General features: G+C 65.8%; 100 protein-coding genes, 7 tRNA genes, 1 pseudogene and 1 riboswitch (1 of these 109 running past the window's edge). Of the genes and pseudogenes, 68 read left to right on the top strand and 40 right to left on the bottom strand.

All coding sequences use genetic code 11. From position 1 onward, the window contains the following. Positions 1-382: the 3' end of a S41 family peptidase gene (locus FDW84_RS14580; RefSeq protein ID WP_138610235.1), read on the top strand. 3,119 nt of this gene lie to the left of the window's left edge; only the last 382 of its 3,501 coding nucleotides appear in the window; its start codon lies off the left edge, out of view; its stop codon occupies positions 380-382. 71 nt (positions 383-453) lie between these two features. Here the strand turns inward: FDW84_RS14580 and FDW84_RS14575 are convergent, their stop codons facing one another. The 5 genes from FDW84_RS14575 to FDW84_RS14555 form a co-directional block, all read right to left on the bottom strand. Beyond that, positions 454-882 carry an OsmC family protein gene (locus FDW84_RS14575; RefSeq protein WP_138134471.1) on the bottom strand — a complete coding sequence of 143 codons (429 nt, stop codon included), beginning with the start codon at positions 880-882 and terminating at the stop codon, positions 454-456. A gap of 187 nt (positions 883-1,069) precedes the next feature. Then, positions 1,070-1,420 (bottom strand): hypothetical protein, encoded by a 351-nt coding sequence (locus FDW84_RS14570; RefSeq protein ID WP_138610234.1) that lies wholly within the window; start codon positions 1,418-1,420, stop codon positions 1,070-1,072. Between the two features lie 108 nt (positions 1,421-1,528). After that, complete coding sequence (gene sucB, locus FDW84_RS14565) at positions 1,529-3,298, bottom strand: 2-oxoglutarate dehydrogenase, E2 component, dihydrolipoamide succinyltransferase (protein ID WP_138610233.1); 1,770 nt, start codon at positions 3,296-3,298, stop codon at positions 1,529-1,531. Positions 3,299-3,412: 114 nt separating this feature from the next. After that, positions 3,413-4,795 carry a dihydrolipoyl dehydrogenase gene (lpdA, locus tag FDW84_RS14560; RefSeq protein WP_138610232.1) on the bottom strand — a complete coding sequence of 461 codons (1,383 nt, stop codon included), beginning with the start codon at positions 4,793-4,795 and terminating at the stop codon, positions 3,413-3,415. Positions 4,796-5,054: 259 nt separating this feature from the next. Further along, a complete protein-coding gene (locus tag FDW84_RS14555) occupies positions 5,055-6,581 on the bottom strand; it encodes a leucyl aminopeptidase (protein WP_138610231.1) in 1,527 nt (508 codons plus the stop codon). 259 nt (positions 6,582-6,840) lie between these two features. Between FDW84_RS14555 and FDW84_RS14550 the strand changes: the two genes are divergently transcribed. The 4 genes from FDW84_RS14550 to FDW84_RS14535 all read left to right on the top strand — a co-directional run bounded on the left by FDW84_RS14550 (position 6,841) and on the right by FDW84_RS14535 (position 12,189). Then, positions 6,841-7,779, top strand: coding sequence for a proteasome assembly chaperone family protein (locus tag FDW84_RS14550; protein ID WP_138610230.1), 939 nt, complete (start codon positions 6,841-6,843; stop codon positions 7,777-7,779). A gap of 64 nt (positions 7,780-7,843) precedes the next feature. Further along, entirely contained in the window at positions 7,844-9,187 is a 1,344-nt protein-coding gene (locus FDW84_RS14545) for an MFS transporter (RefSeq protein ID WP_138610229.1), read from the top strand. Positions 9,188-9,288: 101 nt separating this feature from the next. After that, on the top strand, positions 9,289-10,593 hold the full coding sequence (locus FDW84_RS14540; RefSeq protein ID WP_138610228.1) for a DUF4192 domain-containing protein: 1,305 nt from the start codon (positions 9,289-9,291) through the stop codon (positions 10,591-10,593). Between the two features lie 273 nt (positions 10,594-10,866). Then, positions 10,867-12,189 carry an RNA polymerase sigma factor gene (locus FDW84_RS14535; protein WP_138134479.1) on the top strand — a complete coding sequence of 441 codons (1,323 nt, stop codon included), beginning with the start codon at positions 10,867-10,869 and terminating at the stop codon, positions 12,187-12,189. A gap of 217 nt (positions 12,190-12,406) precedes the next feature. On the opposite strand, the gene FDW84_RS14530 is transcribed toward FDW84_RS14535, so the two are convergent. Further along, positions 12,407-12,628: a DUF7455 domain-containing protein gene (locus tag FDW84_RS14530; RefSeq protein WP_138610227.1), complete on the bottom strand. Its 222-nt coding sequence runs from the start codon at positions 12,626-12,628 to the stop codon at positions 12,407-12,409. 257 nt (positions 12,629-12,885) lie between these two features. Here FDW84_RS14530 and FDW84_RS14525 point away from each other — a divergent pair, with 257 nt between their 5' ends. Continuing rightward, a complete protein-coding gene (locus FDW84_RS14525) occupies positions 12,886-14,994 on the top strand; it encodes a DNA gyrase/topoisomerase IV subunit B (RefSeq protein WP_138610226.1) in 2,109 nt (702 codons plus the stop codon). A gap of 25 nt (positions 14,995-15,019) precedes the next feature. Here the strand turns inward: FDW84_RS14525 and FDW84_RS14520 are convergent, their stop codons facing one another. Both FDW84_RS14520 and FDW84_RS14515 read right to left on the bottom strand, forming a co-directional pair. Then, on the bottom strand, positions 15,020-16,009 hold the full coding sequence (locus FDW84_RS14520; protein ID WP_138610225.1) for a M56 family metallopeptidase: 990 nt from the start codon (positions 16,007-16,009) through the stop codon (positions 15,020-15,022). A gap of 6 nt (positions 16,010-16,015) precedes the next feature. Then, on the bottom strand, positions 16,016-16,402 hold the full coding sequence (locus FDW84_RS14515) for a BlaI/MecI/CopY family transcriptional regulator (protein WP_138610224.1): 387 nt from the start codon (positions 16,400-16,402) through the stop codon (positions 16,016-16,018). A 273-nt stretch (positions 16,403-16,675) separates the two neighbouring features. On the opposite strand from FDW84_RS14515, the gene FDW84_RS14510 reads away from it, so the two are divergent. Genes FDW84_RS14510 through cydD form a run of 3 tightly spaced genes read left to right on the top strand, consistent with a single transcriptional unit; the run spans position 16,676 to position 22,912 of the window. Continuing rightward, entirely contained in the window at positions 16,676-18,280 is a 1,605-nt protein-coding gene (locus FDW84_RS14510) for a cytochrome ubiquinol oxidase subunit I (RefSeq protein WP_138610246.1), read from the top strand. A gap of 23 nt (positions 18,281-18,303) precedes the next feature. Further along, positions 18,304-19,353: a cytochrome d ubiquinol oxidase subunit II gene (gene cydB, locus FDW84_RS14505; protein ID WP_138610223.1), complete on the top strand. Its 1,050-nt coding sequence runs from the start codon at positions 18,304-18,306 to the stop codon at positions 19,351-19,353. A 1-nt stretch (position 19,354) separates the two neighbouring features. Further along, positions 19,355-22,912, top strand: a complete 3,558-nt coding sequence (gene cydD, locus FDW84_RS14500) for a thiol reductant ABC exporter subunit CydD (RefSeq protein WP_138610222.1) — start codon at positions 19,355-19,357, stop codon at positions 22,910-22,912. Here the strand turns inward: cydD and FDW84_RS14495 are convergent. Both FDW84_RS14495 and FDW84_RS14490 read right to left on the bottom strand, forming a co-directional pair. Next, positions 22,894-23,412 (bottom strand): DinB family protein, encoded by a 519-nt coding sequence (locus FDW84_RS14495; RefSeq protein WP_138610221.1) that lies wholly within the window; start codon positions 23,410-23,412, stop codon positions 22,894-22,896. The genes cydD and FDW84_RS14495 overlap by 19 nt on opposite strands. Before the next feature lie 9 nt (positions 23,413-23,421). Beyond that, the gene (locus FDW84_RS14490) at positions 23,422-25,929 is read right to left on the bottom strand and encodes a DNA gyrase/topoisomerase IV subunit A (RefSeq protein ID WP_138610220.1); all 2,508 of its coding nucleotides are present in this window, start codon (positions 25,927-25,929) and stop codon (positions 23,422-23,424) included. 76 nt (positions 25,930-26,005) lie between these two features. Between FDW84_RS14490 and FDW84_RS14485 the strand changes: the two genes are divergently transcribed. The 4 genes from FDW84_RS14485 to FDW84_RS14470 are packed head-to-tail and all read left to right on the top strand — an operon-like array spanning position 26,006 to position 31,473. Continuing rightward, complete coding sequence (locus FDW84_RS14485) at positions 26,006-28,708, top strand: bifunctional acetate--CoA ligase family protein/GNAT family N-acetyltransferase (RefSeq protein ID WP_138610219.1); 2,703 nt, start codon at positions 26,006-26,008, stop codon at positions 28,706-28,708. A 42-nt stretch (positions 28,709-28,750) separates the two neighbouring features. Beyond that, the gene (locus FDW84_RS14480) at positions 28,751-29,491 is read left to right on the top strand and encodes a DUF5998 family protein (RefSeq protein ID WP_138610218.1); all 741 of its coding nucleotides are present in this window, start codon (positions 28,751-28,753) and stop codon (positions 29,489-29,491) included. A gap of 1 nt (position 29,492) precedes the next feature. Then, entirely contained in the window at positions 29,493-30,755 is a 1,263-nt protein-coding gene (locus FDW84_RS14475; RefSeq protein ID WP_138610217.1) for an alkaline phosphatase family protein, read from the top strand. Continuing rightward, positions 30,748-31,473 carry a thymidine kinase gene (locus FDW84_RS14470; RefSeq protein ID WP_138610216.1) on the top strand — a complete coding sequence of 242 codons (726 nt, stop codon included), beginning with the start codon at positions 30,748-30,750 and terminating at the stop codon, positions 31,471-31,473. Before FDW84_RS14475 ends, FDW84_RS14470 begins: the two co-directional genes overlap by 8 nt. Positions 31,474-31,521: 48 nt before the next feature. Here the strand turns inward: FDW84_RS14470 and sepH are convergent, their stop codons facing one another. Next, the gene (sepH, locus tag FDW84_RS14465) at positions 31,522-32,874 is read right to left on the bottom strand and encodes a septation protein SepH (protein ID WP_138610215.1); all 1,353 of its coding nucleotides are present in this window, start codon (positions 32,872-32,874) and stop codon (positions 31,522-31,524) included. 228 nt (positions 32,875-33,102) lie between these two features. Between sepH and FDW84_RS14460 the strand changes: the two genes are divergently transcribed. Continuing rightward, positions 33,103-33,402 carry a DUF4193 domain-containing protein gene (locus tag FDW84_RS14460; protein ID WP_138610214.1) on the top strand — a complete coding sequence of 100 codons (300 nt, stop codon included), beginning with the start codon at positions 33,103-33,105 and terminating at the stop codon, positions 33,400-33,402. Positions 33,403-33,411: 9 nt separating this feature from the next. Here the strand turns inward: FDW84_RS14460 and FDW84_RS14455 are convergent, their stop codons facing one another. Then, positions 33,412-33,897 (bottom strand): DUF3093 domain-containing protein, encoded by a 486-nt coding sequence (locus tag FDW84_RS14455; RefSeq protein ID WP_138610213.1) that lies wholly within the window; start codon positions 33,895-33,897, stop codon positions 33,412-33,414. Between the two features lie 97 nt (positions 33,898-33,994). Here FDW84_RS14455 and dut point away from each other — a divergent pair, with 97 nt between their 5' ends. The 4 genes from dut to FDW84_RS14435 all read left to right on the top strand — a co-directional run bounded on the left by dut (position 33,995) and on the right by FDW84_RS14435 (position 36,488). Further along, on the top strand, positions 33,995-34,525 hold the full coding sequence (gene dut / locus FDW84_RS14450) for a dUTP diphosphatase (RefSeq protein ID WP_138610212.1): 531 nt from the start codon (positions 33,995-33,997) through the stop codon (positions 34,523-34,525). A gap of 106 nt (positions 34,526-34,631) precedes the next feature. Next, complete coding sequence (locus FDW84_RS14445; protein ID WP_138610211.1) at positions 34,632-35,345, top strand: DUF3710 domain-containing protein; 714 nt, start codon at positions 34,632-34,634, stop codon at positions 35,343-35,345. Next, positions 35,338-35,709 carry an OB-fold nucleic acid binding domain-containing protein gene (locus FDW84_RS14440; RefSeq protein WP_240721529.1) on the top strand — a complete coding sequence of 124 codons (372 nt, stop codon included), beginning with the start codon at positions 35,338-35,340 and terminating at the stop codon, positions 35,707-35,709. The genes FDW84_RS14445 and FDW84_RS14440 overlap by 8 nt, the downstream gene beginning before the upstream one ends. Next, a complete protein-coding gene (locus FDW84_RS14435; RefSeq protein WP_138610210.1) occupies positions 35,706-36,488 on the top strand; it encodes a DUF3159 domain-containing protein in 783 nt (260 codons plus the stop codon). The genes FDW84_RS14440 and FDW84_RS14435 overlap by 4 nt, the downstream gene beginning before the upstream one ends. Positions 36,489-36,490: 2 nt before the next feature. Here FDW84_RS14435 and FDW84_RS14430 read toward each other — a convergent pair whose 3' ends face one another. Further along, the gene (locus FDW84_RS14430) at positions 36,491-37,249 is read right to left on the bottom strand and encodes a potassium channel family protein (protein ID WP_138610209.1); all 759 of its coding nucleotides are present in this window, start codon (positions 37,247-37,249) and stop codon (positions 36,491-36,493) included. Next, the gene (locus tag FDW84_RS14425; protein WP_138610208.1) at positions 37,246-37,920 is read right to left on the bottom strand and encodes a potassium channel family protein; all 675 of its coding nucleotides are present in this window, start codon (positions 37,918-37,920) and stop codon (positions 37,246-37,248) included. Before FDW84_RS14425 ends, FDW84_RS14430 begins: the two co-directional genes overlap by 4 nt. A 151-nt stretch (positions 37,921-38,071) precedes the next feature. Here FDW84_RS14425 and FDW84_RS14420 point away from each other — a divergent pair, with 151 nt between their 5' ends. The 11 genes from FDW84_RS14420 to FDW84_RS14370 all read left to right on the top strand — a co-directional run bounded on the left by FDW84_RS14420 (position 38,072) and on the right by FDW84_RS14370 (position 53,173). Next, positions 38,072-40,015: an APC family permease gene (locus FDW84_RS14420; RefSeq protein ID WP_138610244.1), complete on the top strand. Its 1,944-nt coding sequence runs from the start codon at positions 38,072-38,074 to the stop codon at positions 40,013-40,015. Next, a complete protein-coding gene (locus tag FDW84_RS14415) occupies positions 40,012-41,388 on the top strand; it encodes a class I SAM-dependent RNA methyltransferase (RefSeq protein WP_138610207.1) in 1,377 nt (458 codons plus the stop codon). The genes FDW84_RS14420 and FDW84_RS14415 overlap by 4 nt, the downstream gene beginning before the upstream one ends. Before the next feature lie 165 nt (positions 41,389-41,553). Beyond that, complete coding sequence (locus FDW84_RS14410; RefSeq protein WP_138610206.1) at positions 41,554-44,379, top strand: aconitate hydratase; 2,826 nt, start codon at positions 41,554-41,556, stop codon at positions 44,377-44,379. Between the two features lie 139 nt (positions 44,380-44,518). Next, complete coding sequence (gene dxs / locus FDW84_RS14405) at positions 44,519-46,492, top strand: 1-deoxy-D-xylulose-5-phosphate synthase (RefSeq protein WP_138610205.1); 1,974 nt, start codon at positions 44,519-44,521, stop codon at positions 46,490-46,492. Beyond that, positions 46,489-47,106 carry a DUF402 domain-containing protein gene (locus tag FDW84_RS14400; protein WP_240721528.1) on the top strand — a complete coding sequence of 206 codons (618 nt, stop codon included), beginning with the start codon at positions 46,489-46,491 and terminating at the stop codon, positions 47,104-47,106. The genes dxs and FDW84_RS14400 overlap by 4 nt, the downstream gene beginning before the upstream one ends. Continuing rightward, the gene (locus tag FDW84_RS14395; RefSeq protein ID WP_138610204.1) at positions 47,103-47,663 is read left to right on the top strand and encodes a hypothetical protein; all 561 of its coding nucleotides are present in this window, start codon (positions 47,103-47,105) and stop codon (positions 47,661-47,663) included. The genes FDW84_RS14400 and FDW84_RS14395 overlap by 4 nt, the downstream gene beginning before the upstream one ends. Positions 47,664-47,670: 7 nt before the next feature. Continuing rightward, complete coding sequence (locus FDW84_RS14390; RefSeq protein ID WP_138610203.1) at positions 47,671-48,648, top strand: aldo/keto reductase; 978 nt, start codon at positions 47,671-47,673, stop codon at positions 48,646-48,648. A gap of 6 nt (positions 48,649-48,654) precedes the next feature. Beyond that, on the top strand, positions 48,655-49,680 hold the full coding sequence (locus tag FDW84_RS14385; RefSeq protein WP_138610202.1) for a nucleoside hydrolase: 1,026 nt from the start codon (positions 48,655-48,657) through the stop codon (positions 49,678-49,680). 196 nt (positions 49,681-49,876) lie between these two features. Then, positions 49,877-50,752 carry an ECF transporter S component gene (locus tag FDW84_RS14380; RefSeq protein WP_240721527.1) on the top strand — a complete coding sequence of 292 codons (876 nt, stop codon included), beginning with the start codon at positions 49,877-49,879 and terminating at the stop codon, positions 50,750-50,752. 25 nt (positions 50,753-50,777) lie between these two features. Beyond that, positions 50,778-51,521, top strand: coding sequence for an energy-coupling factor transporter transmembrane component T family protein (locus FDW84_RS14375; RefSeq protein WP_138610201.1), 744 nt, complete (start codon positions 50,778-50,780; stop codon positions 51,519-51,521). A 17-nt stretch (positions 51,522-51,538) separates the two neighbouring features. Beyond that, positions 51,539-53,173 (top strand): ABC transporter ATP-binding protein, encoded by a 1,635-nt coding sequence (locus FDW84_RS14370; protein WP_138610200.1) that lies wholly within the window; start codon positions 51,539-51,541, stop codon positions 53,171-53,173. A gap of 16 nt (positions 53,174-53,189) precedes the next feature. Here FDW84_RS14370 and FDW84_RS14365 read toward each other — a convergent pair whose 3' ends face one another. The 9 genes from FDW84_RS14365 to FDW84_RS14325 all read right to left on the bottom strand — a co-directional run bounded on the left by FDW84_RS14365 (position 53,190) and on the right by FDW84_RS14325 (position 63,481). Continuing rightward, positions 53,190-55,349, bottom strand: coding sequence for a 3-hydroxyacyl-CoA dehydrogenase NAD-binding domain-containing protein (locus FDW84_RS14365; protein WP_138610199.1), 2,160 nt, complete (start codon positions 55,347-55,349; stop codon positions 53,190-53,192). Beyond that, complete coding sequence (locus tag FDW84_RS14360; protein WP_240721526.1) at positions 55,346-56,626, bottom strand: thiolase family protein; 1,281 nt, start codon at positions 56,624-56,626, stop codon at positions 55,346-55,348. Before FDW84_RS14360 ends, FDW84_RS14365 begins: the two co-directional genes overlap by 4 nt. Before the next feature lie 271 nt (positions 56,627-56,897). Beyond that, positions 56,898-58,238 carry an HRDC domain-containing protein gene (locus FDW84_RS14355; protein ID WP_138610197.1) on the bottom strand — a complete coding sequence of 447 codons (1,341 nt, stop codon included), beginning with the start codon at positions 58,236-58,238 and terminating at the stop codon, positions 56,898-56,900. Between the two features lie 78 nt (positions 58,239-58,316). Then, positions 58,317-58,964: a DUF3000 domain-containing protein gene (locus FDW84_RS14350; RefSeq protein WP_138610196.1), complete on the bottom strand. Its 648-nt coding sequence runs from the start codon at positions 58,962-58,964 to the stop codon at positions 58,317-58,319. Between the two features lie 55 nt (positions 58,965-59,019). After that, positions 59,020-60,141, bottom strand: a complete 1,122-nt coding sequence (locus FDW84_RS14345) for a threonine aldolase family protein (RefSeq protein ID WP_138610242.1) — start codon at positions 60,139-60,141, stop codon at positions 59,020-59,022. Positions 60,142-60,211: 70 nt separating this feature from the next. After that, entirely contained in the window at positions 60,212-60,928 is a 717-nt protein-coding gene (locus FDW84_RS14340; protein ID WP_138610195.1) for an SDR family oxidoreductase, read from the bottom strand. After that, a complete protein-coding gene (locus FDW84_RS14335; RefSeq protein WP_138610194.1) occupies positions 60,925-62,292 on the bottom strand; it encodes a DUF6421 family protein in 1,368 nt (455 codons plus the stop codon). Before FDW84_RS14335 ends, FDW84_RS14340 begins: the two co-directional genes overlap by 4 nt. Positions 62,293-62,435: 143 nt before the next feature. Further along, positions 62,436-62,975, bottom strand: a complete 540-nt coding sequence (gene msrB, locus FDW84_RS14330) for a peptide-methionine (R)-S-oxide reductase MsrB (protein WP_171046789.1) — start codon at positions 62,973-62,975, stop codon at positions 62,436-62,438. A gap of 14 nt (positions 62,976-62,989) precedes the next feature. Next, positions 62,990-63,481: a hypothetical protein gene (locus FDW84_RS14325; protein ID WP_138610193.1), complete on the bottom strand. Its 492-nt coding sequence runs from the start codon at positions 63,479-63,481 to the stop codon at positions 62,990-62,992. A 116-nt stretch (positions 63,482-63,597) separates the two neighbouring features. On the opposite strand from FDW84_RS14325, the gene FDW84_RS14320 reads away from it, so the two are divergent. Then, positions 63,598-64,884 carry an alpha/beta hydrolase family protein gene (locus FDW84_RS14320; RefSeq protein ID WP_138610192.1) on the top strand — a complete coding sequence of 429 codons (1,287 nt, stop codon included), beginning with the start codon at positions 63,598-63,600 and terminating at the stop codon, positions 64,882-64,884. Here FDW84_RS14320 and ybaK read toward each other — a convergent pair. The 3 genes from ybaK to FDW84_RS14305 are packed head-to-tail and all read right to left on the bottom strand — an operon-like array spanning position 64,861 to position 66,798. Next, positions 64,861-65,367, bottom strand: coding sequence for a Cys-tRNA(Pro) deacylase (gene ybaK, locus FDW84_RS14315; protein ID WP_138610191.1), 507 nt, complete (start codon positions 65,365-65,367; stop codon positions 64,861-64,863). The genes FDW84_RS14320 and ybaK overlap by 24 nt on opposite strands. An 11-nt stretch (positions 65,368-65,378) precedes the next feature. Next, positions 65,379-65,840, bottom strand: coding sequence for a SufE family protein (locus FDW84_RS14310; RefSeq protein WP_138610190.1), 462 nt, complete (start codon positions 65,838-65,840; stop codon positions 65,379-65,381). Between the two features lie 31 nt (positions 65,841-65,871). Next, positions 65,872-66,798 carry a sulfurtransferase gene (locus tag FDW84_RS14305; RefSeq protein WP_138610189.1) on the bottom strand — a complete coding sequence of 309 codons (927 nt, stop codon included), beginning with the start codon at positions 66,796-66,798 and terminating at the stop codon, positions 65,872-65,874. A gap of 215 nt (positions 66,799-67,013) precedes the next feature. Here FDW84_RS14305 and zapE point away from each other — a divergent pair, with 215 nt between their 5' ends. Continuing rightward, the gene (zapE, locus tag FDW84_RS14300; protein ID WP_138610188.1) at positions 67,014-68,051 is read left to right on the top strand and encodes a cell division protein ZapE; all 1,038 of its coding nucleotides are present in this window, start codon (positions 67,014-67,016) and stop codon (positions 68,049-68,051) included. A 12-nt stretch (positions 68,052-68,063) separates the two neighbouring features. On the opposite strand, the gene FDW84_RS14295 is transcribed toward zapE, so the two are convergent. From FDW84_RS14295 to FDW84_RS14265, 7 genes are all read right to left on the bottom strand, one after another. Then, positions 68,064-69,287, bottom strand: a complete 1,224-nt coding sequence (locus FDW84_RS14295) for a benzoate/H(+) symporter BenE family transporter (protein WP_138610187.1) — start codon at positions 69,285-69,287, stop codon at positions 68,064-68,066. Between the two features lie 152 nt (positions 69,288-69,439). Then, a complete protein-coding gene (locus FDW84_RS14290) occupies positions 69,440-69,703 on the bottom strand; it encodes an antitoxin (RefSeq protein WP_138610186.1) in 264 nt (87 codons plus the stop codon). Between the two features lie 178 nt (positions 69,704-69,881). After that, positions 69,882-69,953 (bottom strand) — tRNA-Val (locus tag FDW84_RS14285). 41 nt (positions 69,954-69,994) lie between these two features. Beyond that, positions 69,995-70,067, bottom strand: a tRNA-Gly gene (locus tag FDW84_RS14280). A gap of 57 nt (positions 70,068-70,124) precedes the next feature. Beyond that, positions 70,125-70,199 (bottom strand) — tRNA-Val (locus FDW84_RS14275). A 38-nt stretch (positions 70,200-70,237) separates the two neighbouring features. After that, positions 70,238-70,308 (bottom strand) — tRNA-Cys (locus tag FDW84_RS14270). A 47-nt stretch (positions 70,309-70,355) separates the two neighbouring features. Further along, a tRNA-Gly gene (locus tag FDW84_RS14265) sits at positions 70,356-70,428 on the bottom strand. A 337-nt stretch (positions 70,429-70,765) separates the two neighbouring features. Between FDW84_RS14265 and FDW84_RS14260 the strand changes: the two genes are divergently transcribed. The 14 genes from FDW84_RS14260 (at position 70,766) to hisF (ending at position 81,960) form a co-directional block, all read left to right on the top strand. Further along, positions 70,766-70,837, top strand: a tRNA-Val gene (locus FDW84_RS14260). A gap of 105 nt (positions 70,838-70,942) precedes the next feature. After that, positions 70,943-71,803, top strand: a complete 861-nt coding sequence (locus FDW84_RS14255) for a cytochrome (protein WP_138610185.1) — start codon at positions 70,943-70,945, stop codon at positions 71,801-71,803. Positions 71,804-71,865: 62 nt separating this feature from the next. Continuing rightward, positions 71,866-72,465: a peptide deformylase gene (def, locus tag FDW84_RS14250; RefSeq protein ID WP_138610184.1), complete on the top strand. Its 600-nt coding sequence runs from the start codon at positions 71,866-71,868 to the stop codon at positions 72,463-72,465. Beyond that, positions 72,462-73,382, top strand: coding sequence for a methionyl-tRNA formyltransferase (gene fmt, locus FDW84_RS14245; protein WP_138610183.1), 921 nt, complete (start codon positions 72,462-72,464; stop codon positions 73,380-73,382). The genes def and fmt overlap by 4 nt, the downstream gene beginning before the upstream one ends. Continuing rightward, complete coding sequence (locus FDW84_RS14240; RefSeq protein ID WP_138610182.1) at positions 73,379-74,968, top strand: RsmB/NOP family class I SAM-dependent RNA methyltransferase; 1,590 nt, start codon at positions 73,379-73,381, stop codon at positions 74,966-74,968. The genes fmt and FDW84_RS14240 overlap by 4 nt, the downstream gene beginning before the upstream one ends. A gap of 90 nt (positions 74,969-75,058) precedes the next feature. Next, positions 75,059-75,739, top strand: coding sequence for a ribulose-phosphate 3-epimerase (gene rpe, locus FDW84_RS14235; RefSeq protein ID WP_138610181.1), 681 nt, complete (start codon positions 75,059-75,061; stop codon positions 75,737-75,739). A 39-nt stretch (positions 75,740-75,778) separates the two neighbouring features. Next, positions 75,779-75,925, top strand: a riboswitch (FMN riboswitch). 291 nt (positions 75,926-76,216) lie between these two features. After that, positions 76,217-77,272: a bifunctional diaminohydroxyphosphoribosylaminopyrimidine deaminase/5-amino-6-(5-phosphoribosylamino)uracil reductase RibD gene (gene ribD / locus FDW84_RS14230; protein ID WP_240721530.1), complete on the top strand. Its 1,056-nt coding sequence runs from the start codon at positions 76,217-76,219 to the stop codon at positions 77,270-77,272. Positions 77,273-77,283: 11 nt separating this feature from the next. Further along, positions 77,284-77,928, top strand: coding sequence for a riboflavin synthase (locus FDW84_RS14225; protein ID WP_138610179.1), 645 nt, complete (start codon positions 77,284-77,286; stop codon positions 77,926-77,928). Next, complete coding sequence (gene ribB, locus FDW84_RS14220; RefSeq protein ID WP_138610178.1) at positions 77,925-78,602, top strand: 3,4-dihydroxy-2-butanone-4-phosphate synthase; 678 nt, start codon at positions 77,925-77,927, stop codon at positions 78,600-78,602. The genes FDW84_RS14225 and ribB overlap by 4 nt, the downstream gene beginning before the upstream one ends. Next, on the top strand, positions 78,599-79,315 hold the full coding sequence (gene ribA / locus FDW84_RS14215; protein WP_138610177.1) for a GTP cyclohydrolase II: 717 nt from the start codon (positions 78,599-78,601) through the stop codon (positions 79,313-79,315). Before ribB ends, ribA begins: the two co-directional genes overlap by 4 nt. A gap of 16 nt (positions 79,316-79,331) precedes the next feature. Beyond that, on the top strand, positions 79,332-79,820 hold the full coding sequence (gene ribH, locus FDW84_RS14210; protein WP_138610176.1) for a 6,7-dimethyl-8-ribityllumazine synthase: 489 nt from the start codon (positions 79,332-79,334) through the stop codon (positions 79,818-79,820). Between the two features lie 103 nt (positions 79,821-79,923). Continuing rightward, positions 79,924-80,187 carry a phosphoribosyl-ATP diphosphatase gene (locus FDW84_RS14205; protein ID WP_009358176.1) on the top strand — a complete coding sequence of 88 codons (264 nt, stop codon included), beginning with the start codon at positions 79,924-79,926 and terminating at the stop codon, positions 80,185-80,187. 89 nt (positions 80,188-80,276) lie between these two features. Then, positions 80,277-81,137 (top strand): ATP phosphoribosyltransferase, encoded by an 861-nt coding sequence (gene hisG, locus FDW84_RS14200; RefSeq protein WP_138610175.1) that lies wholly within the window; start codon positions 80,277-80,279, stop codon positions 81,135-81,137. 46 nt (positions 81,138-81,183) lie between these two features. Beyond that, positions 81,184-81,960: an imidazole glycerol phosphate synthase subunit HisF gene (hisF, locus tag FDW84_RS14195; RefSeq protein ID WP_138610174.1), complete on the top strand. Its 777-nt coding sequence runs from the start codon at positions 81,184-81,186 to the stop codon at positions 81,958-81,960. A 25-nt stretch (positions 81,961-81,985) separates the two neighbouring features. Here hisF and FDW84_RS14190 read toward each other — a convergent pair whose 3' ends face one another. Continuing rightward, positions 81,986-82,630: a TIGR03085 family metal-binding protein gene (locus FDW84_RS14190; protein WP_138610173.1), complete on the bottom strand. Its 645-nt coding sequence runs from the start codon at positions 82,628-82,630 to the stop codon at positions 81,986-81,988. Between the two features lie 111 nt (positions 82,631-82,741). Here FDW84_RS14190 and hisI point away from each other — a divergent pair, with 111 nt between their 5' ends. From hisI to pyk, 11 genes are all read left to right on the top strand, one after another. Continuing rightward, complete coding sequence (hisI, locus tag FDW84_RS14185; protein WP_138610172.1) at positions 82,742-83,182, top strand: phosphoribosyl-AMP cyclohydrolase; 441 nt, start codon at positions 82,742-82,744, stop codon at positions 83,180-83,182. Positions 83,183-83,318: 136 nt separating this feature from the next. Next, the gene (locus FDW84_RS14180) at positions 83,319-84,881 is read left to right on the top strand and encodes an anthranilate synthase component I (RefSeq protein WP_138610240.1); all 1,563 of its coding nucleotides are present in this window, start codon (positions 83,319-83,321) and stop codon (positions 84,879-84,881) included. Further along, complete coding sequence (locus tag FDW84_RS14175) at positions 84,881-85,516, top strand: Trp biosynthesis-associated membrane protein (RefSeq protein WP_138610171.1); 636 nt, start codon at positions 84,881-84,883, stop codon at positions 85,514-85,516. Before FDW84_RS14180 ends, FDW84_RS14175 begins: the two co-directional genes overlap by 1 nt. Before the next feature lie 106 nt (positions 85,517-85,622). Further along, positions 85,623-85,910: an HGxxPAAW family protein gene (locus FDW84_RS14170; RefSeq protein WP_138134538.1), complete on the top strand. Its 288-nt coding sequence runs from the start codon at positions 85,623-85,625 to the stop codon at positions 85,908-85,910. Continuing rightward, the gene (trpC, locus tag FDW84_RS14165; RefSeq protein ID WP_138610170.1) at positions 85,910-86,731 is read left to right on the top strand and encodes an indole-3-glycerol phosphate synthase TrpC; all 822 of its coding nucleotides are present in this window, start codon (positions 85,910-85,912) and stop codon (positions 86,729-86,731) included. The genes FDW84_RS14170 and trpC overlap by 1 nt, the downstream gene beginning before the upstream one ends. Before the next feature lie 151 nt (positions 86,732-86,882). After that, a complete protein-coding gene (gene trpB, locus FDW84_RS14160; RefSeq protein ID WP_138610169.1) occupies positions 86,883-88,202 on the top strand; it encodes a tryptophan synthase subunit beta in 1,320 nt (439 codons plus the stop codon). Further along, on the top strand, positions 88,199-89,008 hold the full coding sequence (gene trpA / locus FDW84_RS14155; protein WP_138610168.1) for a tryptophan synthase subunit alpha: 810 nt from the start codon (positions 88,199-88,201) through the stop codon (positions 89,006-89,008). Before trpB ends, trpA begins: the two co-directional genes overlap by 4 nt. 4 nt (positions 89,009-89,012) lie before the next feature. After that, on the top strand, positions 89,013-90,179 hold the full coding sequence (gene lgt, locus FDW84_RS14150; RefSeq protein ID WP_138610167.1) for a prolipoprotein diacylglyceryl transferase: 1,167 nt from the start codon (positions 89,013-89,015) through the stop codon (positions 90,177-90,179). A gap of 263 nt (positions 90,180-90,442) precedes the next feature. Next, the gene (gene gltB, locus FDW84_RS14145) at positions 90,443-95,056 is read left to right on the top strand and encodes a glutamate synthase large subunit (protein ID WP_138610166.1); all 4,614 of its coding nucleotides are present in this window, start codon (positions 90,443-90,445) and stop codon (positions 95,054-95,056) included. Next, positions 95,049-96,506: a glutamate synthase subunit beta gene (locus FDW84_RS14140; RefSeq protein ID WP_138610165.1), complete on the top strand. Its 1,458-nt coding sequence runs from the start codon at positions 95,049-95,051 to the stop codon at positions 96,504-96,506. Before gltB ends, FDW84_RS14140 begins: the two co-directional genes overlap by 8 nt. 64 nt (positions 96,507-96,570) lie before the next feature. After that, on the top strand, positions 96,571-98,073 hold the full coding sequence (pyk, locus tag FDW84_RS14135) for a pyruvate kinase (protein WP_138134545.1): 1,503 nt from the start codon (positions 96,571-96,573) through the stop codon (positions 98,071-98,073). Between the two features lie 126 nt (positions 98,074-98,199). Here pyk and FDW84_RS14130 read toward each other — a convergent pair whose 3' ends face one another. Further along, positions 98,200-98,805, bottom strand: a complete 606-nt coding sequence (locus FDW84_RS14130; RefSeq protein ID WP_138610164.1) for an ANTAR domain-containing response regulator — start codon at positions 98,803-98,805, stop codon at positions 98,200-98,202. Positions 98,806-99,008: 203 nt separating this feature from the next. Between FDW84_RS14130 and FDW84_RS14125 the strand changes: the two genes are divergently transcribed. The 5 genes from FDW84_RS14125 (at position 99,009) to FDW84_RS19505 (ending at position 101,532) form a co-directional block, all read left to right on the top strand. Then, positions 99,009-99,090, top strand: a tRNA-Leu gene (locus FDW84_RS14125). An 86-nt stretch (positions 99,091-99,176) separates the two neighbouring features. After that, a complete protein-coding gene (locus FDW84_RS19770; RefSeq protein WP_240721525.1) occupies positions 99,177-99,596 on the top strand; it encodes a hypothetical protein in 420 nt (139 codons plus the stop codon). Positions 99,597-99,729: 133 nt separating this feature from the next. Beyond that, complete coding sequence (locus tag FDW84_RS19765) at positions 99,730-100,305, top strand: site-specific integrase (RefSeq protein WP_240721524.1); 576 nt, start codon at positions 99,730-99,732, stop codon at positions 100,303-100,305. 75 nt (positions 100,306-100,380) lie between these two features. Further along, positions 100,381-100,656 (top strand): hypothetical protein, encoded by a 276-nt coding sequence (locus FDW84_RS14115; protein WP_138610163.1) that lies wholly within the window; start codon positions 100,381-100,383, stop codon positions 100,654-100,656. Positions 100,657-100,971: 315 nt separating this feature from the next. Next, a complete protein-coding gene (locus FDW84_RS19505) occupies positions 100,972-101,532 on the top strand; it encodes a DUF4145 domain-containing protein (RefSeq protein WP_205754747.1) in 561 nt (186 codons plus the stop codon). A 553-nt stretch (positions 101,533-102,085) separates the two neighbouring features. On the opposite strand, the gene FDW84_RS14105 is transcribed toward FDW84_RS19505, so the two are convergent. From FDW84_RS14105 to FDW84_RS14095, 3 genes are all read right to left on the bottom strand, one after another. Next, complete coding sequence (locus FDW84_RS14105; protein ID WP_138610162.1) at positions 102,086-103,591, bottom strand: NAD-dependent succinate-semialdehyde dehydrogenase; 1,506 nt, start codon at positions 103,589-103,591, stop codon at positions 102,086-102,088. 92 nt (positions 103,592-103,683) lie between these two features. After that, positions 103,684-105,363 (bottom strand): BCCT family transporter, encoded by a 1,680-nt coding sequence (locus FDW84_RS14100; RefSeq protein WP_138610161.1) that lies wholly within the window; start codon positions 105,361-105,363, stop codon positions 103,684-103,686. A 120-nt stretch (positions 105,364-105,483) separates the two neighbouring features. Next, positions 105,484-106,434, bottom strand: a complete 951-nt coding sequence (locus FDW84_RS14095) for a flavin reductase (protein ID WP_138610160.1) — start codon at positions 106,432-106,434, stop codon at positions 105,484-105,486. Between the two features lie 118 nt (positions 106,435-106,552). On the opposite strand from FDW84_RS14095, the gene FDW84_RS14090 reads away from it, so the two are divergent. From FDW84_RS14090 to FDW84_RS14060, 7 genes are read left to right on the top strand one after another with little or no spacing between them, the layout of a single operon-like run. Continuing rightward, positions 106,553-107,260: a GntR family transcriptional regulator gene (locus FDW84_RS14090; protein WP_138610159.1), complete on the top strand. Its 708-nt coding sequence runs from the start codon at positions 106,553-106,555 to the stop codon at positions 107,258-107,260. Between the two features lie 53 nt (positions 107,261-107,313). Next, the gene (locus FDW84_RS14085; protein ID WP_138610158.1) at positions 107,314-107,979 is read left to right on the top strand and encodes an amino acid synthesis family protein; all 666 of its coding nucleotides are present in this window, start codon (positions 107,314-107,316) and stop codon (positions 107,977-107,979) included. After that, entirely contained in the window at positions 107,976-108,527 is a 552-nt protein-coding gene (locus FDW84_RS14080) for an amino acid synthesis family protein (RefSeq protein ID WP_138610157.1), read from the top strand. The genes FDW84_RS14085 and FDW84_RS14080 overlap by 4 nt, the downstream gene beginning before the upstream one ends. A gap of 4 nt (positions 108,528-108,531) precedes the next feature. Beyond that, complete coding sequence (locus FDW84_RS14075) at positions 108,532-109,263, top strand: alpha/beta fold hydrolase (protein ID WP_138610156.1); 732 nt, start codon at positions 108,532-108,534, stop codon at positions 109,261-109,263. Then, positions 109,260-110,741: an aldehyde dehydrogenase gene (locus tag FDW84_RS14070; RefSeq protein ID WP_138610155.1), complete on the top strand. Its 1,482-nt coding sequence runs from the start codon at positions 109,260-109,262 to the stop codon at positions 110,739-110,741. The genes FDW84_RS14075 and FDW84_RS14070 overlap by 4 nt, the downstream gene beginning before the upstream one ends. Positions 110,742-110,752: 11 nt before the next feature. After that, positions 110,753-110,953 carry a tautomerase family protein gene (locus tag FDW84_RS14065; protein WP_138610154.1) on the top strand — a complete coding sequence of 67 codons (201 nt, stop codon included), beginning with the start codon at positions 110,753-110,755 and terminating at the stop codon, positions 110,951-110,953. A gap of 56 nt (positions 110,954-111,009) precedes the next feature. Next, entirely contained in the window at positions 111,010-112,077 is a 1,068-nt protein-coding gene (locus FDW84_RS14060) for an LLM class flavin-dependent oxidoreductase (RefSeq protein WP_138610153.1), read from the top strand. A gap of 234 nt (positions 112,078-112,311) precedes the next feature. Here the strand turns inward: FDW84_RS14060 and FDW84_RS14055 are convergent. Continuing rightward, positions 112,312-113,319, bottom strand: a pseudogene (locus FDW84_RS14055) (TerC family protein); the annotation flags it as partial. Positions 113,320-113,642: 323 nt separating this feature from the next. Further along, a complete protein-coding gene (locus FDW84_RS14050) occupies positions 113,643-114,767 on the bottom strand; it encodes a YkvI family membrane protein (RefSeq protein WP_138610151.1) in 1,125 nt (374 codons plus the stop codon). Positions 114,768-114,959 lie beyond the last annotated feature (192 nt).

Below are 114,959 nucleotides of genomic sequence, written 5' to 3'. Positions count from 1 at the left end.
CGGCTCCGACGGTGACATCATCACCCAGGTGTCAAAGCTGCGGGGCATCGGACCGGTTATCGGCACGCGTACCTGGGGCGGTGTAGTGGGCATCGACAACCGGTTCGCCCTTGCTGACGGCACCGGGGTGACACAGCCCCGGTACGCTACGTGGTTCGGCGGCGGAGTGGGCTGGAGCGTTGAGAACTACGGCGTGGACCCGGACATCGAAGTCACGTATCCGCCGCATGCCTACGCCGCCGGCCGGGACCCCCAGCTGGAGTACGGCATCGGTGCCCTAAAGGAAATGATCCAGGAGCTGCCAACGGACAGGCCGCCGGCCCGTGAAGGGTACCGCCTGCTCAGGCCGGCTCCGTTGCCTGCGCGCAGCCAGGGCAAGTAAGGCACTGTAACAGGGAAAGGCCCTGCCTGCCGGAGAATCCGGCGGGCAGGGCCTTCAGTGTCAATGGAGGATCAGGACTCCAGTGTGGCGTCCATGGTGATGTCGATGCTTGCCAGGGCACCCGAGACCGGGCAGCCCACCTTGGCTTCGCCGGCAATCTTCTGGAACTCGTCCTCGGAGATGCCAGGCACCGTGGCTGAGACGGTCAGGTGGCTGCCGGTGATGCCGGTGCCCGGAACGAACGTCACGTCAGCCTTGGCGCGCACTTCCTCCGGGGTGTGTCCCGCCTTGGCGAGTTCATTGCTGAAGGCCATGGAGAAGCAGGCGGCATGGGCTGCGGCGATAAGTTCCTCCGGGCTGGTCTTGCCGTTGGCCGCTTCCGTGCGGGCCTTCCAGGTGACATCGAACGTGCCCAGGCCCGAGGTGGCCAGGCTGGTGGTTCCAGCACCTTCCGTCAGATTGCCGTTCCATACTGCATTTGCTGAACGTGTTGCTGCCATGTTCACTCCTCAAATCGATGTGTACCGGGGCAGGCCGCTGCCTCAACCCCGCCGTGTCCCATCCTATGGACTTCACCGTCCGGGTGCACCGGGTGTCCGCTGTCAGAGGATTATGACCGAAAGGCATTAACGCCGACGGCGGCGCCCACCGGGGGAGCGCCGCCGTCACGTCTTCCACAGCCCGCCGCTACCGCCAGAGAGTGGCGATGGCGATGTTAAGCAAGGCGAGCCCCCCCACGCCGTGGGCCAGGCCAGTGCCCACAGCCTCGCCCTTCTTGTATTTGCGGCGGCCAATGAACGCCAGTACACCGACGGCGAGGCCGATGGCGAACTTGATGCCCAGCTTGGCGTAGTTGGCGTCCATGTCCAGGGCGGGGATCAGCCCCATCAGCGCGATGCCGGTCAGCAGCTGGAGCATGGCACCGTCGAACTGGCGGGGGTGGACCGTGGGTTTCTTCATCTGGCCGATCCAGATGCCGACGATCATGGCGGCGCCGACGATGTGCAGGAAAACCATGATGTTATAGACGATGTTCATGGGACCAGTGTAGCCATTCGTTCTACAGCTTGTAGTAGTTAAACGCCGACGGCGGTGCAGGCCGGTGTTTCCCACCGTTGCCTGCACCGCCGTCATGCGTTTTGCCTGCTACAGCCCCAGGTCAGCTTCGAAGGCGCCCTCTTCAAGGCGGGCCTTCAGGGTCTGGAGGAACCGGCCTGCGTCCGCACCGTCCACCAGGCGGTGGTCGTACGTCAGCGACAGGTACATCATGGAGCGGATGGCGATCGAGTCGTCGCCGTTCTCGTCGGAAACCACCACGGGGCGCTTGACGATGGCGCCGGTGCCCAGGATGCCCACCTGCGGCTGGTTGATGATCGGGGTGTCGAACAGGGCGCCCACCGAGCCGATGTTGGTGATGCTGAACGTGCCGCCGGAGAGCTCGTCCGGGCCAATCTTGCCGTCGCGGGTACGTGCTGCGACGTCGGCGATCTTGCCGGCCAGTCCGGCGAGGTTCAGGTTGCCGGCGTCGTTGATGACCGGGACCAGGAGGCCCTTGTCGGTGTCGACGGCGATGGCCAGGTGCTCGGCGTTGTGGTACGTGATTTCCTGCTTTTCCTCATCGTAGGCAGCGTTGAGCTTGGGGTGCTGCTTGAGGGCCTCGGCCACAGCCTTGGCGATGAAGGGCAGGAATGTCAGCTTGGTGCCGTTCTGTGCTTGGAACGAGTTCTTGGCACGGGCACGGAGCTTGGCCACCTTGGTCATGTCCACTTCGTGAACCTGGGTCAGCTGCGTGGAGATCTCCAGGGATTCACGCATGCGCCGGGCGATGACCTGGCGGATGCGCGGAGCCTTCTGCGTGGTGCCGCGCAGGGAGGAAACGGCGCCATTGGGAGCGGCAGGCGCCGACGCGGCCGGGGCTGCTGCGGGAGCGGCAGCCGGTGCTGCCTTGGCTTCCGCCGCGGCCAGCACATCCTGCTTGCGGATACGGCCGCCGACGCCGGTGCCCGAGAGCGAGGCGATGTCCACGCCGTGCTGGTTGGCCAGCTTGCGGACCAGGGGAGTCACGTAGCCGGACTCGGAACCGCCTGCTGCAGGAGCCTCGGCTGCTGCGGGCGCAGATGCCGGTGCTGCAGCGGGAGCGGGTGCTGCCGCGGGGGCTGGCTTGGGAGCTTCGGGAGCCGGTGCCGCGGCGGGTGCAGGCGCAGGGGCTTCAGCCTTCGGTGCCTCAGCCTTGGGGGCTTCCTGGGCCGGTGCCTCGGTGGACGGCGCTTCGGTGGGAGCCGCGGCGGCACCGGAACCGATGACTGCCAGGACGGAACCAACCTCTGCGGTCTCGTCCTCGTTGACGCGGATCTCCTGGAGCGTTCCCGCGACAGGGGACGGAATCTCGGTGTCCACCTTGTCGGTGGAGACCTCCAGCAGGGGCTCGTCCACCTCCACGGTGTCGCCGACGGCCTTCAGCCAGCGGGTGACGGTGCCTTCGGTGACGCTCTCGCCCAGGGCAGGCAGGGTAACCTCGTGGCCTTCGCCGCCGCCGGCGGCAGGGGCCTGAGGTGCGGGAGCTTCCTGGGCGGGGGCTTCCTGTGCAGGTGCGGCGGCGGGGGCCTCCTGCGCCGGAGCTTCCTCGGCGGGAGGCGCGGCCGGCGCCTCTTCCGTGGGTGCACCAGAACCGTTGGCGGAGCCGTCACCGATGCGGACCAGGGGAGCGCCTACCTCGGCGGTCTCGTCCTCGGCAACCAGAATTTCCTCAATCACGCCAGCTACAGGAGAGGGGATTTCAGTGTCTACTTTGTCGGTGGAAACTTCGAGCAGGGGCTCGTCCACCTCTACCCGGTCACCTACCTGCTTCAGCCAGCGGGTGACGGTTCCTTCGGTGACGCTCTCACCGAGGGCGGGCAAGTTAACGGATTCAGACATGTCGTCCCCGTTCTCCTTATTGATCTTTAGTGCGAATGGATGCTGCCTTGTTGGAAGCCTAGTGCACCCGGTCCAAGGCGGCCGGGTGCACCAGGCTCGGTGGTGCCGGGGAGACTAGCCGTGAAGCGGCTTGCCCGCGAGTGCCAGGTGGGCTTCGCCCAGGGCCTCGTTTTGGGTGGGGTGGGCGTGCACCAGCTGGGCCACATCCTCCGGGTAGGCTTCCCAGTTGACGATCAGCTGGGCCTCGCCGACCTGCTCGCCCATCCGGGCGCCGATCATGTGGACACCGACCACGGGGCCGTCCTTCTGGCGGACCAGCTTGACCAGTCCGGAGGTGCCCAGGATGGAGCTCTTGCCGTTGCCGGCCAGGTTGTATTCCTGGGTCTGCACCTGGTCCTCGCCGAACTTCTCCTTGGCGGCCTTTTCGGTGTAGCCCACGGTGGCGATTTCGGGCTCGGAGTAGGTGACCTTGGGGATGTTGATGTCCTCGACGATCACGGGCTTGAGGCCGGCGATTTCCTCGGCCACGAAGATGCCCTGCTGGTAGCCGCGGTGCGCGAGCTGGACGCCGGGGACGATGTCGCCGACGGCGTAGATGTTGCCCACGCCGGTGTGCAGGCGCTCGTTGGTGATGACGAAGCCGCGGTCGATGGTGATTCCCGCTTCCTCGTAGCCGAGGTTGGCGGTGACGGGACCGCGGCCCACGGCGACCAGGAGGAGGTCGGCTTCGAAGGTCTTGCCGTCCACCAGGGTGACCTTGACGCCGTCGTTGTTCTGCTCAACGCCCTGGAAGAACACGCCGGTGGAGAACTTGATGCCGCGCTTCTTGAAGGCGCGCTCAAAGTTCTTGACAATGGTGGCGTCCTCGTTGGGGACCAGCGAGGGCAGGCCTTCCACGATGGTGACGTCCACGCCGAAGGACTTCCAGACCGAAGCGAACTCGACGCCGATCACGCCGCCGCCGAGGATGATGGCGCTCTTGGGGATGGAATCCATGGTCAGGGCCTGGTCCGAAGTGATGACCTTGCCGCCGATTTCCAGGCCCGGAAGGGTGCGGGAGTAGGAGCCGGTGGCGAGGACGATGTTCCTGCCCTTGTAGGCGGTGCCGTTGACCACGATGGTGTCGGTGCCCTGGAGCTTGCCTTCACCTTCGATGACGGTGATGCCCTTGGACTTGATCAGGCCCTGGAGGCCCTTGTACTTGCCGGCGATGATGCCGTCCTTGTACGCGTTGACGGCGGTGATGTCGATGCCGTCGAGGGTGACGTTCACGCCGTACTTGGCGGAGTCACGGGCGTGGTCGGCCAGCTCCGCGGAGTGCAGGAGGGCCTTGGTGGGGATGCAGCCGTTGTGGAGGCAGGTGCCGCCGAGCTTGGCCTTCTCCACGAGGCCGACGGTGAGGCCAAGCTGTACTGCCCGCAGCGCCGCGGCGTATCCGCCGCTGCCGCCACCGAGTACCAGGATGTCGAATTCTTGCGCAGTTGCCTGATCGGCCACTTAAACGCTCCCTCGCGTGAACGATGACGCGTTCTCCGCGCATCATCTGGTCTTGGAACTTGCACTGCCGTGATTATGCCAGCAGGCCTGTTCTCTTGCATTTGTGACTACCGTGGTTCACCTTAGCGAACCACCTATCCATGCTCCACCTTGGGGCCGCGTTTGTGGAGCGCTTGTGTCGAGTGTCACGCGGCTTTGTGGCACAGGGATCACCATGCCGCAAAGCCGCGCGACACGCCGCCCGGCGGGCGGATCAATCTCAGGCGGCAGCAGCCAGGATGTCCTCCACGTAGGCCACCAGGGTCCGCACGGTGCAGCCCGTTCCCTGCTTGTGGGTGTAGCCGTAAGGGCTTCCGTTGTTAAAGGACGGCCCGGCAATGTCGATGTGGGCCCACGGGATCTGTTCCCCGTCCTTGCCCTTGCCCACGAACTCGCGGAGGAAGACGGCAGCGGTCATCATGCCGCCGTGCCGTTCGCCGATGTTGGCAAGGTCCGCCACCTGCGAGTCGAGGCTGGGGCGCAGTTCCTCGGGAAGGGGCATGGGCCAGACTAGTTCCCCGGCCCGGTCGGCAGCGGCCTTCAGGGCGCCCGTCACGCTGTCCGAGCCCATGACGCCGGCGGTGCGGTTGCCCAGGGCGATCAGCTGCGCGCCGGTGAGCGTGGCGACGTCGATGATGGCGTCCGGGTATTCGCGGCTGGCAGCGACAATGCCGTCGGCCATCACCAGGCGGCCCTCGGCGTCGGTGTTGAGCACCTCCACCGTCTTTCCCCCGAACATCGTCAGGACGTCTGCAGGCCGGGAGGCGGCGCCGGAGGGCATGTTTTCGGCAATGCAGAGCCATGCGGTTGCCTTAACCGGCAGGCCAAGGCCCGCAAGGGCAAGGACAGTGTTAAGGACGACGGCGGCGCCCGCCATGTCGCTCTTCATGTCGCCCATACCGAGGGCCGGCTTAATGGAGATGCCGCCGGTGTCGAAGGTAATGCCCTTGCCGACGAGCGCGATCTTCGAGGTTGCCTTGGCCGGGGAGTACTCCACCTTGACCAGGCGCGGCTGGCGGGCAGAGCCCTTGCCCACGCCAATGATGCCGCCGTAGCCCTCCTTTTCCAGGCGCTTCTCGTCCCAGACCGTCACCTTGACGGGCAGCCCCTTGGCCAGGTCCTTGGCGGCTTCCGCGAACGTTTCCGGGTAGAGGTGGCTGGGCGGCTGGTTGACCAGGGAGCGGGTTGCGTTGACAGCCCTGCCAATCAGCGCGGCCCGCTTGAGGGCGGCGCCGAGTTCCTTCTGGTCTGCCAGCTCGGTGAAGACGACGGCGTTGCGCACAGGATCCTTCAGGCCGTCCCTCGAGGAACGGAACTCGGTGAATGCATAGGCGCCGAGGGCGGCACCTTCGGCGACGGCCGCGACGTCGGCCACGGACGCCGTCGGGAATGCCAGGGCAACGGTGGCAAGGCCTGCGAGCTGGCGGACCGCGGAACCGGCGGCACGGCGCAGTGCTTCCCCGGTCAGCGGATTCGCGGCAGATACCTTGCCCACCCCGGCCAGGGCCAGCACGCCGGCGCCGGTCTCGGGCAGTCCCGGCAGGCGCACCAGCTGGTCGGCCGCACCCGTGATGCCCAGGGTCTTCAGGGAATCCGCCAGCGCCTCCGCGGACTTGGCAGTCAGCGGATTGTCCAGGAGGACGGGACCGTCTGCACCCTGACCCACGCCTATGACCACTGCGTCGCTGGGGTTCTTCTTCAGGTCCCGCGAGAGGGTACTAAGGTTGATTTCAGTATTCTTGACCACGCGGATCAGTCCTCGATTCTCGAAAGATGTTCGGGCAGGGGTGCATGTTGGGCGCTCTGCCATGGTTGCCCGGGTACGGCCGTTCGGAACGCAGTCCGGGGTCTGCCGGCCCGTCTGGCAGGCCAGTTCCGATCGTAGCCCGTCCCCGCCGCGCCGGGTGAGATTTCTTGAGATGTGCGCCACACGGCGCGCTGGAATGCGGTGCTGCGCCGCGGCGTTGTAAAGAGTGTCCAAACCGCACCTATGGAAGGAACATGCCGTGCTTGAACGGATCTCCGGCTCCCTGCTGGACCCCGACGCGCTCTATGCGCGCAACATCGGGCTGTTCCACAGCCCTGAGCTCCGCGGGCTGAACCTGGTGATGGGCTTCACCGGATTCGCTGATGCCGGCCATGTGGTGAAGCAGATCAACGCGGAGCTGCTGGACTCGCTCGACGCGGAACCCGTCGCTGTCTTCGACGCGGACCAGCTGATTGACTACCGGTCACGCAGGCCGCACCTGACCTTCGTCGAGGACCACCTGCAGGACTACCAGGAACCGAGGCTGGCCCTGTACCGGCTCAAGGACGGCCTGGGCAACCCGTTCCTGCTGCTCGCCGGTTTCGAGCCTGACCTCCAGTGGGAGCGCTTCGCCCGCGCCGTGGTGGGCATCGTGGAGAACCTGGACGTGAACCTCGTCACCTGGATCCACTCCATCCCCATGCCCGTGCCGCACACCCGTCCGGTAGGAGTGACCGTGCACGGCAACCGGCCGGAGCTGATTGAGGGCATCTCGGTCTGGAAGCCAACGGTGGAAGTCCCTGCAGCCGTGGGGCACATCCTGGAGCTGCGGCTGGTGGAAGCCGGGCGCAACGTGGCCGGCTACGTCATCCACGTGCCCCACTACCTGGCGGAGGCGGAGTACCCCATCGCCGCGGTAGCAGGCCTTGAATACCTCGGCGCGGCCACCTCGCTGATGCTGCCCACGGACAGGCTCCGCGAGGCCGGCCGCGAAGTCAGCCGGCAGATCGCCGAGCAGATCGATGCGTCGGAGGACGTGCAGCAGGTGGTGGCCCGCCTTGAGACGCGCTACGACGAGAAGGCTGACGGCATTGTGCGGCGCTCGCTCCTCGCGGACGAAAATGACGAGCTGCCCAACGCCGACGACCTCGGCGCCGCAGTGGAGGCCTACCTCGCCCGCGAAAACCCCGGACAGTAGAGATTGCGGGCAGCAGCAGCCGGCTGCTGCCCGGGCCAGCGGGCAGCCCGGGCATAATGAAGTGGTGACAGCACCCCGCGCCTGGCTCATCTGGACCATTGGAATATTCGGGTACCTGGTGGCCGTGGCGCAGCGCACGTCCTTTGGGGTGGTGGGCCTGGAAGCCACCGAGCGGTTCCATGCCAGTGCCTCGGCCATTTCGTTCTTTACCGTCCTTCAGCTCCTTGTGTACGCCGGGCTCCAGATCCCGGTCGGCCTGCTGGTGGACAGGTTTGGCTCCCGGGCCATGATTGCCGGCGGGGCGGTCCTGATGGGACTGGGCCAGCTGCAGCTGGCCTTCGCGGACAGCATCCCCGGGGGAGTGGCCGGGCGGGTCCTGGTAGGGGCCGGGGACGCCATGACCTTCATTTCGGTCATCCGCCTGATTCCGCTGTGGTTCGCTCCGGCCAGGGTGCCGCTGGTGACCCAGCTGACCGGCATGTCAGGCCAGCTGGGACAGCTGTTCAGCGTTATCCCGTTCGCCTTCGTCCTGCATCTCTCCGGCTGGACCCCCGCATTCCTGATGCTGGCCGGGATGTCGGCTCTCGCGGTCGTCCTGGTCCTGGTACTCCTGCAGGACGTCCCGCCGGGCACGGAGCGGCCGCAGGCCCGGCAGGGGCTCAGGGCCACCGGTGCATCCCTCGGGCGGGCGTGGCGCCAGCCGGGAACCCGGCTGGGTTTGTGGAGCCACTTCACCATCCAGTTCAGCGGCACCGTGTTTGCGATGACGTGGGGCTACCCCTTCCTTATTTCCGGCCAGGGACTGGACGCGGGAACCGTGGCTGCCCTCATGGCGCTCTACGTCGCCGCCGCGATGGCTGTGGGCCCGTTCATCGGGCGGTTTGTTTCGAGGCATCCGCTGCGGCGTTCCACCATGGTCCTGCTGATCGCCGGGGCCACCGCTGGAGCATGGGGCGCTGTCCTGCTGACGCCCGGGCGTTCGCCCTTGTGGCTGCTGGCAGGGCTGGTGGTGGTCCTGGCCATCGGCGGACCCGGCTCCATGATCGGCTTCGACTTCGCGCGGACCTTCAATCCCGCACACCGGATCGGTACCGCCACCGGCATCGTCAACGTGGGCGGGTTCATCGCCGCCCTGGTCGCGATCTTCCTGATCGGCCTGGTGCTCGACGTCCTGTATGCGGGCGGCTTCTCCAATGGAGTGCTGTACGGGCTGGACCCGTTCCGGATTGCTTTGAGCGTCCAGTTCCTCCTCCTTGGCTTTGGTGCGGCAGCAATGCTGGTTTGCAGGCGCAAGGTCCGCCGGCAGATGGCTGCCCAGGGTGTTGTGGTCCCGCCGCTTCGGACCGCCCTGGCCCGCACGCGGCGGGAAAACCTGGCCCGGCGGCAGGCGTCCGCTAAGGACCGCTGACACTGCTCCTCCACAGCCGCGTTTACCCACTTAGCGCAGGCTTGCACACATAGCAAAACTCCGTTCTTAACCTGGGTACGCAGGCGGCGAATGCTTGAGCCATGACACCCCCAGAACGCCTCACAGTGCGCGGCCCGGAAGACATCCTTGGCTTCATTCCCCACTCGCTGGGATATTGGCCGGCCAACAGCCTGGTTGCCATGACCCTGCAGGGCAAGAGTCTCGGAGCCACGCTGCGGCTTGACCTGCCGGACCGCGATGTCCTGGCGGCACCTTCAAAATACCTGCAGGCCGTCCGGTGCTACCTCGAGGCGGACAAGGAAGCAGACGGCACCTTGCTGGCGATCTTCACCGGCAATGCGGAGGCGGCGGCACCATCCATGTACGACAGTTTGTTGGCGGGCCTGGATTCCATGCTGGAAAAGGCCGGGTTGCCGGTCCGGGAAGCCTGGTATGTCGGGGATGACTACTGGCGGGACGCCTGGTGCATCGATGCTTCGTGTTGCCCCCTGCCGGGCCGTCCGGTCCAGCAAATCCGGGACAGCCTGCTCAACACGGAGATGGTCTACCGGGGAAGCAGCGTAGGGCCGCCGCCTGAGGAACGGTCCACGCGCGGACTATTGCCGGCCATCCACCGCGACGCAGTGCTGGAGGCGGAGGCCGTGTGGTCGGCCCAGTTGGACCTGCGGCGGCAGAGCCGGCGGCAGTTCGACGCAGTACTGCGGCAGTGGGAAGCGGCGCTGGCCCGCCCCCGGGATCCGGGGCGGCCATCGGTGCACTCTGACGCCTTCCTGCGCGCTACGCTCCTGGTGCCCGCGTGGCGGGACGCGGTCCTGGTGATGGCTGCGGCAGGGAAAGCGGCGGCCACGGCGGGAGCCGAGGAATTCGGGATTTTCGACGGTGATGTGGAGCTGGGCCCGTTGGAGCCCCCAGCGGAAGACGCCGGCAGAAAAACAATTCCGCCCGGATCGCATGCCTGCGGCCCTCCATCCTTCGCCTTGGCCGCCGGCCAGCTGGATGTTGACCGGGAAAGCCTGCTGAGGCGCACCGGCCTGCCGGAAACACCAGGCCTTGAACCCGGAATGCCGGGCTATGGGGAGGTCCTGATGGGGCAGGTGCCGGCGGTGCCCCAATGGCGGACGCTGGACTCCCTCGATCTTGTCCTGGCGCAGCTCGCCTTGCCGGGCGGCGCACCGGCGGCGGCCGCGTTGACCGGAAGGGGCTGGATTGCCTGGTGCCGGGGACGCGGCTCCTATGCGGCCGCGTACCTCGGCGAGGCGCTGGAGATTGAGCCCGGCTACCGCCTGGCCGGGCTGCTGCTGGAGCTGGTCCGCCGCGGCACCCTGTGCGGGTGGGCCGGGCGGAGGGACGCAGCCTGGCAGAGATTCGGACCGGACGCTGCCTAAGGGCGGGCCCAGCAGCTGTGCGGCAGGGGTTTCCGAAACCTATGGGGAGGTCCTATTCGGGGAAACGTGAGACAATGGTTGCCGAGACCCGGTTGGGTCCGTGTATCAGGTGCTGGTAAATGCTCCTTTCGGGGAACATTACGGCGGCTCTGGCAGTTGTCCATTAAGACTCTGCCGGCCGTGGTGGCGCTTGGTTTTCACCACGGACTTGACAGGGTCATAGTGGTGTTGCCCGTATGGCGATTCCACAGACCACCGCTAGAAAGGTTTTCTGTGACCCCGTCTTCCACGAAGAAGGATCCCGCCGCCCAGGACGAACTGTCCGCTGAGGAAAAGCAGGCTGCAACCAACGCCAAGCGGGCAGCTACGCGGGCAGCCAACAAGGCTTCAGCCGGTGAGGCTGCAGCGGACGGCAAGCGCGAGCCCAAAAAGCGCGGCCCCAAGCCGGGCGCGAAGGCAGCTGCCGAGGCTGCCGGAAAGTCTGCCGGTGACACTGACACCGAGGACGTCGAAGAAGTTGAGGAAGACCTTGACGACATCATCCTGGAAGCACCTGATGTTGTTGAGGAGGAAGCCGACGCCGAGGCCGATCCCGCCAAGGCAGCCGCCGGCTCGGGCAAGGGTTTCGTCTACTCGGACGCCGACGACGACGACGCACCTGTCCAGCAGGTGATGTCCGCCGGCGCCACGGCCGACCCCGTCAAGGACTACCTGAAGCAAATCGGTAAGGTTGCGCTGCTCAACGCCGAGCAGGAAGTGGACCTCGCACTGCGGATCGAAGCCGGCCTGTTTGCCGAAGAGAAAATCAACGCGGACGACGGCTCCATGGATCCGAAGTACCGGCGTGAGCTTGAGTTCATCATCCATGACGGTAAGCGCGCCAAGAACCACCTGCTTGAAGCCAACCTCCGCCTGGTGGTTTCGCTGGCCAAGCGCTACACCGGCCGCGGCATGCTCTTCCTTGATCTCATCCAGGAAGGCAACCTGGGCCTCATCCGTGCAGTCGAGAAGTTTGACTACACGAAGGGCTTTAAGTTCTCCACCTACGCCACCTGGTGGATCCGGCAGGCCATCACCCGCGCCATGGCTGACCAGGCCCGCACCATCCGTATCCCGGTGCACATGGTGGAAGTCATCAACAAGCTGGCCCGCGTCCAGCGCCAGATGCTCCAGGACCTCGGCCGCGAACCCACGCCCGAAGAGCTGGCGCTCGAACTCGACATGACACCCGAGAAGGTTGTCGAAGTCCAAAAGTACGGCCGCGAGCCCATCTCGCTGCACACGCCGCTTGGCGAGGACGGCGACTCCGAGTTCGGCGACCTCATCGAGGACTCAGAGGCCGTGGTTCCCGCGGACGCCGTGAGCTTCACGCTCCTGCAGGAGCAGCTGCACTCCGTCCTGGATACCCTGTCCGAGCGTGAGGCCGGGGTTGTGGCGATGCGCTTCGGTCTGACCGACGGACAGCCGAAGACTTTAGACGAAATCGGCAAGGTCTACGGCGTTACGCGCGAGCGTATCCGGCAGATCGAATCAAAGACCATGTCCAAGCTCCGCCACCCCTCGCGGTCGCAGGTGCTCCGGGACTACCTGGACTAGGGATCGCTGGACTAGGACTGCCGTCCCGGCAGGACAGCGCAAACCGGCCCGCCGGCGGCTGCGGCTTCAACAAGCTGCAGCCGCGGGCGGGCCGGTTTTGTCCCTGATCAGCAAGCACAACCCGGCAGGCCGGCCGGCATGCGCTGCCACGGTCTACTGATGGTGATTAAAAAATTGGGACCCCACCATACGGTGGGGTCCCAACAGCTTCAGCGCGCTAGTCGATTTCTACGGCTGCCTTCTCGTGAAGCTTGGCCGTCTCATCGTGCCAGTCGGAGCTCATCGGCTTGAGAGTCGCCTCGACGGCACGGGCGTGGTGGCCGCAGAACAGCAGCTCACCACCGGAGGACTCCAATACAACCCGGACGTAGGCCTGAGCTCCGCAACGGTCGCACCGGTCCAGTGCATTGAGTGTGCGGTCTGCCACTGCTGTTGTCATGTCGGCCTCCTTAGTAGATCAGTACGTCTATATAACCAGCATTCGTAACAAAACCATCGCAAGGATGGGACAAGTTCGCTGTGCGCGTATCCGCAACATTGGCTCAAGAACTGCGCAGCCGCCGTCGTAGCCGCCCGGGTGGCGTGGTCCACACCCTCGGCCAGGTGTGGCACCCGGCCCTCCCCGGCGGAGCCGACTACCCTAGAAGGAGCGCTTTCGGCGCCCGTTTCATCCGTCCCTGAAGGAGTTCACCACCAGTGGCACCAAGTTCTGATTACACTGCCCGCCACCTGTCTGTTCTGGAAGGCCTCGAAGCCGTCCGCAAGCGCCCGGGCATGTACATCGGTTCCACCGACTCCCGCGGGCTGATGCACTGCCTCTGGGAAATCATCGACAACTCCGTGGACGAAGCCCTGGCCGGGTTCGGCCACGACATCAAAATCATCCTGCACGCGGACAATTCGGTGGAGATCCACGATGACGGGCGCGGCATCCCCATCGACAAGGAGCCCAAGACCGGCCTGACGGGCGTCGAGGTGGTGTTCACGAAGCTGCACGCCGGCGGCAAATTCGGCGGCGGCTCCTACACGGCCTCGGGTGGGCTCCACGGTGTGGGCGCGTCAGTGGTCAACGCCCTGTCCGCCCGCCTGGACGTTGAGGTCGACCGTGGCGGCAAGACCTACAGGATGTCCTTCCGGCGCGGCGAGCCCGGACGTTTCAAGGACACCGGCTCCAGGCTGGATCCTGCCGCCCCCTTCGCCCCCTTCGTGGACGACTCGGTGCTCGACGTTGTGGGCAAGGCCAAGCGCGGGGTCACCGGAACCCGTATCCGCTACTGGGCGGACCGGCAGATCTTCACCCCGGACGCAAAGTTCTCCTACGAGGAACTGTCAGCCCGCGCCCGGCAGACATCCTTCCTGGTGCCCGGCCTCAAACTGACCGTGCGCGACGAGCGCAAAATTCCGGGAACCCCCGGCGAGGCTGGTGCCCATGAGGAGGTCTTCCACCATGACGGCGGCATTTCCGAGTTCGTGGAGTTCCTTGCCGCCGACCCCGCAGTCACCGATGTGTGGCGGCTGCACGGCTCAGGGAAGTTCAAGGAGACCGTTCCCGTGCTGGACGAGCGCGGCCACAGCCAGCTGGCCGAGGTGGAGCGCGACTGCGAAGTGGACGTGGCACTGCGCTGGGGGATCGGTTACGACAGTACCGTCCGGAGCTTCGTCAACATCATTTCCACCCCGAAGGGCGGCACGCACCAGTCCGGTTTTGAACAGGCGCTGGTCAAGACCTTCCGCAAGGCAGTGGAAAACAACGCCCGCAAGCTCAAGGCGGGCAATGACAAAATCGAGAAGGACGATATCTTTGCCGGCCTCACGGCCGTCCTGACAGTGCGCCTGGCTGAGCCGCAGTTCGAGGGCCAGACCAAGGAGATCCTCGGCACCTCGGCCGTGCGCGCCATCGTCTCCAAAGTGGTGGAGCGCGAGATCAGCGCGAAGCTCAGTTCTGCAAACCGGAACGACAAAGCCCAGTCCGCCCTGCTGCTGGAAAAAATCGTCAGCGAGATGAAGTCCCGCATCTCCGCCCGCGTGCACAAGGAAACCCAGCGGCGGAAGAACGCGCTGGAAACTTCCTCGATGCCCACCAAGCTGGCAGACTGCCGGACGGACGACGTCGAACGTTCGGAACTGTTTATCGTGGAAGGCGACTCGGCGCTGGGAACCGCCAAGCTCGCCCGGTCCTCCGACTTCCAGGCGCTGCTGCCCATCCGGGGCAAAATCCTCAACGTCCAGAAGGCGTCGGTGGGTGACATGCTCTCCAACGCCGAATGCGCGGCTCTGATCCAGGTGGTGGGCGCCGGTTCCGGCCGTAGCTTCGACATCAGCGCCGCGCGCTACGGCAAGGTCATCCTGATGACGGATGCCGACGTGGACGGTGCGCACATCCGTACCCTCCTGCTGACCCTTTTTTTCCGCTACATGCGTCCCATGATCGACGAGGGCAGGGTCTTTGCCGCCGTGCCCCCGCTGCACCGGGTGGAGGTCATCAACCAGGGGCAGAAGGCCAACGAGATGATTTACACGTACTCGGAGGCTGAGCTGCACGTGCTGCTGGCCCGGCTGGCGAAGGAGGGCAAGCGGTACAAGGAGCCCATCCAGCGGTACAAGGGCCTGGGTGAGATGGATGCCGAACAGCTGGCGGAGACCACCATGGACCCGAGGCACCGCACCCTGCGGAAGGTTGGCATTGAGAACGCCAAGCAGGCGGAGGAGATCTTTGATCTGCTGATGGGTTCGGACGTGTCCCCGCGCAAGGACTTCATTATCGCCGGGGCGTCCAGCCTGGACCGGGAGCGCATCGACGCCTAAGGGCCGGGGGCACCGACGGCGGGGATCAGCCCAGCAGGCCGGGCACCACGAGCAGCGCCGTGGGCAGTGCCAGGAGCAGTGCGCAAGCGGCCAGAACGAGGTTGCGGACGGCCGCCGGAAGCTCGGGCTGGGGCGACAGCAGCCGGCTGACCCGGGAGGCGGTGGTGCGGGCAGAGTCCGAGCCGGAGGTGCCTGCGGTTTCAAGTCCGGCGAGTGCAGGGCTGGAGGCTCCGGCACGCAGTTCGGCCCTCCCGGTGTCCGCGGCCGATCCGCTGGCCACGATGGCGATGGCCTTGATCAGCGTGGCCTTGCTCTCGGTTTTCAGGGCGACGTCGTCGGCCAGCATCTCGATGAGCGAGTTCACTGCCTCCTGGGCGAGGCGGGTGGTGGGCAGCCAGGGCAGGGCCTGCCGCCATGCCGCGAAGGCCCACAGGAGCAGGTGGTGCCGCTGGCTCAGGTGCGCGTTCTCGTGGATCAGGACGGCACGCAGTTCGGCGGGCTCAAGGGCAGCCATCAGGCCATCCGACAGGACCGTGACGGAGCGCGCGCCGCCGGGAAGGCAGTAGGCCACGGGGGAGTCGTGGCTGATTACCAGGGTTCCGGCTCTTTCAGCTGATGGCGAGGCCAGCAGGGCCAGCAGTTCCCGGTGCCGACGCCGCTGCCGCTCGATCTTGTAGTAGGTCAGCAGGAGGGTGAACACCAGGTGCGCGGTGAGCAGAGCAGCAGCTGACAAGGCAAAGATGTGCCAAAAACCCAGGGCGGTGGTGGGGGCATTGAAAAGCACCATTCCCGCCAGTGCCCGCAGCCCGGCGATCAGGTTGTCGCCGATCGGTTCGAGGCCGTACACAAGCATGGCCCCGATCATTGACAGCCCACCGGCCAGTGCAATCGCCTGCCAGAGGAGCATGGCAGTGAACGGTGAGCGGGCGGGCCACTTCGCCCGTGACAGCAGGATAGGCACCGGCCACGCCAGGACTATCGCTAGGACCGCCAGCAGGTATGAGGCCCAGAACATAATCCGTTAGAGGTGGCCCAGCAGTTTGCGCAAAGTCTCGGCTTCACCCTCGGAAACGGATCCGATGAAGCGTGCCAGCACAGCCTCGCGGTCCGGAGCGGACCCCAGCACCTCATGCATCAGTTCGGCAGTGTGGTCCTCGCGGCTGGACACGGCCTGGTAGCGGTGGGGGCGGGTGCCACGTTCGCGCTCAACCAAGCCTTTCTTTTCCAGCCGTGAAAGCACAGTCAGCACAGTGGTGACGGCAAGTTCCTTGCCCTCATGGCCTCCCGCACCACCCTGGCCGGCGGACGTCTGCGCCAACCGGTCCCGCAAGGTGTTGGCGGTGGCTGCTTCCTGGCCCGCCCAGAGCAGGTCCATCACTGCCCGTTCCAGTTCACCAAGACTAGCCATTGCACTCTTCCTTTGTTCCCCGCGCCGCCAGCCCCGAGGCCGGCGGCGATTTGCACGCGAATTCTTAAACTACAGAAACAAATTTACCCCGAAATCCCGCTACTTTCTACATCGGGTAGAACAAGCGGGTAGGCGGCGCGCCGCTGGCCGGAGGGTAGCAAACATCACTTTTACACTGCAGCGGAAAGTTGTTCTACACTCGGTAGAAGTTGGAGTTCTACAAACTGTAGAAGATCTGCATTCCGCCGACACGAGGGACCCGCCTTGGACGCTATGGACGCGCTGGAAATCGCACGCTGGCAATTCGGTATCACCACCGTCTACCACTTCATGATGGTCCCGCTGACCATCGGCCTCGGGCTGGTGGTCGCCGTGATCCAGACCGCCTGGCACCGCACCGGCAACCCGGCATACCTCCGCATGACCAAGTTCTGGGGAAAGCTTTTCCTCATCAACTTCATCATGGGCGTGGCCACCGGCATCGTGCAGGAGTTCCAGTTCGGCATGGCCTGGAGCGAGTACAGCCGGTTTGTGGGCGACGTCTTCGGCGCCCCGCTGGCGCTGGAGGCACTGCTCGCCTTCTTCGTCGAGTCAACGTTCCTGGGCCTGTGGATCTTTGGGTGGAAGCAGCTCAAGCCGGCCATCCACCTGGCCTGCCTCTGGATCGCCGTCATCGGCTCCGTTTTCTCTGCCTACTTCATCATCGTGGCCAACAGCTGGATGCAGCACCCCGTGGGCGTGGAGATGGTGGATGGCCGGCCGGTCATGACCGATGCCTGGGCAGTCTTCACCAACAACACGGCACTGGTGGCCGTGCCCCACACGCTGTTCGGCGCACTGGCCGTCGCAGGCGGCTTCCTGCTGGGCATCGCCTGGTACCACCTCTGGCGGAGGCGTCACGACGGCGTCGACACAGTGGGCGCGGACGGCAAGGTGATCGCCGGTGAAGCGGCAGACATCCCCGGCCGTGACCGGGACGACCACAAGGTGTGGCTCCGGTCCCTCCGCATCGGCGCAGTGGTGGCAATGATTTCCTTTGCCGGCACCGCCATTACCGGCGACCTCCAGGGCAAGCTGATGTTCGAACAACAGCCCATGAAAATGGCCGCTGCGGAAGCCGCCTGCCACGACGGCACCGGGTTCTCCGTACTAAGTGTGGGCAACCTCGGTTCCCAGAGCTGTGACGATATTGTTGCGCTGATCGAAGTCCCGGGCATCCTGTCCTACCTGGCCAAGGGCGACTTCACCACCGAGGTGCAGGGCGTTAACAGCCTCCTGCCCCAGTACCAGGAAGCCTACGGGACCCACCTTCCGGACAACCCCATCTATGGCGAGCGCGCCGGCCAGGAGATCGATTACCTGCCGGTCATGGAGGTGACCTACTGGGGCTTCCGGATGATGATCGGCTTCGGCGGCCTCGCGGCGCTGGCAGCCCTGGTGGCCCTGTGGCTTACCCGGAAGGGGACCGTCCCGGAGTCCCCGTGGCTCATGCGGCTGGCCGTCTTCGGCATCCTCGCCCCCTTCGGCGCCAACGCCGCAGGCTGGATCTTCACCGAGATGGGCCGGCAGCCCTTTGTGGTGGCCCCCAACCCCGACCCCAACGGCATTGACCAGGTGTTCATGTTCACGGCCGCCGCCGTCTCACCGGGGGTCACGGCCGGGGAGCTGCTGGCGTCGCTGGTGGCGCTGACATCGGTTTACGCACTCCTGCTGGTGGTCGAGGTCAAGCTGCTGGTCAGGTACATCCGCGGCGGCGTCGTCTCCGCAATGCCCGAACTCGTCCACGCACCCGTCGATGAAAACGAGGACGCTACCCCCGGACCCGGAGGTTCCGGCAACGCCAAACCCGCCGACGACGTCCTGGCCTTCGCCTACTAAGCCGAGCACAGAGGAAACGAAGAATGGAACTGCTGCCAACCATCTGGTTCATCGCCATTGCAGTGCTGTGGACCGGGTACCTCTTCCTGGAGGGCTTCGACCTGGGTGTCGGAATGCTCATGCGCCTTTTCGCCCGCAACAACACCGAACGCAGGGTCCTGCTGAACACCGTCGGCCCGGTCTGGGACGGCAACGAGGTGTGGCTCCTGACCGCCGGCGGCGCCACCTTTGCGGCCTTTCCGCTCTGGTACGCCTCCCTGTTTTCGGCTCTCTACCTCCCGCTGCTGGTGGTGCTGGTCGCCCTGATTTTCCGTGCGGTTGCCTTCGAATACCGGGGCAAGGTAGACACCGACCAGTGGCGTGCGCGCTGGGACTGGGCCATTGCCCTGGGTTCCTTCTTCGCAGCGTTCGGAGTGGGCGCTGCCCTGGCCCTCACCACTACCGGCCTTCCCCTGAACGCCAACGGCGACCGCGAAGGCGGCCCCCTCGCCTGGTTCAGCGGTTACGCGGTGCTGGGCGGGCTGGCCGTGGTGGGTTTCTCGCTGGTGCATGCTCTCGCCTTCCTGGCGCTGAAGACCGACGGCGAGGTGCGGCACCGGGCACGCCGGTGGTTCGTCCGGCTCCTTCCGGTCCTGCTGCTGCCCATCGCCGGCTGGACCCTCAGTATCCAGGTCCTGGATGGCAAGCTGTGGACCTGGGCGCTGGTCCTGCTCGCCGTGGCCGCGGCGGCCGCTGCGTGGAACCTTGCCAGGAGGGCAGCCGAGGGCAAGGCTTTCCTTGCCCTGGGTGCCTTCCTGGTCCTGGGCACGTCCTCCATCTTTGGCGCGGTCTTCCCCGTGGTACTGCCCTCCACCCTGAACAGCGCGTTCGACCTGACTATTTCGAACGCTTCGTCCTCGGATTACACTCTGGGGCTAATGAGTGTTGTGGCCGCCTTCGGCCTCCCTTTGGTCATCGCCTACCAGGCATGGACTTACTGGGTTTTCCGCCGCCGCGTGAGTGCAGCACATATCCCGGAGACCCACAGCTTCCTGCCGGCCATCGCCGCCAAGGCGTTCACCACGAAGGGCTGACATGCGGCCAAGCTTCCCCCCGGGTCCAGCCACCCGTTCCGCTATCTACCTGCTCGGGCTGCTGGCGGCGCTGAAGGCGTTGTCACTGGTCCTGATGGGCCAGGCCGTGGCTTCCGTGCTGGCCGGCCTGGCGGCAGGAGCTCCGGACTGGGACCGCCAGGTCCTCCTTGGGTTCACCGGCGTGATCCTGCGCTCCCTGGCCGTCTGGGGGCAGGCCGTAGCAGCGCGCCGGGCGGCCCTGGGCACCAAGGAGGAGTTCCGTGCCGGGCTGCTGGAAAGGTCGTTGCGGAGCGGCGGCCGGGGGAGCGGCCCCAACGACGGCGGCCTGGCCGTTCTGGCCACGCGCGGCCTGGACGCGCTGGACAGCTACTACACGCAGTTCCTTCCGGCCCTGGTAAATTGCGCCGCAATCCCGCTGCTGCTGGGCGCCCGGATCCTCTTCGCCGATTGGGTCAGCGCCGTGGTGATTGTCCTGACCGTGCCGCTCGTGCCGCTCTTCATGGTGCTGATCGGTAGGTACACCGAGGACAGCGTCAGGGAAGCACAGGCCACCCTGGGCAGGCTCTCCGCCCACATGCTCGAACTGGCCAAGGGGCTGCCGGTCCTGGTGGGGCTCGGACGGGCCACGGCGCAGCGCAAGGCCCTGGAAGAGATCTCGGAGGAGTACCGCTTTCAAACCATGGGGACCCTGCGGACAGCCTTCCTGTCAGCGCTGGCGCTGGAACTGATCGCCACCATCTCTGTTGCCGTGGTGGCAGTCTTCATCGGCGTCCGCCTGGTGCACGGCGACATGCCGCTCGAGGCCGGGCTGCTGGCCCTCATCCTGGCGCCGGACTGCTATCTGCCGCTGCGTGAACTGGGCACCGCCCACCATGCCAGCGACGACGGCCGCGTAGCCCTTGCCGAAACGAACCGGGTGATGGAGTCACCGGAGCCGGCATCGCTTCCGGCGGCCAAGGCGGGAAGGCCCGGCGCGCCCATCAGCGTCACCGGCCTCACCGTCAGCTACAGCGGAAGGCGCGGGCCCGCCGTCGGCCCGCTCAGCTTCACCGCTCCACAGGGAAGGATCACCGCCCTGGATGGAGCCAGTGGCGCGGGAAAGAGCAGCGTCCTGGGCGTTTTGGCCGGAACGATAGGGGACGGGGCCGGTACCGAAATCACCGGCACCATCAAAGGGCTGGACCGCGCTGCGCTCGCCTGGGTGCCGCAGCATCTCGTGATGCTGGCGGAAACTGTCCTGGACGAGGTGGCGCTCTACCTTTCCGGGAACATCCGCGGAGCCCATGGCCACTCCGGGGTGGAATCAGCAGCCCGTCAATGCCTTGCCCGCGCCGGCGCCGGCCACCTGGCCCGCCAGCACCCTGCCGAGCTCAGCCCGGGCGAGCAGCGGAGGGTGGCGCTGGCACGTGGGCTTGCCAGGATCGAGGCGGGAGCTACGGTTCTGCTCCTCGACGAACCCACCGCCCACCTGGACGAGGCTTCGGCGCTGGTGGTCGAGGACGCCATCAGCAAACTCCGTGGCCGCGTCACAACCATCCTGGTGGCGCACAATGAGCGCACCCGCAACCTCGCGGACCAGTTGGTGCCGGTAGGGGCCGTCGGGCAGCAGGCCGCGTCCAGTGGAACGCACGATCCTGCCAAGCGCCACAGCGAAGCCGCTGCAGGGAGCACGGCCGGCGGCAAGGCCGCCGTCGCCACTGCCGCCATCCCCACTGCCGACAGCGCAGGTGCCTCCGCTGCCCACGGCACCGCTGCCCATGTACCGGTCAACCGCGGAGACAAAACCGCAACAGCCCGCCTCCTCGCAGCGCTCCTGGCGCCGGTGCGGGGCAAGTTCACAGCGGCTGGCGTGGTGGGAACGCTTGCCGCTGTCTTCGCCGTCGCGCTGTCCGGGCTGTCCGGCTGGCTGATCATCCGGGCCAGCGAACAACCGCCCATCCTGTACCTGCTGACGGCGATTGTGGGAGTGCGGTTCTTTGGAATTGGCCGGGCAGTGCTGCGCTACTGCGAACGGCTGCTCCTTCACGATGCCGTGTTTGCCGCGCTCACACGGCTCCGCGGGCGGCTGTGGGAGTCCCTGAGCCGCAGGGCCCTGGCGCTGCGCCGCCTGCTCCAGGGCGGCAACGTCCTGGGCACAGTGATTGACGACGTCGACACCGTCCGTGATCTCCTGCCCCGCGTCGTCCTGCCGCCCGTCACCGCCGCAGCCGTGGCCGCGCTGGGCCTGGCCGCAACCTGGCTGCTGGTACCGGAGGCGGTTCCGGCCGTCCTGGCGTCCGCTGCTGCCAGCCTCATCCTGGCGCCCGCCGTGGCCCTGTGGGCGGACCGGAAGTCTGCCAGTGCGGAGCAGGTCCTGAAATCGGGCGTCCTTCGCCGCATCTCGGCAGCCCTGGATGCCCGCGCCGAGCTGCATGCCAATGGTGTTGCGTTCCCCGTCCTCGAAGGGCTGCGTGCGCAGGACCGGGACGCAACCCGCGCCTCCCAGCGGTCGGCGTGGGCAGACGGCCTGGGCCATGCCGTCACCACTGCCTCCTGCGGTGCGGCATCCCTCGCTGCCGCCTGGCTGGCAGCTCCCGCAGTGCTCGACGGCCGGCTTGCTCCCGCCACCGCCGCTGTCATCGTGCTGCTGCTCCTCGCCCTGGTGGAACCCTTTGCAGCCATGACGACGGCGGTGCGCCAGTTTCCGGCGCTGCGGACCGTCATGCGGCGGGTTGCCGAGTCCGGCGCCCTCGATCCTCTTCCGGCGGGGGCGGCGGGCACTTCCACCGACGGGCTGCACGGCGTGCCGGCCCGCCGCGGGGGCATTCCCGGCGTGGAACTTGAGCGGCTGTCAGCAGCATGGCCGGGCGGGGAACCGGTTTTTTCCAAGCTGGACGCGGTGGCGGAACCGGGCCGCTGGCTGGCAGTCACCGGGCCTTCCGGCTCAGGAAAGTCCACGCTGCTTTCGGTCCTGCTGGGCTTCCTTCCCCCTGCGGCGGGCCAGGCCCGGGTGACAGGGCGGGCTGCCTGGTGTCCGCAGGAGGCGCATCTCTTTGACTCGACCATCCGGGGCAACCTGATGCTGGGCAGGCCCCCCCGCAGTGACTCAATTGCCTCCGGCGGAGCCGGTAACAGCGGAACCGCCAACAATGACCCGGCTGGAAGCGATGCGGAACTGCTGGAGGTGCTTGCCTCCGTGGGGCTCAGCAGCCTGTTGGCGCGGCTTCCTGCCGGCCTTGACACCCGGATCGGTCCGGGCGGGGCGTTCCTGAGCGGGGGAGAGCGCCAGCGCCTGGCCGTGGCGCGCACCCTGATGACCGGGGCGGAGGTGATCCTGCTGGACGAGCCGACGGCGCATCTGGATGCGGAGTCCGCGGAAGCGATGCTGGCGGACCTGCGGGCGGGACTGCACAGCCGCACGGTTGTCCTGGTGACCCATAACCCGGCAGATATCCGGCCGGAGGATGCGCGGCTCGACCTGTCCGTCGGTGCACGGGAGGGTGACCCGGACCCGGGCCGGGGAGCGGTGCCGGCCTATGCCGCCACGGTCTCGGGGGAAGCTCAGCCGTCCACGTCGTGAAGGTGGTGGACCACGTCGTGCAGGAAATACTGGGCCAGCGTGAGGACCGTGAATTCCGAGCCGTTGCTGCGCAGCCCCTTCCGGCCCCACTCCGATTCCCGGACCCGGGCGAATGACTCCGCCGCCTGCCTGCCCTCGGCCGTGATCTCGGCGCTCACCTCTGCAGGGTCAGCGGCGGCGTAGTCCTTGTCGATGGCCGTCTGGTCCTGGTCCCAGTTGTCGAATCTTGCGTCGTCCGAAGCCAGCATGAGGTTCAGGCGCTGGTCGAAGAGGCTGAACACGTCCCGGACATGGCAGGCGTACTCCAGCGCTGACCAGGTGTGGTCGTTGGGACGTTCCACGGCGCCGGGCCTGCGGAGGACGGCCCGCCAGCGCGGCAGCATGTTTTCAATGCTTCCGGGGACCGTTGACGGTGTCACCGTGGAGGCATCGAACGAGCACTCCGGACACGGACGCGTCAGGACCCAGGTCCAGTCCTTTTCATCAGGAACGATAGGCATGCAAGCAGTCTAAGCGGGATCGGGCCAGGCCATGGCGGGACCCACCGCATCCACCGGCTGCGACAGCGGGACGCCGGACCCGTCACGCCGGCCATGTTCCTGCGGCAATGACCTGGCAATCCCTGCCGCCGAGGAAGCCTTGGCCGGGCCGTGGCCCGCCCAAGCCAGCAAGAGCGTGTCCTCCCCCTTCAGGAACCGGTGGGCGCGGACACCGGCGGTGGCGCGGCCCTTGGCCGGGTATTCCGAGAATGCTGTGACCTTGGCCGTGCCGGGGGCAGTACCGGGCAGGGCGCCTGTGGTTCCCGCGATGGTGACCACGACGGCGGCCTCGTCCTTCGGCTGCACGGCACCAAAGAAGAGCACACGGTCGCCAGTGGCCAGCTTGATGCCTGCCATGCCGCCGGCGGTGCGCCCCTGTGGCCGGACGTTGTCAGCACCAAACTTCAGCAGCTGTGCCTGCGCGGTGAGGAACACCAGTTCGGCGTCATCGGCACCGGCGGGCGCCACACCCACCACGAAGTCCTTGTCCTTTAGGGAGATGACTTCCCAGTCTTCGCGGTTCAGGGGATAGTCGGGCTGCACCCGCTTCACTACGCCATGGGCGGTACCGATGGCCAGGACCTCGTCCAGGGGCGCGAAGGCCACCAGGGTTTCCCCCTTCAGCAGCGTGAGGAAGTCCTTGGCCGGCACCCCGCCAGTAAGGTTCGGCAGGCCGGACACCGGCGGCAGGACCGGCATGTCCATCACCTGCAGGCGCAGCATGCGGCCCTGGGAGGTAACCGCCGCGATCTCGCCCCGCGCCGATGTTTTGACCACGGAAGTGAATACGTCGTGCTTAGTCCTGGGCCCGGCCTCCGCAAGCGGCTCCTGGTTGCCGGTGCGGCCGATCTGCCCCGAGGCGGTGAGGATGGCCCAGCACGGGTCGTCCGCGATTTCCAGCGCCAGCGGCGCCGGTTTGCCCTTCTTGCCGTTGATACCGGCCAGGTCGGCGGCCACCGTGGGGGAGACGGCTTCAGATTCGAGCAGGAGGGTCCTGCGCGGGGTACCGTGCTCTTCGGCTATGGCGCCCAGTTCGTCGGAGACCAGGGTCCGCAGGCGCTCGTCTGAGGCAAGGATGGCTTCCAGTTCGGCGATCTCGCGGCGCAGCTCGTCCTGTTCCTTCTCCAGCTCGATGCGGGAGTATTTGGTCAGCTGCCGCAGCCGCAGTTCCAGGATGTAGTTCGCCTGGATTTCGGTGAGGTCGTAAATTGACATGAGCCGCGCCCGGGCTGCCGCGGCCTCGTCCGAGGACCGGATGATCTGGATGACCTCGTCAATGTCCACGATGGCGATGAGGAGGCCCTCCACCAGGTGGAGCCTGTCCTTCTTCTTCCCCAGCCGGAATACCGTCCGCCGGCGCACCACGTCAATCCGGTGGTTCACGTACACCGTGAGCAGCTGCACCAGCCCGAGGGTCTGCGGCTGCCCGTCCACCAGGGTGACGTTGTTGATGCCGAAGGAGTCCTCCATCGGCGAATAGCGGTACAGCTGCTGAAGCACGGCGTTGGGGTTGAAACCGTTCTTGAGCTCGATGACCAGGCGCAGGCCGTGCTTGCGGTCCGTCAGGTCGACGATGTCGCTGATGCCCGTCAGCTTCTTGGCGTTGACGGCATCCTTGATCTTCTCGATGACTTTTTCCGGGCCCACCATGTAGGGGAGCTCGGTGACCACCAGGCCGGTCCGGCGGGCCGAGAGCTGTTCGATCTCCACCTTGGCCCGCGTCTTGAAGGACCCGCGTCCGGTGGCGTAGGCGTCACGGATGCCGTCCAGTCCCACGATCCGGCCGCCGCTGGGCAGGTCCGGGCCCGGGACGAAGCGCATGAGGTCATCGAGGGTGGCGTCCGGATTGGCAATCAGGTGGCGGGCGGCGGAGATGACTTCCACCAGGTTGTGCGGGGCCATGTTGGTGGCCATGCCGACGGCGATGCCCGTGGCACCGTTCACGAGCAGGTTGGGAAAGGCGGCCGGCAGGACCTCAGGCTGGGTGAGCTGGTTGTCGTAGTTCGGGACGAAGTCCACCACGTCTTCGTCGAGGTGGTCGGTGAGGGTGAGGGCGGCGGCCGCCATCCGCGCTTCGGTGTACCGCGGAGCTGCCGGGCCGTCGTCGAGCGAGCCGAAGTTGCCGTGGCCGTCGATGAGCGGCAGGCGCAGCGAGAAGTCCTGCGCCATGCGCACCATGGCGTCGTAGATGGCGGCGTCGCCGTGCGGATGCAGCTTGCCCATGACCTCGCCCACCACCCGGGCGCTCTTGACGTGGCCGCGGTCCGGGCGGAGGCCCATGTCGCTCATCATGAACAGGATGCGGCGCTGGACCGGCTTGAGCCCGTCACGGGCGTCGGGAAGCGCCCGGGAGTAGATCACCGAGTAGGCGTACTCCAGGAAGGAGCCCTCCATTTCGGAGGTGACATCGATGTCCACGATGTTCTCCGTATACGGGGTGCTGTCCACGACGGGGGCTGAACTTTGGCGGCGGGCCATGGGGTTGGTAAATCCTTTGCAGTGCTGCGCAGCCCGTTGGGGGTGTGCTGCGATAGTTTTTGGCTAGGCTAAGCCTATGGTGGATCAGCCCGCGGACGGCGAATATCCGGAACATTGGGAAGCCGATGTCGTCCTGCGCGACGGCGGAACAGCGCATCTGCGGCCCATCCATCCCTCGGATGCGGACGCTGTGCAGAAGTTCCACATGGGACAGTCGCAGAACTCAATTTACATGCGCTTCTTCGCCTTCAAGGCCAAACTGTCCAGCAAGGAGCTCAAGCGCTTCACCGAAGTGGACTACCGGGACCGGGTGGCGTTCGTCATCACGGTCAGCGGGGAAATCGTGGGGATCGGCCGGTATGACCGGCTCGATGACCCCACCGAAGCCGAGGTGGCGTTCAACATCGCCGACGCCCACCAGGGGCGGGGGATCGGCTCCATCCTGCTCGAGCACCTCGCCGCCGCGGCCCATGAAAACGGGATCCGCCGATTCAGCGCCGAGGTGCTGCCGGAAAACCGCAAGATGCTGATGGTGTTCTCCGATGCCGGGTACGACGTCAAGCGCCATTTCGACGATGGCGTGGTCAGCCTTGAGTTCAACATCGACCCCACCGAAAAATCCAGGGCGGTGATGGAATCCCGTGAGCACCGCGCAGAGGCGAGGAGCGTCCGGGACCTGCTGACGCCGTCGTCCATTGCCGTGATAGGTGCCAGCCGCAAGTGGGGGACGGTGGGCTACCAGCTGCTGGAGCACATCATTGAAGGCGGCTTCCCCGGCCCCGTGTACGCCATCAACAGGGAGGCGCTGGAACTTGCGGGCATGATGTCCTTCGCCAAGCTCTCCGACGTGCCGGAACCTGTGCAGCTGGCGGTGATCGCCGTCCCGTACGAGGAAGTGTCCGCCGTCGTCGCGGACTGCGCCGCGGCCGGGGTGAAGGGCCTGGTGGTCGCTTCGGCGGGATTCGCGGACGACGGCGAACGCGGCCTGATGAGGCAGCGGGACCTGGTGCGCCAGGCGAGGGCCAACGGCATGCGGGTGATCGGGCCGGCGTCCCTGGGGATCGTGAACACCCACCCCGAGGTATCGCTGAACGCCTCCATGGCGCCCACGCTGCCGCTGCGCGGCGGGCTTGGCCTCTTTTCCCAGTCGGCCGCCATCGGCGTCTCGCTCTACGCCGCCTCCAGCAGGCGGCGGCTGGGCCTGTCCACCTTCCTATCCGCAGGCAACCGTGCCGATGTGTCCGGCAACGACATGATGCAGTACTGGGAAGACGACGCGGACACCTCGGCTGTTGGCCTTTACCTGGAATCGATCGGCAATCCCCGCAAGTTCTCCCGCCTGGCCCGGCGTCTGGCCCGGATCAAACCGGTGATCGTGGCCAAGTCCGACGCCATGGGGCTGCGGCTGCCGCCAGGACACGCTGTCCGCACCACCCAGGCGCCCGCCGGGGCGCTCGACGCCATGCTCCGCCAGTCGGGCGTCATCCGGGTGGAAACCATAGAGCAGCTGATGGATGTTGCCCAGGTCGTTTCGGGCCAGCCGCTCCCTGCCGGGCCGGGCCTGGCCATTTTCAGCAACTCACAGGCGCTGGGCAAGGTGGTGGCGGACAGCGCTTCCGCCCACGGGCTAACTGTCGTGAAGCTGGTGGCCGGCGTGGACCTGGACGCGGGCCAGTCGGTGGCCCTGCCGGCGCTGCGGGCCGAGTTGCTTGCTGCCCTGGAGTCCGACGCCGTCCACGCGGCTGTTGCCGCGGTGCTTCCGGCCCGGGGCCTCACCGTGGAAAGCATCGCCGAGGTGCTGGCCGAGTGCTCGGCGAAGGCCGGAAAACCGGTGGTGGCAGCCTTCACCGGAATCTTGGATCCCTCCGTGTATGTCGAGGGCATGGTGGGAGCAAAGGATCCAGCCGTGCCGGCGGACCAGGCTGTGCCCTGCTTCTCCAACCCCGGCGCCGCGGTGGCCGCGCTCGCAGCCGTGGTGCGCTACTCGGAGTGGGTCTCGCGCGACCACGGACATTTCATTGAACCGGCTGGCTGCGACCCGCAGCAGGCACGGACCGAGCTCGATATCCTCCTCCGGGATGTGAAGGGGGAGCAGCTCAAGCAGCTGGACCAGGCCAGCACACGTTCGCTGCTTGGCCATTATGGAATTACTGTCCTGCCATCGCTTGGCTTTGACACTTCGGACCAGGCGGTGGAGGCCGCCGACGCACTCGGCTGGCCAGTGGCGCTCAAAACCACCGATCCCTCGCTGCGCCACCGCCTTGACCTCGGTGGGGTTCGCCTGGACATCCAGGACCCGGAGTCCCTGCGCGCCAACGTGCTGCAGATGAGGCGCGCCCTCTCCCGCTACGGTGACCCGGGCCTGGAAGTGCAGAGCATGGCGCCGGTGGGACAGGCCTGCACGTTCCGGGCCATCGAGGACCCGCTGCTGGGGCCGGTCATCTCGTTCGGCCTGGCCGGCGATGCCGTCAATCTCCTGGATGACTGGGCACACCGGGTGCCGCCGCTCTCCGCCGCCGACGTGCATGACTTCATCCGTGCCCCGCGGGCGGCCCGGAAGCTTTTCGGCTACCAGGGCCTGCCACCGGTTGACGTCGCAGCCCTCGAAGACCTTGCCGGCAGGCTGGCCTGGCTGAAGGACAGCCACCCGGAAATTGCCCTGGTGGAATTCAACCCGGTGCTGTGCGGGGTTTCCGGTGCGGTCATCCTCGCGGCCGACGTGCGGATAGGCAACGCAGCGAAGCGCACGGACAGTGCACGCAGGGCCATGCTCGGCTGACGCGGTTAGCAATGTGACCGGCCCATCTGTGAAAATGGGGGAATGAGCTCACAGCCCCCAGCGTCTGCCCCCGAAACGCCCGGCAATGAAAACCAGGCAGTACGCCACAGCTCACACAACCACAGCGCACAGGGCCAAAGCCTGGAGGGCGCGCTCCAGAAGGCAGGTTTCTACCCGCGACTGGTAGCCGATGTTGTGGACGACGCCCTGGACGGCCGCGACTGTGTTGCCCACCTGGTGCATCTGGAGACGCACTTTGACCGTGCCGAGGTCCGCCGCCATATCACGGTCCTGGTGCTGACCGCGGACATGCTGGTTATCACCCACGTGGATGACCAGCAGCTGGACGAGGCCGGTGAACAGATCGTCGCCCAGATCTCCACCGAGTCCGTTCCCGTGGCGCAGATCCGCTCGGTGGTGTTGAGCTACATGTACGCCCAGCCCCAGAACTACAAGCCGTCGGATCCCGTCCGCGAGCTTACGCTGTCCATCGCCTGGTCGGGCGGGCAGCGACTGGACATGGGCCCGGCCAGCTGCGGCGACCCCCAGTGCGAGGCGGACCACGGGTACAGCGGCACCATCGCCCAGGAAGACATCGTGCTGAGGATCAGCGCGGAGGCAGACGGGCTGCAGGCAGTCCAGGACGCCAAGCTGTTTGCCCGTGCGCTGCGGGCTGTTAACACGGGCTCGGCCGCTCCCATGCCCCACATCCAGTCGCTTCCGTCCCGGCCGCGGTCTGGAGTGTTCGGCAACCGCCTCAGCCGCGGGCACCAGCAGCGCTGAGATGCCGGAAGAACGCCGCCCAGCAACCATCCCCGCTTCTGCCCCGGCCAGCGCCTCCACGACCGCGGCGGGGCGCGCGCCGGATCTGCCTCCGGCTCCCGCTTACGGCCGGCGCTCCGTGGCCGACGTGCTCTCCAGCGCCGCTGCGAGCCTGGGGCTGGAGGGGTTCACCAACATCCTGAACCTCCCGTCTGCCCCGCGGGTGTGCGTAGTGGTGGCCGATGGCCTGGGCCGGAACCTGCTGAAGCAGAAGTCCGCCCACACGCCGTTCCTGCGGTCCGTCGTGCAGGCCGGGCAGGGCGAGGTCCCCGTGTGGCTGGACTCGGCGTTTCCCTCCACCACTGCTGCGGCCCTGTCAAGCCTTGGCACCGGACTTCCCCCTGGCCAGCACGGCATGGTGGGCTACGACGTCCTGGATCCTGGGCAGGACAAAGTGGTGAACCTGCTCGGAAACTGGGACCCCGGCGTCGACCCGTCCGACTGGCAGCCCTTTCCCACCGTGCTCGAGCGCGCAGCCGACCAGGCCGCAGTCACCACTGTCAGCCTTCCCCAGTTCAGCGATTCCCCCATGACCCGGGCTGCCCTCCGCGGCGGCACCTTCGTCTCCGCCACCACGTCCCACGCCCGCACGGCCGCGGCTGCGGAGGCATTGGCCGCGCCGGGTCCTGGCCTGATGTACTTCTACCTCAACGAGCTGGACAAGGCCGGGCACCGCTACGGCTGCCAGTCGGAGCAGTGGGAACATCAGCTTGAGGAGCTGGATGCCACCATGAAACGGCTGAATGCTTCGCTGCCTGCCGGCACTACCATCCTGCTGACCGCGGACCACGGCATGCTCGACGTCCAGGAGCAACAGCGCATCGATTACTCGGCCGAGTCCCAGCTGGTGGAAGGCGTCCGGCACACGGCGGGCGAGCCGCGGATGCTGCACCTGTACCTTGACAACGCGGACGCCGTATCCAGGGCAGGATCGCGCGAGCGGCTGATCGCTGCCTGGCGTTCCCGCTTCGGTGAACGCATCTGGGCCTTCACCAGGGAGGAAGCCATTGCTGCCGGGCTTTTCGGCCCGGTCCGGCCCGCTGTCGAGGGCAGGATCGGTGATGTGATGATCGCCGCCCGGGATGAGCTCGCCCTGTATGACACCAGGCGTGTGCGCCCTGCCGCCATGGAAGTCGTGGGCCAGCACGGGTCCCTGACCAAAGCTGAGCGGGAGGTTCCGCTCTTGTGTTTCACGGCAGGCGGCAGGAGCACCCGCCGTGGCTGAACTTGTCTTCTTCTCCGGCACCATGGACTGCGGCAAGTCCACCCTTGCGCTGCAGATGGACTACAACCACCGTGCGCGCGGCCGGGGCGGGGTCCGCTTCAGCCGTAACGACCGTGCGGGCGAATCCCGGATCTCCAGCCGTCTGGGCCTGGAAACGGATGCCGTCGAAGTCGCGGACGGTACCGACTTCTGGGAGGAAGTTATGCTGCGGCGCACCCAGGGCCAGCGCGTGGATTACCTTATTTGCGACGAAGCACAGTTCTACACACCCGAGCAGGTGGAACAGCTGGCCAAAGTAGTGGACGAGATTGACGTGGACGTCTTTGCCTTTGGCATCACCGCTGACTTCCGTACCAGGCTCTTTCCCGGCTCGCAGCGGCTGATCGAACTGGCGGACCGGGTGCAGGTCCTGCAGGTGGAGGCACTGTGCTGGTGCGGCCGCCGCGCGACGCACAACGCACGGACGGTCGACGGCGTGATGGTCACCGAAGGCGCGCAGGTGGTGGTGGGCGACGTGGACATGGCGCTTGAAGGCCCGGCGCCCGCTGCAATCAGCCACGTTTCCGTCGTAGGCTACGAGACTCTGTGCCGGCGGCATTTCATGCGCCGCGTCACCGCTCACGGGGCCAACCTGATGGCGGAGCAGGACCAGCTGCTGCCGTTCGACGTCGACGCCTGCCTGTGGCGCGGCACCGGCGGAAGCGGCGCGGAAAGATAATCTGCCGCAATGGTGCCCGCCGGCGCGGGCCGCGCGTCCTGCGGTTTCCTAATCGCCCCGGGTACCGAAGACGATCTCATCCCAGGACGGCACGCTGGAGCGCTTGGGCCGGGCCGGCTGGCGCTCGGGGGCAGCAGTCTCCGGAAGATGGCCGGTGGCGGGGGCAGCGGCGGAACTGTCGTCGCTGCGGGACTCCTGCCGCCTCGGGTTGCCGCCCAGCAGCTCGTTCAGTCCCGCTCCGCCGGACCCGGCATTTCCGCTGGCCGACGCAGCATCAGCGTCCGGTGGGCCGGCAGGACGCTGGGGTGAGGCCACGATCGTAATTTCCCGCGTGTCGGTACTGACGCCGTTGTGCAGCCGCAAATTCTCGTCAGCGGGGTCGCGGTGCGGCGGGATCAAGCTGAGCCGGGAGAGCATGGATGGCCGGGCATCCCGCCGGCGGATGAACGAGTCCCCTTGAGCCGCGGGTGCATCGCTCCGGTCCGTCTCCGGCTCCGCTTCCTGCTCCTCCATCTCGGGAGCAACCTCCGACGGCCGGGGATGGGCTGCCGGCACGCCGTGCGTCAGGAGGAGGGCCAGGGCGTCGTCGGAATCCTCGTCCACGCCCAGGCGCTGGCCCCGGCGGGACCGCAGCATATCCAGGATGCCGTCGGACTCTTTGTCGGTGCCGCCGTCCTTCCCGTGACCCTGCCCGGCCTGGCTTCCCGTACCGGCGTCGGCATCTGTTTCAAAATCGAAGGGCCGGTCGGAAACGGCGGAAAGCCGACGGGCCGGGACAGGGCCGTCCAGCGGCTCCAGCTCGCTGAGCTGCTGGGCCCAGCGGTTGGCATTCTGCAAAGATTTGCGGATAGGGCTGAAGGTCCACAGCGCCGGCGGGTCCTCCCCGATACCGGGGGCCCCGCCGTTCTTCGGTTCAAAGTTGGCTGCGACAGTCCAGCTGCCATCCGGGCGGCGCCAGGAATCCCACTCAACCGTGGCAGGGTCAATGCCATGGGCCTCGAGCCGGTGTGCCACCATGTCGTTCAATGTGGCGGGATTGTCGTCAAAGGCGGACCGGTAGATGTCGTGGCCGGGGGAGGGAACAGCCACTTCCACCTTGCGTGCCTGCTGGGCAACATACTCCCGCTCCGCGAGGACCGGCCCCTCGTAGCGTTCAACCTTGGCCAGCGGCAGGCCGGAGAGCTCAGCCACATCCGCTGCCGTGGCACCCGCCCGGATCCGGGCCTGGATGTCCCGCGGGGACATGGGAACGGCGGGCCGCTCCACGCGCGGCTTGGCCGTGGAACGCGCCGCCGTCCGCAGTGCTTCATCGATCGGCAGCTGGAACATCTCGCTGCCGGCCCCGCTCAACAGGAGATGGGTCCCGTCGTCGTGCACGCCTACAAGCCGTAGATCCTGCATACAAATCCTCCACCCTGGCATTACTATCATTCGAAACTCTGCCACCTGGCGGGCAGGTTTTGGCTCAAGGAGCAGGGCGCGCCGCGATTTTCCGGGACATCCGCCGGCCTGGAGTGCCCGAGGTCCGGCCCCGGGGACAAAGGAAAGGCTTGCCGCGTTATCAAGGATGTTCCCCCGGCCCAGCAGGAGGAGTCCGGACACTCCAACAGGAAGAAGGCTACGGCGACCATGGCCACCGATTACGATGCGCCGCGCAAGTCAGAGGAAGACCTCAGCGAAGACTCGCTCGAAGAACTGAAAACGCGCCGGTCGGATAAGCCGGTCGCGGTGATCGACGAAGACGAAACCGACCTGGCCGCCAGCTTCGAACTGCCGGGCGCGGACCTCTCCGGCGAAGAACTGCAGGTCCAGATTGTTCCGGCGCAGGCCGACGAATTTACGTGTTCCTCATGTTTCCTGGTGCGGCACCGCTCGCAGATTGCCAGGGAGAAGGATGGCCGGCTCTACTGCAGGGACTGCGAAGGCTGACCGGCCCGGCTAGCTGGAGAGGGCCGCTGCCAGTTCGTCGGGCCGGCGTGATGACGCCAGCCAGTACGGCGTGGGGTCCGACGGATCGGTGATGTCGATCTTCACCACGGGATCGATCCAGCCCCTGATGCAAAGGTAGGCGAGGCCGTTCAGCCGGACGCCGCGCTCCGCCGTCGCTTCTTCACCGCGGAAGGACTGCACAACCCCTACGAACCGGCGCTCAATGGTGGCCCGCCCCACGGTGAGGGTGCTTTCCGTTACCAGGATGCTGGGGGTGGAGAGGATGAGGAGTATGGCGATAATGGCGAAGAGCACCACAGCGGCCGTGTACCCGGCGGCGGCGCTGATTGGCGCGAACACCAGGATTCCCGCTCCTGCCACCCCGGCCGAAATGATCCAGATCCAGACATTGGGCCACAGCTTCTCCCGGTAGACCACCGTGCCCCCGGTAGACGGTGTACTGGGAACGGGCGCGGATGAACTTGATTCGGGCATGAGGCAAGCTTTCCACCTTTCCCTGGCTATTTCATCCCGGCCGCTTGGAAGAGACGGCCTAGGTCTGTCCCGCGGGCGCGGGTTAGAGTGAGTGACTGTGACTGATCATTCCGCAGCAGTAGAAACCTTCCCGACGGCAGCACCTGCCGGCCCCGCCGTCCCGGTTTCGGCCCCTACGCTGCAGGTGCAGCTGAAGATGCTGGACTCCGGCCTTGAGGCGCCCTCCTACGCGCACCCGGGCGACGCCGGCGCCGACCTTCGTGCCAGGGAAGACGTTGTCCTGCAGCCGGGGGAGCGCAAGCTCGTTCCCACGGGCGTAGCCATCGCCCTGCCGGACGGATTCGTCGCGCTCATCCATCCCCGGTCGGGACTGGCCACGAAGCACGGGTTGACCATCGTCAACGCTCCAGGGACGGTGGACGCCGGATACCGGGGAGAAATAGCAGTTACCCTCCTGAACACAGATGCCGCCGAGCCCATCGAGCTTCGCCGCGGCGATAGAATTGCCCAGATGGTCATACAGCGTGTCGAGTATGCGCAGTTCGTCCCCGTCAATGAATTGAGCGGATCCGTGCGCGGTACGGGAGGCTTCGGCTCCACCGGCGGATTCAGCCGTCCGGGGGCCTAGAGGATTATGGTCGGACCGGCAGCTGCGTTGCCGGGCGGCGGTACAGCACTACGGCGGGACCCCCACGGGCCGGACCGGCACATTTCACAACTAAGGAGACACTCCCATGGTCTTTGGGCTCGGCAGGAAAGCGAAAAAGGAACAGGCAGTTGAACCGGACGACTCCCTGGCTGCCGCGGAGTCGCCGGAAGAGGCGGACGCCGTTTCCGGCATCCGCGCCAGCGGCCCGTTCGATGAGTCCGAAATTGACGGCCGTGACGGCTATGTGGACCTGGGTGCGCTGCTGATAACCCCCAGTGAAGGCCTGCAGTTGCGCCTTGAAGTGGAGGAAGCCACCCAGCGTGTGGTGGCGGTAACGCTTGATCTCAACGGATCGAGCCTGCAGCTGCAGGCCTTTGCCGCGCCCAAGACCGAGGGACTGTGGGACGAGATCCGCGAGCAGATCGGCCAGTCGGTCGGCGCGCAGGGCGGCCAGGTTGAAGAGATTGAGGGCAGCTTCGGCACCGAACTGGTCGCCAAGCTGCCGGCAGGCCTCCCCGATGGCAGCCAGGGCTACCGCGTGGCCCGCTTCATCGGTGTGGACGGCCCGCGCTGGTTCCTTCGCGGTGTCCTGGGAGGCGCGGCTGCCCTCGAACGGCAGGCGGCAGAGCCGTTGGAAGCCTTGTTCAGGAAGGTAGTGGTGGTCAGGGGCGGCAGTCCCATGCCGCCGCGTGACCTGCTGCAGCTGCGCCTCCCGAAGGACGCGTCCGCCACGCCTCCGCCCGCCGCGCCTGCACTCCAGGAACCGGAACGTGGTCCGGAAATCACCCAGATTGGCTGACCCCGCACCCGGAGACGGTGAAAGCACCGGGCGGCGCGGGGCCGGCATCACACCCCTCAGCCAGCTGCCGGAGAAGGGCCGCGTCGTCTGCCAGGGACGGATCGAGTCCGTGACCTACCTTCCGCCGGACCAGGCCGCTGCCTTCAGCGCCATCGTGTCGGACGGCGAACCGGGCAGGCCTCTTTCCGGCCGGGGCAGGGACCAGCGCGGAAGGCTGCGGGTTGTGTGGCTGGGGCGCCGGCACGTCCCGGGCATCGAAGCCGGTACCGAGCTCCGGCTCGAGGGCATGCTGTCGCGGAGCAAAGGCATGCCCACCATGTTCAACCCACGTTACGAAATACTGTCCCGCCAGGAGAACGAATGACTGCCCCCCAGCCTGATCCTTTCCCCGGAGCTTCACGCCCCGATGCTCCCGGCGGCGAAACGAAGCCGGACGCTGCGGGCCAGGAACCCTCCCCGGTAGCGGGCCTTGCTGCCGAATACGCCGCCAAAGCAGGACTGCACCGGACCCACGACGGCCGGGTGGACGTGCTGCGCAGCGCCGGCGGAGTCCAGGGCATTGCCGAGAGCATACTGCCGGGCCTGTTGTTCCTGGTTGCGTACACCATCACGCGGGACCTCACGGTTTCCCTCGTGGCGGCACTGGCTGCCGCCGCCGTGTTCACCGTGGTCCGGCTGGTACAGCGGCGGCCCCTGACCCAGGCGCTTGCCGGTGTTGTGGGTGTTGGCATCTCCGCCTGGCTGGCCAACACCACAGGCAAGGCCGAGGACTTTTACCTGCCGGGCTTTTTCACGAACGCCGCCTATATCTTCGCAATGGTGCTCTCGATCCTCGTGAAGTGGCCGGTGGCCGGGCTGCTCTTCGGGTTCATCCGCAACGAGGGCCTGGACTGGCGCAAGGATCCGGACCGGCTCAGGGCCTACCGCCTCGGGACCTGGATCATCGTTGCTGTCCTGGTACTCCGGCTCGCGGTCCAGGTGCCGCTGTACCTCATGGGACCCGAAGGATTCGCCGCCCTGGCCACCACGCGGCTCCTCATGGGCGCGCCGCTGTACATCCTCGGTGTGTGGGTTGCCTGGCTGGTCACCAGGCCGGCACGGGACGCTGCTCCGGGCGGGCAGGATGCGGCACTGAAGCCCTGACCCTACCCGTCGAACCCGTCGTCCTCCGGCGCCTGCTGGGCAGCCCGAACGCCTGCAGGCTGGGGAGCGCCCTCTGCACCTGCGGTTCCAGGAGATTCGGCGGCTTCCGGCGAGAGCAGGGCGCGCAGGTCGTCCTCAGCTGCGATGGTGGTCACGAAGAACAGTTCGTCGCCGCCGTCAATCACGTCATCCCGGCTGGGTGTGATGGGGGCATGGTCGCGCAGGATGGCCACCAGCGTGGCATCCTCCGGCCAGCGGATGTCCCCGACGGTCCGGCCAATAACATGGGAGTCGTGCGGGACGGTGAACTCCACCAAAGATGACACCCCTGTCTGGAGCGTGAGGAGCCGGACCAGGTCGCCGATCTCCACGGCTTCCTCCACCAAAGCAGTCATCAGCTGCGGCGTATTGACGGCCACATCCACACCCCAGGAATCGTTGAACATCCAGTCGTTCTTCGGATTGTTGACCCGGCCCACGGTACGGCCCACCCCGAATTCGGTCTTGGCCAGCAGGGACACTACGAGGTTGACCTTGTCGTCGCCGGTTGCGGACACCACCACGTCGGCGTCTTCGACTTTCGCTCCCTGCAGCGTGCTCAGCTCGCAGGCGTCACCCACCAGCCAATGCGCGCCCCGCAGGCCGCTTCGCCCGATCACCTCAGGCTTGAGGTCGATCAGGAGTATTTCGTGCTTGTGAGCCAGGAGTTCCCGGGCGATGGACGATCCGACGCTGCCTGCACCGACGATAACGACTTTCACTGGTACTCCTTGGCAGGGGCTTTGGCGAGGATCTGGGCAACCTGGGCGCTGCGGTCCACCTGAAGCATGGCGTGGACGGTGTCGCCGTCCTGGTAGGCGGTGGCGGCGTCGGGCAACAATCCCTCGCCGAACCGGGTCAGGTAAGCGACCCGGACGTCGGCGGCCTTTTCAATGCTGCTGACCCGGTGGCCGACCCAGCCGGCATCGAGGTCGAGTTCGGCAAGCACCAGGCGCCCGGAGGGTTCGCGGAAATCGCCTGCGAGGTGCTGTTCGGGCAGGATGCGGCGAAGCACCTGGTCAGCACTCCAGCGGACTGCCGCGACCGTGGGAATGCCGAGCCGCTGGTAAATTTCGGCACGGCCCGGATCGTAGATGCGGGCCACAACATGGGGGACATGGAAGGTTTCCCTCGCCACCCGGGTGGCGAGGATGTTGGAGTTGTCCCCGCTGGAGACCGCGGCGAAGGCGTATGCTTCAGCCACCCCGGCCTGCTTCAAGGTGTCACGGTCGAACCCCACACCGGTGACCTTGCGCCCGGTAAAGCCCTGCCGGAGCCTTCGGAAGGCGCGGTCGTCCTGATCGATGATGGCCACGGAGTGCCCGGCGTCCTCCAGCGTGTGCGCCAGCGTCGCCCCCACCCGGCCACATCCCATGATCACGAAATGCGCCACCGTTTCTCCTCTGTATTTCTGTCAAGGTCCTGCTGCTAGAACTCTACCGCCAGCGTCCGGGCTCCGGCTGTCCACGGGCTGTCATGACATCGCCGGGGAATCCGACTAGCTTTGTGGGGTGCTGACAATATTGAACGCCGCCAAGCGTGTGATGGTGGGCCGGCCGTTCCGGAACGACAGACTTTCCCATACGCTGCTTCCCAAGCGGATTGCACTCCCGGTTTTCGCCTCCGATGCCCTGTCATCAGTGGCCTACGCACCGGATGAGATCTTGCTTACGCTGGCGCTGGCGGGCGTCACCGCCGTCGCGTTCTCTCCCTGGGTGGGGCTGGCCGTCATCGTAGTCCTGCTCACAGTGGTGGCCTCGTACCGCCAGAACGTCCACGCCTATCCCTCCGGCGGCGGCGATTATGAGATCGCCGGTGAGAACCTGGGCAAGTATGCCGGCCTCACGGTGGCATCCGCCCTGCTGGTGGATTACGTCCTGACTGTGGCGGTGTCCATGTCCTCCGCAGCGCACTACCTCACCACTGCAGTCCCGGCCCTCCACGGACAGCAGGCCATGCTTTCCGCCATAGGCGTGGCGGTCCTGGCTTTGGTCAACCTGCGCGGCGTCAAAGAGGCAGGCACCGTATTCGCCATACCCACCTACATCTTCATGGCATCAATCCTGGGCATGACCGCCGTCGGCATTTTCCAGGCCGCGACCGGACAACTCGGCCTGGCCCCTTCCGCGGCCTTCACGATCGTTCCGGCGCCCGGGTTCGACGAAGGCCTGGTGGGCCTGGCCGGCGCCTTCCTGCTGCTGCGCGCCTTTTCGTCAGGTGCCGCCGCTCTGACCGGCGTGGAAGCCATCAGCAATGGGGTGCCCAACTTCCGCCCGCCGAAGAGCAGGAACGCCGCTGCCACACTGCTCCTGCTGGGGATCATCGGCGCCACGATGCTGGCAGGCATCATGTTCCTCGCCCAGGCGACCAAGGTCCATATTGTCCTGGATCCCGCCACGGAATTCCTGCTGAATGGGAGCCCGCTGCCGGAGGGGTACATCCAGAACCCCGCCATCAGCCAGATTGCCCAAACCATTTTCGGGCCCGGTTCCATCCCGTTCTATATCGTGGTGGCCGCCACCGGCATCATCCTGGTGTTCGCAGCCAACACCGCCTTCAACGGCTTTCCCGTCCTGGGCTCGATCCTCGCCCAGGACGGCTATCTTCCGCGCCAGCTGCGCACCAGGGGAGACAGGCTGGCCTTCAGCAACGGCGTCCTGGCCCTCGCAGCCGGCGCACTGGTGCTGGTCCTCGCCTTCAATGCGGACGTCACCAAGCTCATCCAGCTCTACATCGTGGGCGTCTTCATCTCGTTCACTGCCAGCCAACTGGGGATGATCCGGCACTGGGGCCGGCAGCTCAAGCTCGCCCGGGACAAAGCAGACCGGCGCCGTATGGCCAAGTCGCGGGTGATCAACAGCATCGGTTTCGGCATGACCGCCCTGGTCCTGGTGATCGTGCTGGTCACCAAGTTCGAGCAGGGTGCCTGGATCGCCCTGCTGGCCATGTTCATCCTGTTCCTGATCATGTGGAGCATCAGGGCACACTACGACAACGTGGCCAGGGAGCTGGCAGTGGATGAGGACTCCTCGCCGCGGGCTCTTCCCACCAGGGTGCACGCCGTGCTGCTGGTGTCGCATGTCCGCAAGCCCGTCCTCCGGGCGCTGGCATATGCCAGGGCGTCCCGCCCGTCCCGCCTTGATGCAGTGACGGTGGATATAGACGCCGAAGAAACTGCGCAGACGGTGGCGGACTGGGAAAAGCTGGGGATTCCCGTGCCGCTCACCGTGCTGGCAAGCCCCTACCGCGAGACCGTCACGCCGATCATGGACTACATCAAACAGATGCGGCTGGACTCGCCCCGGGACCTGATCGTTGTCTATATCCCTGAATACGTGGTGGGCAAGTGGTGGGAGCAACTGGTCCACAACCAGACAGCCCTGCGCATCAAAACCAGGCTGCACTTCGAACCCGGCGTCATGGTGGCCAGCGTTCCCTGGCAGTTGAAATCCTCCGAAGAAGCCAAGAACCTGCAGGACGTCCAATGAGTGCGAAGACACAGACATCGCCGGCAAGCACCGGCGCAGCCGGCACCGAAACAGTGCTGGAGATCGGCCCGGTGGCCCACGGCGGCCACTGTGTCGCCCGGCACGAGGGACGCGTAATCTTCGTCCGGCACGGCATTCCCGGCGAAAAAGTGCGGGTGCGGCTGACGGATGCGGAAGAGAAGGCGAAATTCTGGCGGGCGGACGTGGTGGAGGTTCTCGAACCATCCCCTGACCGCGTCGATCACTTCTGGCATGCAGCTGACCCCGCGCGTGCGTGGGAGCACGGGCATCCGCCCGTGGGCGGAGCGGAGTTCGGCCACATCAGCCTTGCCCGGCAGCGTGCCCTCAAGGCAGACGTGCTGGCTGAACAGCTCAAGCGGCTTGCCGGCGTCGAGGGTGTCCCCGGCTGGGCCGGCGGCACCGTCGAGGCTGTAGGCGGAACCCACGACGGCGGCAGCGGCCTGGGGTGGCGCACGCGCGCCAGTTTCTCGGTCACCCCCGCCGGAAAACTGGGAATGCATGCGCACCGCTCGGGGCACATCGTTCCTGTCCGGGAAATGCCGCTGGCGACTGACTCCATTAACAACCTGCGCCTGTGGAACATTGATTTGCAGGGCGTGGACCGGGTGGAAGTGGCCGCCCCGGCCAACGGCTCCCGTCCGCTGGTGCTGCTGGCTCCGGCGGAAGGCACCAAACCCAAGCGGCTGGGCGCGATTGCCGCCCAGCTTCCCGGGGAGGTATCCGTCGCGGCTTTGAACCCGGTCAACGAGGAAGTACAGCAGCTGCGTGGCCGCACCTGGGTGCAGGAAACGGCGGCCGGCCACGAGTACCGGGTGACTGGAGCCGGATTCTGGCAGATCCACCGCGACGCGCCCGGAACGCTTGTGCGTTCGGTCACAGAATTCCTCCAGGGCGGCGGGTTCCTGCATCCCGGTGCCGTAGTGGCCGATCTCTATGCCGGGGCTGGACTCTTCACTGCCGTGCTGGCCGACGCAGTAGGGGAGACGGGCTCTGTTCTCTCTGTAGAAGGTTCCGCCGGAACCAGCCGCGACGCGCGGAAGAACCTGCACGCCGCGCCCCAGGTGGAGATTGTCCAGGGGCGGGTGGAACGGGTCCTGCACCGGAAACCGCGGGACTTTGACGCGCTGATCCTTGATCCGCCCCGGGCAGGTGCCGGAAAATCCGTGGTGAACCAGCTGGTGGCAGCGAACCCCCGCGCCATTGCCTACGTATCCTGCGATCCGGCGTCGTTCGCCCGGGACGTTGGGTATTTCCGGACGGCGGGCTGGGAGCTCTCAGCCCTCCGGGCCTTGGACCTCTATCCCCACACGCACCACCTGGAGACCGTAGCACTGCTGACACCTGGTCCCTGATGCCTGGCCCCTTTTGGACTACTATGGCGGTAGTAGTCCCACGTCGCGCCCGTATTCTCGGCAGGCCGTGTGCAATTTTCGGGTCCTGTTGCTAATTAGGACCTCCTAACTAGCAGGCGGTCAACCGCGCGACAAAGATGAAACTGTTGCGAGAGGAGTCCTGCGATGAGCACTGTGGACAGCTTCGGTTCAAAAGGCAAACTTAATGTAGCCGGAACCGAGTACGAAATTTTCCGGTTGAACTCCGTTGAAGGTGCAGAAAACCTTCCGTTCAGCCTCAAGGTATTGCTTGAAAACCTGTTGAGGACCGAGGACGGCGCGAACATCACTGCCGATCACGTCCGCGCCTTGGCAGGCTGGGATCCCAACGCCCAGCCCGATACAGAAATCCAGTTCACGCCGGCACGCGTGATCATGCAGGACTTCACCGGCGTTCCTTGCGTGGTTGACCTGGCGACGATGCGTGAAGCGGTCAAGGAACTGGGCGGGGACCCCAAGCGGGTGAACCCGCTGGCACCGGCCGAAATGGTGATTGACCACTCGGTCCAGATCGATGCCTTTGGCAACTCCGGCGCACTGGAGCGCAACATGGAGATCGAATACCAGCGCAACGGGGAGCGTTACCAGTTCCTGCGCTGGGGCCAGACCGCGTTTGACGACTTCAAGGTTGTCCCGCCGGGAACCGGCATCGTGCACCAGGTGAACATCGAATACCTGGCCCGCACCGTCATGACCCGCGAAGTGGACGGCGCCCTCCGTGCGTACCCGGACACCTGCGTCGGTACAGACTCGCACACCACCATGGTCAACGGCCTGGGTGTGCTCGGCTGGGGCGTGGGCGGCATCGAAGCCGAGGCAGCCATGCTCGGCCAGCCCGTTTCCATGCTGATCCCGCGCGTTGTGGGCTTCAAGCTCAGCGGCAGCATTCCTGCCGGCGCCACGGCAACCGACGTTGTGCTGACCATCACCGAGATGCTCCGCAAGCATGGCGTGGTGGGCAAATTCGTCGAGTTCTACGGTGAAGGGGTGGCCGCTGTGCCGCTCGCCAACCGCGCCACCATCGGCAACATGAGTCCGGAATTCGGCTCCACCGCCGCAATGTTCCCCATCGACGATGTCACCCTGGACTACCTGCGCCTCACTGGCCGCTCCGAGCAGAACGTTGCCCTCGTGGAGGCCTACTCCAAGGAGCAGGGCCTCTGGCACGATCCGTCCCGCGACATCAAGTTCTCCGAGTACCTCGAACTGGACCTGTCCACGGTTGTGCCGTCCATCGCAGGCCCTAAGCGCCCGCAGGACCGCATCGAACTGACCGAGGCCAAGGACGAGTTCCGCCACGACCTCAGGAACTACGTCGCCCACGACGCGAACGCCGGAACCCTGGACGAGTCGCTCGAGGAGACCTTCCCGGCCTCGGACGCCCCGTCCTTCACTGCCGGAGCCACCAACATTTCCGACACCGACCGCGAACCGCCGAAGTACTCGGCTGCGCACGGGGGAGCGGGACGCATCTCCAGCCCCGTCCCGGTGAAGATGGCAGACGGCCGCGAGTTCGAACTGGATCACGGAGCGGTCACCATCGCCTCCATCACGTCCTGCACGAACACGTCCAACCCGTCCGTCATGCTGGCCGCCGCGGTCCTGGCGCGCAACGCCGTCGAAAAGGGCCTGACCGCCAAGCCGTGGGTCAAGACCTCCGTTGCCCCCGGCTCGAAGGTTGTCACGGACTACTACGAGAAGTCCGGCCTGACCCCCTACCTCGAGAAGCTCGGCTTCTACATCGTGGGCTACGGCTGCGCCACCTGCATCGGCAACTCCGGCCCGCTGGAAGCAGAGATCTCCGAAGCCGTCCAGGTTAACGACCTCGCTGTCGCGGCTGTCCTGTCCGGCAACCGCAACTTCGAAGGCCGGATCAACCCGGACGTCAAGATGAACTACCTGGCATCCCCGCCGCTGGTCATCGCCTACGCCCTGGCCGGTTCCATGGACTTCGATTTCGACACCGACGCGCTCGGCAAGGACGAGGCCGGCAATGACGTCTTCCTGAAGGACATCTGGCCCAACCCCGTTGAGGTCCAGCAAGTCATCGATTCCTCGATTGACAAGGAGATGTTCGCCAAGGGCTACGAAGGCGTCTTCGACGGCGACGAGCGCTGGCGTGCCCTGGACACCCCCGCCGGTGACACCTTCGCCTGGGATCCGAACTCCACCTACGTCCGGAAGCCCCCGTACTTCGAGGGCATGCAGGCGCAGCCGGAGCCGGTCAAGGACATCACGGGCGCCCGCGTCCTCCTGAAGCTGGGCGATTCGGTCACCACGGACCACATCTCCCCGGCCGGTTCCTTCAAGTCCGACACCCCCGCCGGACAGTACCTGCTGGCCAATGGTGTGGAGCGCAAGGACTTCAACTCCTACGGATCCCGCCGCGGCAACCACGAGGTGATGATCCGCGGAACGTTCGCAAACATCCGCATCAAGAACCAGATCCTGGACGGCGTCGAGGGTGGCTTCACCCGCGACTTCACCCAGGAAGGCGGCCCGCAGGCATTCGTCTACGACGCCGCGCAGAACTACCAGGCAGCCGGCACCCCGCTGGTGGTCCTGGCCGGCAAGGAATACGGTTCGGGCTCGTCCCGCGACTGGGCTGCCAAGGGTACCGCCCTGCTGGGTGTCAAGGCCGTCATTGCCGAGAGCTACGAGCGCATCCACCGCTCCAACCTCATCGGCATGGGCGTCCTGCCGCTCCAGTTCCCGGCCGGCGAGTCCGCCGCAACCCTGGGCCTGACCGGCACGGAAACCTTCTCGGTTGAGGGCGTCACCGCCCTGAACGAAGGCACCACGCCCAAGACCCTCAAGGTCACGGCCACCGCGGAAGACGGCTCCGCCACCACCTTCGATGCCGTGCTGCGCATCGATACCCCTGGTGAAGCCGACTACTACCGCAACGGCGGCATCCTGCAGTACGTCCTGCGGCAGATCTCCGCGAACTAGCGGTTCCTGCCAGCAGGCAACACCTTCCGAAGCCCCGGCCGGTCAGCGACCAGCCGGGGCTTCGGCTTTCCCTGTGGGCTTTGCGCCTGAACCAAGGCGTTAGAGTTAAACGGCACGTCTACCACTGAAGGAGGGGTCATTGGGAATCTTGGACACCATCCGGAAACCGCAGGACCTGAACGGTTTGACCGAAGAGCAGCTGACGCAGCTGGCTTCGGAGATCAGGGATTTCCTGATCACGAACGTCTCACAGACGGGCGGACACCTCGGACCCAACCTCGGCGTGGTGGAGCTGACGCTTGCCGTGCACCGCATCTTTGAATCGCCCCGTGACAGCATTGTTTTCGACACCGGCCACCAGTCCTACGTCCACAAGCTGCTGACCGGGCGCCAGGATTTCAGCACCCTCCGCCAGGAAGGCGGCATTTCCGGCTACCCCTCCCGGGCCGAGTCCGAGCATGACGTCGTGGAAAGCTCACACGCGTCCTCATCCCTGTCCTGGGCGGACGGCATCTCCCGGGCCCGGCAGCTGACCGGGCAAGGCGACCGGCACGTCGTCGCCATTGTGGGGGATGGGGCGCTCACTGGCGGCATGGCGTGGGAGGCCATCAACAACATCGCCGCGGACAAGAAGCGCCGCGTTGTCATCGTGGTCAATGACAACGGCAGGTCCTATGCGCCTACTGTGGGCGGTTTCGCCGACTACCTCGCCTCGCTGCGCCCCACCATCGACTCCTTCCGGACGGCACCTGCCTACGAAGTCGCTTTGGACTGGTGGAAGAAAAAGCTCCAGAACGGTGGCCCGGCGGGCCAGTTCACCTACAAGAGCCTGCACGCCATGAAAAAGGGCGTCAAGGACTGGTGGGCCCCGCAGGGCATGTTCGAGGATCTCGGCATGAAGTACATCGGCCCGGTGGACGGTCACAACCTTCAGGCCATGGAACACGCACTCGCTACGGCCAAGCACTACAACGGTCCGGTGATTGTCCATGCCATGACCGAAAAGGGCCATGGTTATGCCCCGGCGCGGGCCCACGAGGCCGACCAGTTCCACGCGGTAGGAATTATCGATCCCGAGACCGGTGAGCCCACCGGCGCCGCGGGCGCGCAATCCTGGACCTCCGTTTTCGCCGACGAGATCGCTGCCATCGCCGATGAGCGCGAGGACGTGGTCGGCATCACGGGTGCCATGCTGATCCCCGTGGGCCTGCACAAGTTCGCCGCGAGGCACCCAAACCGCGTTGTCGACGTCGGCATCGCCGAACAGCATGCCCTCACCTCTGCCGCGGGCATGGCGTTCGGCGGACTGCACCCGGTGGTCGCCGTCTACGCCACGTTCCTGAACCGCGCCTTCGACCAGCTCCTGATGGACGTTGCCCTGCACAGGGCAGGGGTGACCATTGTCCTGGACCGCGCCGGCGTCACCGGCCCGGACGGCGCCAGCCACCACGGCATGTGGGACATGTCCATGGTCCAGATCGTCCCGGGCCTCCACCTGGCGGCACCCCGGGACGCCACCCGGCTGCGCGAGGAGCTCCGCGAGGCCGTGGCCATCAGCGACGCGCCCAGCGTGGTCAGGTTCTCCAAGGGTTCTGTGGGTGCCGAGGTGGAAGCGCTGGAGCGGCTCAGCGACGGCGTGGACGTGCTGTCCCGCAGGCCCAGCGGTTCGACGGAAAATGACGTCCTGATCGTCAGCGTCGGCGCCATGTCGGAGTTGGCGCTGGACGTGGCCAACCGGCTCGGGGCGCAGGGCATCAGCACCACCGTGGTGGATCCGCGCTGGGTACTTCCCGTCCCGCAGTCCATCATCGCCCTGGCCTCCCATCACAGGCTGGTGATCTGCATCGAGGACGGCGTCCGGGCCGGCGGCGTCGGCTCCCGGATCCGCCAGGAAATGCGGGCAGCAGGCGTCGATACCGCACTGAACGAGGTAGGACTCCCCGTGGAATTCCTGGACCACGGCACCCGCAACCAGGTCCTGGAACGCGTGGGCCTGACGGCGCAGCAGGTCACGCACGACGTCGTTGCGCAGGTTTTGGGAACGAAGGTCCCGTTCGCGCGGCCCCTGCCGGGGCGCCAGCATCCCACCACCGGCAGTCTTCCGATCCTGTGAGGGAAGAAGACTCACTCAAGTATCCCGGACCGCTGGGGGACATGGAGGTCCGCCGGCACACCACCACAACACGGATCCCTGCGGGACTGGAGCCTGGCCAGTTGGTGGTCTCGCGCAACCGGAAGTGGAATGGCAAGGCGCACTGGGTGGTTCCGGGCCGCTACCTCGGCGAAGACCGGCACGGCTGGTGGATCTTCCAGGGAACCAACGAGTTCTGCTCGCGTCCCGGCGCGGCCTTTTACACAAAGTCGGACGCCGTGCTGCTGGTGCCGAGGTCCGGGCACTGGGTGGCAACCTTCTACGACGACGCCCATCCCAACCGGGTGCGGGTCTATGTGGACCTTGCCGTGGCGCACGAGTGGACCGCCATTCGCACCGGCCTGACCGAGTTCCACGTGATCGACATGGACCTCGACGTGATCAGGACTGCTGCACGGGGCGTGTTCGTGGACGATGAAGACGAGTTCGCCGAGCACAGCGCCGCGATGAACTATCCATCCAGTTTGGTGAACCTCATCCAGGATGAGACGGACCAGCTTTACCAGGCCGTCAAGGCGCAGCAGGCACCGTTCGACGGCACCGACGCCGAATGGTTTTCAAAGGGGCGCAAATGAGCGGAATAGTCAGGGTCTACAAGCGCGACGACGAGGGTACCCTCCACTTCCGGGAGGCCTGGTACGACGAGGATTACCAGCAGTTCGTGATGAATTTCGGCGTGGTGGGGCACCAGAGCAAGACCGAGGAGACAGACGTTCCGGACCCGCAGGCCGCCGAAAGCCTCCTGGATGCCTTCGCCGCCCAGTGCTCCGGGGACGGCTACGCCGAGATTCCCGACGAGGAACAGTTCTGGGTGGTTGCCCAGTTCGCCCTCAAAACCAGGGAGGGCACTGACCGGGACCGCTACCTTGAGGAGAAGGCCAAAGACGCCCTGATCAGCCATCTCGCCTGGCGCGGACTGGGAACGGTGGAGCGCTCCGAATTCACCGATTACAAGCTGAACATCTTCTGCCTCTGCCCCGATGTGAACAAGGCCGTCAACGCCATCAAGGTCTGCGCCCGTGGCGAGGACCTCGACTTCACCAAGCTGAGCATCGGAGCGGCCCCGTACACCGATCCGGAAAACTTCAAACTCAAGCACTCCGCCAAGCCCGCCAGCGGCTTCAGTCTTTAGGAGTACCGTGACCACCTACCGCCGCGTTGGAAAGTCCGGCCTGACCGTGTCCACGGTGGGCCTGGGCTGCAACAACCTTGGCCGCGCCAACACCGCCACAGAGTCGCAGGAAGCCACTGACGCGGTGGTCCATGCTGCGCTCGATGCCGGGATCACGCTGTTTGACGTCGCTGACAGCTACGGCCGCGAGCCCGGCCTGAGCGAAACGATGCTCGGAAAGGCCCTCGGCAGCCGGCGGGCCGACGTCGTCCTGGCCACGAAGTTTGGAATGGACATGAAGGGCGCCAACGGTCCTGACTTTGGCGCCCGGGGTTCGCGGCGGTACATCATCCAGGCGGTGGAGGCTTCGCTCCTGCGGCTGGGTACGGACTGGATCGACCTGTACCAGTTCCACACCCCGGACCCGCTGACGCCCGTCGATGAGACCCTGGCCGCCCTCGATGCCCTGGTTGCCGCAGGCAAGGTCCGCTACATCGGGCACTCCAACATGGCCGGCTGGCAGATCGCCCAGGCCGAGTACGTTGCCCGTGAACTGGGCGGCGCCCGCTTCATCTCTACCCAGAACCATTACAACCTCCTGGACCGGCGGGCCGAGCTCGAAGTAACACCCGCTGCCGCGGAATTCGGTTTGGGAGTCCTGCCGTATTTCCCCCTGGCCAACGGGTTGCTGACCGGCAAGTATTCCCCGGGCCACGCCCCGGAAGGGTCGCGGCTCAGCCACACCCGCCGGCACCTGGTGGACGAGGCAGACTGGGACCAGCTGGACCGGTTCAGCCGCTTTGCAAAGGAACGGGGACTCACGGAGATCGAGGTGGCGTTCTCATGGCTTGCCGCCCAGCCCCCCGTGGCGAGCGTCATCGCCGGCGCCACCAGGCCGGAACAGGTCCGACAGAATGCTGCTGCGGCCGGCTGGGTGCCCGGAGCCGATGATCTCGCTGAACTGGACCGCATCTTTCCTGCGGTTTCCAAGGTGGCACTGTTCTAGACGGCCATGACTGCTTTCCTGCTGGACGTTGACACTGGCATCGATGATGCCTTGGCGGTTGCATACCTTGCTGCCCTTCCGGACACCGAATTTGTTGCCGTTACGGCTTCCCCCGGCAATGTGGACGCGGACCAGGTGGCCAGGAACACCCTGGCGCTGCTGGAACTCTGCGGCCGGCCAGGAGTGGAAGTGGCCATCGGCGCCCGGGAACCCCTGTCCATCCCGCTTCTCACCACCCCCGAGACACACGGTCCCCAGGGAATCGGCCATGCCGTCCTGCCGGAGCCTGACGGTGTCGTCTCGGCACGGGATGCCGTGGAGCTGTGGGTTGAACACGCCAGGGCCAGGCCGGGTGAACTCACAGCCCTCATTACGGCGCCGCTGACCAACTTTGCCCTGGCCCTCAGGATGGAACCGCGGCTGCCGGAACTGCTGGCAGGAGTGGTAATCATGGGCGGAAGCTTTTTCTACCAGGGCAACACCACCCCGACAGCAGAATGGAACACACACGTGGATCCGCATGCGGCCAAGGAGGTGTACGCCGCGTTTGAAGGCCAGCCCCTGGAGAAACTCCCAATCGTCTGCTCGCTGGACACCACGGAGCGGATGGAGCTCCACCCGGTCCACGTGCGGCAACTCGCGGAGGCGGCCGGCGCGAAAGTCGTGGAAGAAGTGCTGCCCGACCAGCCTGAGGGCCAAACAAGCGCCTCCGACAACACCCTGGTCCGGCACCTGTCCGACGCCTTGCGTTTCTACTTCGAGTTCCACCGGCGCTATGACCAGGGATACCTGGCGCACGTCCACGACTTCTTCGCAGCCGGTGTGGCCGCGGGCACCCTGGAGTTCCAGGCCCGGCCCGCCACGGTAGACGTTGAGACCGGTTCAGCCCTCCTGATGGGAACCACGGTGGCTGACTTCCGGGGATTATGGGGCAGGGCGCCCAACGCCAGGATTGTGGCAGACAACAATCCGGGGCAGGCCTTCCGCCAGCTGGTGTCCAGGGTGGGAGCCCTCGCCGCACGGCTGGGGTGAACAAGCTGGAGCCCGCACTTCCGCTCCGGCAGGTGCTTTTTCTCCGGCATAGCCACTCCTTCCCGGTAGAATGGGCGGCGGCCGGCAGGACGTTCCGCCGGCTGCTGCCGAGGTGACATAGGCGGCCCCGCACTGCGCAGTTGCAGTACAGATATTGCAGTGCCCGGTAATCCGCGTCCGCATCCTAAGGAACTCCATGTCATCGCCCTCCCTTACCCTCCCGTCCCCGGGGCCCGCCGCTGCCCGCAAACGCCGGCTGCTGGAAGTCCTCGGAGCCCTGGCCATCGCCGGCACGTACGTTTACCTGGTGCTCAACCAGCCCACGGACATTACGGGCGGCCCCGGCAGCGCTTCCGCCCTGATCGCCCTGTCCGGTTTCCTCGTGGGGGCCGTCCTGCTGATCGTTGCAGTCCTGCCCACCCTGCCGGCCTCCACGGTTGTGCTGATCCCGGTGGCCCTGGTGCTGAACATCGTGCTCGGCCAGTTCGTGGGCAGCACACTGGTCCCGTTCTACCTCGACGCGATCGGCACGGTCCTGATTGCGGTGCTGGCAGGGCCGGCGGCAGGTGCAGCAACCGGAGCACTCAGCAGCATTGTCTGGTCCTTCTTCAACCCCACCGTCCTGCCGTTCGCCGCCGGTGCAGCGCTGATCGGCTGCCTGGCCGGCCTCGCCGCCCGCCACGGCATGTTCCGGCGCTTCTACCTGGCGCCGGTGGCCGGATTTGTCACCGGCATCATCGGCGGCGTGGTGTCCGCACCGGTTGCGGCTTTCGTCTTCGGCGGCACCTCCGGAGTGGCCACCGGAGCGATTGTCAGCGCGTTCCGGTCCATGGGCGACACCCTCCTGGCGGCCATTACCAAGCAGGCGCTCATCTCGGACCCCATGGACAAGGCCATCGTGTTCACCGTGGTCGCTGTCCTGGCCTACGCGCTTCCCCGCCGTACGCGGGTGCAGTTCCCGTTCATCCGCCGCCACCGGGTGTTGGCTGGGCAGGCCGGCGACGAAACCCAGACGCAGGTCCCGGTTACGGGCACTGGCAGCCCGGCCCAGCCCACCGGGCAGGGCTCCTGATCCCACCCAATGCCTGAAGCGAAGCATGCGCCTTAACCCGCTGACCTCACTGGCAATGGCCGGCACCACGGCAGTGATCACGACGGCGGCCGCCAGCTGGCCGCTGTCCCTCGCCGTGGTGTCAGCTGCCCTTGCCCTTGCCGTCCGTGGAGGTACGGCACGCAGGCTGCTGCCGGCGGCAGCGGCCGTCCTGGTGCCCTTGTGCCTGTCACTGCTCATCGTGCACGGGCTCTTCTTCCCCGAAGGCAGGACAGTCCTGGCCCAGTGGGGGCCCGCGCGCATCACCGGGGAGGGCCTGGCGTTCGCCCTGCAGCGGGCAGCCCAGCTCGCGGCAGCAGTCCTTGCGCTCCTGGTGTTCTCCTTCAGCGTCCATGTGCCCGACCTGGTGGCGGCGCTGTCAGCCCGGGGCGTGCAGGGCAGGTTCGCTTTCGTGCTGGCGTCCACCCTCGCCCTGCTGCCGGCCGTCACTTCCCGCGTGCACCGGATCCGGCAGGCCCAGGAATCCCGCGGGCTGGTGATCCGCCCCGGCCTGTTGCACCGGGCGGCGGCGTTCCGGCTGCAGGCCGTACCGCTGGTCCTGTCCCTCATCGAGGAAGCCGGTACCCGCGCGGCGGCGCTGGAAGCACGCGGCTTCAGCAACCCGGGACCGCGTTCCAGCTACCGGGCCGTTCCCGATTCACGGCATCAGTGCACGCTCCGTGCCGTGCTGCTCGTGGCCGCCGCAGCCTCGGTTGTTGCCCGGCTCTGGCTCGACAGGGCGGGAACCTAGATATGGCAGGAACCTGAATGGCGGGAACCCACAACAGCGAAGGCAACAAACATCACGGGGATGCCCAGAACCCGGCGCAGCCCATACTGGCAGCGGGCATCCGGACCTTCACGTTCCACGATTCCGGGGCCCCTGTGCTGCAGGGGATAGAGCTCGCCTTCCTTCCGGGAACGTTCACCGCCGTCCTCGGACCATCCGGAAGCGGGAAGTCCACGCTGGGCCGGTTGCTCGCCGGGTGGCTTCCTCCCGGGGGAGGGGGAACGCTCCACGGCTTCCTCGAACTCGCGGGTACCCGGCTGCAGTTCGGCGGCGCCGACCTTGCACCGGGCCCCCGAATTAATCCCGCGGCCTGGGGCCGGCAGGCAGGTTTCGTGCCGCAGGACCCGGCTTCGGTGCTCAGCACGGTGAAGGCCACAGTGGCCGAGGAACTCGCGTTTGGCCTCGAGAATGCGGCGGTAGGGCGGGCCGCCATGACAGCCGCGGTGGAACAGACCGCCGCGCTGGTGGGCCTGACGGAACTCCTGGACCATAACCCCGTCCAGCTTTCCGGCGGACAGCTCCGCCGCCTCGCGATCGGCTGCGCCGTCATCGCCGGGCCGCGCATCCTGATCATGGATGAGCCCTTCGCATCACTGGACAGCGCCGGATCCGCCCGGCTGGCGAACCTGGTGCGGGAGCTCGTGAAGCGCGGTACCGCCGTCGTCATTTTCAGCCAGGTGGTGGACGCACCGCTCCTGGAAGCGGGAACCTGGCTTGTCCTGGCCGAGGGGAGCGCTAGGGCCGTCGGCACCCCGGCAGAACTGCTCGCCCGCCCCCGGCTGCTTCCGGCGGGCATCCGCTACCCGGCGGATGCGTCCGGGCCCGGGCAGGACAAGGCAGCGACGACAGCCGCACAAAAACCCCGCACGCAGCCGCTGCGCCAGGCAACGCCGACGGCCCCGGCGCTGGAGCTCCGCAAGGTCTCGTTCTGCTATTCGGCCGGCGACAGGATGTCCCGGCGTTGGATCCGTCGCAGGGGCGCGGCGCACGGGCCCCAAGGCCCGCCCCCACCAGAGGTGCTGAAGGGGATCAGCCTGGCTGTCCGCCCCGGGGAAATCGTGGCAGTAACCGGCCCCAACGGCGCAGGAAAATCCACCCTCCTGCGGCACTTGAACGGACTGCTGCGGCCAACCTCCGGCCAGATCCTCGTCGGGGGAGCCGAGATCGCGGGGACGCCGCCAGGCGTGGTGGCCCAGAGGGTGGGCCTGCTGTTCCAGCAACCCCGCGATCAGCTGTTCGAGCGGACCGCCCTCCGGGAGGTGCATTTCGGCCTTGACCGGCTGTACAGCTCCACCGAAGCCACTGAACGTGCGGGCACAGCGCTGGAAACCGTTGGACTGGCAGGATCAGCGCACGCGCACCCCGCGGAACTCCCTGCCTCCAGTCAGCGGCTCCTTGCCCTGGCCACGGTGCTCGCCCGCAACCCCTCCGTCCTGGCCCTGGACGAACCCACCGTGGCGCTCGACGGAAACGGCCTCGCCCGGCTGGACGGCGCCGTGGGCGCCGCGGCCGAGGAGGGTGCCGCCGTCGTGCTGGTCACCCATGACCTCACCTATGCCCGGAGGATGGCGCACCGGGTGGTGACGCTCGACGGCGGCCAGTTGCTTCCGTGACCGCTGTGAATGGCGTTCAGGCCGGACGGGACGCCACCCCGGGCGGCAGGAACCGCCGGCCGTTGACACGTTCAGAGGCGCCCACCCGGTCAAGGTACGGGGTGATGCCGCCCAGGAACATGGGCCAGCCGGCCCCAAGAATCATGCAGAGATCGACGTCCTCCGGCCCGGCCACCACGCCCTCTGCGAGCATCAGGCCGATCTCCTCCGCGAGCGCGTCCTGGGTTCGCTGCAGCACCTGCTCCGAGGTGGAGGGGGAGGTGCCGAAGGACATCAGGGCGAGTGTCGACTGCGGAATCTCCTTCGACCCGTCCGGGGCGGTCACCCACAGGCCCTTCACACCGTTGTCAATGAGCTTCTGGAGGTTGGCGGATACCCTGAACCGCTCCCCGAAAGCCGCGTGGAGTGACTCCTGGACATGCTGGGCCACCGGCAGCCCCACCATCGCGCCCAGCGTGAAGGGGGTCATCGGCAGGCCCATGGGGCGGAGCGCGTTGTCAGCAACCTCCGCCGGGGTCCCTTCATCAAAGGCAGCCGTGACCTCGCCCATCAGCCGCAGCAGAATCCGGTTGACCACGAAGGCTGCCGCGTCCTTGACCAGCACCGCCGTCTTCTTCAGGCCCTTGGCAAGTTCAAAGGCGGTAGCCAGTACGGCGTCATCCGTTTTGGGGGCGCGGACAATTTCCAGCAGCGGCATGACGGCTACCGGGTTGAAGAAGTGGAAGCCCACCACGCGTTCCGGGTGCTGCAGGTCCTCAGCCATGGCAGTGACGGACAACGAGGACGTGTTGGTGGCCAGGATGCAGTCAGGCGTGACGATTGCCTCCAGGTGCGCAAGAACCTGTTTCTTAACGTTGAGCTCCTCAAAGACGGCCTCGATGACGAAGTCCGCATCCGCGAAAACGTCCTTCGACACCGAACCCGTCACCAGCGCCTTCATCCGGTTGGCTGCGTCCTGGCTGATCTTCTTCCTGCCCAGGAGCTTGTCCACTTCGGCGTGGACGTAGCCCACTCCCTTGTCCACCCGGGCCTGGTCAATGTCCGTCATTACCACGGGGACCTTGAGCTGGCGGGCAAACAGCAGTGCGAGCTGGCTTGCCATCAGGCCGGCGCCCACCACGCCCACCTTGGTAACCGGCCGGGCGAGCTTTCGGTCCGGGGCTCCTTCCGGACGCTTGGAACGCTTCTGCACGAGGTCCAGGAAGGCGTAGACGGTGGCGCGGAACTCGTCGGACTGCATCAGTTCCGCAAGCGTTTCGCACTCCAGCGCCGCACATTCGGCCTGCGTCATGGTGCGGTTCGCCGCCATGATGTCCAGGACCTTGCCCGGAGCGGGAGCCGCATTGGACGTCTTGGCCTCCACGAAGTCCCGTCCTGCCGCCACCGCGGCGGCCCACTTTTCCGCCGTTTCCGGGTCGGCGGGGTCGACGGCGCTGTCGCGTTCCGGAGTAACCTCACCGGAGATGACTTCCGCAGCCCACGCCAGGGACTGCTCGAGGAAGTCCGCGGGCTCGAACAGGGCGTCGGCGATGCCGAGGCTGAAGGCCTGGGGTCCGGTCAGGGTCCGGTTGTTGCTGAGCGGATTTTCGATCATCACCTTCACGGCATTCTCTGGGCCTATCAGGCGCGGCAGGAGGTAGACGCCGCCCCAGCCTGGCACCAGGCCCAGGAACGCTTCGGGCAGCGCCAGCGCTCCGGCCCCCGTGGACACAGTGCGGTAGGTGGACTGCAGCGCGACTTCAAGGCCGCCGCCCAGGGCTGCCCCGTTGATGAAGGCGAAGCTGGGGACGCCGAGATTTGCCAGCGTGCCGTACACATCGTGGCCCAACTGTGCCATCCACAGGCCGTGCTCGCGCTTTTCCAGGTTCTTGACGGCGGAAAGATCAGCACCGGCCACAAGGTAATACGGCTTGCCGGTGACTCCGACGCCGACTATTGCACCCCGGGCGGCGCGCTCCCGCAGGCGCTCCAGCACAGTGCCCAGTTCCACGAGGGTGTTGGGTCCCAGGGTTGTGGGCCTGGAGTGGTCCAGCCCGTTGTCCAGGGTGATGAGGGCGAACCTCCCGGGACTGGGTTTCCCGGCCGGAGCCGGCAGTTCGATGTCCTGGACGTAGGAGTGGGTAACGGTTTCGTCCGGGAACAGGTTGGCAAGCTTAGTGAAGTCGGCGGCGCTCATGCGGCTCCTTCGGAGGTGGTTTCGGTAGCGGCGGAACCCTGCGGCCGGACTCCGCTGTAGTCGGCGTGGTGCGGGTTCTCCCAGATCACGGTGGCACCCATGCCAAGGCCGACGCACATGGTGGTGATGCCGTACCGCACGGTGTGGTCCTCTTCGAACTGCCGGGCCAGCTGCATCATCAGCCGCACTCCGGAGGAGGCCAGGGGATGCCCCACGGCGATGGCGCCGCCGTAGCGGTTGACCCGCGGGTCGTCGTCGGCAATGCCGAAATGCTCCAGGAAGCTGAGTACCTGGACGGCAAAAGCCTCGTTGATCTCGAACAGGCCGATGTCCCCGATGCTGAGCCCGGCCTGCTTCAGGGCCTTCTCGGTGGAGGGCACAGGACCGATGCCCATGACCTCAGGCTCAACGCCGGCGTAGGCGTAGGCCACCAGGCGCATCCTGACCGGCAGCCCAAGTTCGACGGCAGTGTCGGAGGAGGCGAGGAGGGCCGCGGTGGCGCCGTCATTCAGGCCCGCAGCGTTTCCTGCCGTGACCCTGCCGTGGGCGCGGAAGGGAGTGCGGAGCCCGGCAAGGTCGGACATGGTGGTCCCGGGGCGGGGCGGCTCGTCAACGGTGCTGAGCGTCCAGCCCTGGCCGGGCTTCAGCGCTGCCATCGGCACCAGGTCCGGCTGGATCCTGCCTTCGCGGCGAGCGGCGTCGAATTTGGCCTGGGAGGCCACGGCATACGCGTCCGTACGTTCCTTGGTAATGGACGGAAAGCGGTCGTGGAGGTTCTCCGCCGTATTTCCCATGTTTAGTGCAGCCGGGTCCACCAGCCGCTCGGACATGAAGCGCGGATTGGGATCGGCTCCGGAGCCCATCGGGTGGTTGCCCATGTGTTCCATACCGCCGGCCAGCACCACGTCATAAGCGCCAAAGCTGATGCCGCCTGCAGCAGCGGTAACGGCGGTCATTGCGCCCGCGCACATCCGGTCGATAGCAAAGCCGGGAACAGTCTTCGGCAGCCCGGCCAGCAGGGCGGCCGTTCGTCCCAGGGTGAGGCCCTGGTCGCCGGTTTGGGTGGTGGCTGCGATCGCCACTTCGTCGATCCGTTCCGGTGGCAGGGAGGGGTTCCGGCGGAGCAGCGCCCGGATGCATTTCACTATGAGATCGTCAGCACGGGTGCCGGCATAGATGCCTTTGTCCCCTGCCCTGCCGAACGGTGTGCGGACGCCGTCCACAAAGACGACGTCCCGGACAGTGCGCGAGGCTGCGCCGCTTTCCTGGTGGCTCACGTATAACTCCTCATCGAGATGTAGCGCCGGCGGCAGGCCGCAGCGCGGCAGCGGGACGGCGGCAATACCTCCGATGTTACTCGTGAGTAACATAGCCTGCAAGGCCCTGGACCGAAGACACCCTCTCTCACTTAATGCCCATTTTTGGCCAACGCTCTCTCACTCTCCTGGGAAAGTGAAAAAGCGTTGCCAATTTTCGCGCATCGAGTGAGAGAGCGTTTCGGAATTGGGGCGGGAACCAGGTGTCACGGAAGAGCCGGGGCGCAGGGGGTTACCCCTGGCGGCCGGCTGCGGCCGGGTCCGGCTTTGGCTCCTTTGGCGGGAGGGGCTGCGGATCCAGGAACGCTTCGGTGATCAGGGGAGCCGCCAACTCCACCTGCCACTCGCGTGCCCCCAAAGCGCGCAGTTCGGCGGCAACCGTTGCCTCAGTGATCTCCGACGGTGGCCGCCACGCCACGCGGCGGAGATAATCCGGGGTCAGCAGGTTCTCCAGGGGCAGGTTCAACACGTCCGACTTTGCCTGCAGGAGGGGCCGGGCCGTGGCCAGCCGTGCGGCGGCCTCCGGGTCGCGGTCGGCCCAGACACGGGGCGGAGGCGGCGCGTTGGTGGGCAGGTGCAGCGGGGGGAGGTCTTCCAGATCCCGGGCGGCTGCAATGCAGCGCAGCCAGCGGGGTGCTTCACGTTGGGCAGCACGGCCGTGGAAGCCCTTGGTTCCCAGCAACTGCGGCACGGTGGACGGCATTGCCTTGGCTGCTGCCACCAGCGCGGAGTCCGGAATCAGCCGCCCGGGAGCCACATCCCGCTTTTGCGCCAGGGAGTCCCGCTCCAGCCACAGCTCCCGGACGGCTGCGAGCTGCCGCCGGTCACGGATCTGGTGCAGGCCTGAGGTTTTCCGCCACGGGTCCACCCGGGGCGGGGCGATGCCGGCGTCAAGGATGGCCGCGAACTCCTGCTCGGCGTACTCAAGCTTCCCGTCCGCCTGCAGGAGCTCTATCAGTTCTTCGCGCAGCTCGGTCAGGACCTCGACGTCCAGCGCGGCGTAGCGCAGCCATGGTTCGGGCAGCGGCCGGGTGGACCAGTCCGCTGCCGAATGCTCTTTGGCGAGTCCAAAGCCGAGGAGCTGTTCAATGACGGCGGCGAGGCCTACGCGGGGGAGCCCGGCGAGCCGCGCGGCGAGTTCGGTGTCGAAGAGCTTGTCCGGCCACATCCCGAGTTCCGAAAGGCAGGGAAGGTCCTGGCTTGCGGCGTGCAGGATCCACTCAACACCGCGGAGGGCGTCGTTGATGATGTCCAGGTTCTCGAAGGGCTCGGGGTCGATCAGCCAGGTCCCGGCACCCTCGCGCCGGATCTGGACCAGGAAGGCCCGCTGCCCGTACCGGAAGCCGGAGGCCCGTTCAGCGTCCACTCCGGCGGGACCGGTTCCCGCTGCAATGGCGGCGGCACACCGCTCAAGGGCGGATTGCGTTTCAATGACCAGCGGAACGCCGTCCCGGGGCGCCGCGAGTTCAACGATTTCGGGGATGGGGCTGTCAAAGCCCTCCACCGTGATGTGGGGTGCGGTGTCAGCAGCCGGGACGCCGGCCGTGGTGTTTTCCGGAATGTTAGCGGTCATGGTGCCTCAAGTTTACCGGCCGGCCGGTTCCCGCCGGACGTCAATGCCGGGGTTCCTGTTTGCATGGCACAACCGGTGTCAGTTCCGCCGGTGTGGCAGCGGGGTCACGCCGTCCGGAAGGGGCGGCAGGCCGGCGAAGGTGCAAACCATGTCGGACCAGGCTTCCAGGTGGGCCTGAACGTCCGGCGTTGCCGGAGTCCAGGAGGCACGGAGTTCGATGTCGATGGAGCCGGGCCGTTCCGCCAGGGTACCGAAACTCTCCGACAGGACCCGGGTGGCAGTGCCGCCGGCCGCCCGGTAGGGAGCCTTGTGGTTCTCCAGCGCCTCCACAAGCCAGGTCCACGCGACTGTTCCCAGCATTTCGTCGTTGCCCATCTCCGGTTCCAGCTCGGCACGGATGTAGGTGACAATGCGGAACTCGCCGTCCCAGACCTCGGAGCCCTCAGGATCGTGGAGGAGAATGAAACGTCCCGTTGCCAGTTCCGTCCCGCCGTCGTCTTCCGTCCCGGAAGCTGCAGCCAAAGCCATGGCGGCGGGGCCGTGCAGGGGCGTGGCGGGGCTGTTGGCGCCGGGTGCAAAGACCTCGGCGCCCAACGCCACGGCGAAGGGTGCAAGCCGGGCCGGCGCCGGGATCTCCGCCAGGCGGAGTTCCCGGCGGCACTGGGCTTTCCTGAGGGTTCCCAAGGCGTGGAGAAAATCCGGGGGAACCTGGTCAAGTGCGTTCACGTTGGCAGACTACGCAACCGGAACGGGCGGGGCGGGTAGGCTCGCCGCCCGCTGCCTACGCGGGCTGTCCGTCAAGGCGTCCGGCAGGCTGCCCGTTCCGGCCGCTCTGCAGTTCATGGCGGATCGCGGCAACAAAGGAATCCACATCCTCTTCTGTGGTGTCGAAGGAGCACATCCAGCGCACCTCCCGAATGGCTTCGTTCCAGTCGTAGAACCGGAAGGATGCCCGAAGCCTGTCCGCCACCCCTTCGGGGAGGATGGCGAACACGCCGTTGGATTCGGTCTTCTGGGTGGGATGGACGCCGTCAATGGAGTCGACGGCGGCGCGGAGCCGGGCGGCCATGGCGTTTGCGTGTGCTGCGGACCGCAGCCACAGGTCGCCCTCGAGGAGTGCGATGAACTGTGCGGACATGAAACGCATCTTGGATGCCAGCTGCATGTTCATCTTGCGGAGGTAGACCAGCCCGTGTGCGGCCTCCGGGTTCAGTGCCACCACCACCTCCCCAAAAAGCAGGCCGTTCTTGGTGCCACCGAAGGACAGAATGTCCACCCCGGCGTCCCGGGTGAAGGCCCGCAGCGGGACCTGGAGGTGGGCTGCTGCGTTGGCCAGCCGCGCGCCGTCCATGTGCAGCTTCATTCCCTTGGCGTGGGCGTGCTCCGCGATGGCGCGGACCTCCTCCGGCGTGTAGCAGGTGCCAAGCTCGGTGGTCTGGGTGATGGAGACGGCGAGCGGCTGGGCGCGGTGCTCGTCGCCCCAGCCCCATGCCTCGCGGTCGATCAGCTCCGGCGTGAGCTTGCCGTCCGGCGTCGCGACATGCAGGAGCTTAATGCCGCCGATGCGTTCGGGTGCGCCGTTCTCGTCCATGTTGATGTGCGCGGTGGACGCGCACACGACGGCGCCCCACCGCGGCAGCAGGGACTGCAGCGAAAGGACGTTGGCGCCGGTGCCGTTGAAGACCGGGAAGCTCTCGATGCCAGGCCCGAAATGGTCCTCCAGCAGTTCCTGGAGCCTGGCGGTGTAGTCGTCCTCGCCGTAGGAAACCTGGTGGCCGTCGTTGGCCGCGGCCAGGGCGGCGAGGACTTCAGGATGGACGCCGGAGTAGTTGTCCGAGGCGAACCCGCGCACGGTCGGATCGTGAAGGCGGATCCCGGCGGCGGTTTCGGCAGTGGTTGTCATGGCTTTGCTCACGCTTTCAGTCTAAGTAATGTCAGGAGCCGGCAGGCGGCCGTACAGTCAGGCCCTGGAGTCAGGCCGCCAGCAGCAGCCGCCTGCCGTTGAGTTCAGCAGCGGGGGCCGTGAAGAGTTCCGCGACGGCGCGCGCCAGGTCCGCCACGTCCGTTGCCCCAGGGAAGGAGCGCTCGGGGTGTGCCCGGCGCAGTTCATCGTCCACCAGTGCCTTCACTACCAGGACGACGGCGGCTGCCGGGCCCCCGCCGTTCGCGCCGGCATCCCGCCGGAACCCGTCGGCGACCGCCATGGTCCACGCCTCGGCAGCGGCCTTCGCGGCGACGTAGCTGGCCATGCCCGCGGAAGGCTTGCCGACGGCGGTGGAGGACACTATGGCGAAGCGCCCTTTCGGGGAGGCAGCGACGTCGTCGTAAAAGACCCGTGACACATTGCGGAGCGTGGTGATGGCCCCGCGCTCGAGGAAGTCCCAGTCCTCGTCGGACTGGTCAGTGATGCCCCGGGCGCCCCGCCAGCCGCCCACCAGGTGGATCACGGCGTCCATCGACCCGGCAGCACCGGAGACGGTTGCCCGCAACTGCCGCACGTCCTCCATCCGGGCGAGGTCGCAGACATAGGGCGCAACGCCGTCGCCCGCCTGCTCTGCGGCGGCGTGGATCCGGGCGCGATCAGAACCTACCGTGAAGACGCGGTGGCCCGCGCCCCGAAGGGCGCGGGCCACGGCGATGCCGGAAGCCCCGCTGCCGCCTGTCACCAGGACGTTGGCGTGTTGGCTCACAGCGCTGTGGCCCCGGTAATGCCCGCCGTGGATTCGATGACCGGGCGCATCTTCTTCTCCAGTGCCTCGTAGAACATGGACAGGGGAAACTCGTCATCGAGCACCTGGTCCGTCAGGCCCCGCGGCGGGCCGGTGAGCGGCAGCGCCTCCGGACCCTTGGCCCACACGGAGGCCGGGTGGGGGGTGACCGTTGCAGAGATCAGCTGGTAGGCGGCGAGCCAGTGGGCCGTCTTGGGGCGGTCGATGGAGCGCCAGTACAGGTCGTCGATTTTGTCGCCCAATGCGATCACGGCGCCGGCCACTTCATCCCAGTCGATGCTGAGCCGGGTGTCGGTCCAGTGCAGGACGTGCTGCTGGTGCAGCCAGGCAAACAGGAGCTGGCCCCCCAGTCCGTCGTAGTTCCGGACCCGGCTGCCGGTGATGGCAAAGCGGAAGATGCGGTCAAAGATGATCGCGTACTGCACAAGCTTCGCGTGGCGGCGGGCCTCCGGGTCGGCGTCCTCATCCTTCTCGATCCGCACCGATTCGCGGAAGGCGGTCAGGTCGCAGCGCAGCTCCTCGAGGGAGTAGAGGAAAAACGGCATCCGCTGCTTGATCATGAACGGATCGAACGGCAAGTCGCCGCGCATGTGGGTCCGGTCATGGATCAGGTCCCACATGACGAACGTGGCCTCGGTCAGGTCCTGGCCGGCAAGCATCTCCGCGGCGCCCTCGGGCAGCTCGAGGGAGGTGGTCTCCGCAGCGGCCTTAAGGACACGGCGGAACCTCGCCGCTTCCCGGTCCGCGAAAATCGCACCCCAGGTAAAGGTGGGCGTCCTGCTGACTGCCACTGTCTCGGGGAAGAGCACTGCCGAGTTGGTGTCGTAACCGGCCGTGAAGTCCACGAACCGGATGGGCACGAAGAGCTTGTTGGAATAGTCCCCGGCTTCCAGCCCGGCAATGAACTCGGGCCAGATCACCTCCACCAATACCGCCTCCACCAGGCGGTGGCTGCTGCCATTCTGGGTGTACATGGGAAAGACCACCAGGTGCTGGAGGCCGTCGTGGCGCTGTTCCTGCGGCTGGAACGCGAGGAGGGATGCCAGGAAATCCGGCGCGGGGAACCCTGCACCTGCCCAGCTGGAGAAATCGGCGCAGACCGCTTCGAGATAGGCGGTGTCATGCGGGAAGACGGGGGTGAGGGCACGGATGGCGTCGATGATGTTCCCGACGAGGGCAGTGGCTTCTGCATGGGTTGCTGCGTCAGGGATGGAGCCGTCCTGGACCTGGAGGGCCTGAAGCCCGGTGGCAGCGGCCTTCAACCGCATCCAGTCCTTGTTTTCGGACGAAATCCCAGTCACTGCGGTAATCAAAGTTTCGGTCATCGTCGCCTGCCTTTCTGGTTGCTTGCTATTCACCTGGAGCGTAGCAAGCAACCAGAAGGGCTAATGCCAAGAAGTCCTTAGCTTAAGAGACTCTTGGTCTAAGTGCTTGGAAGCAAGGCGCGAGCAGGTCCTTCGCTGGCGGATCATGCCTCCGGCCGCATGCCTTTGACCTGCGGTTCTTCTGCTGGGACGAGCCGGATGGAGATGGAATTGATGCAATAACGCTGGTCAGTGGGGGTCCCGTAGCCCTCGCCCTCAAACACGTGACCAAGATGGGAGTCGCATGCGGCGCAGCGGACCTCTATCCGGTCCATCCCCAGGGTGCGGTCGTGGATGTAGCGGACGTTCCCCTCCGCCAAAGGCGCCCAGAAGGACGGCCAGCCGCAGTGGGAATCAAACTTTTCGTGGCTCGTGAAAAGTTCGATTCCGCAGGCGCGGCACTGGTAGACACCGGCAGTATGGGTGTCCCAGTACTCGCCCGTGTATGGACGCTCGGTTCCCGCCTGGCGGAGCACGTAGTACTCCTCCGGCGTCAATTCCTGGCGCCACTGCTCATCAGTTTTCGCAACACGCCTAGCCGTTGCGGCGGAATCAGGGGAGGAATCAGCGGCCGCTGCTTCCTCAGCCGAGGTGGAGGTATCGGCGGCCTTGTTTCCGAAAATGCTGTTTCCGAAGATGCTCATAGTGTCCTCAACGCTCACGAGTCACCGATAAATCCCGATCCTGCGTACAGATGCAGGACGGGTACGCCCAGCTGGTCCTGGGCCTTGTTGGCCCAGTCCGTGTGGAAGGTGTCCGCCACGGCGTGGGGCCGGGTAATGACCACTGCCTGGGTTGCGCCGGTCTCACGGACCTTGGACACCAGCCCGTCGACAGCCCCGCCGTCCACCACTTCCCCCGTAACCCCGGATCCGAGTCCCTCCAGTGCCGCCAGTGACACGGCCAGGGTCTCGGCGGCCTGCGCCCGCTCCTGGCTGGGATCCGGTGCGTGGGCAGTCAGGTCGCGGAATGCCTTGGCTATGTCGAGCAGGGAAAGGTTTTCGAGGAAGTCCACCAGCAGGTGCCGCTCCGTGTTGGCGGGCACCAGCACCACCAGCCGTGTATCTGCCCCGTCCACGAGGCGTTCGATGTTCCGGCGGTCGTCCGCCCCCAGGGGCTCTTCGGTCAGGATGACGATGGGTTCACTCATGGGCCTAGCCTAGCCCTGCAGCGCGGCGCAGCGCATGGGTCGGCGCACGCCTTTGACCGGGCCGGATGTCCGCGGCGGAATGCAGGCTTCGGTGGCGGGGCGGTAAGAATAGTCTCATGGCACCTTTCCAACGCTCCCGCCCCGCCCCCGCCACAACCGCTTCGGATTCCGGCAGGATATCGCTGCAGGCAAAGTGGGCGCTGGCCGGGGCCATCGGAGGGGGCGGCCTGGCGGGCCTCCTGGCAACGGGTTCGTCTGCGCTCGCCGTGTATTTCGCCAGGCGGGTCATTACCCCTGCCCGCCAGCGGGCTGCTGACCAGGAAATTCTTGCCCTGATCAGGGACGGCCAGCGGCAGCAGGCAATTTTTGCCGCTACTGACGACACCACCGTGGACGGTGTGTACGGATTCTTTTTTGACGGCGGCAGGGGGCATGCGAGGATCGGCCGGATCGTCTCCTACTCGCCAGCGGACCGGACCGTGCTCCGGGAGGTTGAGGCGGTCTACGCCGGAGACCTCTCCACGGCCCGCCGTGGATGGTGGAGCGGCGCTGTCTATCCTGACCCGGCCGCCGTCGGAATTCCCTACGAGGACGTGCTGATCGACGTGGAGCGCGGGCAGGCTCCGGCCTGGCTGGTCCGCGCCGGCGGGACAGCGCGCACATGGGCAGTGATGGTCCATGGACGCGGTGCCACCCGGCAGGAGGCGCTGCGCGCGGTGGGTCCGGCTCTCGAACTCGGGCTTACCAGCCTCCTGGTCTCCTACCGGAACGACGGCCTGGCCCCGTCCGCAGACGACGGCCGTTATGGCCTGGGCACCACTGAGTGGCGCGACATTGAAGCAGCCATCGAATATGCCCTGGCCCGAGGTGCGGAAGAGGTTGTGCTGTTCGGGTGGTCGATGGGCGGCGCCATCTGCCTGCAGACCGCCGACCTGTCCCGCTACCGCCACCTGATCCGGGCGATGGTGCTCGATGCGCCGGTGACGGACTGGGTCAATGTCCTTGCCCACCACGCGCAGATCCACCGCATCCCGTCCGTGGTAGGGCGTTACGGGCAGCTTATGCTGGGCCACCCCCTGGGGCGGCGGCTCACGGGTTTGTCGGCGCCGGTGGACCTGAAGGTGATGGACTGGGTGTCCCGGGCGGTTGAACTGCGCACCCCCACCCTGATCCTGCACAGCGTCGACGACGAATACGTGCCGTACGAACCCTCCGCACTGCTCGCCGAGCGTAACCCGGAGATGGTGACCTTCGAGCCCTTCCACCGGGCGCGGCACACCAAGGAATGGAATGTTGACCGGGAGCGGTGGGAGGGCAGGGTCAAAGCATGGCTGCGGCAGCAGCTGGCGCCCAGGCTGAACCCCGGCGCGCTGGGCGGCTCACTTGCCGCCCGGAACCAATGAGCTGATCGGTGCCGTGAGGGCGTCCGTGAGGCGGATCAGGTCTGCAGGCGCGAGCTCGACGTCCAGCCCGCGCCTGCCGCCGGAGACCAGCAGCGTCTCCAGTGCCAGCGCGGTCGCATCCAGCACCGTGGGGGAGGGCAGCCGCTGGCCCAGCGGCGAGATCCCGCCGAGCACGTAGCCGGTGCGCCGCTGTGCTGCGGCAGGGTCCGCCATTGCGGCTTTCTTGGCACCCATCGCTGCGGCAAATGCCTTCAGGTCCAGGCTGCCGCTGACCGGCACAATACCCACCGCCAGCCTGCCTTCGACCTCCACCATCAGCGTTTTGAAGACCCGCGCGGGGTCGATGCCGAGGACTTCCGCCGCCTCCGCACCATAGCTTGCCGCGGCAGGATCGTGGGCATAGGGATGCAGCACAAAGGGAATCCCGGCCGCGGCGAGTGCCGCTGTGGCCGGGGTTCCCTGGGCAGTGCTTTTGCGTGCCACCCCGTGCCGGGTTAGGCGCGGACGCCGGAGGCCGCGGCCACCTTGCGCTTGATCCGCCCGAGCATCGCGGTCATGCCCCGCATGCGCAGCGGCGTGATCGCCCTGGTGAGACCGAGCAGTTCAGGCATGTCGTCCGGAACGGACAGGATCTCCTCAGGCGAGAGCCCGTCAAGCCCCTCGTGCAGCACACCGGCGAAACCCCGCGTGGTGGGTGCCTCGGCCGGGGCTTTGAAGAAGAGGCGCACCGCAGCCGGCCGGCCGTCGTCGTTTTTTTCCGTTTCGATAGTAAGGAACAACGGCGACTGGCACTCCACCACCTGCTCGAGCAGCTCGGGATGGTCGGTGAGCCGCCCCGGCAGCTCCGGCAGTCCTTCAGAGAATTCCAGCAGCAGCTGCAGCCGCTCGGGCTCGCTGAGGGCCTGGAAGTCGTCCACGATCTCCGCCAGGGCGGAAGGCAAGGCTTGAGTAGTCATCGGTACAAGTTTACGCGGGACACAGTCCGCGTCAGACTCCTACCGAAACGGGAAAGGAACCGCGCTCCGCGCCCTTTACGATGGGAACACGCACGGCGTTGCCCCACTCGGTCCAGGAACCGTCGTAGTTGCGGACGGATTCGAAGCCCAGCAGATACTTTAGGGCGAACCAGGTGTGGCTGGAACGCTCGCCGATGCGGCAGTAGGCCACCACGTCGTCGCCTGCGGTGAGGCCTGCCTCCCCGAGGTAAATTGCTTCGAGTTCCTCACGGCTCTTGTATGTTCCGTCGGCGTTGGCTGCCCGCGCCCAGGGCACAGAAGCGGCAGTGGGGATGTGGCCGCCACGCAGCGCGCCCTCCTCGGGGTAGGCCGGCATGTGGGTGCGCTGGCCCGTGTATTCCTCCGGGGAGCGGACATCGATGAGCGGGCCCGTGCCGAGGTGCGCCAGGACGTCCTCCTTAAAAGCGCGGATGGGGGTGTCGTCCCGCTCCACCACAGGGTAGTTGCCGGCTGCCGGCGCCGGCCTGTCCTTGGTCAGTTCCCGGCCCTCGGCAATCCACTTGTCCCGGCCGCCGTCGAGCAGGCGCACGTCCTGGTGGCCGAAGAGCGTGAAGACCCACAGGGCATAGGCAGCCCACCAGTTGGACTTGTCACCATAGATCACCACGGTGCTGTCCCGGGAGATTCCCTTCGACGCCGCGAGCTTGGCAAACGCGGCCCCGTCCACATAGTCGCGGGTCACCTCGTCATTCAGGTCCGTGTGCCAGTCGATCTTCACGGCACCGGGAACGTGGCCGGTTTCGTACAGGAGTACGTCCTCATCGGATTCGACAACCACCAAGTCGCCGTTGGCAACGGCGCCACTTTCGATTGCCGCGGCCAGCCACTCGGTGGAAACGAGCCGTTCCGGGTGCGCGTAGGCTGCGAACTTTTCATTTTGTTCAATGGGGTAGGGCATGATGTTGGCCTTTCATTGAGAGCACGGGTATCCGCGGGACCGGCATAGGGACCTGCTCCCAGACTAGCCAGCGCCCCCCGACCCTGTCCGTATTCCGTTAACAGGACGAAATGTTGGCTTCATCACGCCGGGCAGCGAATGGCCAGCAGAACCGGGGGCGGTTTCATATTGCCGGTATCCTTTCTGGGGACCTCCTACCAGCAGAACGGACCACCTTGGTACAGATCGAACAGCTTGCCGCCCGCACCCCGGCAGTTTCGGTGGATGAACTCCTCCAGGGCTTCTACCCTTCGCCGAGGTTCGGCCAGGTTTCCTTTGCCAGCTACCGGCCCGATCCCAGGCAGCCCAGCCAGGCCCACGCCCGGCGGGCTCTCGAGGGTTTCGCGGAGGGCGTGGGATCCGGTGACGGCGGGGGGCTCTTCAAGAAGCTGTTCGGCAAGAAGGATGACAGCCGGGCCGGCATCTACCTGGACGGCGGTTTCGGCGTGGGGAAGACCCACCTGCTTGCCTCGTTGTGGCACGCTGCCCCGGGCCCCAAGGCCTTTGGCACCTTCGTGGAGTACACCAACCTCGTAGGTGCCCTGTCCTTCCGCAAGACCGTGGATGCCCTGAGCGGCTACAAACTCGTGTGCATCGACGAGTTTGAACTGGATGATCCGGGCGACACCGTCCTGATGTCCCGGCTCATGCGCGAACTGGCCGACGCCGGCGTCAAGCTTGCTGCCACATCCAACACGCTGCCCGGGTCGCTTGGCGACGGACGCTTTGCCGCAGTCGACTTCCAGCGGGAAATTCAGGTGCTCGCGGACCAGTTCGATGTCATCAGGATCGACGGCGAGGACTTCCGCCACCGCGGGCTGCCCGCGGCTCCGGCCCCGCTGAAGAACAGTGAGCTCGCTTCCCACATGAAGGCGGAGTTCGACGGCAAGACCGTGGCCCAGGATGAATTTCCCACGCTGATCCATCATCTCGCGGGCGTGCACCCCAGCCGCTATCGCCAACTGATCGATGGGATCGACGGCGTGGTGTGGCGCAATGTTGAGACCATCACCGAGCAGGCGGTGGCCCTGAGGTTCGTAGTGCTTGCCGACAGGCTCTATGACAAGGACGTGCCCATCCTCGCCAGCGGCGTCCCCTTCGACCAGTTGTTCACCGAGGAAATGATGACCGGGGGCTACATGAAAAAGTACTTCCGTGCCGTTTCCCGGCTTACCGCGCTGGCCCGTGAAGGCCAGAACCACGAACCGTCCTAGCAGCTGTTCCCCTCAGGCTCCGGGACGGGGGTCGCGTGGCCTCAGGACCGCACGGACCAACAGCCCGGCCGCCAGGGCCCAGAACGCGGAGCCGATGCCGAAGAAGGCAAGCCCGGAGGCCGCCATCAGGAAGGTGACGGCTGGGGCGATCCTGTCCTCCGGGTCCGCCAGGGCGGCCGAAACTGAGCCAGCCAGTGTCCCCAGGAGCGCCAGGCCGGCCACAGCTTCCAGCATGCCTGCCGGCGCTGCTGCTACCAGCGTCACCAGCGCCGCGGAGAACCCGGCGAGTACCAGATAGGCAAGCCCGGACGTGAAGCCGGCAACCCAGCGGCGGTTCCTTTCGGGCCCCGCCTCTTCACCTGCTGCCAGGGCGGCGCTGAGCGCGGCGAGATTGATCGCGTGGCCGCCAAGCGGGGCAGCAAGTGCTGTTCCGGCGCCGGTCACCAACATGGACGCGCGCCATGGGGTCTCGTAGCCGAAGGAACGAAGCACGGCCACGCCGGGAACGTTTTGGGATGCCATGGTCACCACAAAAAGGGGAAGGGCGATCCCCGCCATCGCCTGGAGGCTGAAGGCCGGTACGGTCCAGGCCAGGGCGGGGAGGAATCCGGCCCCGTCCAGGGCCGTGCCGCCGGCAGCGAGGGATATTCCGATCACAGTCAGTGCCACCAGCAGCGCTGCGGGCACGGACCAGCGGGGCGCGAACTTCATCATCAGCAACCAGGAGATGATGACCGGCGCCACGAACAGCGGAACGCTGCCCAGCGCCTTGAATGGTGCCAGGCAGAGCTGCAGCAGCACTCCGGCGAGCATCGCCTGGGCAAGGGTCACCGGAATCCCGGCCATCAACCGCCCCAGCGCAGGGACCAGGCCGGTCATCGCAATCAGTACCCCGGCGGCCAGGAAGGCTCCCACGGCGGCCGGCCACCCGCCGTCGGCCGTTCCCGACGTTGCCAGCAAGGCAGCGCCGGGAGTTGACCATGCCAGCGTCACCGGAACTTTGAACCGCCAGGAAAGGAACAGCACACCGAGCCCCACCGCGAGTGTCAGTGCGAGCAGGCCCGAGGCCGCCTGCGCGGGGTCGGCGCCCACGGACTGCAGGCCCGCCAGGACCACCGCGAAGGAAGAGGTGAAGCCGACCAGGGCGGTCACAATGCCCGCCACTGCCGGCCTGCTGTCAAGCTTTGGCTGCCCGGGGGACTGCTGCGCCTTCACGGGTGCGGGGGACTTCGCCATACGGGCAGGTTACCGGCACTGCCGGACGAACCTTCGATTAAGCGGGTACACAACGCGCTGCCGGGCCGATTAAACGCAAAAGGCGCGGGTGCCGCCTCCCGGCGGGACCCGCGCCCTGTTGACGCGCTGGGGGCAAGCCCTGGACTGAACCTTTACGGAGTCCTGTCAGCCGGCGGAACCGGGTTGACGGGAGGGACCGGCGGAACCTGCCCGGCGGCAGGTGCCTGGCCCGGCGTTCCGTTCTTGTCAATGAGCTTGGAAGCACCATGCTGGATCTTGTCGATGTGGCCGGAGTACTTGCGTCCGGTCTTGGCATCGACGAGATCGCCGGCCTTGCTGATGCCGTTCTTGATGGCCTGCTCGTTGCCGTGGATCAGACCCTGAGCCTTGCCCTTTAAGTCGCCAAATAGTCCCACGAGCACCTCCCTTCAATCGCGGAGCCAGGTCGCTCCTCCGCATTCGATCTTAAGCCTGCGGGGATGGCCTGCCAAGGGAATCCGCGGCTTTAGACGTTCGCCAGCAGCGGATGTGCTCTCAGGGTTGGGCTTGCCCTGTCCGGGCACGAAAAAAGCAGCTCCGGGGAGCTGCTTGATGTGGGCGATACTGGGATCGAACCAGTGACCTCTTCCGTGTCAGGGAAGCGCGCTACCGCTGCGCCAATCGCCCCGAACCGGAAGGCCGGCTGTTGGGATTATTAGAAGTAAGAGAGCGGACGACGAGATTCGAACTCGCGACATCCACCTTGGCAAGGTGGTGCTCTACCAGCTGAGCTACGTCCGCATATGAAGTCCGCTCCGGCAATTGCCGGGCGTACTGCATGAAGCAAGTTTCCTTGCTTGGTGGGCGATACTGGGATCGAACCAGTGACCTCTTCCGTGTCAGGGAAGCGCGCTACCGCTGCGCCAATCGCCCATTGCATCCGGAACAACCGGAAACCATGGTTTTCACCGAGGTGGGTACGGGATTCGAACCCGTGTATACGGCTTTGCAGGCCGCTGCCTCGCCTCTCGGCCAACCCACCGTGTAAGCGTCGATTCCGAAGAACTTTTGCTGTGACAGTGTCCTGCGAGCGGACGACGAGATTCGAACTCGCGACATCCACCTTGGCAAGGTGGTGCTCTACCAGCTGAGCTACGTCCGCATTTTGGAGGCTTGATTCCCTGCCGTTCCCGGCATTTCCTCGCGTTCCAACGAGTAAAAACAATATAGGAGGTTCAGGGATTCTCCAAATCGCCCGCAACAGTCCGCCGGGACATGACCCTGCTTCCCAGCAATGGCGCGGAACAGGGGAGTTACACCTGTGTAATTCACGACGGCGGGATGGCACCTTAGGGAGTGGTGGCAGCGCTGCTTGGGGTTTCCAATTGCTTAGTCCGGCTGCTTTGCCAGCGGGCCTTGCCACTGGCGGGCAAGCCCTTCAGGGCCTGGCTGGCCGATTTTTGAATTGGGGCAGAGTCCGCTAGCATTCAAATGCATCAGGGCGATTGGCGCAGTGGTAGCGCGCTTCGTTCACACCGAAGAGGTCACTGGTTCGAACCCAGTATCGCCCACCGCACAGAGGTCCGTTTCCGCTCGTTCGCAGCGGAGACGGACCTTTTTTGTGCGCGCACCTGTGCCTGGAGATTTTGTCGGCCCCCTGTGAAAGAGTCTTTTGTATGACTGATCCACTTCTTGCCCATGCCACCGAATACGGCAGGATGTACGCCCGGTCCACGTCGGAACAGTTCTCGGTGCCGTCCATCACCACCGTGATCAGCCAGCAGCCGCACGGGCTGGACGGGTGGTTCGGCTACATGGGTGCGAGCAGCCTGGCCAACGATCCCCTGCTGTCGGACTGCCTGGGGAGCCCCGCCAAGATCAAGCAGGCCGTCAACCGTGCCGCGAAAGCTGCAGAGATCTACCGGGACGAGGCAGCAAAGCGCGGAGACCGCGTGCATAACTACTGTGAGCAGGTTGCACTTCGTGCGCTGGGCCGTCCGCACACCATTAAGGAAGCGCGGGAGGCCTTGGCAGCCAACGGCGAAGAAGCCTTTGCTGTGCGTTTCGACGAATGGTGGGAACTGTTCAGGGTGGAACCCATCGCGCCCGAAATCACTGTCTGGAACAATGCCGTGGGCTACGCCGGAACGCTGGACCTGGTGGCCCGCATCAATGGGCGCATCTGCCTGATCGATTACAAGACCAAGGGAACCACCCGTGACGGCCTGGTCAAGCCGCTCGATGACAAGGTGGTGATGCAGCTGGTGGCCGGCATGAAGGCCGAAGAAAGCCTGGTGGATCCGGTGGCCGGAACTTGGGAGCCGTGGAAGTACGGTGAGAACCCTGTCCTGCTGGCTGTCGCCATCGGGGAAACCGAAGTTCGTCCCGTCCGGGCCAACCCGGAAGTCCTTAAGCACCACTGGTGGAAGTTCTGTGCCCTCCGGCGGGTGTGGGAGCTCTCGGCAGACACGATCAGCGCCGGCGCTGCACTGCTTCCCATCGCGCCGCCGCCGCTGGCACAGGCGCAAACCGCCTAAGGCCGGGCTGCGCCTAAACTGGATTGGTCCCCATTACCGGCAACCGTGAGGAAATACTGTCCATGGCAATCCTGAATATCCGCATCATCGGCGATCCTGTGCTCCGCACGGTGGCCGATCCCGTGACGGAGTTCGGGCCTGAACTGGCCAAGCTGGTGGCGGACATGACCGAAACCATGGAGGACGTGGACGGTGCGGGCCTGGCAGCGCCGCAGGTAGGCGTCAGTAAGCGGGTTTTCACGTACCGCATCGACGGTATTGAAGGACACATCATCAACCCTGTGCTGGAGAACAGCGAGGACTTCCAGCCGGACCAGGTGGAAGGCTGCCTGTCCATCCCCGGTCTGGGCTTTCCCGTTCGCCGCTTCCGTGCCACCCGTGTCACCGGGGTGGACATGCACGGAAACCCGGTCACGGTAGAGGGGGATGGGCTGCTGGCACGCTGCTTCCAGCACGAAAATGACCATCTGGACGGCATCCTCTATACCGATCGGCTGGAAGGCGAGGACCGCAAAGCTGCCCTGCGCTCCATCCGCAACGCCAACTACGATTCGATCACTGAGCGGACGACGGCGAAGCGCGCCAGGACGGTAGGCTCCAGTTTCGGCGGTTCCGCGCCCGGCTCCAGCTTTGGTGCCGGGACGGCCGGTACCGCAGGGTGAGGGTTTTGTTTGCGGGAACACCCGCCGTCGCCGTCCCTTCCCTGGACGCGCTGGTCAATGCCGGATTCGACGTTGCTGCGGTGCTGACGCGTCCCGACGCGCCGGTCGGCCGCAAACGCGTGCTGACCCCGTCGCCCGTTGCCGCACGGGCTGCGGAACTGGGGATTGAGGTCATCCACGCGGCCCGCATCGACGCCGATGCAACGGCGAGGATCTCGGCAGTTGAGCCGGACGTCGCGGCCATCGTGGCCTACGGCGGGCTGGTACCCGCCGCTGCGCTGGGCATACCCCGGCACGGCTGGATCAACCTGCACTTCTCCCTGCTCCCTGCCTGGCGCGGAGCTGCACCCGTGCAGCGGTCCATCATGGCAGGGGACGATGTCACCGGGGCAGCCACCTTCCTGCTTGAAGAGGGGCTGGACACCGGACCGGTCTTCGGAACGGTGACGGAATCCGTGGGACCCGAGGATACTGCCGGGCAACTCCTGGAACGGCTGTCGCACAGCGGCGCGGTCCTCCTGGCGCAGACACTGTCCGCCATTGAGGCGGGCAAGGCCAAGCCCCAGCCGCAGTCAGGCGAGGTGTCGCTGGCGCCGAAGCTGACCCTCGAGGACGGCCGCCTCAACTGGCGCCATCCGGCGCTGGCCATCGGCCGGCAGGCCCGGGGTGTCACCCCTGAGCCCGGTGCGTGGACTCTGCTGGACGGGCAGCGCGTGAAGCTGGAACCGGTGCGGCTGCGGCCCGACGTCGACGGCCTTGCACCCGGCGCCATCTCCATTAGTGGCAAAAGCGTGCTGGTGGGCACCGGCTCGCACGCGGTGGAACTGACCAGGATCCAGCCTGCGGGCAAAAAGATGATGGCTGCTGCTGATTGGGCACGCGGCATGGCTTCCCTTGAAAGCGTGGTGTTCGAATGAGCGGGTCCGGCGGAGATTCAGGCGGGCGCAGCAGCGCCGGACGCGGGGGGCAAGGCAACGCCGGACAGGGTGGCGGCCGCGGCAAGGGCGGACCGAGGGACAACAGCCGACGCAATGCCAAGGGCCGCGAACGCAACCGCGGTCCGCAGCGCAGCTATACGGAGAATACGCCGGCCCAGCGGACCCGCCGGGCTGATCCCGCGAGGCTGGTGGCCTTCGAGGTCCTGCGTGCAGTGGCATCCGAGGACGCGTATGCGAACCTGGTGCTCCCTGCCCGGATCCGGCACCACGGACTGGACAAACGTGATGCCGGTTTCGCTACCGAGCTGACCTACGGGGCGCTTCGCGGCCAAGGCACTTATGACGCCATTCTGGCCCGCTGCGTGGACCGCCCGCTGGACCAGCTTGACCCAGCCGTCCTGGACGCACTCCGCATTGGAGTGCACCAGTTGGTGGCCATGCGCGTCCCGGCACATGCCGCGCTGGACCAGACGGTTGGACTGGCCCGTGCCGTCATCGGCGCTGGCCCGTCAGCCCTCATCAATGCCGTACTGCGCAAAGTCGCTGCCCACACCCTTGAAGAGTGGCTGGAGCTGCTGGTCTCAGGAGAGACAGACGAAACGAAAGTGACGGCACTTCGCTATGCCCACCCGGAATGGATAGTCCGCGCCATGCGCCAGTCCCTGGTGGCGCACGGGCGCCCGGCTGCCGAAATCCAGGAGCTTCTGGAGGCGGACAACGCAGCCCCCGTAGTGAACCTCGTAGCCCTGCCGGGCCTGGGCAACCTGGATGAGGCGCTGGACCAGGGCGCCGTCCCCGGCGAACTGGTCGAAGGCTCGGCCCTCTCCAGCGGTGGTGACCTGGGGCGGTTCCCGTCCGTCCGGGAAGGGACCATGCGCGTCCAGGACGTCGGTTCCCAGCTGGTGGCCCGTGCCATGGCGGCCGTTGACCTCCAGCAGGGCGCAGACGGGCCGGACAGTAGAGGACCAGAGGCCTGGCTGGACTTGTGCGCCGGTCCGGGCGGGAAGGCCGCCTTGCTGGGCGCCCTTGCGAAGCAGCGGGGCGCGACGCTGTTGGCCAACGAGATGGCACCACACCGCGCCAGGCTTGTCAGCCAGGCGCTTGCGGCCGTGCCGCGGGAAACCTGGGAGGTCCGGATGGGAGACGGGCGCGAGGTGGGTTCGGAACAGCCCGAAGCTTTTGACCGTGTCCTGGTGGACGTTCCCTGCAGCGGGCTGGGAGCCTTGCGGCGCCGGCCCGAGTCCCGCTGGCGCCGTTCCCCCAAGGACCTGGCGGACCTGGGTCCGCTGCAGCGCGAACTCCTTGCTTCGGCCCTCGCAGCCGTCCGGCCCGGCGGAGTGGTGGCGTACGTGACCTGTTCGCCGCATCCAGCGGAAACCACCGCCGTCGTGTCAGACGCCCTCCGCAAGCGTGACGACCTCGAACTCCTTGATGCCGGTGCTGCCCTGGACGCCGTCAGCCTGCCTGGGAAGCTGGACGCCGGGCACGATTCCACAGCCCAGCTGTGGCCGCATGTCCACGGGACCGACGCCATGTTCCTCGCGCTCATCCACAAGAAGGCCTGAGTAAAGCAGGACGCGAAACCGCCGCGCCGGTGGCGGCGGCCGTTGCCGCCGCTACAAACCCACTTCCGCAATCAGTGAAAGGCAGTCCCTGTGACGCAATGCTGCATCAATCCGAGCATCCTCTCCGCCGATTTTGTCAACCTGGAGGCCGAACTGCAGCGCATCAGCACCGCTGACGCCGTGCACGTGGATGTCATGGACAACCACTTCGTCCCCAACCTGACCATCGGGCTGCCCGTGGTGCAGCGGATCCAGGCCGTGAGCCCCGTTCCCCTCGACGCGCACCTCATGATCGCAGACGCAGACCGCTGGGCCCCCGGCTTCGCCGACGCGGGCCTGGCGTCGGTGACATTCCACGCGGAGGCGTCCATCGCCCCCGTAAAGCTCGCACGGGAACTTCGCAGCAGGGGAGCAAAAGCAGGCATGGCCCTTCGTCCTGCAACTCCCGTTGAGCCGTACCTGGACATGCTGTTCGAACTGGACATGCTGCTCATCATGACTGTCGAGCCCGGGTTCGGGGGCCAGGCATTCCTTGATTGCACCCTGCCCAAGATCCGCCGGGCGCGCGCCGCCATCGACGGCTCAGGGATCAACGTCGCCCTCCAGGTTGATGGCGGCATCACCGAGGAGACCATCGTCCGCGCCGCCGAAGCGGGGGCCAACGTCTTTGTTGCCGGCTCGGCCGTCTACGGTGCGGAGGATCCGGAGGCTGCCATCAAGCGGCTGCGCGCGGAGGGCAGCCGGACGTTACGTTCGGCGTCGGCGGAATAACCGGGGGCCAGCGCCGGTTATGGCACAATAACAACACACATACGTGCTCCGGGGTCGGTGTAAGTCCGAACCGGCGGTGACAGTCCGCGACCCGCGAGCCGGAGGTTTCCTGGAAGCCCCGGCGGACGGTTGAACCGGTGGAATTCCGGTACCGACAGTTAAAGTCTGGATGAGAGAAGCACGTACAGCTGTATCTGTGGGGCCATCAAGGCTCCGCAGCCTTCTGCTGTCGTATATCCCCGGAGCCATCGCGGTTCGAGAGGGAAGGAACGACACGGGAATGAATTCCAAGCGATGGCTCTTTAGTGCCGAATGCCCTGCCGCTTCAGCGGAGGGCGCACCTGCCGCAGTGGTTGCGGCATGACGGCGGGCCACATGACTTCTGCCAGCGGAGCCGGCGCTGCCCTCCACCAGGACCACCCGCTCCCGCCCGAGGGCGGAGTGACCACCGCTTTCACTCCTGCCGAAACCGAGGCCATGGAGGTTGCCCTGGAAGCAGCCCTGCGGGGGCCGAGGGGCGCGAATCCGCTGGTGGGCGCCGTCGTCATTGATCCTGAGGGCAGGCGCCTCGTTACCGGTTTCCACCGCGGTGCCGGTACAGCGCATGCAGAGGCGGACGCGATCGCACAGGCGGCTGCCGCCGGCATGGATCTTTCCGGCTGCACCATGATCGTCACGCTGGAGCCGTGCAACCATATGGGGCGGACCGGTCCCTGCGCCGAGGCGATCATTGCCGCCGGAATTACCGACGTCGTCTACGCGGTTGATGATCCCCATGACCCGGCAGCAGGCGGGGCAGCAACCCTGCGTGCAGCCGGGGTCCGCGTCCGCAGCGGGCTTGGAGCTGCTGAATCCCTGGAGCTGAACCGCCATTGGTTTGAGGCGGTGGCGGCAAGAAGGCCGTTCGTTACCCTTCACATCGCACAAACGCTGGACGCCCGGATTGCGGCGGAAGACGGGACCAGCCAATGGATCTCCAGCCCTGAGTCCCTTGCGGACAACCACGCCATCCGGGCCCGGATCGACGCCATCCTGGTAGGAACCCAGACAGTGCTGGTAGACAACCCGCGGCTTACTGCACGCGGTCCCCAGGGGGCACCGGCAGCGATGCAACCCTTGCGGGCCGTCATGGGGCTGCGGGATATCCCCGCCGACGCCGCCGTACGGGGGCATGACGGGCGGGTCACCCACCTTCGCACCCGCGACCCCCGCGAAGCGCTGTCCCTGCTGTACGGAAGCGGCATCCGCCACCTCATGGTGGAGGGAGGCTCGAGGATCCTGAGTGCGTTCCTCACTGCCGGCCTTGTGGACGAACTGATCGTCTACCTGGCGCCCACCCTGCTCGGTTCCGGCACCCCGTCCCTGGACGGCCTCGGCATCACCACCCTTTCCCACGCCCAGCACTGGGAGTGGGACGAATCCGACGGCGGCGCCGTGCGCACGTTGGGCCGGGACCTGAGACTTCACCTAAGACCGCAACGGACCGTTGCCCTAGACCCCCAACCAAACCGCGCCAGCGCGAAGCAAGCCTAGGGAGGCCACTGATGTTTACCGGAATAATTGCCGAACAAGGGCACGTTCTGTCCGTGGAGAGGGACGGGGACGCCAGCGCCACCGTCCGCCTGCACGCGCCCGGCAGTACCGAAGGCCTCGCCCTGGGCGGGTCCATCGCCGTCAACGGGGTTTGCCTCACGGCAACCGAAATCGACGGCAAGGACTTCAGCGTGGACGTCATGGGGGAGACCCTGGTCCGCAGCACCATCGGGGAACTGGCCCCGGGCGACTTCGTAAACCTTGAGCGCTGCGTGCCCGCAGGCGGCCGGCTGGACGGCCACGTGGTGCAGGGGCATGTGGACGGCGTCGGCGTCCTGCTGGAACGCGAGGCCCTTGGAAACTGGGAGCGACTCCGCTTCGGCGTCCCCGCCAACCTGGCCCGCTACATCGCCGAGAAGGGCTCCATTGCGATCGACGGCGTCTCGCTGACGGTCACGGTGGTCAGTGCGGCCGCGGAGCAGGAGCACTGGTTTGAGGTGGGGCTCATCCCCACCACCCTGTCCGAAACCGGACTGGGCGCCAAGGCCACGGGCAGCCGGGTCAACCTGGAAGTGGACGTCCTGGCCAAATACACAGAACGCCTGCTGGGGTTCCGTACGGCAACGCCCGCCGCTGTGGACGGAGGAACACCGTGAACGCCGCCGTCAAAGTGGAACCGGAACCCACTGCTGTGACTCCCGCAGCCCAGGGGCGGGTCCTGGATCCCATCGAAGACGCGGTGCGCGCCATGGCCGCCGGGAGGCCGGTCCTGGTGGTGGACAACGAGGACCGCGAAAACGAAGGGGACATTATCTTTGCGGCCCAGCACGCCACACCGGCGCTGATGGGCTGGACCATCAGGTACAGCTCCGGCGTCATCTGCGTCCCGTTGTCCGGGGAGCGCGCCGACGCCCTTGCGTTGCCTCCCATGGTGGCGGTCAATGAAGATGCCAAGGGTACGGCCTACACCGTCTCCTGCGACGCCGCCACAGGCGTCAGCACCGGAATTTCAGCCACCGACCGTGCCCTGACCGCCCGGGTACTGGCTGATCCGCAGGCAGGCCCGGCGGACGTGACCCGCCCCGGGCATATTTTCCCGCTCCGCGCAGTTGACGGAGGTGTGCGGGAACGTCCCGGCCATACCGAAGCCGCGGTTGACCTGTGCCGGCTCGCGGGCCTGGAACCCGTGGGCGTGATCGCTGAAGTGGTGTATGACGACGGCGAGATGATGCGCCTGGACGGACTCCGGACGTTTGCGGCGGAGCATGGCTGCCCACTGGTTTCCATCGAAGACCTGGTCGCCTACGTCACGGAGAAGGAGAAACGATGACGGCATCCGTAGCGGGCTACGGCCACCACCCGGAACGCACCGGCAGCGGCGTTGTTCCACATCCCGTCAGCGGGGGCCCGGTGGTGCAGCTGCCCACCGCCTTCGGGGACTTCGTGGCGCAGGCATGGACTGACCAGGTCACCGGGGTGGAGCACCTGGCCGTCAGTTCCCCCAACCCACCCCAGGACGGGAAGGCGCCGCTGGTCCGCCTGCACTCGGAGTGCCTCACGGGTGATGTTTTCGGGTCCTACCGCTGCGACTGCGGTGAACAACTTGCCTACGCACTCGAACTGATCCACGAGCAGGGCGGCACGCTGCTGTACCTGCGCGGGCAGGAAGGCCGCGGCATTGGCCTCGCCAACAAAATCAAGGCCTACGCGCTCCAGGAGGCAGGTTTCGACACTGTTGAGGCGAACGAGCAGCTGGGGCTGCCCGTGGACGCCCGGTCCTACAACGCCGCCGCCCAGGTGCTCGCCGAGATGGGTCTCCATGAGGTCCGCCTCCTGAGCAACAACCCGGACAAGCAGAACAGGCTGGCCAGGGCCGGCGTGAAGGTGGTGGAGATGGTCCCCACCGAAGTACCGTCCCGCGACCAGAACATCCGCTACCTGCAGACCAAGAAGGACCGGATGGAGCACCGCCTCGTCCTGGCCACGCACGTGGCACCTGTGCCTATCACCACCACTGACATATTCATCCACGAACAAGACTGAACGGAACACAAGACCTATGAGCGGACACGGCGCCCCCAACATCGACCTCAGCACCCTCAACCCGGCCGAAACGTCGCAGCTGCGGCTGGCCATTGTTGCGGCCAGTTGGCACACCCAGATCATGGACGGGCTTTTGGACGGGGCCCTGCGCGCCGCCAAGGATGCCGGCATCAGCGATCCCACCGTCCTGCGCGTCCCCGGCAGCTTTGAGCTGCCGGTGGCTGCCGCGCGCCTGGCACCGCACTTTGACGCTGTGGTGGCGCTCGGCGTCGTGATCCGCGGCGGGACCCCGCACTTCGACTATGTGTGCCAGGCCGCGACGTCGGGCCTCACCGACGTCAGCGTCTCCACCGGCGTGCCGGTGGGCTTCGGCGTGCTCACCTGCGACAACGAACAGCAGGGCCTGGACCGCGCCGGCCTCCCGGGCTCAAAGGAAGACAAGGGCCACGAGGCCGTCACCGCGGCGCTGGCCACCGCCGTCGTGCTGAAGCAGTACCGCAGCTAGCAACGCGCAGGAGGGCGGGCGTGGTGTGTCTTCACTCACAGCGCGCCCGTCATGCAAGGGCCCGACAGGCGCCCTCCGGGCCACAGCAAGTAGGCTGGAGGGCGTGAAGAATTTCGAGACGCTGTTCGCTGAGCTCAGCGAGAAGGCAGCCACCCGTCCGGAAGGCTCCCGCACCGTCGCTGAATTGGAGTCCGGTGTCCATGGCATCGGCAAGAAAGTCGTTGAGGAAGCAGCCGAGGTATGGATGGCTGCCGAATATGAATCCGATGAAGCCGCGGCCGAGGAAATCTCCCAGCTGCTGTACCACCTGCAGGTCCTGATGCTCGCCAAAGGCCTCACCCTGGAAGACGTCTACAAGCATCTGTAGCCACCGGTCCGGCGCGCATCCTGCCGCCGTGCCCGCCGTGGCCTGCACTGCCTGATATTCAGACCTCCACCAGCCAGAAAGATTCCCCCATGCTGCGAGTAGCCGTCCCCAACAAGGGCTCCCTGTCCGAAGCCGCCTCCGCCATGCTCTCAGAGGCGGGCTACCGCCAGCGCCGCGATTCCCGCGAGCTGGTCATGGTGGACCCGGACAACGACATCGAGTTCTTCTTCCTCCGCCCCCGCGACATCGCGGTTTACGTCGGCCAGGGAACGCTCGACGTCGGCATCACCGGCCGCGATCTGCTGCTGGATGCGGAGGTGGAGGCAGAGGAACTGCTTCCCTTGGGATTCGCCGCCTCCACGTTCCGTTTCGCCGGCCCCGTGGGTGATTTTGCCAAGGTGGAGGAGCTTGAGGGCAAGCGGCTCGCCACCAGCTATGACGGCCTCCTCCGCGGCTACCTTGCCGAACGCGGCATCAACGCCAGGGTGGTCCGCCTCGACGGTGCGGTGGAATCTTCAGTCCGCCTGGGTGTTGCCGATGCCATCGCCGATGTCGTGGAAACCGGCAACACGCTGAAGGCCGCCGGGATGGAGATTTTTGGCGAGCCGATCCTGAAGTCCGAGGCAGTGCTGATCCGCCGCACCGGCAAGGGCGGTGCAGCCAACGGCACGGCTAAGGAGATCGAGGTCCTGATCCGCCGCCTGCAGGGGGTCCTGGTGGCGCGCCAGTACGTCCTCATGGACTACGACATCCGCAAGGAACTGGTGGAACAGGCCGCTGCGCTGACGCCGGGCCTGGAATCGCCCACCGTTTCCCCGCTGCGCGATTCCGACTGGGTGGCCGTCCGGTCCATGGTTCCCAAGAAGGAAACCAACCGCATCATGGACGAGCTGTACGACCTCGGCGCCCGGGCCATCCTGGTCAGCAGCATCCACGCCTGCCGCATCTGATCCGGCCCGCGCAGCAGCAACAAACAAAGAATCTCCAGGAGCATCCATGGCAGTAGCAGTACGCGTCATCCCCTGCCTCGACGTGGACGCCGGGCGCGTCGTCAAGGGCGTCAACTTCGAGGGCCTTCGCGATGCAGGCGACCCGGTGGAGCTGGCACACCGCTACGACAACGCCGGCGCTGACGAGCTGACCTTCCTCGACGTCACGGCGTCCTCCGGAAACCGCGAAACCACCTTCGACGTGGTCCGCCGCACCGCGGAGGAAGTGTTCATCCCTTTGTGCGTCGGCGGCGGCGTGCGGGGTGTGGCAGAGGTGGACAAGCTCCTCCGCTACGGCGCCGACAAGGCGGCCATCAACACCGCTGCCGTGGCACGTCCCGACGTCATCGACGAAATTACCCGGCACTTCGGTTCCCAGGTCCTCGTCCTGTCCGTAGATGCCCGCCGGACCCGCCCGGGTTCCCAGGCCACGCCGTCGGGATTTGAAGTCACCACCCACGGCGGGCGCACCGGGACCGGAATCGACGCCATCGAATGGGCCAGGGAAGCGGCCGACCGTGGTGTGGGGGAAATCCTGCTCAACTCCATCGATGCTGACGGCACCAAGGACGGCTTCGACCTGGAAATGATCAAGTTGGTCCGGGCCGCCGTGAAAGTACCCATCATCGCTTCGGGAGGTGCGGGGGAGCCGGCACACTTTCCGCCCGCCGTTGCCGCCGGTGCTGACGCCGTATTGGCCGCATCAATCTTCCACTGGGGCCCGGACAACATGATGTCCCAGGTTAAGGACGCCATCCGCGAAGCAGGCTTCGAGGTCCGCTAAGCTCCGCCCGCATCGCGGGCGGCAGTTACAGTCCGACTTCGGCGGACTGGAGAAGCGCGACGGCGTCGGGCTGGCCTTCGAAGGTCACCAGCGCATGCCGGGTCCGGCCGTGGGCGTGCATCAGCAGTTCGCCCGGCTCGCCGACGATCGCCACCGAGACGGGAGCGCGCCTGGCGACATGCCGCGGCCCGGACGGGCGCACCAGGACAATGCCCAGGTCAACGCCGCGGTAAAGGATGGCGGCGCGCTTGACGAGTTCATCCCACAGTGCTTCCGAGTAGGCCTCGTCCAGCGCACGGGGTGCCCAGCGGTCCACTGCCCGGCGCACATCCTCGGTGTGCACGAAGTACTCGATGAGGTTGGAGCTTTCGTCGAGGGCCTTGATGTTCATCGGCGACAGCGCCGGCGGCCCGGCCCGGAAAGTTTTGACGAGCTTTGCGTATTCCTCAGGAGTGGTCAGCTTCGCCGCCAGCCTGGCAGTAGCCTGGTCCGAGGCCTTGGCCAGCCGCTTGATGAGCGGTCCCAGCCCCACCGCTGCTTTCCGTTCGCGCAGATAAAGGTGTGCCGCAAGGTCCCTGGTACGCCAGCCCCTGCACAGCGTGGGTGCATCAGGACCGGCTGCAAGCAGGGTCTCGGCCAGGACTTCTCGGGATGGTTCGACGAAATGCATCACTTGTGAAACTAGCACGACACGCGCGGAGTTGGGCAGCACACCCGCCCCCGCTGGCGTGCCGTCGTTCACACATGATCGGGGTGTGCAGCAGGCACTAGACTTGACCTGATGTCTGAGCAGCCTGCCCCCGTCCAGAACCCGGGTTTAACCGCGCCTGCGGCGCCTTCGCCCGGCCCTGCCGCCTCCGCCCCGGGTCCCCTTCCCGCCGGACTGGCAGCCGCCCTGAAACGCGACCCCGCCGGCTTGGTGGCCGCCGTCGTGCAGCAGTACGACACCAATGAGGTGCTCATGCTTGGCTGGATGGATGACGAGGCGCTGCACCGCACCATGACCACCGGCAGGGTTACCTTCTACTCGCGTTCCCGCCAGGAGTATTGGCGCAAGGGCGACACGTCGGGCCACGTCCAGTGGGTCAAGTCAGTGGCGTTGGACTGCGACGGCGACGCACTGCTGGTGCGGGTTGACCAGGTCGGCGCCGCATGCCACACGGGCACGCGCACCTGCTTCGACGGCAGGGAACTGGACATCAGCCCAGTCCAGGCGGGCTGAGTCCCGCCGGACGCAGGTACGGGGCGGTTGTTCCCCTGCAGTCCGGGAACGCCAGTAAGGCCCACTCAAGTTTTCACGCACACCCAAGGCGCCCGGCATGGCCGGCCCTCATCAGAACAGGCGGAAAAGCATAGCCATGCAGGACCTTGGAACCATCACCCCGGGCCTCGAGGAATTCCGGGAGCTCGCCCGGCACAGCCGCGTCATTCCGGTCCGGCTCAAGGTGCTTGCGGATGCCGAAACGCCCATTGGCCTCTACCGCAAGCTGGCCCAGGGCCAGCCCGGCACCTTCCTGATGGAGTCTGCGGCCGTGGGCGGAGCCTGGTCCCGCTACTCCTTCATCGGCGCCCAATCCCGGGCAACGCTGACCACCAAGGACGGGAACGCCCACTGGCTGGGTGAGCCGCCGGTGGGTGTCCCGGTGGAGGGCAGCCCGGTGGACGCCATCCGCGACACCATCGACGCCCTGCGGACCGACAGGTTCGAGGGCCTGCCCCCCTTCACCTCCGGCCTGGTCGGTTTCCTGGGCTGGGAAACGGTGAGGCACTGGGAACGCCTGGTCAGCCCGCCGGAGGACGACCTGCAGCTGCCGGAAATGGCCCTGAACCTGGTGACGGACATGGCCGTCCACGACAATGTGGACGGCACGGTGCTGCTGATCGCCAACGCCATAAACTTTGACGACAGTTCCGAGCGGGTGGACGAGGCATGGCACGACGCTGTTGCCAGGGTCAAGGCACTCCTTGCCAAGATCAGCGCTCCCATCGCGCAGCCGGTTTCGGTCCTGGCGCCCGCCGCCCTGGACTTCGCCTCCAGTGTTCAGGAACGCTGGGACGAGGCCGAGTACCTGGCTGCCCTGGACCGCGGCAAGGAAGCCATCGTGGACGGCGAAGTGTTCCAGGTGGTCATTTCGCGCCGCTTCGAAATGGAGTGCCAAGCGTCAGCGCTGGACGTCTACCGGGTCCTGCGGAACACCAACCCCAGCCCGTACATGTACATCTTCAGCCTGGCGGACGCCGAGGGCCGGGAATACTCCATCGTCGGATCCTCGCCGGAGGCCCTGGTCACAGTGACCGGTGAAGAAGTCATCACCCACCCGATCGCCGGCTCACGTCCGCGCGGCAAGACTGTGGAGGCGGACAAGGCACTCGCGGAGGAGCTCCTGGCGGACCAGAAGGAACGCGCCGAGCACCTCATGCTGGTCGATCTAAGCCGCAATGACCTTTCCAAGGTGTGCGTGGCGGGAACGGTGGACGTCACCCAGTTCATGGAGGTGGAGCGCTTCAGCCACATCATGCACCTCGTATCCACTGTGGTGGGCCGGCTCTCGCCGCACGCCAAGGCGTATGACGTCCTGAAGGCCACCTTTCCGGCCGGCACCCTGTCCGGCGCCCCGAAGCCGCGGGCGCTGCGCCTCCTGGACGAACTGGAACCGCACCGCCGCGGCATCTACGGCGGCGTGGTGGGCTACCTCGATTTCGCCGGCGACATGGACATGGCCATCGCTATCCGTTCCGCGCTGCTCAGGGACGGCCGTGCGTATGTCCAGGCCGGCGGCGGCATTGTGGCTGACTCGGTTAACCCCACCGAAGCACTCGAAACCGTCAACAAGGCCGCTGCACCGCTCCGTGCCGTGCACACCGCCGGTTCCCTGCAGAACATCTCCGCGGACTCTCTTCCCGGCGGGACGGGCTCCTGATGCCGGGAGCGGCAGCCGGGCAGGCGGGCGCAGTGCAGAAGCCGGGTACACCGGCCTGGGCCCGCAAGTCCACCCTGGTACTGCTCATTGCCGTCCTGGCGCTGGCGGTCTTCGGCACCACGACGCAGACGTGGATGACCGTCACTCTCGATCCCAGCCAGGCGGGCCAGGTGGGCGCCGGGCCGGAGGCGCTTCAGGTACAGGGCAGCAAGGCGGCCACCACCGTCACTGCCCTTGCGCTGGTGGCCCTCGCCGGCGGGCTTGCGGCTGCGATTGCAGGCAGGATCGCCCGGTGGATCATCACGGCCATCATCGTCCTCGCCTCAGCAGGGATCGTTGCCGCCGCTGCAACAGTCCTGGCCAACCCGCTGGCTGCCGCCCAAGGCTCCATCGCTGAAGCCACCGGCGTCTCCGGCAGCCAGGCGGAGGTGGCCGTCACCGCCTTCCCGTTCCTCGCCGTCGCCGCTGGGTGCCTGCTGGCCGTGGCCGCCCTGGCTATCCCCCTTGCCGGCCGGCACTGGAAAGCGCGCACGAAATATGACGCGCCCGGAGCCGCCGGCATGGCCGCGGCCGCGGCTCCCGTTGACGAGATCGACAGCTGGGACCGGCTGTCTCGGGGTGACGATCCCACCTGACGCGGCCGCGCCGGCGGCAAACGCCCGGCGGCGGGTCCGCGGATAACGGTTCGACCGCCAAAAAATGGCAGAATGTAAACCAGAATCCATCCTGAGGAGATTTTCCATGAGCAAAGCACCTGCGTCCGTTTCCAAGTCCGGCACCCGCCAGGTAGCCCCCGGCGCCATCGACCACAGCCAGGAACTTGGCCACGGCAACAGCCCCGCAGCCTGGACCTGCGTCATCGTGATGCTGGTGGGTGCGCTCATCGCGTCGATCGCCTTCGTCATCGCCAGCACCCCGATCTTCATCGCCGGCGCCGGCGTGATGGTGCTCGGCCTGATCCTCGGCTACATCATGCGCAAGGCCGGCTACGGCGTCGACGGCAGCAAGCTGAAGAACTCCGGCCACTGATGTCCACTGTTCTCGATGACATCAATGCCGGTGTCAGGGAGGATATGGAGGCCAGGAAGCGGCTCGTATCGCTGGCGGAACTGCAGGACCTGGCCCAGGCAGCAGCCCCTGCCCGTGACGCCTGGGCAGCCCTCGGCGGCCCCTCCGCGTCACGTGACGACCTGAAGGTCATCGCGGAAATCAAGCGGCGGAGCCCTTCCAAAGGTGACCTTGCCGCTATCGGCGATCCTGCGTCCCTCGCCAGGCAGTATGCCGACGGCGGAGCCTCGGTCATCAGCGTCCTCACCGAGCAGCGCCGCTTCAATGGGTCCCTGGCGGACCTCGACGCGGTGCGCGCCGCCGTCGACGTTCCGCTCCTGCGGAAAGACTTCACGCTGGACGAGTACCAGATCTGGGAGGCCCGCGCCCATGGGGCGGACCTGATCCTGCTTATTGTCGCTGCGCTCTCCGACGCCCAGCTCGCCGACTTCAGCGCACTCAGCCAGGAACTTGGCATGAACGTGCTCGTTGAGACGCACACGGAAGAGGAGATCGAACGCGCGGCAGCGGCAGAGGCGCGCATTATCGGCGTCAACGTCCGGAACCTGAAGACGCTCGACGTCGACCGTTCAGTCTTTGCGTCTTTGGCTGGACGAATTCCAGCGGGAGCATTGGTGGTTGCCGAATCCGGCGTCCGGGACGCCGACGATGTCACGCACTATGCCGCAAGCGGCGCCAACGCGGTGCTCGTGGGGGAAGCGCTGGTCGGCCACTCAACTCCCCGGGAGCGGATCACGGAATTCAAGGCCGCAGGCGCGGCCGCCATCGCTGCACGGCGCTGACGCGGCTCGCCTGACCGGCAGGATTGGCTGTCCTTGACGACTGGCCGCCGCACCCGCCTGGCGGCAGGGCTGCCGCCGCCGGCAAGTCAGGTCCGGACCTGCCGGACCACCACACTCTTACCTAACGACCAACTGGAACAGGACGGGACTGATGGCTGAAGCACCCTCAGGAAACGCTGACAACAACGCCGCGGAAGCATTCCTGCAGGGCGGCTCCCTGAAGCATGCCCCAGGGCCGTACTTCGGCAACTACGGCGGACGCTGGATGCCCGAATCCCTGATCGCCGCCCTGGACGAGCTTGAGGAAACGTTCAACAAGGCCAAGGACGACCCCGAATTCCGGGCCCAGATCGCCGACCTGAACAAAAATTACTCCGGCCGGCCCTCACTGCTGACCGAGGCGAAACGTTTCTCGCAGCATGCCGGGGGAGTGCGCGTCTTCCTGAAGCGCGAGGACCTCAACCACACCGGCTCGCACAAGATCAACAACGTGCTGGGCCAGGCGCTGCTTGCCAAGCGGATGGGCAAGACCCGGGTCATCGCCGAAACCGGCGCCGGGCAGCACGGCGTGGCCAGCGCCACCGCTGCGGCCCTGATGGGCCTCGAGTGCGTGGTGTACATGGGTGCGGAAGACTGCCGCCGGCAGGCGCTGAACGTCGCCCGGATGGAGCTCTTGGGCGCCACTGTCATCCCCGTGACCAGCGGCTCGCAGACCCTCAAGGACGCCATCAACGACGCCCTGCGCGACTGGGTGGCCAACGTGGACAACACCCACTACCTGCTGGGCACCGCGGCCGGCGCCCACCCCTTCCCCGCCATGGTCCGCTATTTCCACGAGGTGATCGGCGAGGAAGCCCGGGCGCAGATCCTGGAGCAGGAAGGCCGCCTGCCGGACGCCGTGTGCGCCTGCATCGGTGGCGGCTCCAATGCCATCGGCATCTTCCACGGGTTCCTCGATGATCCGTCGGTGAAGATCTACGGGTTCGAAGCCGGCGGCGACGGCGTGGAGACGGGACGCCATGCCGCCACCATCACCCTCGGCAAGCCGGGCGTGCTGCACGGCGCGCGTTCCTACCTCATGCAGGATGACGACGGCCAGACGATTGAGTCCCACTCGATCTCCGCCGGCCTCGACTATCCCGGCGTCGGACCGGAGCACTCCTACCTGGCGGACATCGGCCGCGTCAGCTACGAGCCCATCACCGACAGCGAGGCGATGGAGGCGTTCCGGCTGCTGTGCCGCACCGAGGGCATCATTCCCGCCATCGAGTCCTCGCACGCCTTGGCCGGCGCCATCAAGGTGGGCCAGCGGCTTGCGGCTGACGACGCCGAGGCTGCCAGGGACAAAATCGTGATCGTCAACCTCTCCGGCCGCGGCGACAAGGACGTGGCCACGGCAGCGGAATGGTTCGATCTGTTGGACAAGGGCTCAGCAGAGTCGGAAATCGGTAAAGAGGGGGAGCAGCTGTGAGCACTGCACAGACCATCAGCAAGTCAGCGGTAGCCATCGACAAGGCCCGCGCCGAAGGCCGCGCCGCCCTCATCGCGTACCTGCCCGCCGGATACCCCAGCGTTGAAGACTCCATTGCCGCCGGCATCGCAGCGGCCCGCAACGGTGCCGACCTGATCGAGATCGGCATTCCGTACTCCGATCCGGTCATGGACGGCCAGGTCATCCAGGCTGCCACCACGGAGGCACTGGCCAAGGGCTTTTCCGTCAACCAGGTGTTCGACGTGCTGCGCGGCATCACCAGCCAGACCGACGCTGCCGTCCTGGTCATGACCTACTGGAACCCGGTGGTCCGGATGGGCGTGGACGAATTTTCCCGCCGGTTGTCCGAAGCCGGGGGAGCAGGGCTCATCACCCCCGACCTCATTCCGGACGAGGCGGCCGAGTGGATGGAAGCATCCGACAAATATGGCCTGGACCGCGTGTTCCTGGTTGCTCCCTCCTCTACTGCCGAGCGGATGCAGCGGACGGTGGACGCCAGCCGCGGTTTCGTCTACGCGGTGTCCATCATGGGCGTCACGGGTGCCCGGAGTTCCGTGAGCACAGCCGCCAAGGACGTCGTGGCAGCCGCCCACAATGCCGGCGCCGAGCGCGTCTGCGTCGGGCTGGGCGTCTCCAATGCCGACCAGGTCCGCGAAATCGCTGCCTACGCCGAAGGCGTCATCGTGGGCACCGCACTGGTGAAAACACTTGGTGACGGCGGTGTGGACGCTGTCGCAACCCTCACCAAGGACCTGAGCACCGGACTCTCCAGGGAAAAGGCCTAGTCCGATGCAGACACTCCTTCACGCAGCCACGCTGGTCCCTGCCTTGGTGCCTGCCAGCATCCCAAGCCCGGACTGGTCCGGCTTCGACATTCCCCTGCCTTGGGGAACGCTGCGCATCCACGCCTATGCCCTGTGCATCCTGGCAGGCATTGTGGTTGGCCTGTGGCTGACGTCGGTCCGCTGGGCAAAGCGCGGAGCGCCTGAAGGAAGTGTCTGGGACATCGTCGTCTGGGCGATTCCGTTCGGCATCATCGGCGGCCGGCTCTACCACGTGTTGTCGTCACCGGACGCCTACTTCGGCCCCGGTTTTGACGGCACCGGAGACCTGTCACTGATTCCGCAAATCCAGCGCGGCGGCCTGGGCATCTGGGGTGCGGTGGTTCTGGGAGCCGTGGGCGCCTGGATCGGCTGTCGCCGGAGCGGAGTGAAGCTGAGCGCCTTCGTGGACGCTGCGGCACCGGGGCTCCTGCTGGCCCAGGCGGTGGGCCGCTGGGGCAACTGGTTCAACCAGGAACTTTTCGGCGGGCCCACCGACCTTCCGTGGGGCCTGCAGATCGACGCGGACAATCCCAACTTCCCGGCCGGTACGCCTGCCGACACCCTGTTCCACCCGACGTTCCTGTACGAATCGCTGTGGAACCTGGCTGGCGTCGTCATCCTGCTGGCCCTGGACCGGAAGTTCAATTTCCGCCGCGGCAGGCTGTTCTGGCTTTACGCCATGTACTACACGCTGGGCAGGGTCTGGATCGAGGCCATGCGGATCGACGACGCGGAGCAGATCGCACTGTTCGGCATTACTACCCGCCTGAACGTCTGGACCAGCATCTTCGTGTTCCTCGCAGCGCTGGCGGCGTTCATCCTGCTGCGACTGAAGAAGCGGAACGGCCAGGACAGCGTGTATCTTCCAGGCCGGGAACCGGCGAAGGAAGAAGGAACGAAGGCTATCGCCACTGAGGCCGACGGGGTCCGTGATCCGGACCCCGGTGTCTCAGATAGTGAATCCCGTGATAATCTCCCTGATAACCAAAGCGGTTCCCGGCGTGTTTCCGTCCCCACGGAAGACGCCGAGGCTGCGCCGGCGGGCCCTGCGCCCGGACCGGACGCAACGGCTGCCGGAAAGTCCGGCAGCACAGCCACAGGAACTGCGCCGGAAGCCGGCACTACCAAGTAGCGCGCAGGCCAGGCAGGGCCGCAGAGCCACCGCTCGATGCGCCCAATCACCACAGCGTCGTGGCATCGGGGCCGCCCTGGCCAGCTTAGAGCTGCTGGCCGGTGTTGTCCGGGGCAGGGGCCTGCGTAACTGTTAGTTCAGCAGGCCACGCTGACCTACAATTTCCTGTAAATAACACTTTGTTGTGCCCATCAGTGCGGCGCCGACGAGTGGGGCCAACGGTGTCCCTTCCATACGCACGATCAGGAGGAAGGACGTCTCCCATGACCCAAACTCTTCACACTCCCAGCTGGTCTGAACCGGACCAGCCTGAGGCTGCCATGTCGCCGTTCAAGCGCTTTGCAGCCCTGCCGGAGGCCGCCGGGCTCTACAACCCGGAGCAGGAGAAGGACGCCTGCGGTCTTGCGATTATCGCCACCCTCCGTGGTGAGCCCGGCTATGACATTGTCGACGCCGCCCTGACCGCCCTGCGCAACCTTGAGCACCGCGGTGCCGTGGGCGCGGACGAGGGCACCGGTGACGGTGCTGGCCTGCTCATGCAGATCCCCGACGAGTTTTTCCGTGCTGTCACGGAGTTCGAACTGCCTGCGCTCGGCCAGTACGTTTCCGGCACCGCTTTCCTCCCCGCTGAACAGCGTGAGGCCGACGCCGCCAAGGCAGGTATCGAGGGTTTGGCAGCAGACGAGGGCCTGAAGGTCCTCGGATGGCGCGAAGTGCCGGTGGTCGCCGACCTCGTCGGCGCCATGGCCCGCGCCTGCATGCCCTACTTCTCCCAGCCCTTCCTGGCCCCGGCCAGCGGCGAGGAACTGTCCCGCAATGAGCTGGACTCCCGTGCCTGGCGGATCCGCAAGCGCGCCCAGAACAAGTTCGGTGTCTACTTCCCGTCGCTGTCCTCCCGGACCATCGTCTACAAGGGCATGCTCACCACCGCCCAGCTGGAGCCGTTCTACCCGGACCTTTCGGACAAGCGTTTCAAGACCAAGCTGGCGATCGTCCACTCGCGCTTCTCCACCAACACCTTCCCGTCGTGGCCGCTGGCGCAGCCGTTCCGCACCATCGCCCACAACGGTGAAATCAACACCGTCAAGGGCAACCGGAACTGGATGCGTGCCCGCCAGTCGCAGCTCGCCAACCCGCTGCTCGGCGACACCCCTGAAGAGCTGTACCCCATCTGCACCCCTGGTGCCTCGGACTCCGCCTCCTTCGACGAGGTGGCCGAGCTGCTGTGGCTCTCCGGACGGCCCATCACGCACTCCATCATGATGATGATCCCGGAGGCCTGGGAAAACCACGCCACGATGGACCCGGCCCGCCGCGCGTTCTACGAGTACCACTCCCTCCTGATGGAGCCGTGGGACGGCCCCGCGGCTGTCTCCTTCACCGACGGCAGCCTCGTGGGCGCCACGCTGGACCGCAACGGACTGCGACCCGGCCGTTTCTGGATTACCGAGGACGGGCTGGTCGTCTTCGCCTCCGAGGTGGGCGTCATCGACGTCGAACCCTCCAAGGTGGTCAAGAAGGGCCGCGTGTCCCCGGGCAAGATGTTCCTGGTGGACACCGGGGCCGGCCGCATCATCGACGACGAGGAGGTCAAGGCTGAGGTTGCCGCCGCCAACCCCTGGGCTGAGTGGGTCAAGGACAACCTGATTGACCTGAACGACCTTCCCGAGCGTGAGCACGTGGTCCACACGGCTGCGTCCGTGAACATCCGCCAGCGCACCTTCGGATACACCACCGAAGAGCTGAAGATCCTGCTTGGGCCTATGGCCCGCACCGGCGCCGAGCCGCTGGGCGCCATGGGATCGGACACGCCGGTGGCTGTGCTGTCCAAGCGCCCCCGCCTGCTCTTCGACTACTTCGTGCAGTCCTTCGCGCAGGTGACCAACCCGCCGTTGGACGCCATCCGCGAAGAACTGGTCACGTCGCTGACCTGTGCCATCGGACCCAACGGCAACCTCCTGGACACCAAGCAGGTCCGCCAGCCGCAGGTCCAGCTGCCGTTCCCGGTGATCAACAACGACCAGCTCGCCAAGATCGCCAACATCGAGGACGCCGAGGGCAACCGCGTGGCCATGAAGGTCCGCGGCCTCTACCGTCCGGAAGGCGGCGAGAATGCACTGCGCGCACGGCTGACCGAAATCTGCGAGCAGGTTTCCGGCGCCATCAACCGTGGCGTGCAGTACATCGTGCTGTCCGACCGCGACTCCAACGCCCAGTGGGCGCCCATCCCATCGCTGCTGCTGGTCAGCGCCGTGCACCACCACCTCCTCCGCAGCGCCAACCGCACCAAGACGGCACTGGTGGTCGAGGCCGGCGACGTCCGCGAGACGCACCATGTGGCAGTCCTGATCGGCTACGGCGCCTCCGCCGTCAACCCCTACCTGGCCATGGAGTCGGTGGAACAGCTGATTGCTGCCGGCGACGTCACCGGCGTCACCCCGCAGGACGGCGTCTACAACCTGATTAAGGGCCTGGGCAAGGGCGTCCTGAAGATCATGTCCAAGATGGGCATCTCCACGGTGGCCTCCTACACCGGTGCCCAGACCTTCGAGGCGCTGGGCCTGGGCCAGGACCTGGTGGACGAATTCTTCGCCGGCACCCACTCCCAGCTTGGCGGCGTTGGCCTGGACGTCATCGCGGCCGAGGTCTCGGCCCGGCACCAGATGGCGTACCCCGAGGGCGGCATCGAGCAGCCCCACCGCCCGTTGCTGGGCGGCGGCGAATACCAGTGGCGCCGCGACGGCGAGCCGCACCTTTTCAATCCGGAGACGGTCTTCCGGCTGCAGCACGCCACCCGTGAACGCCGCTACGACATCTTCAAGGCCTACACCAAGGGCGTGGACGACCAGTCCCAGAACCTGATGACCCTCCGCGGGCTGCTGAAGTTCAAGAATGAGCGGCCGCCGGTTCCGCTCGAGGAAGTGGAGCCCGTCTCCAGCATCGTCAAGCGGTTCTCCACGGGTGCCATGAGCTACGGCTCCATCTCGCAGGAGGCCCACGAGACGCTGGCCATCGCCATGAACCGGCTGGGCGGCAAGTCCAACACGGGTGAGGGCGGCGAGGACGTGGAGCGCCTGATGGATCCGGAGCGCCGCTCCGCCGTCAAGCAGATCGCCTCCGGCCGTTTCGGTGTGACCAGCCTGTACCTGACCAATGCCGACGACATCCAGATCAAGATGGCCCAGGGCGCCAAGCCAGGCGAGGGCGGCCAGCTGATGGCGCAGAAGGTGTACCCGTGGGTGGCCCGCACGCGCCACTCGACCCCCGGCGTCGGGCTCATTTCCCCGCCGCCGCACCACGACATCTATTCGATCGAGGACCTCGCGCAGCTGATCTATGACGCCAAGCGCGCCAACCCCTCGGCCCGTGTGCACGTCAAGCTCGTCTCCGAGGTGGGCATCGGCACGGTTGCCGCCGGTGTCACGAAGGCGAAGGCCGACGTCGTGCTTGTTTCCGGCCACGACGGCGGAACCGGCGCCTCGCCGCTGAACTCGCTCAAGCACGCCGGTGTTCCGTGGGAGCTCGGCCTTGCCGAGACGCAGCAGACCCTGATGCTTAACGGCCTGCGCGACCGCGTGGTGGTGCAGGTGGACGGTCAGCTCAAGACCGGCCGCGACGTGGTGATTGCCGCGCTGCTGGGCGGCGAGGAGTTCGGCTTCGCCACCGCTCCGCTGGTGGTGGAAGGCTGCATCATGATGCGCGTCTGCCACCTGGACACCTGCCCGGTGGGCGTTGCAACCCAGAACCCCGAGCTGCGTGCCCGCTTCAACGGCAAGCCCGAATTCGTGGTCAACTTCTTTGAATTCCTTGCTGAGGAAGTGCGCGAAATCCTGGCTGAACTGGGCTTCCGCAGCCTGGAGGAGGCTATCGGCCACGCTGAAGTCCTCGACGCCAAGGAGGCCATCGACCACTGGAAGGCCGACGGCCTGGACCTGGATCCGATCCTGCACGGGCTGGAGTTCGACGATGACGCTCCGCTGCGGAACATGACCGGACAGAACCACGAGCTGGACAAGCACTTCGACCAGCGGCTGATCACCATGGCCACCGAAGCGCTGACCGACCGCAGCCCGGTGAAGATTTCTGTGGACGTCATCAACACGGACCGTTCCGTCGGCACGATGCTCGGCCACATGGTCACCAAGACCTTTGGTACGGACGTGCTGGCCACGGACACGATCGACGTCACCCTGAACGGCACGGCAGGCCAGTCACTGGGCGCCTTCCTGCCCGCCGGCATTACCCTGCGGCTGTTTGGCGACTCGAACGACTACGTGGGCAAGGGCCTTTCCGGCGGCCGGATCATCGTCCGCCCGGACCGGACCAACGTCTTCAAGGCGGAAACGAACGTCGTCGCCGGCAACGTGATCGGTTATGGCGCCACCAGCGGCGAGATGTTCCTGCGCGGCCAGGTGGGCGAACGCTTCCTGGTCCGCAACTCCGGCGCCACCGCCGTCGTCGAGGGCATCGGCGACCACGGCTGCGAGTACATGACGGGCGGCCAGACGCTCATCATCGGCCGCACCGGGCGGAACTTCGGTGCCGGCATGTCCGGCGGCACCGCCTATGTCCTTGACCTGGACGCCGCCCGCGTCAACAAGGAAGCCCTGCAGTCCGGCGAACTCCAGCTCCGCGAGCTGGACGCCGAGGACCGCGACATCGTGCACGGCCTGCTGGTCAAGCACGTTGAAGAAACTGATTCCCAGCTGGCTGCGCGCCTCCTCGAGAACTTCGATGACACCGCTGCCCGCATTACCAAGGTGCTGCCGCGCGATTACGCGGCCGTGCTGCAGACCCGTCTCGACGCCATCGAAGAGGGCCTTGACCCTGACGGCGAAGAAGTATGGTCTCGAATCCTGGAGGTAACCGGTGGCTGATCCACGCGGATTTCTGAAAGTACGCCAGCGTGAAACCCAGCCGCGCCGTCCCGTTCCCGTCCGCATCATGGACTGGAAGGAAGTGTACGAGGCGCAGGAAAAGGGCACCCTGAAGGCGCAGGCCGGCCGCTGCATGGACTGCGGCATCCCGTTCTGCCATCAGGGTTGCCCGCTGGGCAACCTCATTCCCGAGTGGAATGACCTCATGTGGCGGGACAAGGGCGAGGAAGCGATCGAGCGCCTGCACGCGACGAACAACTTCCCGGAGTTCACCGGCCGCCTGTGCCCCGCCCCCTGCGAGGCGTCCTGCGTGCTGGGGATCAACCAGCCCGCCGTCACCATCAAGCAGGTGGAAGTCTCCATCATCGACGAAGCCTGGGACAACGGCTGGGTTGAGCCCCTGCCGCCGGCGCGCCTGACCGGCAAGACCGTCGCCGTCGTCGGCTCCGGCCCTGCAGGCCTGGCGGTCGCGCAGCAGCTGACCCGGGTGGGCCACACCGTGGCTGTCTATGAGCGGGATGACAAGATCGGCGGCCTGCTACGCTACGGCATCCCCGACTTCAAAATGGAAAAAGAGCAGGTTGACCGCCGCATCGAGCAGATGAAGGCGGAGGGGACCCGGTTCCGTACCGGAGTCGCCGTCGGCACCGACGTGACCTGGGAGCAGCTGCGGCGGCGCTACGACGCCGTGGTGATCTGCACCGGCGCCACGGTTCCGCGCGACCTGCCCATCCCGGGCCGCGACCTCGACGGCGTGCACTTCGCCATGGATTACCTCGTCCCCGCCAACCGCGCTGTCGCGGGGGAGCAGATCGAGAACCAGATCAACGCCCAGGGCAAGCACGTAGTGATCCTCGGCGGCGGCGACACCGGCGCGGACTGCCTCGGCACCGCCCACCGCCACGGTGCTGCGTCCGTCACCACCCTGGCCATCGGTAAGCAGCCGCCGGCCGAGCGTGCCAGCCACCAGCCGTGGCCGACGTTCCCCACCCTCTTCGAGGTCGCCAGCGCCCATGAGGAAGGCGGCGACCGCACGTACCTCGCCTCCACCGTTGAGTTCGTGGGCGAAAACGGCAAGCTGACCGGCGTCAAGGTGGCCGAGACCGAATTCGTCGACGGCAAGCGGCTGCCCAAGGCCGGGACTGAACGCATCATTCCGGCCGACCTGGTGTTCCTCTCCCTGGGCTTCACCGGTGCGGAACCCGCAGGCATCACCGAACAGGTGAAGGCGGAATTCGACGGCCGCGGAAACGTCTCCCGCGATGGCTACTACATGACCAACACCGAAGGTGTCTTCGTTGCCGGTGACGCCGGCCGCGGCCAGTCACTCATCGTGTGGGCCATTGCCGAAGGACGCGCCGCGGCGGCAGCAGTGGACAAGTACCTGATGGGAAGCACCATCCTTCCCGCTCCCGTGGCCCCCACGGACCGCGCCATCGCCGTGCTCTAGGGATGCATCGAGGGTTTACCTCCACGACAACTTAACCAATGCAAGAGACCAATAGGGTAGGTATATGAGACGCGCAAAAATTGTGGCTACGTTCGGCCCGGCCATCGCCAGCTACGAAAACACCCTCGCGGTGCTGGAAGCCGGCGTTGACGTCGCCCGCATGAACATGAGCCACGGCGACTACACCGTGCATGACAACACCTACGAAAACGTCCGCAAGGCAGCTGCCGACCTGGGCAAGGCCGTGGCCATCATGGCCGACCTCCAGGGCCCCAAGATCCGCCTGGGCCGCTTCGTTGACGGACCGCACGCTCTCGCCGTAGGTGACACCTTCACCATCACCACGGAGGACGTTCCCGGCACCAAGGACATCTGCTCCACCACGCTCAAGAGCCTCACCGAAGACGTCAACGTCGGCGACGCCCTGCTGATCGACGACGGCAAGGTTGCGCTGCGTGCCACGGCGGTCGACGACGTCAAGGTCGTTGCCGAGGTAACCGTCGGCGGCATGGTGTCCAACAACAAGGGCATCAACCTTCCCGGCGTTGCCGTCAACGTTCCCGCCCTGAGCGAAAAGGATGAGGACGACCTCCGCTGGGCAATGCGCCGCGGGGTTGACCTGGTGGCCCTGTCCTTCGTCCGTGACGCCTCGGACATCACCCGGGTGCACGAGATCATGGACGAGGAAGGCCGCCGCGTGCCTGTCATCGCCAAGATCGAGAAGCCGCAGGCGGTTGAGCAGCTGCCGGAGATCATCGACGCGTTCGACGCGATCATGGTGGCTCGTGGCGACCTTGGCGTGGAGCTTCCGCTGGAGGAAGTGCCGATTGTCCAGAAGCGCGCCATCGAACTGGCCCGCCGCTGGGCCAAGCCGGTCATCGTGGCAACCCAGGTGCTGGAATCCATGATCGACAACCCTCGCCCCACCCGCGCTGAGGCGTCGGACTGCGCCAACGCGGTGCTGGACGGTGCCGACGCGGTCATGCTGTCCGGTGAGACCAGCGTGGGCAAGTACCCCATCGACACGGTCAAGACCATGGCCCGGATCATCGAGTCCACTGAGGTCCACGGCCTGGAGCGCGTCCCCCCGCTGGGAACGAAGCCCAAGACCCGTGGCGGCGCCATCACCCGTGCCGCCGTCGAAATCGCCGACCAGCTGGACGCCAAGTACATCTGTGCCTTCACGCAGTCCGGCGATTCCGCACGCCGCCTTTCGCGCCTGCGTCCCATCAAGCCGGTCTTTGCCTTCACTCCGGTGGAACAGGTCTGGAACCAGCTGGCGCTGACCTGGGGTATCCAGCCGGTCCTGGTGCAGATGGTGGACCACACCGATGAGATGACTGCGCAGGTGGACCGCAGCCTCCTGGAGATGCAGCTGGTGGACGACGGCGACCTGGTGGTCATCGCAGCCGGTTCCCCTCCCGGAAAGGCCGGCTCCACCAACTCGCTGAAGGTGCACAAGGTGGGCGACCTCGCCGACTCCACCCGCGGCGAAACGGCCAGCAACCGCGAGAAGCTTGGCCCCTGGCCGGAAAAGAAGAAGAAGAACCAGGCCGTCCAGGCCTAGTTTCGGACAAAGCGAAGGACCCCTGCCGGCTGGCAGGGGTCCTTTTCGCTGTGGTGACTGGGCTGGTTGGTGACTCACCTGTCCGTGGCTCGGCCCGTCGTCGTAATTTTCCCGGGCCCAGCTGCGCTAGTTGACCTGGTTGATAATGGTTTCTGCCACTTCGCGCATGCTCAGGCGGCGGTCCATGGAGGTCTTCTGGATCCAGCGGAAAGCTTCCGGTTCGGTCAGGCCCATCTTGGTGGTCAGCAGGCTCTTCGCGCGCTCAACCAGCTTGCGGGTGGCGAACTGCTCCTGGAGGTCGGAGACCTCGCTTTCGAGTGCCTTGATCTCCTCGTGCCGGGAGAGGGCAATCTCCAGTGCCGGGATGAGGTCTGCCGGGGTGAAGGGCTTGACGACGTAGGCCATGGCACCGGCGTCGCGGGCACGCTCCACCAGTTCCTTCTGGCTGAACGCGGTCAGCAGCACCACAGGGGCAATGCGGGCCTTGACGATCTTTTCCGCGGCGGAAATGCCGTCCATCACCGGCATCTTGACGTCCATCAGGACCAGGTCCGGCTTCAGTTCCTCGGCGAGCTGGACGGCCTTCTCACCGTTGTCCGCTTCGCCCACAACCTCATAGCCTTCGCCGCGCAGGATTTCGATGATGTCGAGGCGGATGAGGGTTTCATCCTCGGCCACAACAACGCGGCGCGCCGGCTGGGACGTGGGTTTTGACTCCGTCTGTTCAGTCACGGGATCTCCTTGGAAAGGTACGGCGGAAACATCACTATCTTAGGTGCGCCCGCTGATGTACTTGATCTTCATGGTCGGTTGCGGCGTCGGCGGCGCGATTCTGGAATTCAGCCTATCTGGATGTAGAGTAATTCCGCGTACGTGAAGCGATCGCGTTGCTCACAATCAGCTGTGGGCGTACTGTGTTGCTCCATGTATTCCGCGCCCGAGTGGCGGAATTGGCAGACGCGCCGCACTCAAAATGCGGTATCGAAAGGTGTGTGGGTTCGAGTCCCACCTCGGGCACAGTGTTTCCGCAGGTCAGCGGGCAGTTTGCACTTTATGTGTTGACAAAACCGCCCAAAGTGTTGACAGCGGCGTACCGTTTTTATGTGGCAAGCATCCGTAAACGCACCAAAAAGGACGGCACAACGTCCTACATGGTGTTGTGGCGGGACCCCAAGAGCCGCGAACAGCAGGGCCTAACAGTCCTCACTCTGGTTGAAGCCGAGACTCTGAAACGGCTCCTGGACGCCAACGTTCAATCCTTCGAAGTCGCGCAACACGCGATGTTGACCAACGCCAAGCGTCCACCTACTGTGGCCGAAGTCATCCAGGAACACATCGACCTTCTGGTCCGGCCCTCCAGTGGAACCACCAAGACGTACCAAGTAATGCTCGACCGGCACATACGGAACGACATTGGGCACGTCCCGGTGGACAAGCTGGACTACCGGCTCATAGCCCACTGGGTGAAGGCGATGGGCGCCAAGGGCTTGCGCCGAAAACGATCCACAACATCCATGGCCTGATCTCAGCCGCCATGAACACGGCTGAGATGCTGGGCTACATCACGCGCAATCCCTGCCGCGGTGTGCAGTTGCCACCGATTGAGAAGGCTGAAGATGAGGCCATGTTCCTCACCCACGGGAAGTCAGCCTCATCATGGAAGGCATGGGGGAGCGGTACAAAGCTTTCACCAACTTCCTGGTCATGACCGGGACCCGGTTTGGCGAGACCACTGCATTGACCGTGGCGGACGTGGACCTGCTCTGCAAGCCGCCCACCGCACGGATTAACAAGGCATGGAAACGGGACGGGCAATCGCAGTTCTACGTTGGTGCCACGAAAACCGGTGCCGGCAAGCGCACCATCGGCCTGAACCCTGCGCTGGTGGAGTTGCTGATCCCGTTGGTAGCCAGCCGTTCGGGAAAGGAACTCGTTTTTACGACGCCGAAGGGCGAACGGATCATTCACAAGCTCTACTGGCATCACTACTGGGTCCCCGCCGTTCGCACGGCGCAGGCAGTTGGGCTGACGAAGAGTCCGAGGATCCATGATTTACGCCATACCCACGCATCCTGGCTGATACAGGACGGCGTGCCTCTGTTCACCATCTCGCGCCGACTCGGGCATGCCTCAACGAAGACGACGGAGCAGGTCTATGGGCATTTGATGCCGGAAGCGCTGCAGGTCGCAGCTGACGCGACGGAGCGCTGTGTGGCGGCCTTCCAACGGTGATCGTGTTCGGTCCCGTCGAGGCCTCGTTTTGCCGGCATGAAAGTGGAACCCAAATTCTTGCGGATGGAGGTCTCCATGGACATCGAATTCTTTGAGCCGGCCGAAGCGGCCGCCCTTATGCGTTGCACTGAATCATGGTTGCGGGACGGCGCGACCAGCGGACGCTTCCCGCACGCTTGCTGGGGGAAGGAAAAAATCATCTTCACTTCTGAGCACATCCTGGAAATCGCGAAATTGAGTGAGGTCGTGCCGGGCAGCTCAGGCACGTCCTCAGCTGTAAGCCAACGGCCAGCCGCAAAGGAGAAGCTTATCGGCACCCGGGCACGAGTCAGGCTTGCCACAGCGGATTGACCTGCCGAATCGATGAGTGTGACGGGCACCATGGCCCGCCTGCCCGTACAGGGCCGGAGTGAAAGTTAGCGTTAAAAATCTCCGCTGTCGCAGAAGGACCATGAAGACCAACCCCTATCCCGCCAAAACCGTCTCCGTTCTCGCCGCCCTTCTGCTGGCTGGCACCCTCTCTGGTGGCGACGCCACGGCTAATGCCTTTGAGGTCATCGCCTCTGCTTCAGGCGCCGGCGCTGCTCCCGATGCGGCTGATTCGGGGTTGGCCGCCAAGGCTCTCGCCCAACTGGAGGATCTTTCGGTGAAGGGCCGTGCAGCTGTGTGGTCGCTACCGGCGCCCTCGCCGACAAGTACACCGGCACGACCATCAACTTCGTCCGCGGTCAGGACACGAGCGCTTGGAATGAAACAGAACCGACCTATTGGTATCCGAAGTTTGTGGAAGGTCAGGAATATCCGGACGTTCCGGAGCATGTTGCGAGGCCTGCGTCACAAGCCCATAAGTGCAACAGCATTGCCGCCTACATGTCAGCGATTCTGATGGCGCGATCGGTCATCGAGGCAGTGGCCAAGGATCATGAGATCACGTCCGGGTCTTTGTTCAAGAAGATTGACGCGATGCACGAGAAGGGCCTCATTAGCGCTTTTGCACAGAAGACCGCCCATGCCATCCGTACGTTCGGCAACTATTGGCGCCGATTCGAGGACAGGCAAGGCTCGGACAGGCGGGTCCAGACGGCGTTTGGACAGTTGCGCAACAAGCTGTTCCACAATTGTCAGGCACCCGCCGACACAAGCTCAGCAACAAGGACGGCAGTCAGGTTTGAATCTAAGACTTGCCGCTGGACATGTGCAGAAACTGGCGTTCGCACCCTATTCTGACGTGCTTGGAGGAGCGGCCTGACGTCAGGTTGGGGTGTGCCTCAACGCAACAACTGATGCCCCTGAAGTCGTTCCGGGGCATCGGTTGTTGTCGTCTTTTCGCAACCGCGATCGTTTTAGCTCGAAGTGTCCGCTAGGGGCGCTGCTGTAATTCACGAAGGCAGCGGCGAGCCAGGCTCTTGCTTATGCCCGTTCGTTGAGCGAGATGCAGTGGGTCGGGCTTGCCTTCGCCGCACCTGCTTTGATCATTCAGATAGGCAGACACCCGCTGGAGGGCCCATCTGGGCAATCCGGGTGCGCTAGTCATGGCATCCCAGGACTTTGATGCCATAACCATCGCCCTGCGTGATCAATTGCCTGTCATGTGGCACGTCGGGTTGCAGCCACATCATCGACGAGTCGGCCGCCGCGGCGTCCACTCTTCCGCGTCGGACTGTCCGCCCGCGTCGCTGAAGTTCGACAGTCTGTCCTATCAGAGAACTCCATTCGATGTCGCTTTTCGCCATAGTTGTCTCTTTTGAATCCCAGCCGATCCCAACAAAGCGTTCGGAAGTTAGCTGCCGTAGGGGTTTGCGATGCCGATGTATTGGGTGGTGGTGTATTCGGCGATGCCTTCACTGCCGCCTTCACGGCCGAGCCCTGACTGTTTGACGCCGCCGAAGGGGGCTGCTGCGTTGGAGATGACGCCGGCGTTGAATCCGACCATGCCGAATTCAATCTGCTCGGCGACCCGTAGGAGACGGTTTAAGTCGCGGCTGTAAAGGTAGGACGCGAGCCCGTACTCGGAGGCGTTGGCCAGTTTGATGGCTTCTTCCTCGGTGGTGAAAGTGGTGACGGGGGCGACAGGTCCGAAGATTTCCTGGCCCAAGATTGCCGCGTCCTTGGGGACGTCGGCGAGGACGGTGGGCTGGTAAAAGTATCCCGCCCCGTCCACCGGCGCCCCACCAGTAACCGCAACCGCCCCAGCGTCGACCGCGGCGCTCACCAAAGCGTGCACGTCATCCCGGGCGCCGGCGTCAATCAGCGGACCGACATTGGTGTTCGGGTCGGTGCCGCGGCCGGTGGTCAGGGCTCCCATCGCGGCGGCGAACTTCCGGGTGAACTCCTGAGCAACGGATGCGTGGACGAGGAAGCGGTTGGCGGCGGTGCAGGCTTCGCCCATGTTCCGCATCTTCGCGGCCACCGCTCCCTCGACCGCGGCGTCAAGGTCGGCGTCCTCGAAGACGATGAAGGGGGCGTTGCCGCCGAGTTCCAACGAGGTGCGGAGCACGTTTTGGGCGGCGTCGACCATGAGGCGTTTGCCGACCGGGGTGGAGCCGGTGAAGGAGACTTTCCGGAGCCGGGAGTCTTTCAGCAGCGGCCCGGAGACTCCGGACGCCGAGGAGGAAGACACGACGTTCAGGACCCCTGCAGGCAGGCCGGCGTCGATCATGGTATGCGCGAAGTACTGCGACGTGAGCGGGGTGAGCTTCGCGGGCTTCAGCACCATGGTGCAGCCGGCCGCGACGGCCGGGGCGACCTTGCGCGTGGCCATCGCAAGCGGGAAGTTCCACGGCGTGATGAGCAGGCAGGGTCCGACCGGTTTGTGCTGGACCAGGATCTTGTTCTTCCCCTCAGGCGTAGTGAGGTACCGGCCGTAGTCGCGGGCTGTTTCCTCTGAGAACCAGCGCAGGAACTCCGCCCCGTAGGTCACCTCGCCGCGGGCTTCGGCCAGGGGCTTGCCCATTTCCAAAGTCATCAGCAGGGCGAAGTCCTCGGCCCGCTCGATAACCAGGTCGAAGGCCCGGCGGAGGATTTCCGCCCGGACCCGGGGTGCGGTGCGCGCCCAAGCGGCCTGGGCAACGTCGGCCGCGTCCAGGGCGGCCACCGCGTCCTCACTTGTGGCGGACGCGAGGGTGGCGAGGACCTTACCGGTGGCGGGGTCGTGCACGTCGAACGTCCCGCCGTCGGACGCGTCCCGCCACTCACCACCAATCAGAAGGCCGGTGGGCACCGAGGCGAGCAGGGAGGCCTCCCGCTCGGAGGAGACAGCGGGAGAAAGGGAAGGGGCAAGAGACATGGTGCTCCTTGGGGAGAGAAAAGGTCGTGGATCGGTGGTTGAGCCTGTCTCGTTTGGGCAGGCTCAACCACAGGGAGTCTTACTGACAGGTGTTACGCGTTGGGCGTGAGGATCTTGTTGAGGTCGCTTTGGGTGACGGAGCGGGTGCGGTCGAAGCGGGGGTCGTTCCGTAGTTCCTTGACCAGGCCGACGCCCAGGAGTGCGACGATTACGGTGAACGGCAGGGCGGAGAGCATGGCCGCCTGCTGGAGGGCGCTTAGGCCGCCTACGATGAGGAGCACCACTGCGCACAGGCCGGTCAGCAGGCCCCAGGTGGTGAGGACGGGTTTGGTTGGGTTCAGTGTGCCGCGGGAGGACATCATGCTCAAGACAAAGGTGTTCGCGTCGGCGCCGGAGACGAAGTACATCACCACCAGGAAGATGGCCACGATGGAGGTCAGGCCGGAGAGCGGAAGCCCGGCGAGGGTGGCGAAGAAGGCCGAGTTGACGTCTTCGAGGGCTGCTGCGCCGATCTGGCCGCCGTTGTTCATGTCGAACTTGATGGCGGTGCCGCCGAAGATGGTGAACCAGGCGAAAAAAACGACGCTGGGGACGATCATGACGCCTGCGACGAATTCGCGAATGGTGCGTCCCTTGGAGATTTTGGCGAGGAATACGCCGACGAACGCGCCCCAGCTCAGCCACCAGGCCATCATGAAGTAGGTCCACCACTGCATCCACTGGACGTCTTCGGGTGTGCCTGGGGTGAGCAGGCTGACGGCGAAGAAGCCGCTGAGGTATTCGCCGAGCGAGCGGAAGAAGAGGTTGGAGATGAAGTTGGTGGGGCCGGTGAACAGCACATAGACTGCCAGGCCGACGGACAGGACCATGGTTCCTTGGCTGAGGTACTTGACGCCGCGGTGGACACCTGACAGGGCTGACAGTGTGAAGATCACGGTGATGACGGCAATGATGAGGATCTGTCCGAAGAGGCTGGAGGGGATGCCGAACACGCGGTTGATGCCCTCACCAATCTGCGAGGCACCCAGGCCGAGCGATGTGGTGGTTCCGAACAGGGTAGCGATGATGGCGAAGACGTCTATCATCTTGCCGAACCAGCCGTCCACCAGCTTGCCGAAGACCGGGCGGAGCATGGGGGACACCAGTCCGGCGTTGTTGCGGCAGTGCGTGGAGTAGGCGATCGCGAGGCCGAAGACGCCGAATACTGCCCAGGCGTGGGGGCCCCAGTCGAAGTAGGAGAACTGCATTGCGCGGACGGCGGCTTCCATGGTGCCGGCCTGGGCCAGGCCGTGCGGTGGGGAAGCGAAGTGCGAGATGGGCTCGGCTACGCCGTAGCTGATCAGTCCGATGCCCATGACGGCCGAGAGGATCATGGCCAGCCAGGCCCAGGTGCTGAATTCAGGTTTGGCGTCCTGGGCGCCGAGGCGGATGCGGCCGAACCGGCTGAGGCCAATGTAGATGAGCAGCCCAATGCAGCCGAGGGTGACCACCAGGTAGCTCCAGCCCACGCTCTGGGCTACCCAGTCCATTGCTGTGGTCATGACAGCGCTGAGGCTCGCGGGGGAGAGTGATGCCCAGGCCGTGAAGGCGCCGATAGAGCCGACGGATGCCCAGAAGACTGCACCGGGCTTGCCGCGGAGGCGGTCGGCCTTGGCCATCGGTGTTTCGATGATTGGTCCGTCGCCGTTGGGGGAGTCGAGGACTGTTGGGCTCGCGCCCGTGCCTGGGTTGGTCGTGTCCATCAGGTCCTCGGCATTTTGTGTGTGGGTCATGGGGTGCTCCAGATGCAACGCTGCATGGGTTGGAAGGTGATGGTTCCCTGGGGGGATGGTGGTGTGTCCTGTCCTGGTCCCGCCCGGGGGCGGCGGGGCCTTGGGCGCTTACGAGTGGGGTCAGAGTTCCTCGAGCCGGGCACCGTCGAAGAAGTGGCCTGCTTTGTAAATCATGGGATCCGCTTCCGCGACTTCTGCGTGCCGGACCCGGCCAACGAAAATGGTGTGGGTTTTGGCCTGGAAGCGTTCCTTGATTTCGGCCTCGAGGGATGCTGCTGATCCGTCGATGAGCGGTACGCCGTTGGGGCCGGCGTGCCATTGAAGGTCAGCGAACTTGTCCGGGGTCTTTGAAGCGAAGGTCTTAACGGTTCCCAGCTGGTCATTGCTGAGGATGTTAATGCCGAAGTGGGACGACTGGAAAAGGGCGGGATAGGTCGACGACGTCTTCTGGACGCAGACGAGAACGAGCGGGGGGTCCAGGGAAATCGAGGCGTAGGAGTTGGCGGCAAGGCCCTTTGGGTTGCCTTCTTCATCAACGGTTGTCACGACGGTGACGCCGGTGATGAACTGCCGGTTGAATCCCTTCATGATGTCCTGCGGCAGGTTGCCGGACAGGTTGTCGACGACGACTTCCGGGGTTTCTTCCTCGAAGGCGGAACCGAGGGAGGGGATGCCCACGTGGGCGAGGAGTTCGACGGCGTCCCAGGTCACCTGTTCGTGGGCGATGCGCCCGTCGCGGAGGGTCAGGGCATTGGAGCCGCGGGTTTCCACCACGCGGCCTGTGGGCGGGACGCCTCTAAGCGGGTGAGTGAAGGTTCCGGTCGACTTCCAGAAGATGGCCATGTCGTCGCCGTTGGCGATGACCTTCTCGATGCGGGTGGTCAAGTCCGGGAACGCAGCCCGGACGTCAAGGATTTCCTGCTGCAACTCCTTCAGCCCGGACACCTTCTTCGTACCGGTGCTCTCACGCTGGTAGTCCGGGGTCACGATGGCGTCGAATGCGGTGACATCACCCTCATCCCAAGCTGCAATCCAAGCGGCGGTCACGGCGTCATTGAGTGTTTCTTGCATGCCACAACGGTAGAACCCGAATGTGATCCACGTCAATAGGAGCGCATAAAATCAAGTAAGTTCGCGAAATAACCGCAGGGTCTTGACGCTCGTCTTGTATGCAACGTAGCTTTGATGCATGCAAGAAGTCACCCAGTTGCGAAAGGGCGCCCAGGCGTCTGCCACCCAGGCCAGCCTGTTGGATAAGCTGCGGAAGCTGGTCCTTAGCGGCGAATACCCTCCGGGCGCACCTTTGCCGGAATTGTTCCTGGCAGAGGAGTTCGAGGTGAGCCGGACGCCGGTACGTGAGGCGCTTAAGCAGCTGGAAAACGAGGGTCTGGTGGAGATCCGTCCCAAGGTGGGGACGTTCGTTCGCATTCCGACCCGCCGCGAAATCGTGGAGCTCTTCCAATTGAAGGAGAGCCTCGAGGGCCTGGCTGCCGGCCTGCTTGCCAAGCGCGGACCCGTGCCGGAACTGGAGATCCTCAAGCGCAACATCGAGGAATCAGAGCGCGCAGAACGGCGTGCAGATACCGCCAAATACGCCGAACTTGTACATGAGTTCCACTGGACGATCGTGCAGGGTTCTGACAACTCCAAGCTCGTCGAGCACTACGGGCGCCTCATGAACCAGCTGGCCTACCACCGGATCGTGCTCGAAACCGTCGAGCGTCCCGCCCGTATGCGCGCCTCAATCCGCGAACACCAGTCGGTCCTCGACGCCCTTCTGGAAAAGGATCCGGTTGGCGCCGAACTCGCCATGCGTGGCCACGTCAATGCCTCCAGCCTCGCCGCGTCGCGCGGCGCAGACACCGGTTCTGTCGCCGGTGCCGAAAAAGAAGCTTAGTCACCGAAAGGAACCCCATGACTTCCGCCAACTACCCAAAGAAGGGTTGATCCGTGTCTGAGACCATCACCCCTGTCGCTGAAGGAACGAACCCGGCGTCCGCCATCGAAGAACTCGCCCGCGAAGTTGGAGTCCGCAAGGTCTTCGTGATGACGGAAGAAATCCTTCGCGACGGCTCAGGCACGCTGGCCGCCAGCGTGACGCGAGCTGCCGCGGCCGCGGTCATCCGCAACCCCTGGAGCGGTTCGAGTGTTTCCACTGACCTCGCTCCCGAAACCGAACGCATCGCTCCCGTGCTCGCGAAAATTCTCACTGACCGTCTGACGGAAGCCCTGGGAGGCGCTGGCGGGATTGAGGCGTTCGGTAAGTCGGCCGTCGTCGGGCTGAAGGGCGAGGTGGAGCACGCCGCAGCGCTGATCCACACGCCCTACTTCGGAAACCTGGTCCGCGAGTTCCTCGAAGGAACCTCGATTCTGTCCTTCTCCGACGACCGCGCAGAACCGGGAACCACCATTGCCGTGCCGATGTGGCACAAGGAAGCCGCCTCCACCCGCAGCCACTACCAAACTTTGACGCTGAACCTGAGCGATGCGCCCCACCCCAACGAAATCGTCGTGGTCGCCGCCGCCTCAACCGGTTCGCGCCCGCACCCCCGCATCGGTGACCGCACCACCGACCGCCCCGTAACCGCCCAAATCCTGGAGGGAATCCTGCCGTGAACATCCGCAAAATCGTTACCCTGTCCGAAGAAGTCCTGACCGAAGGCGGCCGCCCCGTAACCCCAGGCGCCCGGGTCGCGATCGCCGTCGCCGTGGTCGAAAACCCGTGGGCTGGCCAAGGCTTCGTCGAGGACCTCAGCGCAGGCATCGACGCCACCGCATCCGACCTCGGCAAACTCCTCACCCCCAAAGTCATTGAAGCGCTCGGCGCGCCCGTCGAGGCCTACGGCAAGGCCGCCATCGTCGGCATCGAAGGCGAGATCGAGCACGGCTCGGCGCTGATCCACACGCTGAAGTTCGGCGACCACTACCGCAAAGCCACCTCTGCCACCACGCTGCTGCCCGCCGTCGAAAAGCGCGCACCGGCCGGCACCGTCTTCGACATCCCCATGAAGCACATCACCGACGCCACCATCCGCTCGCACCACCAGAGCGTCGAGGTCCGCGTCGCCGACGCACCCCACCCTGGTGAGATTCTCATCGCCCTTGCCGCCTCCGCCCAGGGCCGGCCGCAGGAGCGCCTGGCGCCCCTGTCCACGGAGCAATGACGCAATGCCTGAAATCCCCGTAGCCCTACTCCACGGCGTGGGCCTGGACGCCAGCATGTGGGCGCCGGTCCGGGATGCCCTCAAGCGGCACTCGGTGGCCCTCGACCTTCCGGGCCACGGACGGCAATCGGCGCTGACCCTACCGGTCTCCCTCGCAGATCTCGCAGCCGACGTGCTGGACCGTCTCCCCGAGCGAAGCCACCTCGTCGGGTTCTCCCTCGGGGCACTCATTGCCCAGCACATCGCCAGGTTCCACCCGGACCGGGTTGCGACCCTTACCTGCGTGAACTCGGTGTGCCAGCGCACGGAGGCCGAATCCCAGGCAGTCATGGCAAGGCTGGCCTCAGCCGAGCACAACTTCCCAGCGACCGTACAGGTATCCATCGACCGCTGGTACACCGGCACATCCGTGCCAGCGGATGTCGTGGAAGCGACCCGCCGAACCCTGGAAGCGAACAACGTCGCATCCTTCGTGCACGCCTACCGCGTCTTCGCGACCGGGGACGCGGTCATCGGCCCCGAACTCGGCCGCATCCAGGTTCCCACCCTTGCTGTCACCGGTGAGCTGGACCCCGGGTCCACCCCGGACATGACCCGCCGCCTGGCAGCGGCAATCCCCGGGGCAAAGAGCCTCGTGGTGCCCGGCGCACGGCACATGCTGCCCGTCCAGAACGCCGACGTCCTGGCCGGGGCAATCAACGACTTCATCCAAGAATCCGAAGGAGAACGGGCATGACGCTCCGACTCGACCACTTCATCGGCGGTACCAGGTCTGCTCCCGCCGGCGGAGAATACTTCCCCAGCACCAACCCGGCAACGCTCGAGCTGCTCTACGAAGCCGCGCGCGGCACCGAGGAGGATGTCCGTCGCGCCGTAGCAGCAGCAAAGGACGCCTTCGAGTCCCCGCTGTGGCGCGACCTCACCGCTACCAAGCGCGGCCACCTCCTCCGCCGCCTCGGCGACCTGATCGGCGAGCACGCCGACGAGCTCGCCGAGCTGGAAACCCTGGACAACGGCAAACTGCTGCGCGAGATGCGCGGCCAGCTCGCCAACCTGCCCGAGTACCTGTACTACTACGCCGGGCTCGCGGACAAGGTCCAGGGAAGCCAGATCCCCACCAACTCAATCACGATGCTGAACTACACCCAGCGCGAACCCCTCGGCGTCGTCGGTGCCATCACCCCATGGAACTCGCCCCTGACGCTGACTACGTCCAAGCTCGCCCCGGCACTGGCCGCCGGCAACACCGTGGTCATCAAGCCCAGTGAATACACCTCCCGGACCATCCTCCGCGTCGCCGAACTGGCATCCCAGGCAGGCTTCCCGGACGGCGTGGTGAATGTTGTCACCGGTTTCGGCCAGGAAGCCGGCGCTTCCCTGGTCAGCCACCGCGACCTCGCGAAAATCTCCTTCACCGGCTCCACCCAGACCGGGGCCCGCATCGCGGCGGAGACGGCGTCCCGCTTCATTGGCTCCACCCTGGAACTCGGCGGCAAGAGCCCCAACATCGTGTTCGAGGACGCGGACGTCTCCAACGCCGCTATGGGTGTCATCGCCGGGATCTTCGCAGCCGCCGGGCAGACCTGCATCGCCGGCAGCCGGGTCTTCGCCCACCGCAGCGTGTACGACGAACTCGTTGAGCGCGTCGCTGAACGCGCCGCATCGATCATCATCGGCGACCCGCGCCTGGCCACCACAGAGCTCGGCCCCCTCGCCTTCGGCGCCCAGCTGGACAAGGTGAGCTCCTACGTGGACATCGGCGTCAGCGAGGGCGCAAAGGTGCGGACTGGCGGCAAGCGCCCGGACATCGAACTTCCCGGCTACTTCTTTGCCCCCACGGTCCTGACCGGCGTCGACAACACGATGCGCGTGGTGCGGGAAGAGATCTTCGGGCCGGTAGCCGCGATCATGCCCTTCGATTCCGAGGACGAGGTGGTGGGCCTTGCCAACGACACCGAATATGGCCTCGCCGCCGGCGTTTGGACCCAGAACCTCGCACGCGCCCACCGGATGGCCCGCAGGCTCGAAGCGGGCACGGTGTGGGTCAACACTTACCGGGCGATGTCCCCGATGTCGCCGCGGCAGGGGTTCAAAAATTCCGGGGTGGGCATCGAGCACGGTATTGAGTCCATGCACGAATACACCCGGCTCAAGAGCGTCTGGATCAACACCGACGAAGGCCCCGTCTCCGATCCGTTCGTCCTGCGCAGCTAAGGAACCCGAATATGCCCCTCATCGACGTATCCATCGCCCGGGGCCGGACCCCCGAACAGCTCCGCTCACTCATCAACGAGCTGCACCAGGCCGCGGAAAAGGCTGTCGGCGCGGTACCTGAAAACACCACCGTCATCATCCGCGAGGTCGAGCACGAACACTGGTCCCGCGGCAACCAGACCATTGCCGAACGAAGTGCCGCAGCCAAGTAGCTGCAGCCCACTAACCACGCGCCGCGGACACCGCCGCCGAACGAAGGAGTTTACTCATGCGCTTTTCCCTTTTTGTCCACATGGAGCGCTGGGACGAGTCCGTCTCGTACCAGGAAAGCTTCGAGAACCTGACCGAGCTCACCCTCATGGCAGAGGCCGGCGGCTTCAGCACCGTCTGGATCGGCGAGCACCACTCGATGGAATACACCATCTCGCCGAGCCCCATGCCCCAGCTCGCCTACCTGGCCGCGCGAACCTCAAAGATCCGCCTAGGCGCCGGAACCATCATCGCCCCGTTCTGGAACCCCCTCCGTGTCGCCGGTGAGTGCGCCCTCCTGGACGTCATCAGCAGCGGGCGCATGGAAGTGGGCCTGGCCCGCGGCGCATACCAGTTCGAGTTCGACCGCCTGATGGGAGGCATGTCAGCGGTCGACGGCGGCAAACACCTCCGCGAACTCGTCCCCGCAGTACGGAAGCTCTGGGAAGGCGACTACGAACACAACGGCGAAGTCTGGCAGTTCCCCACCTCGACGAGCGTCCCCAAACCCGTCCAGAAGCCGACCCCGCCAATGTGGATCGCCGCCCGCGATATTTCCTCCCACGAGTTCGCCGTAGAAAACGGCTGCAACGTCATGGTCACCCCCCTCATGAAGGGCGATGAGGAGGTCGAAGACCTCGTGCGCAAGTTCGACTCCGCTGTCGAGAAGAACCCAGGCACCCCGCGTCCAGACCTCATGGTCCTCCGACACACCCACGTCCACTCAGCCGACGAACCCGAAGGCTGGCGCCGCCCCGCCGAAGGCATCAACAAGTTCTACCGCACCTTCGACGCTTGGTTCGGCAACAAAACCACCCCCAAGAACGGATTCCTGGAGCCCAGCCCGGCAGAAAAATTCGCAGAACGCCCCGAGTTCACCCCTGAGTCCCTGCATAAGACGGCCATGATCGGCACGCCTGACGAGGTCATCGAACGGCTTCGCCACTATGAAGCACTCGGCGTCACTGAATTCAGCGTCTGGTCCGACAACAGCCTCACCCACGAGGAAAAAAAGCGCTCCCTCGAGCTCTTCATTGAACACGTCGTCCCGGCATTCCAGGAGCAGCCAGCACCAGCGGCACGCTAAGAGGGAACCCCCAAACCAAGCGAATCTGGTTCATCAGGTCCGTTGGTTTGGGGGTTTCTTATTGCTCTCCGACCTTGCTCTCTTGTCTTGCCGCCAGCTTTTCTCGCCTACCCATGTACTGCTTCCGGCCGCTCCTGCCTCAACCTCGGCACAACAATCACTTCGAGGCCCCCGCTGTCGCACTTGTGGTCTCGTCCGTGTCAAATTCCGCACGGCGCGCTCCCGGGCACCAGGTGCGGTCACCTGCTCGCCGCCCGCCAGTTGGCGGTCGTTCTTCGCCGCGACGCCGCGGGTCTTGAGCAGGCTCGCAAGGGTGGCGGCTGCGATGGTGACTCCGATGAACAGCAGTGAGAACCAGATGGGGATCTCGGGCACCCAGAGGAGCGGCTCTCCGCCGTTGATGAAGGACAGTTCGTTGACGTGCAGGGCGTGGAAGACGAGTTTCACGCCGATGAACGCGAGGATGACGGCGAGTCCCTGCGCGAGGTAGATCAGGCGTTCGAGCAGTCCGCCGATGAGGAAGAACAGCTGGCGCAAACCCATCAGTGCGAAGGCGTTGGCCGTGAAGACTATGTACGCCTCGTTGGTCAGGCCGTAAATTGCGGGAATGGAATCGACGGCGAAGATGAGGTCCACGAAACCGATCGCGATGATGGTCAGCAGCATCGGTGTGACCAACCGCGTGCCGAATTTCGTCACGGTGAGCTTGTCCTGGTGGTACTCGTCCGTTACGGGCAGAACGCGGCGCACCAGCCGCATGAACTTTCCGTCGGCCGGGTTGGAATCGTGGCTGCCGAACGCCTGCTTGTAGGCCAGGACGAGCAGCAGGGCGCCAAAGATATAAAAGACCCACGAAAAGTTCGCGATCAATCCCGCACCGATAGCGATGAACCCGCCACGGAGGACCAGGGCGATGATGATACCGATCATCAGCACCTTCTGCTGGTACTTCTTCGGTACAGCGAAGCCGGCCATCACGATGAGGAAGACGAAGAGGTTGTCGATCGACAGGGCCTTCTCGGTGAGATAGCCCGCGAAGTACTCGCCGCCGAACGTCCAGCCCGAGACTACGCCGATGCCGACGCCGAAGAGCAGCGCGAGGCCGATGTAGAAGGCGGACCAGCGTGCCGATTCAGCGATGGTCGGTTCGTGGGGTTTGCGCACGTGCGCGAAGAACTCGTAGATGAAGAAGAGGATTGTCACGGCAATGGTGATCAACCAGATCAGGGGTGTGACCTGCATGAGAGGAGCTCCAAAGGGTAGGCGTCGGACATAGGCGCCAAGGTCTCCTCCGCCCGGACATAACCGGAACCGACGACCCGGGATGCACAGCTGCATCCGTAGTGACGGGTCAAATCGCCGACGGGAGTACTCCCCTTGATGAAAAAATCCTAACGCACGCGCACCTACTCTCTCCACCACATGACCATCGCCCCGACATTGTGGGTAGAAGTCAACACCAAAGGGTCTGGGCCGGGTCTGGGCCGCGGCCACACCATTTGTGACCTTCGGGGACGATACCCAGTTCCCCGATCATTCGAGCCAGGGCAGCAGTAGCGGGAGGGTCAGAATTGCCGCCTCCGGATTAGCCGGGTACCGGTTTTGGCGAGCATTAGGGCCAACAGCAGGATGCCGACGTAGCCGTTGATGGCGTAGACGATGTTGACCATTTGGGAGAAGGGCAGGACGAGGCCGATGACGGTTCCGGCGGCGGCCAGTGCAAGCGTCAGGTGTTTGAAGCGGGGTGTGTTGTCGGCGATGAAGCGCGAGGAGACGGTCCATAGCAACGGGACTGCTGTGGTGTAGATGCCGGCGAGGATCATGAGCGAGATCCCGGAAGCGAGTACCGGGCTCAAGTCATTCGCGAGAACGAGCATTGGAATCTCCGTGCTGCCGACCCTCGTGATGTTCGCGAGCAGGCCCAAGGCGATGATGATGCACGCCCCTGAAAAGACGATTGCCCCGACTGCACCACCCGAGACGGCTTCTCGTCGGCTGCGCGCCGTTTTACCGAGCGCGGCAAGAAAGGCGGCCAGCAATAGCATGCAGAATCCGACATAGGACAGCCCTGACAAGAACCAGTTGGTCGAGGATTGGGTCAATTGCAGCTCGGGCAGCAGCACGTTGCCCTCTGCTATCCCGCCTGGGTTGTGGATGATACCCAGGACGCCGAGGGTGACCGCGATGAGGGCAATCAAGGGGCCAATTTTGCCGATGACGTCGACCAGGCTCTTCAGTCCGAACCAGACACTCATGCCGACGGCGACGGCCAGCCCGATACCGCCGACGTACTTGGACATGCCGTAGTGCTCCTCGAACACCGCACCGGCGCCGGCAACCATCACGGTGAAGGTCATGAAGACGAAGAGGATGGAGAAGAAGTCGTAAAAGGACCCCAGATGCTTGCCGCAGTAGTACTGGAAGATCAACGATGGCCGCTCGAACTTCCGGATCTGGCCGACGGAGAGGAACTCTACAGCCACATAGGTCATGAGCACGAGGACGAGTGGGCCGGTGCCGAAGATGCCCCAGTATCCGTAGGAAGTGAAGTACTGGAGGACCTCTTGCCCGGTGGCGAAACCGGAGCCGATAAGGAAGGCCAGAATTGCGCCTGCGTACGTAAAAACGCGCAAGAGGCTCATCTTCTCGACGGCCTTCCGGCGTGGCCTGGCCAGTGAGGTCTGTGTCATGGGTGGCGTCATCTCCCGGAAGGGTAGGGGTGGCAAATGAGGCAGTCCTCCGCCTCGGAGAAGCTGATGGATATGTGTAGGCCGCCGCGCTTGGTTCCCGCATGTGAGGTGGACCAGGGCCTCCCGGTTGCGAGGACGGGAGGCTCTGGTGGTCTGATGGCTCCTGCCGGGCAGGCAGGGAGGAGTTGCTAG

Source organism: Pseudarthrobacter sp. NamE5, assembly GCF_005796225.1.
Lineage (GTDB): Bacteria > Actinomycetota > Actinomycetes > Actinomycetales > Micrococcaceae > Arthrobacter.
The sequence above is the reverse complement of the archived record's forward strand: the minus strand, read 5'-3'. Positions and strand labels throughout refer to the sequence as shown.

Excerpts from the sequence above, each read along its gene's own strand:
- msrB (WP_171046789.1), bottom strand. The coding sequence starts at position 62,975 with ATGAGCATCTTCGGAAACAGCATTTTCGGAAACAAGGCCGCCGATACC.
- FDW84_RS14475 (WP_138610217.1), top strand. The coding sequence starts at position 29,493 with ATGCCGGAAGAACGCCGCCCAGCAACCATCCCCGCTTCTGCCCCGGCC.
- FDW84_RS14095 (WP_138610160.1), bottom strand. The coding sequence starts at position 106,434 with ATGCAAGAAACACTCAATGACGCCGTGACCGCCGCTTGGATTGCAGCT.
- FDW84_RS14540 (WP_138610228.1), top strand. The coding sequence starts at position 9,289 with ATGACACCCCCAGAACGCCTCACAGTGCGCGGCCCGGAAGACATCCTT.
- FDW84_RS14105 (WP_138610162.1), bottom strand. The coding sequence starts at position 103,591 with ATGTCTCTTGCCCCTTCCCTTTCTCCCGCTGTCTCCTCCGAGCGGGAG.
- FDW84_RS14510 (WP_138610246.1), top strand. The coding sequence starts at position 16,676 with ATGGACGCGCTGGAAATCGCACGCTGGCAATTCGGTATCACCACCGTC.
- FDW84_RS14415 (WP_138610207.1), top strand. The coding sequence starts at position 40,012 with ATGAGTGCGAAGACACAGACATCGCCGGCAAGCACCGGCGCAGCCGGC.
- FDW84_RS14530 (WP_138610227.1), bottom strand. The coding sequence starts at position 12,628 with ATGACAACAGCAGTGGCAGACCGCACACTCAATGCACTGGACCGGTGC.
- FDW84_RS14455 (WP_138610213.1), bottom strand. The coding sequence starts at position 33,897 with ATGCCCGAATCAAGTTCATCCGCGCCCGTTCCCAGTACACCGTCTACC.
- FDW84_RS14305 (WP_138610189.1), bottom strand. The coding sequence starts at position 66,798 with ATGCCCTACCCCATTGAACAAAATGAAAAGTTCGCAGCCTACGCGCAC.
- FDW84_RS14515 (WP_138610224.1), bottom strand. The coding sequence starts at position 16,402 with ATGGCTAGTCTTGGTGAACTGGAACGGGCAGTGATGGACCTGCTCTGG.
- FDW84_RS14060 (WP_138610153.1), top strand. The coding sequence starts at position 111,010 with ATGCGCTTTTCCCTTTTTGTCCACATGGAGCGCTGGGACGAGTCCGTC.
- hisG (WP_138610175.1), top strand. The coding sequence starts at position 80,277 with ATGCTGCGAGTAGCCGTCCCCAACAAGGGCTCCCTGTCCGAAGCCGCC.
- FDW84_RS14385 (WP_138610202.1), top strand. The coding sequence starts at position 48,655 with ATGACTGCTTTCCTGCTGGACGTTGACACTGGCATCGATGATGCCTTG.
- FDW84_RS14365 (WP_138610199.1), bottom strand. The coding sequence starts at position 55,349 with ATGAGCGCCGCCGACTTCACTAAGCTTGCCAACCTGTTCCCGGACGAA.
- FDW84_RS14345 (WP_138610242.1), bottom strand. The coding sequence starts at position 60,141 with ATGACAACCACTGCCGAAACCGCCGCCGGGATCCGCCTTCACGATCCG.
- FDW84_RS14100 (WP_138610161.1), bottom strand. The coding sequence starts at position 105,363 with ATGACCCACACACAAAATGCCGAGGACCTGATGGACACGACCAACCCA.
- ribD (WP_240721530.1), top strand. The coding sequence starts at position 76,217 with ATGGAGGTTGCCCTGGAAGCAGCCCTGCGGGGGCCGAGGGGCGCGAAT.
- FDW84_RS14485 (WP_138610219.1), top strand. The coding sequence starts at position 26,006 with ATGGTGGATCAGCCCGCGGACGGCGAATATCCGGAACATTGGGAAGCC.
- FDW84_RS14375 (WP_138610201.1), top strand. The coding sequence starts at position 50,778 with ATGCGCCTTAACCCGCTGACCTCACTGGCAATGGCCGGCACCACGGCA.
- FDW84_RS14335 (WP_138610194.1), bottom strand. The coding sequence starts at position 62,292 with ATGACCGAAACTTTGATTACCGCAGTGACTGGGATTTCGTCCGAAAAC.
- FDW84_RS14380 (WP_240721527.1), top strand. The coding sequence starts at position 49,877 with ATGTCATCGCCCTCCCTTACCCTCCCGTCCCCGGGGCCCGCCGCTGCC.
- FDW84_RS14295 (WP_138610187.1), bottom strand. The coding sequence starts at position 69,287 with ATGGCGAAGTCCCCCGCACCCGTGAAGGCGCAGCAGTCCCCCGGGCAG.
- lgt (WP_138610167.1), top strand. The coding sequence starts at position 89,013 with ATGCAGACACTCCTTCACGCAGCCACGCTGGTCCCTGCCTTGGTGCCT.
- FDW84_RS14395 (WP_138610204.1), top strand. The coding sequence starts at position 47,103 with ATGAGCGGAATAGTCAGGGTCTACAAGCGCGACGACGAGGGTACCCTC.
- FDW84_RS14115 (WP_138610163.1), top strand. The coding sequence starts at position 100,381 with ATGGACATCGAATTCTTTGAGCCGGCCGAAGCGGCCGCCCTTATGCGT.
- FDW84_RS14490 (WP_138610220.1), bottom strand. The coding sequence starts at position 25,929 with ATGGCCCGCCGCCAAAGTTCAGCCCCCGTCGTGGACAGCACCCCGTAT.
- FDW84_RS14435 (WP_138610210.1), top strand. The coding sequence starts at position 35,706 with ATGACTGCCCCCCAGCCTGATCCTTTCCCCGGAGCTTCACGCCCCGAT.
- FDW84_RS14355 (WP_138610197.1), bottom strand. The coding sequence starts at position 58,238 with ATGACCGCTAACATTCCGGAAAACACCACGGCCGGCGTCCCGGCTGCT.
- FDW84_RS14480 (WP_138610218.1), top strand. The coding sequence starts at position 28,751 with ATGAGCTCACAGCCCCCAGCGTCTGCCCCCGAAACGCCCGGCAATGAA.
- FDW84_RS14420 (WP_138610244.1), top strand. The coding sequence starts at position 38,072 with ATGGTGGGCCGGCCGTTCCGGAACGACAGACTTTCCCATACGCTGCTT.
- FDW84_RS19765 (WP_240721524.1), top strand. The coding sequence starts at position 99,730 with ATGGAAGGCATGGGGGAGCGGTACAAAGCTTTCACCAACTTCCTGGTC.
- FDW84_RS14070 (WP_138610155.1), top strand. The coding sequence starts at position 109,260 with ATGACGCTCCGACTCGACCACTTCATCGGCGGTACCAGGTCTGCTCCC.
- FDW84_RS14325 (WP_138610193.1), bottom strand. The coding sequence starts at position 63,481 with ATGAGTGAACCCATCGTCATCCTGACCGAAGAGCCCCTGGGGGCGGAC.
- FDW84_RS14225 (WP_138610179.1), top strand. The coding sequence starts at position 77,284 with ATGTTTACCGGAATAATTGCCGAACAAGGGCACGTTCTGTCCGTGGAG.
- hisI (WP_138610172.1), top strand. The coding sequence starts at position 82,742 with ATGTCTGAGCAGCCTGCCCCCGTCCAGAACCCGGGTTTAACCGCGCCT.
- FDW84_RS14240 (WP_138610182.1), top strand. The coding sequence starts at position 73,379 with ATGAGCGGGTCCGGCGGAGATTCAGGCGGGCGCAGCAGCGCCGGACGC.
- pyk (WP_138134545.1), top strand. The coding sequence starts at position 96,571 with ATGAGACGCGCAAAAATTGTGGCTACGTTCGGCCCGGCCATCGCCAGC.
- FDW84_RS14175 (WP_138610171.1), top strand. The coding sequence starts at position 84,881 with ATGCCGGGAGCGGCAGCCGGGCAGGCGGGCGCAGTGCAGAAGCCGGGT.
- FDW84_RS14460 (WP_138610214.1), top strand. The coding sequence starts at position 33,103 with ATGGCCACCGATTACGATGCGCCGCGCAAGTCAGAGGAAGACCTCAGC.
- hisF (WP_138610174.1), top strand. The coding sequence starts at position 81,184 with ATGGCAGTAGCAGTACGCGTCATCCCCTGCCTCGACGTGGACGCCGGG.
- FDW84_RS14495 (WP_138610221.1), bottom strand. The coding sequence starts at position 23,412 with ATGCCTATCGTTCCTGATGAAAAGGACTGGACCTGGGTCCTGACGCGT.
- FDW84_RS14575 (WP_138134471.1), bottom strand. The coding sequence starts at position 882 with ATGGCAGCAACACGTTCAGCAAATGCAGTATGGAACGGCAATCTGACG.
- FDW84_RS14310 (WP_138610190.1), bottom strand. The coding sequence starts at position 65,840 with ATGACTACTCAAGCCTTGCCTTCCGCCCTGGCGGAGATCGTGGACGAC.
- ribA (WP_138610177.1), top strand. The coding sequence starts at position 78,599 with ATGACGGCATCCGTAGCGGGCTACGGCCACCACCCGGAACGCACCGGC.
- FDW84_RS14050 (WP_138610151.1), bottom strand. The coding sequence starts at position 114,767 with ATGACACAGACCTCACTGGCCAGGCCACGCCGGAAGGCCGTCGAGAAG.
- trpB (WP_138610169.1), top strand. The coding sequence starts at position 86,883 with ATGGCTGAAGCACCCTCAGGAAACGCTGACAACAACGCCGCGGAAGCA.
- cydD (WP_138610222.1), top strand. The coding sequence starts at position 19,355 with ATGCGGCCAAGCTTCCCCCCGGGTCCAGCCACCCGTTCCGCTATCTAC.
- FDW84_RS14180 (WP_138610240.1), top strand. The coding sequence starts at position 83,319 with ATGCAGGACCTTGGAACCATCACCCCGGGCCTCGAGGAATTCCGGGAG.
- FDW84_RS14075 (WP_138610156.1), top strand. The coding sequence starts at position 108,532 with ATGCCTGAAATCCCCGTAGCCCTACTCCACGGCGTGGGCCTGGACGCC.
- FDW84_RS14065 (WP_138610154.1), top strand. The coding sequence starts at position 110,753 with ATGCCCCTCATCGACGTATCCATCGCCCGGGGCCGGACCCCCGAACAG.
- ribH (WP_138610176.1), top strand. The coding sequence starts at position 79,332 with ATGAGCGGACACGGCGCCCCCAACATCGACCTCAGCACCCTCAACCCG.
- FDW84_RS14370 (WP_138610200.1), top strand. The coding sequence starts at position 51,539 with ATGGCGGGAACCCACAACAGCGAAGGCAACAAACATCACGGGGATGCC.
- def (WP_138610184.1), top strand. The coding sequence starts at position 71,866 with ATGGCAATCCTGAATATCCGCATCATCGGCGATCCTGTGCTCCGCACG.
- sepH (WP_138610215.1), bottom strand. The coding sequence starts at position 32,874 with ATGCAGGATCTACGGCTTGTAGGCGTGCACGACGACGGGACCCATCTC.
- FDW84_RS14255 (WP_138610185.1), top strand. The coding sequence starts at position 70,943 with ATGACTGATCCACTTCTTGCCCATGCCACCGAATACGGCAGGATGTAC.
- sucB (WP_138610233.1), bottom strand. The coding sequence starts at position 3,298 with ATGTCTGAATCCGTTAACTTGCCCGCCCTCGGTGAGAGCGTCACCGAA.
- FDW84_RS14520 (WP_138610225.1), bottom strand. The coding sequence starts at position 16,009 with ATGTTCTGGGCCTCATACCTGCTGGCGGTCCTAGCGATAGTCCTGGCG.
- FDW84_RS14410 (WP_138610206.1), top strand. The coding sequence starts at position 41,554 with ATGAGCACTGTGGACAGCTTCGGTTCAAAAGGCAAACTTAATGTAGCC.
- trpC (WP_138610170.1), top strand. The coding sequence starts at position 85,910 with ATGTCCACTGTTCTCGATGACATCAATGCCGGTGTCAGGGAGGATATG.
- FDW84_RS14570 (WP_138610234.1), bottom strand. The coding sequence starts at position 1,420 with ATGAACATCGTCTATAACATCATGGTTTTCCTGCACATCGTCGGCGCC.
- cydB (WP_138610223.1), top strand. The coding sequence starts at position 18,304 with ATGGAACTGCTGCCAACCATCTGGTTCATCGCCATTGCAGTGCTGTGG.
- FDW84_RS14190 (WP_138610173.1), bottom strand. The coding sequence starts at position 82,630 with ATGCATTTCGTCGAACCATCCCGAGAAGTCCTGGCCGAGACCCTGCTT.
- gltB (WP_138610166.1), top strand. The coding sequence starts at position 90,443 with ATGACCCAAACTCTTCACACTCCCAGCTGGTCTGAACCGGACCAGCCT.
- FDW84_RS14090 (WP_138610159.1), top strand. The coding sequence starts at position 106,553 with ATGCAAGAAGTCACCCAGTTGCGAAAGGGCGCCCAGGCGTCTGCCACC.
- FDW84_RS14170 (WP_138134538.1), top strand. The coding sequence starts at position 85,623 with ATGAGCAAAGCACCTGCGTCCGTTTCCAAGTCCGGCACCCGCCAGGTA.
- FDW84_RS14445 (WP_138610211.1), top strand. The coding sequence starts at position 34,632 with ATGGTCTTTGGGCTCGGCAGGAAAGCGAAAAAGGAACAGGCAGTTGAA.
- FDW84_RS14320 (WP_138610192.1), top strand. The coding sequence starts at position 63,598 with ATGGCACCTTTCCAACGCTCCCGCCCCGCCCCCGCCACAACCGCTTCG.